Origin of the sequence: Actinospineispora acaciae DSM 45401 (assembly GCF_000620785.1) — a bacterium.
Lineage (GTDB): Bacteria > Actinomycetota > Actinomycetes > Mycobacteriales > Pseudonocardiaceae > Pseudonocardia > Pseudonocardia acaciae.
The window spans coordinates 1-113,419 of record NZ_JIAI01000013.1 but is presented as its reverse complement, the minus strand read 5'-3'; the positions used below and the strand labels follow the sequence as shown (position 1 = coordinate 113,419).

The 113,419-nt window shown below is 72.6% G+C and carries 98 protein-coding genes and 1 pseudogene (1 of these 99 cut by a window edge); 46 read left to right on the top strand and 53 right to left on the bottom strand.

The features are described from left to right. A pseudogene (locus N912_RS66095) lies at window positions 1-181 on the top strand (glycosyltransferase family 87 protein) (its annotated part extends 698 nt beyond the left edge of the window); the annotation flags it as partial. Between the two features lie 281 nt (window positions 182-462). Here N912_RS66095 and glgB read toward each other — a convergent pair. Both glgB and N912_RS64095 read right to left on the bottom strand, forming a co-directional pair. Next, window positions 463-2,682 carry a 1,4-alpha-glucan branching protein GlgB gene (gene glgB / locus N912_RS0138470; protein WP_028926606.1) on the bottom strand — a complete coding sequence of 740 codons (2,220 nt, stop codon included), beginning with the start codon at window positions 2,680-2,682 and terminating at the stop codon, window positions 463-465. A gap of 63 nt (window positions 2,683-2,745) precedes the next feature. Then, window positions 2,746-2,886, bottom strand: coding sequence for a hypothetical protein (locus N912_RS64095; RefSeq protein ID WP_156994295.1), 141 nt, complete (start codon window positions 2,884-2,886; stop codon window positions 2,746-2,748). Between the two features lie 375 nt (window positions 2,887-3,261). On the opposite strand from N912_RS64095, the gene N912_RS0138460 reads away from it, so the two are divergent. Both N912_RS0138460 and N912_RS0138455 read left to right on the top strand, forming a co-directional pair. Beyond that, on the top strand, window positions 3,262-6,387 hold the full coding sequence (locus N912_RS0138460; RefSeq protein ID WP_028926605.1) for a DEAD/DEAH box helicase: 3,126 nt from the start codon (window positions 3,262-3,264) through the stop codon (window positions 6,385-6,387). Further along, complete coding sequence (locus N912_RS0138455) at window positions 6,380-7,219, top strand: SWIM zinc finger family protein (RefSeq protein ID WP_028926604.1); 840 nt, start codon at window positions 6,380-6,382, stop codon at window positions 7,217-7,219. The genes N912_RS0138460 and N912_RS0138455 overlap by 8 nt, the downstream gene beginning before the upstream one ends. 1 nt (window position 7,220) lies before the next feature. Here the strand turns inward: N912_RS0138455 and N912_RS0138450 are convergent, their stop codons facing one another. Genes N912_RS0138450 through treS form a run of 3 tightly spaced genes read right to left on the bottom strand, consistent with a single transcriptional unit; the run spans window position 7,221 to window position 11,248 of the window. Continuing rightward, window positions 7,221-8,045 carry a nucleotidyltransferase domain-containing protein gene (locus N912_RS0138450; RefSeq protein ID WP_245645728.1) on the bottom strand — a complete coding sequence of 275 codons (825 nt, stop codon included), beginning with the start codon at window positions 8,043-8,045 and terminating at the stop codon, window positions 7,221-7,223. Between the two features lie 60 nt (window positions 8,046-8,105). Next, a complete protein-coding gene (locus N912_RS0138445) occupies window positions 8,106-9,482 on the bottom strand; it encodes a maltokinase N-terminal cap-like domain-containing protein (protein WP_028926602.1) in 1,377 nt (458 codons plus the stop codon). Beyond that, the gene (gene treS / locus N912_RS0138440; RefSeq protein WP_028926601.1) at window positions 9,479-11,248 is read right to left on the bottom strand and encodes a maltose alpha-D-glucosyltransferase; all 1,770 of its coding nucleotides are present in this window, start codon (window positions 11,246-11,248) and stop codon (window positions 9,479-9,481) included. The genes N912_RS0138445 and treS overlap by 4 nt, the downstream gene beginning before the upstream one ends. Window positions 11,249-11,399: 151 nt before the next feature. Between treS and N912_RS0138435 the strand changes: the two genes are divergently transcribed. Further along, the gene (locus N912_RS0138435; RefSeq protein ID WP_028926600.1) at window positions 11,400-13,436 is read left to right on the top strand and encodes a HelD family protein; all 2,037 of its coding nucleotides are present in this window, start codon (window positions 11,400-11,402) and stop codon (window positions 13,434-13,436) included. Here the strand turns inward: N912_RS0138435 and N912_RS0138430 are convergent. Next, window positions 13,433-13,945, bottom strand: coding sequence for an anthrone oxygenase family protein (locus N912_RS0138430; RefSeq protein WP_028926599.1), 513 nt, complete (start codon window positions 13,943-13,945; stop codon window positions 13,433-13,435). The two genes, N912_RS0138435 and N912_RS0138430, sit on opposite strands and share 4 nt — an antisense overlap. Window positions 13,946-14,160: 215 nt before the next feature. Continuing rightward, window positions 14,161-15,363: a cysteine desulfurase-like protein gene (locus N912_RS0138425; protein WP_028926598.1), complete on the bottom strand. Its 1,203-nt coding sequence runs from the start codon at window positions 15,361-15,363 to the stop codon at window positions 14,161-14,163. A gap of 174 nt (window positions 15,364-15,537) precedes the next feature. Here N912_RS0138425 and N912_RS0138420 point away from each other — a divergent pair, with 174 nt between their 5' ends. Beyond that, complete coding sequence (locus N912_RS0138420) at window positions 15,538-15,894, top strand: SPW repeat domain-containing protein (RefSeq protein ID WP_028926597.1); 357 nt, start codon at window positions 15,538-15,540, stop codon at window positions 15,892-15,894. A 105-nt stretch (window positions 15,895-15,999) separates the two neighbouring features. Further along, window positions 16,000-16,593 carry a TetR/AcrR family transcriptional regulator gene (locus N912_RS64090; RefSeq protein ID WP_028926596.1) on the top strand — a complete coding sequence of 198 codons (594 nt, stop codon included), beginning with the start codon at window positions 16,000-16,002 and terminating at the stop codon, window positions 16,591-16,593. Window positions 16,594-16,617: 24 nt separating this feature from the next. On the opposite strand, the gene N912_RS0138410 is transcribed toward N912_RS64090, so the two are convergent. After that, the gene (locus N912_RS0138410; RefSeq protein ID WP_028926595.1) at window positions 16,618-18,609 is read right to left on the bottom strand and encodes a maltotransferase domain-containing protein; all 1,992 of its coding nucleotides are present in this window, start codon (window positions 18,607-18,609) and stop codon (window positions 16,618-16,620) included. A 191-nt stretch (window positions 18,610-18,800) separates the two neighbouring features. Between N912_RS0138410 and glgP the strand changes: the two genes are divergently transcribed. After that, window positions 18,801-21,446, top strand: a complete 2,646-nt coding sequence (gene glgP / locus N912_RS0138405; protein ID WP_028926594.1) for an alpha-glucan family phosphorylase — start codon at window positions 18,801-18,803, stop codon at window positions 21,444-21,446. A 68-nt stretch (window positions 21,447-21,514) separates the two neighbouring features. Beyond that, window positions 21,515-22,135, top strand: a complete 621-nt coding sequence (locus N912_RS0138400) for a dihydrofolate reductase family protein (RefSeq protein WP_028926593.1) — start codon at window positions 21,515-21,517, stop codon at window positions 22,133-22,135. Window positions 22,136-22,165: 30 nt separating this feature from the next. Here N912_RS0138400 and N912_RS57335 read toward each other — a convergent pair whose 3' ends face one another. Further along, window positions 22,166-23,359 (bottom strand): cytochrome P450, encoded by a 1,194-nt coding sequence (locus N912_RS57335; protein ID WP_051581397.1) that lies wholly within the window; start codon window positions 23,357-23,359, stop codon window positions 22,166-22,168. Between the two features lie 109 nt (window positions 23,360-23,468). Here N912_RS57335 and N912_RS57330 point away from each other — a divergent pair, with 109 nt between their 5' ends. Further along, window positions 23,469-24,695: an FUSC family protein gene (locus N912_RS57330; protein ID WP_051581396.1), complete on the top strand. Its 1,227-nt coding sequence runs from the start codon at window positions 23,469-23,471 to the stop codon at window positions 24,693-24,695. A gap of 14 nt (window positions 24,696-24,709) precedes the next feature. On the opposite strand, the gene N912_RS0138385 is transcribed toward N912_RS57330, so the two are convergent. The 5 genes from N912_RS0138385 to N912_RS0138365 all read right to left on the bottom strand — a co-directional run bounded on the left by N912_RS0138385 (window position 24,710) and on the right by N912_RS0138365 (window position 30,343). Next, entirely contained in the window at window positions 24,710-25,552 is an 843-nt protein-coding gene (locus N912_RS0138385) for an ABC transporter permease (protein WP_028926592.1), read from the bottom strand. Continuing rightward, entirely contained in the window at window positions 25,549-26,412 is an 864-nt protein-coding gene (locus N912_RS0138380; protein WP_028926591.1) for an ABC transporter permease, read from the bottom strand. Before N912_RS0138380 ends, N912_RS0138385 begins: the two co-directional genes overlap by 4 nt. After that, window positions 26,412-27,662, bottom strand: a complete 1,251-nt coding sequence (locus N912_RS0138375; protein WP_028926590.1) for a polyamine ABC transporter substrate-binding protein — start codon at window positions 27,660-27,662, stop codon at window positions 26,412-26,414. Before N912_RS0138375 ends, N912_RS0138380 begins: the two co-directional genes overlap by 1 nt. Then, window positions 27,659-28,837, bottom strand: a complete 1,179-nt coding sequence (locus N912_RS0138370) for an ABC transporter ATP-binding protein (RefSeq protein ID WP_028926589.1) — start codon at window positions 28,835-28,837, stop codon at window positions 27,659-27,661. Before N912_RS0138370 ends, N912_RS0138375 begins: the two co-directional genes overlap by 4 nt. A gap of 63 nt (window positions 28,838-28,900) precedes the next feature. After that, a complete protein-coding gene (locus tag N912_RS0138365; RefSeq protein ID WP_028926588.1) occupies window positions 28,901-30,343 on the bottom strand; it encodes a gamma-aminobutyraldehyde dehydrogenase in 1,443 nt (480 codons plus the stop codon). 193 nt (window positions 30,344-30,536) lie between these two features. Between N912_RS0138365 and N912_RS0138360 the strand changes: the two genes are divergently transcribed. Both N912_RS0138360 and N912_RS0138355 read left to right on the top strand, forming a co-directional pair. After that, entirely contained in the window at window positions 30,537-31,025 is a 489-nt protein-coding gene (locus N912_RS0138360) for an AsnC family transcriptional regulator (RefSeq protein ID WP_028926587.1), read from the top strand. Continuing rightward, window positions 31,022-32,395, top strand: a complete 1,374-nt coding sequence (locus N912_RS0138355) for an aspartate aminotransferase family protein (RefSeq protein ID WP_028926586.1) — start codon at window positions 31,022-31,024, stop codon at window positions 32,393-32,395. Before N912_RS0138360 ends, N912_RS0138355 begins: the two co-directional genes overlap by 4 nt. Before the next feature lie 127 nt (window positions 32,396-32,522). Here N912_RS0138355 and N912_RS0138350 read toward each other — a convergent pair whose 3' ends face one another. Further along, on the bottom strand, window positions 32,523-32,855 hold the full coding sequence (locus N912_RS0138350; RefSeq protein WP_028926585.1) for a hypothetical protein: 333 nt from the start codon (window positions 32,853-32,855) through the stop codon (window positions 32,523-32,525). A 113-nt stretch (window positions 32,856-32,968) separates the two neighbouring features. Between N912_RS0138350 and N912_RS0138345 the strand changes: the two genes are divergently transcribed. Together N912_RS0138345 and N912_RS57325 are read left to right on the top strand one after the other, a co-directional pair. Continuing rightward, window positions 32,969-34,291, top strand: coding sequence for a spinster family MFS transporter (locus tag N912_RS0138345; protein WP_028926584.1), 1,323 nt, complete (start codon window positions 32,969-32,971; stop codon window positions 34,289-34,291). Continuing rightward, entirely contained in the window at window positions 34,288-36,618 is a 2,331-nt protein-coding gene (locus N912_RS57325; protein WP_084211579.1) for a tetratricopeptide repeat protein, read from the top strand. The genes N912_RS0138345 and N912_RS57325 overlap by 4 nt, the downstream gene beginning before the upstream one ends. A gap of 5 nt (window positions 36,619-36,623) precedes the next feature. Here N912_RS57325 and N912_RS57320 read toward each other — a convergent pair whose 3' ends face one another. Next, complete coding sequence (locus N912_RS57320; protein WP_169748035.1) at window positions 36,624-38,018, bottom strand: amidase; 1,395 nt, start codon at window positions 38,016-38,018, stop codon at window positions 36,624-36,626. Between the two features lie 71 nt (window positions 38,019-38,089). Here N912_RS57320 and N912_RS0138330 point away from each other — a divergent pair, with 71 nt between their 5' ends. Beyond that, the gene (locus tag N912_RS0138330) at window positions 38,090-39,052 is read left to right on the top strand and encodes a GlxA family transcriptional regulator (protein WP_028926583.1); all 963 of its coding nucleotides are present in this window, start codon (window positions 38,090-38,092) and stop codon (window positions 39,050-39,052) included. Here the strand turns inward: N912_RS0138330 and N912_RS57315 are convergent. Both N912_RS57315 and N912_RS0138320 read right to left on the bottom strand, forming a co-directional pair. Beyond that, complete coding sequence (locus N912_RS57315; RefSeq protein ID WP_211261550.1) at window positions 39,041-39,508, bottom strand: hypothetical protein; 468 nt, start codon at window positions 39,506-39,508, stop codon at window positions 39,041-39,043. The genes N912_RS0138330 and N912_RS57315 overlap by 12 nt on opposite strands. A 36-nt stretch (window positions 39,509-39,544) precedes the next feature. Continuing rightward, the gene (locus N912_RS0138320; RefSeq protein WP_028926582.1) at window positions 39,545-40,705 is read right to left on the bottom strand and encodes an FAD-dependent oxidoreductase; all 1,161 of its coding nucleotides are present in this window, start codon (window positions 40,703-40,705) and stop codon (window positions 39,545-39,547) included. 63 nt (window positions 40,706-40,768) lie between these two features. On the opposite strand from N912_RS0138320, the gene N912_RS0138315 reads away from it, so the two are divergent. Beyond that, a complete protein-coding gene (locus N912_RS0138315) occupies window positions 40,769-41,755 on the top strand; it encodes an LLM class flavin-dependent oxidoreductase (protein ID WP_028926581.1) in 987 nt (328 codons plus the stop codon). Here N912_RS0138315 and N912_RS0138310 read toward each other — a convergent pair. Then, window positions 41,737-44,829 (bottom strand): UvrD-helicase domain-containing protein, encoded by a 3,093-nt coding sequence (locus N912_RS0138310; RefSeq protein ID WP_028926580.1) that lies wholly within the window; start codon window positions 44,827-44,829, stop codon window positions 41,737-41,739. The two genes, N912_RS0138315 and N912_RS0138310, sit on opposite strands and share 19 nt — an antisense overlap. 457 nt (window positions 44,830-45,286) lie before the next feature. Between N912_RS0138310 and N912_RS57310 the strand changes: the two genes are divergently transcribed. Further along, window positions 45,287-47,431 carry a terpene synthase family protein gene (locus tag N912_RS57310; protein ID WP_064745512.1) on the top strand — a complete coding sequence of 715 codons (2,145 nt, stop codon included), beginning with the start codon at window positions 45,287-45,289 and terminating at the stop codon, window positions 47,429-47,431. Here the strand turns inward: N912_RS57310 and N912_RS0138300 are convergent. The 7 genes from N912_RS0138300 to N912_RS0138270 are packed head-to-tail and all read right to left on the bottom strand — an operon-like array spanning window position 47,415 to window position 55,927. After that, the gene (locus N912_RS0138300) at window positions 47,415-48,836 is read right to left on the bottom strand and encodes an MFS transporter (RefSeq protein WP_245645726.1); all 1,422 of its coding nucleotides are present in this window, start codon (window positions 48,834-48,836) and stop codon (window positions 47,415-47,417) included. The two genes, N912_RS57310 and N912_RS0138300, sit on opposite strands and share 17 nt — an antisense overlap. Continuing rightward, window positions 48,833-49,846 carry an LLM class flavin-dependent oxidoreductase gene (locus N912_RS57305; RefSeq protein WP_051581418.1) on the bottom strand — a complete coding sequence of 338 codons (1,014 nt, stop codon included), beginning with the start codon at window positions 49,844-49,846 and terminating at the stop codon, window positions 48,833-48,835. Before N912_RS57305 ends, N912_RS0138300 begins: the two co-directional genes overlap by 4 nt. 25 nt (window positions 49,847-49,871) lie before the next feature. Beyond that, window positions 49,872-51,023 (bottom strand): allantoicase, encoded by a 1,152-nt coding sequence (alc, locus tag N912_RS57300; protein ID WP_037068806.1) that lies wholly within the window; start codon window positions 51,021-51,023, stop codon window positions 49,872-49,874. Between the two features lie 36 nt (window positions 51,024-51,059). Further along, window positions 51,060-52,397, bottom strand: a complete 1,338-nt coding sequence (gene allB / locus N912_RS57295; protein ID WP_211261549.1) for an allantoinase AllB — start codon at window positions 52,395-52,397, stop codon at window positions 51,060-51,062. Next, window positions 52,397-54,172: a glyoxylate carboligase gene (gene gcl / locus N912_RS0138280; RefSeq protein WP_028926578.1), complete on the bottom strand. Its 1,776-nt coding sequence runs from the start codon at window positions 54,170-54,172 to the stop codon at window positions 52,397-52,399. Before gcl ends, allB begins: the two co-directional genes overlap by 1 nt. A 14-nt stretch (window positions 54,173-54,186) precedes the next feature. Beyond that, a complete protein-coding gene (locus N912_RS0138275; RefSeq protein ID WP_028926577.1) occupies window positions 54,187-55,068 on the bottom strand; it encodes a 2-hydroxy-3-oxopropionate reductase in 882 nt (293 codons plus the stop codon). A 58-nt stretch (window positions 55,069-55,126) separates the two neighbouring features. After that, window positions 55,127-55,927, bottom strand: coding sequence for a hydroxypyruvate isomerase family protein (locus N912_RS0138270; RefSeq protein WP_051581417.1), 801 nt, complete (start codon window positions 55,925-55,927; stop codon window positions 55,127-55,129). A 502-nt stretch (window positions 55,928-56,429) separates the two neighbouring features. Between N912_RS0138270 and uraD (N912_RS0138265) the strand changes: the two genes are divergently transcribed. From uraD (N912_RS0138265) to N912_RS0138215, 11 genes are all read left to right on the top strand, one after another. Then, on the top strand, window positions 56,430-58,364 hold the full coding sequence (uraD, locus tag N912_RS0138265; protein WP_028926575.1) for a 2-oxo-4-hydroxy-4-carboxy-5-ureidoimidazoline decarboxylase: 1,935 nt from the start codon (window positions 56,430-56,432) through the stop codon (window positions 58,362-58,364). Continuing rightward, complete coding sequence (uraD, locus tag N912_RS0138260; protein WP_028926574.1) at window positions 58,361-58,849, top strand: 2-oxo-4-hydroxy-4-carboxy-5-ureidoimidazoline decarboxylase; 489 nt, start codon at window positions 58,361-58,363, stop codon at window positions 58,847-58,849. The genes uraD (N912_RS0138265) and uraD (N912_RS0138260) overlap by 4 nt, the downstream gene beginning before the upstream one ends. A gap of 58 nt (window positions 58,850-58,907) precedes the next feature. Next, window positions 58,908-59,234 (top strand): hydroxyisourate hydrolase, encoded by a 327-nt coding sequence (gene uraH, locus N912_RS0138255; RefSeq protein ID WP_028926573.1) that lies wholly within the window; start codon window positions 58,908-58,910, stop codon window positions 59,232-59,234. A 2-nt stretch (window positions 59,235-59,236) separates the two neighbouring features. Then, entirely contained in the window at window positions 59,237-60,133 is an 897-nt protein-coding gene (gene pucL / locus N912_RS0138250; protein ID WP_028926572.1) for a factor-independent urate hydroxylase, read from the top strand. Beyond that, window positions 60,134-61,018, top strand: coding sequence for an FAD binding domain-containing protein (locus N912_RS0138245; RefSeq protein WP_028926571.1), 885 nt, complete (start codon window positions 60,134-60,136; stop codon window positions 61,016-61,018). It begins immediately after the preceding gene. Beyond that, entirely contained in the window at window positions 61,018-61,506 is a 489-nt protein-coding gene (locus N912_RS0138240) for a (2Fe-2S)-binding protein (protein ID WP_028926570.1), read from the top strand. Before N912_RS0138245 ends, N912_RS0138240 begins: the two co-directional genes overlap by 1 nt. Beyond that, on the top strand, window positions 61,503-62,885 hold the full coding sequence (locus N912_RS0138235) for an 8-oxoguanine deaminase (protein WP_028926569.1): 1,383 nt from the start codon (window positions 61,503-61,505) through the stop codon (window positions 62,883-62,885). The genes N912_RS0138240 and N912_RS0138235 overlap by 4 nt, the downstream gene beginning before the upstream one ends. Next, window positions 62,882-65,176, top strand: a complete 2,295-nt coding sequence (pucD, locus tag N912_RS0138230) for a xanthine dehydrogenase subunit D (protein WP_028926568.1) — start codon at window positions 62,882-62,884, stop codon at window positions 65,174-65,176. Before N912_RS0138235 ends, pucD begins: the two co-directional genes overlap by 4 nt. Before the next feature lie 7 nt (window positions 65,177-65,183). Beyond that, complete coding sequence (locus N912_RS0138225; RefSeq protein ID WP_028926567.1) at window positions 65,184-65,558, top strand: allophanate hydrolase-related protein; 375 nt, start codon at window positions 65,184-65,186, stop codon at window positions 65,556-65,558. A gap of 76 nt (window positions 65,559-65,634) precedes the next feature. Then, window positions 65,635-66,606 (top strand): YncE family protein, encoded by a 972-nt coding sequence (locus N912_RS0138220; protein ID WP_156994292.1) that lies wholly within the window; start codon window positions 65,635-65,637, stop codon window positions 66,604-66,606. A gap of 10 nt (window positions 66,607-66,616) precedes the next feature. Further along, window positions 66,617-67,270, top strand: a complete 654-nt coding sequence (locus tag N912_RS0138215; RefSeq protein WP_028926565.1) for an MBL fold metallo-hydrolase — start codon at window positions 66,617-66,619, stop codon at window positions 67,268-67,270. 4 nt (window positions 67,271-67,274) lie between these two features. Here the strand turns inward: N912_RS0138215 and N912_RS0138210 are convergent, their stop codons facing one another. From N912_RS0138210 to N912_RS0138185, 6 genes are all read right to left on the bottom strand, one after another. Beyond that, the gene (locus N912_RS0138210) at window positions 67,275-68,057 is read right to left on the bottom strand and encodes an SDR family oxidoreductase (protein ID WP_028926564.1); all 783 of its coding nucleotides are present in this window, start codon (window positions 68,055-68,057) and stop codon (window positions 67,275-67,277) included. Beyond that, the gene (locus tag N912_RS0138205) at window positions 68,054-69,199 is read right to left on the bottom strand and encodes a sulfotransferase family protein (protein ID WP_028926563.1); all 1,146 of its coding nucleotides are present in this window, start codon (window positions 69,197-69,199) and stop codon (window positions 68,054-68,056) included. The genes N912_RS0138210 and N912_RS0138205 overlap by 4 nt, the downstream gene beginning before the upstream one ends. Next, window positions 69,196-70,296 carry a DUF1214 domain-containing protein gene (locus tag N912_RS0138200; RefSeq protein ID WP_028926562.1) on the bottom strand — a complete coding sequence of 367 codons (1,101 nt, stop codon included), beginning with the start codon at window positions 70,294-70,296 and terminating at the stop codon, window positions 69,196-69,198. Before N912_RS0138200 ends, N912_RS0138205 begins: the two co-directional genes overlap by 4 nt. Window positions 70,297-70,475: 179 nt before the next feature. Then, window positions 70,476-72,326, bottom strand: a complete 1,851-nt coding sequence (gene cysC / locus N912_RS0138195; protein ID WP_037068802.1) for an adenylyl-sulfate kinase — start codon at window positions 72,324-72,326, stop codon at window positions 70,476-70,478. Then, the gene (gene cysD / locus N912_RS0138190) at window positions 72,326-73,225 is read right to left on the bottom strand and encodes a sulfate adenylyltransferase subunit CysD (RefSeq protein ID WP_028926560.1); all 900 of its coding nucleotides are present in this window, start codon (window positions 73,223-73,225) and stop codon (window positions 72,326-72,328) included. Before cysD ends, cysC begins: the two co-directional genes overlap by 1 nt. Then, window positions 73,222-74,031, bottom strand: a complete 810-nt coding sequence (locus tag N912_RS0138185) for a 3'(2'),5'-bisphosphate nucleotidase CysQ (RefSeq protein WP_028926559.1) — start codon at window positions 74,029-74,031, stop codon at window positions 73,222-73,224. The genes cysD and N912_RS0138185 overlap by 4 nt, the downstream gene beginning before the upstream one ends. 77 nt (window positions 74,032-74,108) lie before the next feature. Here N912_RS0138185 and N912_RS61130 point away from each other — a divergent pair, with 77 nt between their 5' ends. Next, the gene (locus N912_RS61130) at window positions 74,109-74,831 is read left to right on the top strand and encodes a TetR/AcrR family transcriptional regulator (RefSeq protein WP_028926558.1); all 723 of its coding nucleotides are present in this window, start codon (window positions 74,109-74,111) and stop codon (window positions 74,829-74,831) included. On the opposite strand, the gene N912_RS0138175 is transcribed toward N912_RS61130, so the two are convergent. Continuing rightward, on the bottom strand, window positions 74,815-75,405 hold the full coding sequence (locus N912_RS0138175) for an O-methyltransferase (RefSeq protein ID WP_028926557.1): 591 nt from the start codon (window positions 75,403-75,405) through the stop codon (window positions 74,815-74,817). The two genes, N912_RS61130 and N912_RS0138175, sit on opposite strands and share 17 nt — an antisense overlap. A 159-nt stretch (window positions 75,406-75,564) precedes the next feature. On the opposite strand from N912_RS0138175, the gene N912_RS0138170 reads away from it, so the two are divergent. The 4 genes from N912_RS0138170 to N912_RS0138155 are packed head-to-tail and all read left to right on the top strand — an operon-like array spanning window position 75,565 to window position 77,810. Continuing rightward, window positions 75,565-75,852, top strand: coding sequence for a hypothetical protein (locus N912_RS0138170; RefSeq protein ID WP_028926556.1), 288 nt, complete (start codon window positions 75,565-75,567; stop codon window positions 75,850-75,852). Between the two features lie 32 nt (window positions 75,853-75,884). After that, complete coding sequence (locus N912_RS0138165) at window positions 75,885-76,982, top strand: hypothetical protein (RefSeq protein ID WP_156994291.1); 1,098 nt, start codon at window positions 75,885-75,887, stop codon at window positions 76,980-76,982. A gap of 18 nt (window positions 76,983-77,000) precedes the next feature. After that, entirely contained in the window at window positions 77,001-77,168 is a 168-nt protein-coding gene (locus tag N912_RS64085) for a hypothetical protein (RefSeq protein ID WP_156994290.1), read from the top strand. A 60-nt stretch (window positions 77,169-77,228) separates the two neighbouring features. Next, window positions 77,229-77,810, top strand: a complete 582-nt coding sequence (locus N912_RS0138155; protein WP_028926554.1) for a TetR/AcrR family transcriptional regulator — start codon at window positions 77,229-77,231, stop codon at window positions 77,808-77,810. Between the two features lie 2 nt (window positions 77,811-77,812). Here the strand turns inward: N912_RS0138155 and N912_RS0138150 are convergent, their stop codons facing one another. Next, window positions 77,813-78,778, bottom strand: a complete 966-nt coding sequence (locus N912_RS0138150; RefSeq protein ID WP_028926553.1) for an Lrp/AsnC family transcriptional regulator — start codon at window positions 78,776-78,778, stop codon at window positions 77,813-77,815. 139 nt (window positions 78,779-78,917) lie between these two features. Between N912_RS0138150 and N912_RS0138145 the strand changes: the two genes are divergently transcribed. Beyond that, window positions 78,918-80,357 (top strand): MFS transporter, encoded by a 1,440-nt coding sequence (locus N912_RS0138145; RefSeq protein ID WP_051581394.1) that lies wholly within the window; start codon window positions 78,918-78,920, stop codon window positions 80,355-80,357. Here N912_RS0138145 and N912_RS0138140 read toward each other — a convergent pair. Beyond that, window positions 80,347-81,348, bottom strand: a complete 1,002-nt coding sequence (locus N912_RS0138140) for a molybdopterin-dependent oxidoreductase (protein ID WP_064745516.1) — start codon at window positions 81,346-81,348, stop codon at window positions 80,347-80,349. The genes N912_RS0138145 and N912_RS0138140 overlap by 11 nt on opposite strands. 13 nt (window positions 81,349-81,361) lie before the next feature. Beyond that, window positions 81,362-82,150: a TrmB family transcriptional regulator gene (locus N912_RS57285; RefSeq protein ID WP_037068855.1), complete on the bottom strand. Its 789-nt coding sequence runs from the start codon at window positions 82,148-82,150 to the stop codon at window positions 81,362-81,364. A gap of 146 nt (window positions 82,151-82,296) precedes the next feature. On the opposite strand from N912_RS57285, the gene N912_RS62755 reads away from it, so the two are divergent. Beyond that, entirely contained in the window at window positions 82,297-82,851 is a 555-nt protein-coding gene (locus N912_RS62755; protein ID WP_211261548.1) for an alpha/beta fold hydrolase, read from the top strand. After that, complete coding sequence (locus tag N912_RS0138125; protein WP_169748034.1) at window positions 82,797-83,195, top strand: alpha/beta hydrolase; 399 nt, start codon at window positions 82,797-82,799, stop codon at window positions 83,193-83,195. Before N912_RS62755 ends, N912_RS0138125 begins: the two co-directional genes overlap by 55 nt. A gap of 5 nt (window positions 83,196-83,200) precedes the next feature. On the opposite strand, the gene N912_RS0138120 is transcribed toward N912_RS0138125, so the two are convergent. Both N912_RS0138120 and N912_RS57280 read right to left on the bottom strand, forming a co-directional pair. Continuing rightward, the gene (locus N912_RS0138120) at window positions 83,201-84,121 is read right to left on the bottom strand and encodes a DMT family transporter (protein ID WP_028926548.1); all 921 of its coding nucleotides are present in this window, start codon (window positions 84,119-84,121) and stop codon (window positions 83,201-83,203) included. Window positions 84,122-84,245: 124 nt separating this feature from the next. Further along, complete coding sequence (locus N912_RS57280; RefSeq protein ID WP_245645724.1) at window positions 84,246-85,538, bottom strand: MFS transporter; 1,293 nt, start codon at window positions 85,536-85,538, stop codon at window positions 84,246-84,248. 71 nt (window positions 85,539-85,609) lie between these two features. Here N912_RS57280 and N912_RS57275 point away from each other — a divergent pair, with 71 nt between their 5' ends. The 4 genes from N912_RS57275 to N912_RS0138095 all read left to right on the top strand — a co-directional run bounded on the left by N912_RS57275 (window position 85,610) and on the right by N912_RS0138095 (window position 89,652). Then, entirely contained in the window at window positions 85,610-86,641 is a 1,032-nt protein-coding gene (locus tag N912_RS57275; RefSeq protein WP_051581416.1) for a GlxA family transcriptional regulator, read from the top strand. A gap of 101 nt (window positions 86,642-86,742) precedes the next feature. Further along, window positions 86,743-87,264: a universal stress protein gene (locus tag N912_RS0138105; protein ID WP_037068798.1), complete on the top strand. Its 522-nt coding sequence runs from the start codon at window positions 86,743-86,745 to the stop codon at window positions 87,262-87,264. Window positions 87,265-87,525: 261 nt separating this feature from the next. Further along, window positions 87,526-88,332, top strand: coding sequence for an SDR family NAD(P)-dependent oxidoreductase (locus N912_RS0138100; RefSeq protein WP_028926546.1), 807 nt, complete (start codon window positions 87,526-87,528; stop codon window positions 88,330-88,332). Between the two features lie 255 nt (window positions 88,333-88,587). After that, window positions 88,588-89,652 (top strand): isocitrate/isopropylmalate dehydrogenase family protein, encoded by a 1,065-nt coding sequence (locus tag N912_RS0138095; protein WP_037068797.1) that lies wholly within the window; start codon window positions 88,588-88,590, stop codon window positions 89,650-89,652. Between the two features lie 39 nt (window positions 89,653-89,691). Here the strand turns inward: N912_RS0138095 and tcuA are convergent, their stop codons facing one another. After that, a complete protein-coding gene (gene tcuA, locus N912_RS0138090) occupies window positions 89,692-91,167 on the bottom strand; it encodes an FAD-dependent tricarballylate dehydrogenase TcuA (protein WP_028926544.1) in 1,476 nt (491 codons plus the stop codon). 105 nt (window positions 91,168-91,272) lie between these two features. Here tcuA and N912_RS0138085 point away from each other — a divergent pair, with 105 nt between their 5' ends. Continuing rightward, complete coding sequence (locus N912_RS0138085; RefSeq protein WP_245645722.1) at window positions 91,273-92,004, top strand: GntR family transcriptional regulator; 732 nt, start codon at window positions 91,273-91,275, stop codon at window positions 92,002-92,004. Between the two features lie 63 nt (window positions 92,005-92,067). Here N912_RS0138085 and N912_RS0138080 read toward each other — a convergent pair whose 3' ends face one another. From N912_RS0138080 to lysX, 13 genes are all read right to left on the bottom strand, one after another. Continuing rightward, window positions 92,068-92,991 carry a 2-dehydropantoate 2-reductase gene (locus N912_RS0138080; RefSeq protein ID WP_051581393.1) on the bottom strand — a complete coding sequence of 308 codons (924 nt, stop codon included), beginning with the start codon at window positions 92,989-92,991 and terminating at the stop codon, window positions 92,068-92,070. Beyond that, complete coding sequence (locus N912_RS61125) at window positions 92,969-94,039, bottom strand: ABC transporter substrate-binding protein (protein ID WP_051581392.1); 1,071 nt, start codon at window positions 94,037-94,039, stop codon at window positions 92,969-92,971. The genes N912_RS0138080 and N912_RS61125 overlap by 23 nt, the downstream gene beginning before the upstream one ends. Continuing rightward, window positions 94,036-94,881, bottom strand: a complete 846-nt coding sequence (locus N912_RS57265; RefSeq protein WP_169748033.1) for an ABC transporter permease — start codon at window positions 94,879-94,881, stop codon at window positions 94,036-94,038. The genes N912_RS61125 and N912_RS57265 overlap by 4 nt, the downstream gene beginning before the upstream one ends. Window positions 94,882-94,892: 11 nt before the next feature. Next, window positions 94,893-95,693, bottom strand: a complete 801-nt coding sequence (locus N912_RS57260; protein ID WP_051581390.1) for an ABC transporter ATP-binding protein — start codon at window positions 95,691-95,693, stop codon at window positions 94,893-94,895. Next, window positions 95,693-96,601, bottom strand: a complete 909-nt coding sequence (locus N912_RS61120) for an FAS1-like dehydratase domain-containing protein (RefSeq protein ID WP_051581389.1) — start codon at window positions 96,599-96,601, stop codon at window positions 95,693-95,695. The genes N912_RS57260 and N912_RS61120 overlap by 1 nt, the downstream gene beginning before the upstream one ends. Beyond that, a complete protein-coding gene (locus tag N912_RS61115) occupies window positions 96,588-97,499 on the bottom strand; it encodes an LLM class F420-dependent oxidoreductase (RefSeq protein ID WP_051581388.1) in 912 nt (303 codons plus the stop codon). Before N912_RS61115 ends, N912_RS61120 begins: the two co-directional genes overlap by 14 nt. A 1-nt stretch (window position 97,500) precedes the next feature. Beyond that, on the bottom strand, window positions 97,501-98,304 hold the full coding sequence (locus tag N912_RS0138050) for a citryl-CoA lyase (protein WP_169748032.1): 804 nt from the start codon (window positions 98,302-98,304) through the stop codon (window positions 97,501-97,503). Beyond that, on the bottom strand, window positions 98,301-100,472 hold the full coding sequence (locus N912_RS0138045) for an acetate--CoA ligase family protein (RefSeq protein WP_084211574.1): 2,172 nt from the start codon (window positions 100,470-100,472) through the stop codon (window positions 98,301-98,303). Before N912_RS0138045 ends, N912_RS0138050 begins: the two co-directional genes overlap by 4 nt. Next, on the bottom strand, window positions 100,472-101,407 hold the full coding sequence (locus N912_RS57245; protein ID WP_169748031.1) for an SDR family NAD(P)-dependent oxidoreductase: 936 nt from the start codon (window positions 101,405-101,407) through the stop codon (window positions 100,472-100,474). Before N912_RS57245 ends, N912_RS0138045 begins: the two co-directional genes overlap by 1 nt. 29 nt (window positions 101,408-101,436) lie before the next feature. Further along, window positions 101,437-102,066, bottom strand: a complete 630-nt coding sequence (locus N912_RS0138035) for a GntR family transcriptional regulator (RefSeq protein WP_028926539.1) — start codon at window positions 102,064-102,066, stop codon at window positions 101,437-101,439. A gap of 226 nt (window positions 102,067-102,292) precedes the next feature. Beyond that, window positions 102,293-103,483 carry a heparan-alpha-glucosaminide N-acetyltransferase domain-containing protein gene (locus N912_RS57240; RefSeq protein WP_051581386.1) on the bottom strand — a complete coding sequence of 397 codons (1,191 nt, stop codon included), beginning with the start codon at window positions 103,481-103,483 and terminating at the stop codon, window positions 102,293-102,295. Window positions 103,484-103,508: 25 nt separating this feature from the next. Beyond that, window positions 103,509-104,813: an alpha/beta hydrolase gene (locus N912_RS0138025; RefSeq protein ID WP_051581385.1), complete on the bottom strand. Its 1,305-nt coding sequence runs from the start codon at window positions 104,811-104,813 to the stop codon at window positions 103,509-103,511. Then, the gene (gene lysX / locus N912_RS57235) at window positions 104,813-108,169 is read right to left on the bottom strand and encodes a bifunctional lysylphosphatidylglycerol synthetase/lysine--tRNA ligase LysX (RefSeq protein WP_084211596.1); all 3,357 of its coding nucleotides are present in this window, start codon (window positions 108,167-108,169) and stop codon (window positions 104,813-104,815) included. Before lysX ends, N912_RS0138025 begins: the two co-directional genes overlap by 1 nt. A 226-nt stretch (window positions 108,170-108,395) precedes the next feature. Here lysX and N912_RS0138015 point away from each other — a divergent pair, with 226 nt between their 5' ends. The 5 genes from N912_RS0138015 (at window position 108,396) to N912_RS0137990 (ending at window position 112,231) form a co-directional block, all read left to right on the top strand. After that, window positions 108,396-109,067 carry a response regulator gene (locus N912_RS0138015; protein ID WP_037068794.1) on the top strand — a complete coding sequence of 224 codons (672 nt, stop codon included), beginning with the start codon at window positions 108,396-108,398 and terminating at the stop codon, window positions 109,065-109,067. Between the two features lie 26 nt (window positions 109,068-109,093). Next, a complete protein-coding gene (locus N912_RS0138010; RefSeq protein WP_245645720.1) occupies window positions 109,094-110,176 on the top strand; it encodes a sensor histidine kinase in 1,083 nt (360 codons plus the stop codon). A 77-nt stretch (window positions 110,177-110,253) separates the two neighbouring features. Continuing rightward, entirely contained in the window at window positions 110,254-110,688 is a 435-nt protein-coding gene (locus N912_RS0138000; protein ID WP_028926535.1) for a RidA family protein, read from the top strand. Beyond that, window positions 110,685-111,209 carry a 3-hydroxyanthranilate 3,4-dioxygenase gene (locus tag N912_RS0137995; protein ID WP_028926534.1) on the top strand — a complete coding sequence of 175 codons (525 nt, stop codon included), beginning with the start codon at window positions 110,685-110,687 and terminating at the stop codon, window positions 111,207-111,209. The genes N912_RS0138000 and N912_RS0137995 overlap by 4 nt, the downstream gene beginning before the upstream one ends. Continuing rightward, the gene (locus N912_RS0137990; RefSeq protein WP_028926533.1) at window positions 111,206-112,231 is read left to right on the top strand and encodes an amidohydrolase family protein; all 1,026 of its coding nucleotides are present in this window, start codon (window positions 111,206-111,208) and stop codon (window positions 112,229-112,231) included. Before N912_RS0137995 ends, N912_RS0137990 begins: the two co-directional genes overlap by 4 nt. A gap of 6 nt (window positions 112,232-112,237) precedes the next feature. Here N912_RS0137990 and N912_RS0137985 read toward each other — a convergent pair whose 3' ends face one another. Further along, on the bottom strand, window positions 112,238-112,861 hold the full coding sequence (locus tag N912_RS0137985; protein WP_037068789.1) for a TetR/AcrR family transcriptional regulator: 624 nt from the start codon (window positions 112,859-112,861) through the stop codon (window positions 112,238-112,240). A gap of 41 nt (window positions 112,862-112,902) precedes the next feature. On the opposite strand from N912_RS0137985, the gene N912_RS0137980 reads away from it, so the two are divergent. Next, window positions 112,903-113,310 carry a RidA family protein gene (locus N912_RS0137980; protein WP_028926531.1) on the top strand — a complete coding sequence of 136 codons (408 nt, stop codon included), beginning with the start codon at window positions 112,903-112,905 and terminating at the stop codon, window positions 113,308-113,310. Window positions 113,311-113,419: the final 109 nt, after the last annotated feature.

The window sequence follows — 113,419 nt, the reverse complement described above, 5'->3', positions numbered from 1 at the left end:
CGCCGCCGGTCCGTCGAGCGCGCTGGACTGGCTCCGGCTGGCCAGCTCCACGCCGGCCCCCGAGTTCGACGCCAACGCCTCGCTGCCCGGCGTGGTCGCCCGCCTCGGCGGCCCCGGGGCGATCGGCTGGCTGGTCACCGTGCTGGTGGTGGCCGGGTCGCTGTGGTGGGTCCGGCGCGCCGCGCCGTCGGCACGCCCCGGGACGACGGTCGGGCCGGAAGACGCGGCGATCTTCGCGGTGGCCGCCGGCTGCCTGCTCGCCGCCCCGATCGCCTGGCTGAACTACATGGTGATGCTCTGGCCGGGCGCGCTGATCCTGCTGCGGGCAGGGCGCTGGCACCAGGCGGTGCCGCTGCTGGTGCTGCCGGTCATCCCGGTGGCCTGGGGCAACCTCTGGATGGCCGACCCGCATACGGCGGGCGCGATCATCGGGCGCTCGCTGTACTGCGCGGTGCTGCTCGCCTACTGGGTGGCGCTGCTCGCGTTCTCTTCGGACCGGTCCCCGACCAGCCAGAGCACCCCCGCCGGCGGCACCCGCAGCACCGCCGAGGCGGGCCGGCCGTGCCACGGCGACGAGCTGGCCACCACCGCGCCCAGGTTGCCCACCCCGGAGCCGCCGTAGATCTCGGCGTCGGTGTTCACCACCTCGCGCCACCGGCCGGCGAACGGCAGCCCCACCCGGTAGTCCTCGTGCGGCACCCCGGCGAAGTTGGCCACGCAGGCCAGCGTCGAGCCGTCCGAGCCGTGGCGCAGGAACGAGAACACGTTGCCGGCGGCGTCGTTGGCGTCGATCCAGGAGAACCCGTCCGGCGAGTTGTCCATGCTGTACAGCGCGGGCTGGCCCCGGTAAGCCCGGTTCAGGTCGCCGACCAGCCGCTGGACCCCGGCATGCAACGGATCGCCGAGCACCCCCCAGTCCAGCGAGCGGCCCTCCGACCACTCGCCGGGCTGGCCCAGCTCACCGCCCATGAACAGCAGCTGCTTGCCCGGGTGCGCCCACATGTACGCCAGCAGCGCGCGCAGGTTGGCCGCCTTGTTCCAGTCGTCGCCGGGCATCCGCCCCCACAGCGAGCCCTTGCCGTGCACCACCTCGTCGTGGGAGAGCGGCAGCACGAAGTTCTCGGTGTACGCGTACACCATGGAGAACGTCATCTCGTTGTGGTGGTAGCCGCGGTGGATCGGGTCCTTGCCGACGTAGTGCAGCGTGTCGTGCATCCAGCCCATGTTCCACTTGAACCCGAACCCGAGCCCGCCCAGGTGCGTCGGCCTGGTCACCCCCGGCCACGAGGTGGACTCCTCGGCGATGGTCACCACCCCGGGGTGCGCCCGGTAGACGGTCGCGTTCATCTCCTGCAGGAACGACACCGCCTCCAAGTTCTCCCGGCCGCCGTAGACGTTCGGCTCCCACTGGCCGTGCTCGCGGGAGTAGTCCAGGTAGAGCATGCTGGCCACGGCGTCCACCCGCAGCCCGTCGATGTGGAACTCCTCCAGCCAGTACAGCGCGTTGGCCACCAGGAAGTTGCGCACCTCGCGCCGGCCGAAGTCGAACACGAGCGTGCCCCAGTCCCGCTGCTCACCGCGCCTCGGGTCGGGGTGTTCGTACAGCGGCGTGCCGTCGAACCGGGCCAGCGCCCACTCGTCCTTCGGGAAGTGCGCCGGCACCCAGTCGATGATCACGCCGTAGCCGGCCTGGTGCAGCGTGTCCACCAGGTAGCGGAAGTCGTCGGGCGCGCCGAACCGGGCGGTCGGGGCGTAGTACGAGCTGACCTGGTAGCCCCAGGAGCCGCCGAACGGGTGCTCGGCGACCGGTAGCAGCTCGACGTGGGTGAACCCGGTCTCGTTCAGGTACTCGACGAGCTCGCGCGCGGCCTCCCGGTAGTTCAGCCCGGCCCGCCACGAGCCCAGGTGCACCTCGTAGACGCTCATCGGCTCGTTGACCGGCGCGGACGCGTCCCGGCGCGCGACCCACTCCGCGTCGCCCCAGGCGTAGTCCGACGTGGTGACCACGGACGCGGTGGCCGGCGGCACCTCGGCGGCGAACGCCATCGGGTCCGCCTTCTCCCGCCAGCGCCCGTCCGCGCCCAGGATCCGGAACTTGTACCGGGCGCCGGGGCCGACGCCGGGCAGGAACACCTCCCACACCCCGGAGCCGCCGAGCGACCGCATCGGCTGCCCGCGTCCGTTCCAGCCGTCGAAGTCCCCGGCCACCCGTACCCCGCGCGCGGTCGGCGCCCACACCGCGAAGCTCGTCCCGTCGACGGCGCCGCCGGGGGTGTCGTAGGAACGCGGGTGCGCGCCGAGCACGTCCCAGAGCCGCTCGTGCCGGCCCTCGCCGATCAGGTGCAGGTCCACCTCGCCGAGGGTGGGCAGCCAGCGGTACGGGTCGTCGGTGCGCTCGGTGTGCTCGCCGTAGCGCACGTCCAGCCGGTAGTCGGCCGGCTTGTGCGGCACCAGCGCGGAGAACAGCCCGGCCTGGTGCACCCGGCGCAGCTCGTACACCTGCTCGCCGAAGCGTACGGACACGGAGTCGGCGTTCGGGCGCAGCGCGCGGATCACCGTCCCGTCGCCGCTCGGGTGGCTGCCCAGCACGGAGTGCGGGTCGTGGTGCTCGCCGTTGATCAGCCGCTCGGTGTCGGCGGCGCTCGGCGGGCTCGCGGGCAGCGTGGTCAGGTCGGACGACACCCCCCAGAGCCTAGTGATCCACCGCCCCGCACCGGTGCTGGAGCCGTACTGCGCGATGGTGGATCACGCGCTGTGCGAAATACGGTGACGCACCGTAACAAAGAGCCATCCGCCGAGCAGGATGCGGCCACCGGCCACCGGCCACCAGGCACGCGAGAGCTCGAAGCCGGAGTGGCCGCGAAAGGTGACTATCGCCATCGCCATGTGGCCACCCTCGTGTGCCACGGTGACGAGGAGTCGGTGAACACCACGAGCAACAACATCATGAAGCCCAGGCCGTGGGCCACGGGATGGCCTATAACCGGAACCGCGTCGACGTCGTTCACGCGCGGAATCTGGCAGCCCGGATAACGTTATGGACGGCAGGTGCTGCCGCATTTCTCGTATTCTTTGAATTCATCTGAGCGGGATGATCAAGTTGCGCTTCATCATTTTCTGAACCATTTCTGACAAAATGTGACATATGTTATTATTGAGGATTCTGTGTGATGAGTGTTCTGCCGGCGGCCGGATGCCGCCCGCCGTCCCGTCGTCTCCGCTGGGTAGCCTGCTGGTGACCCGCGAACGAAGGGGCCGCCGTTGTTAGCCGTTCACGCGCTGTGGTCACGAGGGCGTGAGCTGTTGCTGTGGGCGGAGGACGGCGACCGCCCGGCGCGCAGCCCCAGCTCGGCGTTGCGCTCGGCGCGTCCGCATCCGTTCGCGCTGCCCGCCGACCAGCTGGCCGCCATCCACCCCGGCAAGCCCGGCCTGGCCACCCTGCTGCTGCCCTCGGCCCGGTCCGGACCGCTGGACTCGCCCGAGCTGATCCGGATGTCCGCGCGGCCGGCGCGGCGGGCCGAGCCCACGCTGCTGGCCTGGTCGGTCCCGGTGGTCGCGGTCGACCCCGCCGAGCTGGACGACCCGGTGGACGAGGTCCGCTACGGCACCTCCGTCGTGTACCTGCGCGCGCTCGCGGAGTTCGCCGCCGACCTGGCCGGGCGCGGCCGGGTCGTCCCGGGGGTGCGGACGACGGAGTCCGGGACGCGCGCGGTCTGGCGGCCGGTGCTGGCCGGGCCGGACGCGGTGGCGCTGCACGCCATGATCGCGGCGATGCCGCCGGTGGTGCGGTCCGAGCAGGCTGGCCCGCCGGGGATGGCCGCGCTCACCGGCCTGGACGGGCAGGACCCCACCGGGCTGGTGGAGGACGCGCTGGACGTGCTGGTGGACGCGGCGGTGCGGGACAGGTTCGGGCGGGCGGACGCCCCGGTGCGCTTGGTGCCCGGTCGCTCGGGTGCTGGCGTGGTCGACTCCTGGCTGGCTGCGCTGACCTCGGGTGACGGCGGATTCGATGCCGAGCCCGGCGAGGTCGCCGAGCTGCGTGACGCGCTCGCGCCCTGGGACGAGCTGGACGACGAACCGGCCGGCCCGGCCCGGGCCACCTTCCGGCTGACCGAGGAGCAGCCGCTGGACGACCCGGCGAACCCGGACCCGGACGCCCCGGACACCGTCTGGCGGCTGGAGTTCCTGTTGCGGTCGGTGGCCGACCCGAGCCTGCTGGTCCCGGCCGACCAGGTGTGGCGCGAGCCGGGCGGGCTGAGCCGCTGGATCGAACGGCCGCAGGAGGTGCTGCTCGCCGAGCTGGCCAGGGCCAGCGTGGTGTACCCCGAGCTGGCCGGCGCGCTGCGCGGCGCCCGCCCCAGCGAACTGGTGCTGGACACCGAGGGCGCCTATCGGTTCCTGTCCGGCGCGGCCGCCCGGCTGGACCAGGCCGGGTTCGGCGTGCTGCTGCCGTCCTGGTGGGGGTCGACGGGGCGGCTCGGGCTGGCGGTGTCGGCGACCAGCACCCCGGTGGACGGCGTGGTGACCGCCAGCGGGCTCAACCGCGAGGCGCTCGGCCGGTTCGACTGGCGGCTGGCGGTCGGCGACGAGGTGCTCACCGAGGACGAGATCGCCGAGCTGGTCGCGACCAAGGCGCCGTTGGTGCGGCTGCGCGGCAAGTGGGTGGCCGTCGACCCGGAGCGGCTGCGGCGCGGGCTGGAGTTCCTGCGCACGGCGCCGTCCGGGGCGGCCACCGCGGGCGAGCTGCTCGCCATCGCCACCAACCAGGCCGACCACGAGACGCCGCTGCCGATCACCTCGCTGGACGTGGACGGCTGGCTGGGCGAGCTGCTCTCCGGCACCGCCGAGCGGAGCGTCACGGCGGTGGACCCGCCCGAGGACTTCCGGGCCGCGTTGCGTCCGTACCAGCGGCGCGGGCTGTCCTGGCTGGCGTTCCTGTCCTCGCTCGGGCTGGGGGCGTGCCTGGCCGACGACATGGGGTTGGGCAAGACCGTGCAGTTGCTCGCGCTGGAGGCGCGGGAGCGAGGGCTGACAAAATCCGCGACTCACCCTGACGAAATCCCCGACTCGCGGGCGGTTACGAGCGCGGACGCGCGCCTTGGGGACACCCACGCGAGCTTGCTGGTGTGCCCGGTCTCGTTGGTGGGGAACTGGGTGCGGGAGGCGGCGAAGTTTGCGCCTTCGTTGCGGGTGTATGCGCATCACGGTGGTTCGCGGGCGCATGGGGACGAGCTGCGGGAGCGGGTTGCGGGGGCGGATCTGGTTGTCACCACGTATGGGACGGTGACCAGGGACGTTGACGAGCTCGGCGGGTACTCGTGGCGGCGGGTGGTGTTGGACGAGGCGCAGTTGGTGAAGAACAGCTTGTCGCAGGCGGCGAAGGCGGTGCGGCGGCTGCGGGCCGAGCACCGGATCGCGCTGACCGGCACGCCGATGGAGAACCGGCTGTCCGAGCTGTGGTCGGTGATGGACTTCTTGAACCCGGGCGTGCTGGGGACCAGCGAGAAGTTTCGGCATCGGTACGCGGTGCCGGTGGAGCGCCACGGCGACACCGAGGCGGCCCAGCGGCTGCGCCTGATCACCCGGCCGTACCTGCTGCGCCGGCTCAAGACCGACAAGGACATCATCCAGGACCTGCCGGAGAAGATCGAGATCATCCAGGACTACCGGCTGACCAGCGAGCAGGCCTCGCTGTACCGGACGGTCGTGGACGACATGATGGAGAAGATCGAGGGCGCGGACGGGATCGAGCGGCGCGGCAACGTGCTGGCCGCGATGGCCAAGCTCAAGCAGGTCTGCAACCACCCGGCGCAGCTGCTGCACGACGGCTCGCCGATCGGGCGGCGCTCCGGGAAGGTGATCCGGCTGGAGGAGGTGCTGGACGAGATCCTGGCCGAGGGCGACAAGGTGCTGTGCTTCACCCAGTTCACCGAGTTCGCCGAGATGCTGGTGCCGCACCTGTCCGCCCGGTTCGACACCGAGGTGCTCTACCTGCACGGCGGCACCTCCCGCGCGCGGCGCGACGAGATGGTCCAGCGCTTCCAGGCCGACGGCGGGCCGTCGATCTTCCTGCTGTCGCTCAAGGCCGGCGGCACCGGGCTCACCCTGACCGCCGCGAACCACGTGATCCACCTGGACAGGTGGTGGAACCCGGCGGTGGAGAACCAGGCCACCGACCGGGCGTTCCGGATCGGGCAGCGGCGCAACGTGCAGGTCCGCAAGTTCGTCTGCGCCGGCACCCTGGAGGAGCGGATCGACCAGATGATCGAGAGCAAGAAGGAGCTCGCCGAGCTGGTGATCAGCGACGGCGAGGGCTGGCTCACCGAGCTGTCCACCCGCGAGCTGCGCGAGCTGTTCGAGCTGGGAGCGGAAGCCGTAGATGACTGAGCCCTGGTGGCGCGACCGCCAGCCCGCCCGGCCGAGGCCGGTGGAGGGCGGGATCAAGGCGCGCAGCAAGCGCGGGGAGATCGCGCAGACCTGGTGGTCGGCCCGGTTCCTGCAGGGGTTGGAGTCGATCGGCGTTGGCGGGCGGCTCAGTAGGGGTCGGTCCTACGCGCGCGCCGGCCAGGTGATCTCGCTGACCGCCTCCCCGGGGTCCGTGCAGGCCCAGGTCCAGGGCAGCCGCCCCCGCCCGTACCAGGTCAGGGTCGGGATCACCACGTTCGGCAAGCTGGAGTGGGGGCGCGTCGAGCAGGCCATGGCGGACAGCGCGTGGTACGCGGCGAAGCTGCTGGCCGGGGAGATGCCGACGGACATCGAGGAGGTGTTCAGCTCGGTCGACCTCGCGCTGTTCCCGGCCAGCCCGCGCGAGCTGAGCATGGACTGCAGCTGCCCGGACCACGAGGTGCCGTGCAAGCACCTGGCCGCCGTGCTCTACCTGCTCGCCGAGTCCTTCGACGCCGACCCGTTCGCCGTGCTCGCCCTGCGCGGCCGCGACCGGGACACGCTGCTGGACAACATCCGCGCCCGCCGAGGCGACAGCGCACCGGGCGCCGAGCCGCAACCGTCCCCGGACGCCGGCGCGCCCCCGCTGTCCGACTGCCTGGACAGGTACTTCCGGCTGTCCGGAGACCTGCCGCCGCTGGTCGGAACGGCCGCCCCGGTGGACGCCCTGCTCGACCAGCTGCCCCCGGTCGGCGTCACCGTGCGCGGCCGCCCGCTGGCCGAGCTGCTCCGCCCGGCCTACCGTGCCCTCGACGACGCCCTCGACGACCGTTGAGCTACCAACCCCAGTACCTGCGGTGCACGCTCTCCAGCCAGCCGTCGATCGCCCGCTGGTCGGGACGGTCGGGCAGCGGCGAGGACTCCATCAGCGCCTCGATCTCCCGCTCCAGCTCCTCGGCGCGCGCCAGCGCCTCGTCCTTGGTGTGCTCGCCCCGGCGCAGCGCCCGCAGCCACGTGAGGTCCGGCTCGGGCGTGGGCAGCGTGATCGAGCCGGTCCGGAGCAGCTCGACGCCCTGCAGGCCCAGCCGGACCATGTGCATGGCGAACTTCGTGTCGAAACCGTAGCGGGCGCGGATGTCGGCCCGGCCCTGGTTGCGGGAGCCGCCGGAGCGCAGGCCGAGCAGCCCCTGGCGCTGGGAGTGCAGGTAGCCCCGGAACCGGGCGCCGGCGTACCTGGAGACGAACAGGCCGGCGCGCTCGCGCAGCTCGCGGCCGAAGTCGTTGGCGTAGCAGACGTGCTGCTCGCCGACGAACAGCGGCAGCAGCACCGTCGGGTTGCCGCGCGCGGCCAGGCGGGCGAACTTGCGCAGCCCGTACACCACCAGGTCCAGGTCACCCGGACCGGAGCAGACGCCCTCGGGCTGGGTCCGGAACGTGTAGTGCTCGAACCGGTGCGAGCCGATGACCGTGTGCGGCGGCTCGACGCAGATGCCCATCTCGTCGCGGTCGTCCTGCCCGTCGATGGCCGTCCCGTGCACGCCCGAGCCGACCAGGACGCGCAGCATCATGCCGTCGTCCGCGATCCGCTGGGCCGGGCTGTCGGGCATCAGCGTCACCATCGGGCCCAGCCGCTCGGAACGCACGTCCTCGGAAACCGTCATGACACCCCCACCTCGCCTCCGGCGAAAGGGTGTCAGGGTTCGCCGGCGGCCGCAGTCGCTTTACGTGCCCGGGGTGAGCAGGCGGCGCAGCGAGCGGAGCGGGACGGGCAGCCAGCTCGGGCGGTTGCGGGTCTCGTAGACGGTCTCGTAGACGGCCTTGTCCAGCTCCAGCGCGCGCAGCAGCAGGGCCGACTCGCGGGGGTCGGAGCCGGTCGTGTCGGCGTAGCCGTCGCAGAACGCGTTCCGGTTGCGGCCGGCCCACTCCTCGGCCCGCCAGGCCAGTTGGCCCTCCGGCTCGGCGTCCTCCGACGGGTACGCCCACTCGCCCCACTCGGAGAGCTGGTGGTAGGCGGCGTAGTCGAACGAGCGGAGCATTCCGGCCACGTCCCGCAGCGCCGGGTTGGGCTTGCGGCGCTCGGTCAGCGGCCGCTCCGGCTCGCCCTCGAAGTCGATCAGCAGCCACCCGGTGGGCGTGCGCAGCGTCTGGCCGAGGTGCAGGTCGCCGTGGATCCGCTGCGCGGGCACCGGCTCGGGCAGCCTGCCGACCTCGTCGAACGCCGCGCGCAGCGGACCGGTCAGCTCGGCAAGCTCGGCGACCTCGGCCAGCGCCACGTCCAGCTGGGCGTGCATGTCCGCGCGCAGCGACTCCGGCGTCACCGTGGTGACGCCGAGTACGCCGGCCAGCTCGGCGTGCAGTATCGCCACGGTCTGGCCCAGCCGGAACGCCTCGCCGGAGAAGTCGCCGCCCACCTCGTCGGCGCGCAGGTCGGCCTCGGCGAACAGGTCCCGGATGCTGATCAACGCCATCGACCAGCCGTCGGCGGAGTTCGCCGCGTAGTCCTGCAGCAGCCCGAACACCGTCGGCTCGCCGCGCAGCGTGCCCTCGATGGCCGCGCGCAGCCCGGCCACCTCTTTGCTGTCCCGCTCGCGCAGCGCGCGGTGCAGCTCCAGGTCCGGGTTGATGCCGGGGGCGAGCCGGCGGAACAGCTTGAGCAGCACCTCGTCGCCGTACGCCACCGAGGTGTTGCTCTGTTCCACCCCGAGCACCCGGCCGGACAGCCCGGTGGGGATCTCCGCGCCCGGCTCGGGCACGAACCGCAGCCAGTCCCTGCCGTCGCCGGCGGCCAGCGCGTCCAGCAGCCCGGAGGACAGCTCCGGGTCCCAGATGCCGTCGTAGGCCACCTGCCCGTCCACCGCGCCGATCGCCACGTGCTCCAGCTCGACCGGCAGCCGCCCCCGCCGCCCGACCAGCACCTGGTAGTACTCCGTGCCACCACCGTCCAGCTCGACCGCCAGCACCATCAGGTCCGCGCCCGGCTCCCCGGTGCGCAGGGTGACCGACTGCGCCACGGTCAGCCCGGCGATCGAGCGGCCCTTCCCGGCGAACCATCGTTGCCGGGGCAACCAGGTATTCAGATGGTCGAGCAGGTTGGTCATCTGGCCTCCTCCGGGGCGTGGATGGAAAACCAGTAGAAGCCGTGGCCGGGCAGGGTGAGCAGGTACGGCAGCTCGCCGATCGGCGGGAACGGCACGCCGCCGGTCAGCTCGTGCAGCGAGCAGCCCTTCCACAGCGACAGGTCCAGCTCCACCGGCTGCGGGAACCGGCTCATGTTGTTCACGCACAGCACGGTGTCGGTATGCCCGTGCTCGGCGCCGCCAATCTCGCGCACGTAGGACAGCACCGCCGGGTTGGAGCCGCCCAGCTCGTGGAACTCGCCCAGCCCGAACGCGGCGTGGCGCTTGCGCACGTCGATCATCCGCCGGGTCCAGTGCAGCAGCGAGGTGGAGGAGTTGATCTGCGCCTCCACGTTCACCGTCTGGTAGCCGTACAGCGGGTCCATGATCACCGGCAGGTACAGTCGCCCGGGGTCGCAGCTGGAGAAGCCGGCGTTGCGGTCCGGGGTCCACTGCATGGGGCTACGCACCGCGTCCCGATCCCCGAGCCAGATGTTGTCGCCCATGCCGATCTCGTCACCGTAGTACAAAACGGGTGACCCGGGCAGCGAAAGCAGCAACGCGGTGAACAGTTCGAGCTGGTTGCGGTCGTTGTCCAGCAGCGGGGCCAGCCGGCGGCGGATGCCGATGTTGGCCTTCATCCTCGGGTCCTTGGCGTACTCCGAGTACATGTAGTCGCGCTCTTCGTCGGTGACCATCTCCAGGGTCAGCTCGTCGTGGTTGCGCAGGAAGATGCCCCACTGGCAGCCCGACGGGATGGCCGGCGTCTGGGCCAGGATCTCCGAGATCGGGAACCGGTTCTCCCTGCGCACGGCCATGAAGATGCGCGGCATCAGCGGGAAGTGGAACGCCATGTGGCACTCGTCGCCGCCCACCTCGGCGTCGCCGAAGTACTCCACCACGTCGGTGGGCCACTGGTTGGCCTCGGCGAGCATGACCCGGCCCGGGTACTCGTCGTCCATCACCTTGCGGCAGCGCTGCAGGAAGGCGTGGCTCTCCGGCAGGTTCTCGCAGTTGGTGTCGTCGCGCTCGTACAGGTAGGGCACCGCGTCCAGCCGGAACCCGTCGATGCCCAGGTCCAGCCAGAACCGCAGCACGTCCAGCATGGCCTCCTGGACGGCCGGGTTGTCGTAGTTCAGGTCCGGCTGGTGGGTGAAGAACCGGTGCCAGTAGAACTGCCCGCGCACCGGGTCGTAGGTCCAGTTGGACGTCTCGGTGTCCACGAAGATGATCCGCACGTCCGGGTAGCGCGAGTCGTCGTCGGACCACACATAGAAGTCACCGTAGAAGCCGTCCGGATCCCGCCGCGACTCCTCGAACCAGGGGTGCTGGTCGGACGTGTGGTTCATCACCAGATCGGTGATCACCCGAATTCCCCGTTTGTGCGCCTCGTCCAGGAACACGACGAAGTCCTCGACCGTTCCGAACTCGGGCAGCACCGCCCGGAAGTCGCGGATGTCGTACCCGCCGTCGCGCAGCGGTGAGTCGTAGAACGGGGGCAACCACAGGCAGTCCACGCCCAGCCAGGACAGGTAGTCCAGCTTCTCGGTGAGCCCGCGCAGGTCGCCGGTGCCGTCCCGGCTGGAGTCGTAGAAGGCTCTGACCAGCACTTCGTAGAACACCGCGCGCTTGAACCAGTCAGGCTCCAGCGGCAGCGGTCGGGCATGCCGATAGTCCTCCGCGCTGGGCTCGGTCAGCTCGCCTAGGTCTGGGGCGGGGGGATCGGTCCGGTGCGTGTCGATCGACATGAGTGCGCGCGATTCCTAGTGGTAGCGGGGTCTCGTTATGGAACTGGTGCAAGTGGTACCGGCCCCGCCGAGGTTGCGTCAAAGCGGGGTGGCGGATCTCGCGCCGGCCGCCCTCTAGAGTGTCTCCTTCCGGCGCGGAATCAGAGGGTCGATGCGGGATTCGAGCAGACAGCGCGAGATGGCGGCGGAGCAGCGCCACGTGGACCGGGTCTACGCCCGGCTCGCCGAGCTGCGCAAGGAGGCGCTGGAGCTGCGCTCGGCCGGCTACCGGCGGGGCCAGGAACGGCACCCCGGCGCGCTGTTCGAGCGGGACGTGATGGTCTACCAGGCCAGCCGGATGCTGCGCGAGCTGGAGACCGAGCACGAGGGGCTGGTGTTCGGCCGGCTGGACAAGACCGACGGGGCCGCCCAGTACGTGGGCCGCCTCGGCGTGCGCGACCCCGACTTCGAGCCGCTGGTGATCGACTGGCGGGCGCCGGCGGCGGCCGCGTTCTACCGGGCCACCCCCGAGGCGCCCATGGACGTGGTCCGCAGGCGGACCATCCGAGGGTTCGGCCAGCGGGTCACCGACATCTCCGACGACCTGTTGATGCCCGACGCCGCGCCGGAGGACATGCCGGTGGTCGGCGAGGGCTCGCTGATGGCCGACCTGTCTCGGGCGCGCGGGCCGGTCATGCGCGACATCGTGGCCACCATCCAGCGCGAGCAGGACGAGGCTGTGCGTGCCCCGGCCGGCGGGATCACCGAGATCACCGGTGGTCCGGGTACCGGCAAGACGGCGGTGGCGCTGCACCGGGCGGCGTACCTGCTCTACTCCGACCGCCGCCGGCTCTCCGGCGGGGTCCTGGTGATCGGGCCGTCGCCGGTGTTCATGGAGTACATCTCGCGGGTGCTGCCGTCGCTGGGCGAGGACGCGGTGGAGCTGCGCGCGCTGGGCGAGGTGCTGGACGGGGCGAGCGCGACCCGGATGGACCCGCCCGCGCTGGCCGAGCTGAAGGGCTCCGGACGGATGCGCCGGCTGCTCAAGGCCGCGCTGGGGCTCGACCCGCCGGGCGCCCCGACCGAGCTGCGGCTGGTCTACCGGGGGCAGGTGCTGCGGCTGTCCTCCTCCGAGCTGTCCTCGGTACGGCGCGCGGTGCACAAGGGGCGGCTGGCGCCGAACCGGGCTCGGCGGGAGGCCGGCGCGGCGTTGTTGGACGCGCTGTGGCGCTCGGCGACTGACTTGGGGTTCGCGCGCGATGCGCTGGTCTCCGAGCTGCGCGACCGGTCGGAGTTCGACGCGTTCCTGGACGAGTGGTGGCCGGTGCTCGCGCCGACCGACGTGCTGTCCTGGCTGGGCGACCCGGAGAAGTTGGCGTCGGTGGCCGGGCGGTGGTTGTCATCGGGTCAGGTGGACGAGTTGGCGGGGTCGTGGCGCCGGGCTCCGGACGCCGAGGAGCCGGACTGGTCGGTGGCGGACGTGGCGCTGCTGGACGAGCTGCGGGTGCTGGCCGGCGAGCCGGGGCAGAAGAACCGCCGGGGCAAGGAGTTCTTCTACGGCCACCTCATCGTGGACGAGGCCCAGGACCTCTCGCCGATGCAGTGGCGCATGCTCGGGCGCCGGGGCCAGTACGCGAGCTGGACGATCGTCGGCGATCCGGTGCAGAGCTCGTGGCCGCACTCCGACGAGGCCGCCCAGGCGCGCGAGTCCGCGCTGGGCCGGGTCAAGGCGCGCCGTTCGTTCCAGCTCACCACGAACTACCGCAACTCGGCGGAGATCTTCGAGCTGGCCGCCTCGGTGGTCCGCGACGAGGTGTCCGCCGCCGAGCTGCCCAAGCCGGTCCGTTCCACGGGCTTCTCGCCGTCGGTGCGCTCGGTGACCCCGTCGTCGTTGCGCCCGGAGGCCGTGGCGGCGGTGTCCGAGCTGCTCGCCGAGGTGGAGGGCACCGTCGGGGTGATCACCACGATGTCCCGGTCGGACGAGGTGTCCGGCTGGCTGGCGGCCGAGGCGGAGGAGGCGGGGGAGCGGCTGCGGGTCGCCGGCAGCCTGGCCGCCAAGGGCCTGGAGTACGACGCCGTGCTGTTGGTCGAGCCGTCCGAGCTGATCGCGGAGTCGTCCACCGGCCGGCGGGCGCTGTACGTGGCGCTGACCAGGGCCACCCAGCGGTTGACGGTCCTGACCAGCACGGACGGCTGGCGTTCGCCCTAAAGGCCGGTCGGGGCGCCGGTGGCGCGGCCGTGCAGCACCAGCGCCCAGGCCAGTGACACGAACGCGGCGACGTCGAGCACGGTGCGCACCAGGTTCCAGGCGCGCCACTTGGCCTCGTCGAACGCGGCGCGAACGGCGGCCAGGTCGGGGATGTGGTTCGGGTCGCCGGCGGCCTTGAGCGCGTCGTTCATCGGCACGTTGATCGAAATGGTCAGCACGACCACCACCAGGTGCAGGACCAGCGCGAGGACGATCCACCACAGCGCCGGCGTCCGCGCGTTCAGGATCGCCGCGATGGTCCCGAACACCAGCGCCCCGATGAAGCTGAAGCCGATGAACCAGCCGTTCAGGATCGCCGTGTCGAGCTGTTGGAAGGCGGTGACGAAGGTGCGGTCGTCGGTGCGCCCGAGCCCTCTCATGATCGTGTGTGACCAGTCCGCGAACACGCCGGCGCCCAGCGCCATCGAGACCGTTGCGACCAGCAATGACAGCGTGCGCAGTGTGCTCATCGTGGAGCTCCTTGGGTGAGGTGATCAACACCGGCAGAGGGTTGTTCACGCTCCTGGCGCGAGGGCGGGCCGAAGGCTCGTCCGAGTGCCTGGATCAGGCGGTGTGATCGCCGGAGGCGATTCGTGAACAACCCTCTGAGCAACACCCACAGTCTCGGGCTCCGGCCGTCGCGAAGTGAATCTTCGGGCGGCTCAGGCACATACGCGATGCTCTTCTAGGTAGCGATCCGTTCGACGGCGGCGAGCAGGCGCTCGACGTCCGAGGAGTCGGTGTAGGGCGCCATGCCGACCCGCACCGCGCCGGCGTCGCCGAGCCCGATCCAGCGGGACGGTTCCAGCGCGTAGAAGCTGCCCGCCGGGGCGTTCACGCCTTCTTGCGCGAGCGCGCGCGCCACGCCGGCCGAGTCGTGGGCGGCGATGGAGAACAGCAGCGTCGGGGTCCGCTCGCGCGCGTGCCCGTACAGCGTGACGGCGTCCATGGCGGCGAGTGCCTTCTCGGTGACGTCGCGGAGCTCGTTCTCGTGCTCCTCCACGGCGGTCAGGCTGGTCACGAGCTTCTCGCGGCGGCCGCGCGCGTCGCCGGGGGCGAGCTCGGAGAGGAAGTCCACCGCGGCGGTGGTGCCGGCCATCAGCTCGTAGGGCAGCGTGCCCAGCTCGAACCGCTCCGGGACGACGTCGGTGGACGGCAGCAGCTTGTCCGGGCGCAGCTGGTCCAGCGTGGCCGGGGCGGCGGCCAGCACCCCGCAGTGCGGGCCGAGGAACTTGTACGGCGAGCAGGCGTAGAAGTCCGCCGTGATCGCGGTGACGTCGATGGGGGCGTGGGCGGTCAGGTGCACGCCGTCGACGTAGAGCAGCGCGCCGGCGTTGTGGACGGCGTCCGCGATCGCGCGCAGGTCGGGCCGGGTGCCGAGCAGGTTGGACGCGCCGGTCACCGCGACCAGCTTGGTCCGCTTCGACAGCGCGCGTTCGACGTCGGCCACGCTCAGCTCGCTGGTGTCCCTGTCGAACTCCGCCCACCTGACGGTCGCGCCCGCGGCGGCGGCCGCCTGGACCCACGGCCGCACGTTGGCGTCGTGGTCGAGCCGGCTGACCACCACCTCGTCGCCCGCCGACCAGCCCTTGGCCAGCGCGCGGGAGAAGTCGTAGGTCAGCTGCGTCATGCTCCGCCCGAACACGATCCCGCCCGCGTCGGCGCCGAGCAGGTCGGCCATGGCCGCGCGGGCGTCGCGCACGATGCCGTCGGCCCGGCGCTCGGACACCGTGTTCTGCCCCCGGTTGGAGATCCCGGACGTCAACGTCCGCGCCACCGCTTCACCCACCGCGTCCGGCACCTGCGAGCCCCCGGGCCCGTCGAAGTGCGCGGCCCCCTCGGCCAGTGCCGGGAACCGCGTGCGAACCGCCGCAACGTCATACCCCATGGCCTCTGCGTACCACGGGCTCGTGCCGTCCGCTGGGTTACGGCTGTGAGCTGGGGAAACGGCATCCTCGCCGTGACTTGTCTGTTAGCTCACGAGGTCTTGACCGGGCGGTCAGTCAGGCATAGCTTCGGTGGTGTCAGTTCTGGTTCTCGTGCTCACGGGGAGGCATCGGTTATGAAGACTTGGACGCGGTGGCAGGACTGGGTAGTCGGGGTGGCGGGCCTGTACGCCGTGCTGTCCCCGATCTGGACCATGACCGGTCGCACCGCCGCACTCACGTTGATCGTGTTCGGTGTGTTGCTGGTGCTCGCGTCGTTGTGGTCGCTGGCCCAGCCCGGCGCGGTGAGCTCGGAGTACGTACACGCCGGGCTCGGTGTGTTGCTGTTCATCTCGCCATGGGTGCTCGGCTTCTTCGGCACGCACCTGGCGGCGTCCTGGACCGCATGGGTGGTCGGCGCGATCGCCGTGGTCCTCGGGCTGCTGGCGGTGCCGGAGAGCACCAAGGCACACCAGGCGGCGGTTGGCCACTGACCAACCCGTCGGACGAGTTCAACCGGCGCCCGGAGGCGGTAGCGTCTCCGGGCGTCGCCGCGCGCGGTGAGCCGTCTCGCGCGCGGGCGGAATGAGGGAGGCGACATGGCGGACAGCGCGCTGGCCCCTGGCGAGGCCACCCGGGAACGCATCCTGGACGCCGCCGAGGAGCTGTTCGCCCATCACGGCTTCGACGCCACCCCGACCGCGCGCGTGGCCAAGGCCGCGAAGGTGCCCAAGGGCCTGCTCTTCTACCACTTCGCGCGCAAGATCGACCTGCTCACCGCCCTGTTCGCGGAGCGGATGCCGCCGGCCGTGCCGCACGACCCCGCCGAGGTCGTGGTGCCCGGCGACGTGGCCGGCTCACTGCTGCGGCTGGCAGAGCGGATCACCGCGTCCCAGCAGCGGTCCACCCTGGTCCGCACCATCCTCTGGCGCGAGGCCGACACCCACCCCGAGGTGGCCCGCTGCATGCACAACTTCCACTCCGAGCTCGTCGAGTTCGCCACCCAGGTGATCACCCTGGCCGCCCCCGACCTCGCCGACCAGGAAAGCCGCCACGCCGCCGCCCTGGCCTGGACAGGCACCGTCACCCTGGCCCTCAACACCGCCCGCCTCGGCGGCACCGAACACGACCTCCCCCTCGTCGCCACCCTCCTGGCCACCGGTTTGCGCAGGTCAGCACCCGTGAGTGGTTAGGGCCGCTCTAGCGGCCCTAACCACTCACGGGGTGTGAACAGCGAAAATGTGACAGACGGCGCGCCAGGGTTCGAGGCGGACGAAGTTGGACTGGCCCCAGGTGTAGCCCTCGCCGGTCACCTCGTCGTGCACGCCGAACGTGTCGCCCCAGTTCAGGCCGAGGGCGGGCAGGTCGAGCCAGACGGTGCCCTGGCGGGCGGCGCCGGGGTCCAGGGTGACCACGCAGATCACCGTGTCCCCGGTGACCGGGTCGATCTTGGAGTACGCCAGCAGCGCGTCGTCGTCCACGTAGTGGAAGTGCAGCTCGCGCAGCTGCTGCAGGGCCGGGTGCGCGGCGCGGATCTCGTTGAGCCGGGTGATCCAGGGGGCCAGCGAGTTGCCGGTGTGCAGCGCGGCGTCGAAGTCGCGCGGGCGCAGCTGGTACTTCTCCGAGTCCAGGTACTCCTCGCTGCCCGGGCGGACGGCCTGGTGCTCGAACAGCTCGTAGCCCGAGTACATCCCCCAGGACGGGGAGAGGGTGGCGGCCAGCGCGGCGCGCAGCGCGAACATGCCGCGGCCGCCGTGCTGCAGCGAGGCGTGCAGGATGTCGGGCGTGTTCACGAACAGGTTGGGCCGGCACTCGTCGGCCCGGCCGGCGTGCTCGGCGGCGAACTCGACCAGCTCGTCCTTGCCGGTGCGCCAGGTGAAGTACGTGTACGACTGGGTGAAGCCCAGCTTCGCCAGCCCGTAGAGCCGTGCCGGCCGGGTGAACGCCTCGGACAGGAAGATCACGTCCGGGTAGTCAGACTTGATCTTCCAGATCAGCCAGTGCCAGAAGTTCGGCGGCTTGGTGTGCGGGTTGTCCACCCGGAAGATCCGCACGCCGTGCTCGATCCAGTGCGTGCAGACCCGCAGCACCTCCGCGTACAGGCCGTCCGGGTCCTCGTCGAAGTTGACCGGGTAGATGTCCTGGTACTTCTTCGGCGGGTTCTCCGCGTAGGCGATCGAGCCGTCCGGGCGCTTGACGAACCACTCCGGGTGCGCGCTCACCCACGGGTGGTCGGGCGCGCACTGCAGGGCCAGGTCCAGCGCGACCTCCATGCCCAGCTCGTGGGCGCGGCGCACGAAGTCGTCGAACTCGTCGAGGTCGCCCAGCTCCGGGTGGATGGCGTCGTGGCCGCCCTCCTTGGAGCCGATCGCCCACGGCGAGCCCACCACGCCCGGTTCCGGCCGAGGGTTCCCGCCGGGGAACGCGGGCGTGTTCGGGCCCTTGCGGTTGACCTCGCCGATCGGGTGGATCGGCGGCAGGTACACCACGTCGAAGCCCATCGACGCGATCCGGTCGAGGTCCTTGGACGCGGTGACGAACGTGCCGTGCACCGCGCGGCCGGTCTCGTCACGCCCGCCGGTGGACCGGGGGAACATCTCGTACCAGGAGCCGTACAGCGCGCGCCGGCGGTCGACCCAGACCTGGTGCACCCGCCCCCGGGTGAGCAGGTCGCGCACCGGCCGCTCGGTCATGATCGTGTCCACCGGTTCGGACAGCGCGGGCGCGAGCCGTTCCGGGAGGCTGCGCACGGCGTCGCGCAGCGCGGTGGCGGCGCCGAACAGCAGGTCGCGGTTGAGCCGCTCGCCGGGGCGGCGGGCCACCCGCTCGACCAGCAGCGCGCCGGTCTCGAAGTCGTTGGCCAGCTCGTCGGGCCGCTGCCCGGCGTCCACCTTGGCGCGGATGTTGTGCTTCCAGGTGCTCCACGGGTCGCCCCAGGCGTCCACCCGGAACGTCCACAGCCCGGGGGAGTCCGCCACCACCCGCGCCGCCCACCTGTCGATGCCGATGCCGACCGGGTCCATCCGCACCTGCCGGCCGGGTCCGCTCGCGCCGAGCTTGCGCCACACCACGGTGGCCGCGACCGCGTCGTGCCCCTCCCGCCACACGGTGGCCCGGATCGGGATGCTCTCGCCGACGACGGCCTTGCTCGGAAGACGGCCGCCGCCGACCGCCGGGGTCACCTCGTCGATCCCGAGCCGTCCGCTCACGGCGCACCACATCCCCAGCTTGCTTCGATTCAGCACCCCCGGCCTGACAGGTTAGAAGTATCCACCAGGGAGGGCTTTGACTCATCACCTCCCGACCCGGTTCGTTCGGTGAGCGGTCTCCTAAGCTGATCTTTTTCGCCCAGTGCACGGCTGGACCGATCCCGCAATCGATTCACGTACGCTGTCGCGGCGTGAGAGCACTACGCCGGTTCACGGTCCGAGCCCAACTGCCCGAGCCGCTCGCGCCGCTGCAGGAGCTGGCCGCGAACCTTCGCTGGAGTTGGCACCCGCCGACCCAGGACCTGTTCGCCGCCATCGACCCGACGGCGTGGGACCGCGCGTCCGAGGATCCGGTGCGGCTGCTCGGCGAGGTGCCCACCCACCGGCTGGACGAGCTGGCCGCCGACGCCGAGCTGGTGGAGCGGGTGCGGACCCAGGCCGCCGACCTGCACGCCTACCTGACCGAGCCGCGCTGGTACCAGCGCCAGCAGGGCAACGAGGCGGAGCTGCCGGCGGCGATCGCGTACTTCTCCATGGAGTTCGGCGTCAGCGAGGTGCTGCCGAACTACTCCGGCGGGCTGGGTGTGCTCGCCGGCGACCACCTCAAGGCCGCGTCCGACCTCGGCGTGCCGCTGATCGGCGTCGGGCTGCTCTACCGGTCCGGGTACTTCCGGCAGTCGCTGTCGCTGGACGGCTGGCAGCAGGAGCACTACCCCGCGCTGGACCCGCAGGGGCTGCCGTTGCGGCTGCTCACCGGGGCGGACGGGGCTCCGGTGCTGGTCACCGTGGGTATGCCGGCCGGGCGCACGCTGTACGCCCGGGTCTGGCAGGCGGTGGTCGGGCGGGTGCCGCTGCTGTTGCTGGACTCGGACATCGAGGAGAACGAGCCCGACCTTCGGGGGATCACCGACCGGCTGTACGGCGGTGACCAGGATCATCGGATCCGCCAGGAGATCCTGGTCGGGGTTGGCGGGGTACGGGCGGTGCGGGCCTACTGCGAACTGACCGGGCATCCCTCGCCCGAGGTGTTCCACACCAACGAGGGGCACGCCGGCTTCCTGGGCCTGGAGCGGATCCGCGAGCTGGTCGCCGGGTCCGGGCTGGACTTCGACGAGGCGGTCGCGGCGGTGCGTGCCGGCACCGTGTTCACCACGCACACGCCGGTGCCGGCCGGCATCGACCGGTTCCCGGTGGACCTGGTGCGGTACTACTTCGGCCCCGGTGAGGACGGCGGCGAGTCGCTGCTGACGGACGTGCCGCTGGACCGGGTGCTCGCGTTGGGTGCGGAGGACAACCCGGGGATGTTCAACATGGCGCACATGGGGCTGCGGCTGGCCCAGCGCGCGAACGGGGTGTCCCGGCTGCACGGGCAGGTGTCCCGGGAGATGTTCGGCGGGCTGTGGGGTGGGTTCGACACCGACGAGGTGCCGATCGGTTCGGTCACGAACGGTGTTCATGGGCACACCTGGGCGTCGCGCGAGGTCACTGAGCTGCTCGGGGAGCCGGGGTTGGAGGGGACGGACGCGCGGCCTCAGCGCGACCCGCACCGGTACGGAAGCGAGCCCGTGGGGAGCGCTGATCAAGCCCCGCCGGCGAGTGAGGCGAGAACACTGGCCGAGGTGTCCGACCTGGAGCTGTGGCGGCTGCGCGGCGAGCTGCGCGGGCGGCTGGTGGACGAGGTGCGCCGGCGGGTGCGGGCGGCCTGGCTGGAGCGCGGTGCCTCGGCCCCGGAGCTGGGCTGGACGGACTCGGTGTTCGACCCGGACGTGCTCACCATCGGGTTCGCCCGGCGGGTGCCCACGTACAAGCGGCTGACCCTGATGCTGCGCGACCCGGGCCGGCTGCGGTCTTTACTGCTCGACCCCGAGCACCCGGTGCAGTTGGTGGTGGCCGGCAAGTCGCACCCGGCCGACGACGGCGGCAAGGCGCTGATCCAGCAGATCGTGCGGTTCGCCGACGACCCCGAGGTCCGGCACCGGATCGTGTTCCTTCCCGACTACGACATGTCGATGGCCCGCTACCTGTACTGGGGCTGCGACGTGTGGCTGAACAACCCACTGCGGCCGCTGGAGGCGTGCGGCACGTCCGGGATGAAGGCGGTATTGAACGGCGGGCTGAACCTGTCGGTGCGCGACGGCTGGTGGGACGAGCTGTACGACGGCCGCAACGGGTGGGCGATCCCGACCGCCGACGGCGTCAGCGACCCGAGCCGCCGCGACGACCTGGAGGCGGCCGCGCTGTACGAGCTGCTCGGCACCCAGGTGGCGCCGACGTTCTACCGCCGCGACGCCGACGGGGTGCCCACCGGCTGGGTGGAGCTGGTCCGGCACACCCTGGCCACGCTGCGCCCGCAGGTGCAGGCCACCCGGATGGTCAGCGAGTACGTGCTCGACTGGTACCGGCCGGCGGCCCGCGCGGCGGCCGAGGTCAGCGGGGGTGACTACGCGGGCGCCCGCCGGCTGGCCGAGTACCGGCGCCGGCTCAACGGCTCCTGGCCCCGGGTACGGATCACCGGGGTGGACGCCTCCGGGGTGCCGGACAGCCCGGTGGTCGGCGCGCCGCTGACGGTGCGCGCCTCGGTCGAGCTGGCTGGTTTGAAGCCCGACGACGTGACGGTGCAGGCGGTGGTCGGCCGGGTGGACGACACCGACGAGCTGGACGACCCGGTGACCGCCCCGATGGCGCACGTCGGCGGCGTCGAGGCCGACGGCGTCCGGTTCGAGGCGGTCGTCCCGCTGCCGCACGCCGGGCTGATCGGCTACACCGTCCGGGTGCTGCCCCGCCACGAGCTGCTCAGCTCGGCCGCCGAGCTGGGAAAGATCGTGGTGGCCGGCTGACGCCGCGACGTCAAACCGGCCGGGTCGGCTCCGACTCCTTCGTGAGTGAGACCGGGAGGAGAACGAGCATGGCGATCGTCACCGCGGACCTGATGGTGTCGCTGGACGGGTTCATGGCGGGTACGGACGTGAGCGTGTCCAAGCCCGGTGGTGAGGGCGCGGACGCGCTGCACGAGTGGATCGCGAGCCTGGCCAGTTGGCGGGAGCGGCAGGGGCTCTCCGGCGGCTCGCGGGACCGGGACTCCGAGGTCATCGGCGACTGGTTCGACGCCACCGGCGCGGTGGTGATGGGCCGGATGATGTACGACACCGGCGAGGCACACTGGGGCGAGGACCCGCCGTTCCGCACGCCGGTGTTCGTGCTCACCCACCGGCCCCGGCCGACGCTGGTCAAGCAGGGTGGCACCAGCTTCACGTTCGTCACAGAGGACATCCGGGACGCGGTGGAGCGGGCGCGGGCGGTGGCCGGCGACGGGAACGTCGACATCGCCGGCGGCGCGGACACCGTCCAGCAGGCGCTGCGGGCCGGTGTGGTGGACCAGTTGCGGCTGCACGTGCTGCCGGTGCTGATCGGCGCCGGGCTGCGGCTGTTCGACAACCTCGGCGCCGACCGGCCTCGGCTGGAGCAGGTCGGGGTGGCGGAGGGCGCCGGCGCTGCCCACCTGACGTATCGGGTGGTCAGGCCCTGACCGGCAGCTCGGCGAGCCCGCGCAGGGTCATCAGCGGGCGGCGGCGCGCCGGGCCGGCCGGCCGCAGGTCGGGCATCCGCTGCGCCAGCGCGCGGAACACGACCTCGCCCTCCAGACGGGACAGCGGGGCGCCGAGGCAGTAGTGCGCGCCGCCGCCGAACGCCAGGTGGCTCGCCTCCGGGGTGCGCCGGATGTCGAAGCGGTCGGGTCGGAGTACACGCTCGGGTCCCTGTTCGCGGCGCCGAGCAGGATGTACACGCTGTCGCCTCGGGCGATCCGGCGCCCGCCCAGCTCGACGTCCTCGCGGGCGAACCGCAGGGTGGCCTGGACCGGCGAGTCGTAGCGCAGGATCTCCTCGACCGCGGCGCCGGCCAGCTCGGGGTCGTCCCGCAACGCGCGCCACTGCTCGGGGTTGCGCAGCAGCGCGAGCACGCCGTTTCCGATCAGGTTCACCGTCGTCTCGAAGCCGGCGATCAGCAGGATCCGGCTGAGCGACAGCAGCTCGCGCGGGGTGAGCCGGCCGGCTCTCAGGTCGGCGGCGAGGCGGCCGACCAGGTGCCGGTCGTCTGGCGCGGACGCGCGCGCCATGCCGGCGAACAGCTCCTCGATGTCGCGGGTGGCCCTCGCCAGCCGGCGCGCGTGCCGGGGCGACCGGACGCCGTCCAGCGACGACCCGACGACCCGGCCGTAGCGCTGGAACCGCGCGGCGTCGGCGTCCGGGATGCCGAGCAGCCTGGTGATCACCGCGATCGGCAGCGGGCCGGCGATGGTCGTCATCAGGTCGAACCGGCCGGGGGTTGCGTCCAGGAGCTGGGCGGTCAGCCGCTCGATCTCCAGCCGGTACTCGGCCATCATCCGGGGGCTGAACGCGGGCGCGGCGAGCTTGCGCAGCCGGCCGTGGTCCGGCGGGTCGATCTCCAGGATCGAGAAGTGGTGCTCCGCGCCGGACGCGTAGCCCAGCTCGCTCGCGGCGCCCGGGTCGTACGGGGTGTTGCGGACGCCGAAGCGGCGGTCCCTGAGCACGCCGTTGGCCAGCTCGTGCCCGGTGACGACCCAGTCGCCGGAGCGGCTGCGCGTGACCGGTCCGTCCGCGCGGAGCCTGGCGTGGAGCGGGTACGGATCCATCCGGCCGGCCCGCAGCAGGAGCTGGTTGAACGGGTCGTCGTACAACCGCCCGTACACCCACGTGGTGCCGAGCTGGCGCGCCGCCTGGAGCATGTTCATGGTTCGTAACTATACCGACTAGTCGGTGCAGTTTGCTTCTAAACGTTATCCGTGACACGTCCCGCCGGGATGCGGGAACAACCTGGGGGGCCTGGCGCGATGTCCCTCGGTGCTCTCTCTCGACCGCCTCTCCGAGTCCGCGCGCCGCGCGTGGTCCGCGTGCTTCCGTCGCGGCCGCACCCCCGGCCTGCGCACCGCCAAGACGACCCTCGCGGCGGTGCTCTCGTTCGTCGTCGCGGACCTGCTGCACACCACCGACCAGCCGATCCTGGCGCCGCTGACCGCGCTGCTGGTCGTCCAGCTGACCCTGTACGGCACGTTCGCGCACGGCCTGGACCGCATCGCCAGCGTGGTGACCGGCGTGCTCGTCGCCGTCGGGGTGGCCAGCCTTACCGGGCTGACCTGGTGGAGCCTCGGCCTGGTGGTCGGCGTCTCGCTGGTGGTCGGGCGGGTGATGCGGCTCGGCCCGCACCTGCTGGAGGTGCCGATCAGCGCGATGCTGGTGCTCGCGGCGGCCGGGATCGGCAGCTCGTCGAGCATGCTCGGCGCGTTCGGCGCGGAGACCGCCGCCGTCGGCCGGGTGGTGGAGACGCTCATCGGCGCGGCGATCGGCATCATCGTCAACGTCGTGATCGCTCCGCCGCTCTACATCCAGCCCGCCGACGACGCGATCGGCGAGCTGGTCGGCAAGCTCGAGGCGTACGCCCGGGAGTTCGCGGTTGCGCTGCGCGGAGACTGGACGCGGGCGGAGGCGTCGCGGTTCCTGCAGCGGGCACGTGATCTGGGCGCCGAGGTGCGCCGTGCTGACCTGCAACTGGCCCGTACGGAGGAGAGCGCCCGGCTCAACCCGCGTGGCCGGGCGGCTCGGGAGGCTCAGCCTCGATTGCGGACCGCTCTTACGGGGCTGGAGCATTGCTACGTTTCGCTGCGCAACCTGAGTCGGGCGGTGTTGGATCGGACGTACTTCGTGCCTGAAAGTGATCTGGGCGGTGCGTACAGTCCGGAGGCCAGGCTCGCGTTGGCCGAGGTCGTGGATGCGTTTGCGGATACGATGTCTACTGTGGACACTTCGGCGGCGGAGTTGTCCAGGTCGCTGGTGGCCGAGCGGCTTATCGAGCTGCGGGCGCGTCGTGATCGGCTGGCCGGGCTGTTGTTCGTCGATCCGGCCGTGGATGCCGCGGCGTGGGAACAGCATGGTGCGCTGCTGGCGGCGGTGGATCGGCTCCGGGTGGAGGTGGAGGCCACCGTTCGCCCGGCCGATGGGGTGTGGCGGCCGGAGCCCGTGGGCGCTGGCGTGTGGCGGGTCTTCGACCGTATCGGGCAGCGGAGTTCGTGATCCCGGGTTCTTTGTCAGCGGGCGTTTCGGCGGGTGGCCAGGGTGCTGGCGGCGGCGATGATCACGCCTATTGCGAAGATCAGCGTTCCCATGACGTTCACCTGGGGCGGGATGCCGAGGCGGGTGGCGCCCCAGATCCAGAGTGGGAACGTCTGGGTGGAGCCGGCGGTGAAGTTCGTGATGATGAAGTCGTCGATGGACAGCGCGAACGCGAGCACCGCGCCGGCCAGGATGCCCGGCAGCAGCATCGGCACGGTGACCAGCCGGAACGTCGCCGCCGGGGTGGCGCCCAGGTCGCGCGCGGCCTCCTCCAGGGACGGGTCCAGCGTGACCGTCCGGGCACGTACGGTGATCGCCACGAAGGACACCGAGAACATCACGTGCGCGATCAGGATGGTCAGGTAGCCGCGGGGGATGCCCAGGTTGAGGTACATGGACAGCAGCGAGGCGCCCATCACCACCTCCGGCGCGGAGATGGCCGCGAACATCACCAGGTCGGTCAGGCCCGCGCCCCGGAACCGGTAGCGGCCCAGCGCATAGCCGATCAGCGAGCCCAGCGCGCCGGCGATCACGGCGGTCAGGGTGGCAATCGTCAGGGAGTTGACCAGCGCGACCGTCAGGTCCGGGATGGCGAACAGGTCTCGGTACCAGCGCAGCGTGAAGCCCTGCCAGGTGTTGTTGAACTTGCCCTGGGTGTCGTTGAAGCCGAACACGATCATGCCGGCGACCGGCAGGAACAGCCAGGCCAGCACCAGCAGCGTCCATGCACGAAGCGCCCGGCCGGACGTTCGCTTACCCCGTCGCGGGTTGGCGGGGAGGGCGTCGGGCTCGGCCGTCTCCGTCGTCACGGTCGTCATCTCGCCGCCGCCTCCATCACGTCCTGGGTCCCGAGCGCCCGCGCGTAGGAGAAGATGCCGGCCAGCAGCAGGGCCATCAGCGCGAACGACAGCGCCGCCGCGACCGGATAGTTGCTGGCCACGAAGTACTGGTTCTGGATCACGTTGCCGACCATGGTGTTCGAGGTGCCGCCGAGCAGCTGGGCGTTGACGTAGTCCGAGCTGGCGGGCACGAACGTCATAATCACCCCGGCGAACACACCGGGTAGTGACAGCGGCAGGACCACGTGCGTGAACGCGGCGGCCCGGTGCGCGTACAGGTCGTTGGCGGCCTCGACCAGCCGTACGTCCACCCGTTCCAGGGCCACGTAGATGGGCAGCACCATGAACGGCAACCAGTTGTACGTCAGCCCGAGCACCACCGCCGGCGCGGTGGCTAGCACGTGGAACTGGTCGGGCACCAGGCCGATGGCCTTCAGCGCGCCCAGGATCACGCCGTTGTCCGCCAGCAGGAAGCTCCACGAGGTGGTGCGCAGCACGAACGAGACGAAGAACGGCAGCAGCATCAGCAGCAGGTAGAGCGACTTGCGGGTACCGCCGTGGAAGGCGATCCAGTACGCCACCGGGTAGCCGATCACGATGGTCAGCGCGGTGGCCGCGAGCCCGTAGCCGAGGGACCGGAGGAACTGGCCGTAGTAGAACCCGAACCCGTCGACGTAGTTGGACAGCTCGAACGTCGGCCGGAAGCCGGTGACCACGTCACCGCTCTGCAGCGACATCGAGAGCATGAACACGGCGGGGACCACGAAGAACACGGCCATCCACAGCCCGCCGGGCAGGATCAGCAGGTACGGGGTCAGTGCCCCGCGCACGGTCTTCATCAGCCCTCCGAGATCGGCTCGAACAGGCCCTGGAACAGGCGGTCCTGCACCGGGGTGCGGTCGCCGAACGGGTGCAGCCGCGCGTACTCCGCCTCGGTGGGGAACAGCAGCGGGCTCTCGGCCAGCGTGGTCAGGGTGTCCTTCTCCTCGCCGGTGGCTCCTTCGGCGTGCGCGGCGATCAGGTCGTGCACGGCGGGCACCGGGCTGATGTAGTTGATGATCTCGGTGAGCTGGGCGGCCACCGGCGGGGCGTAGAAGTTGTCCATCAGCGTCATCGCGTCCAGCGGGTTCTCGGCGCCGCGCGGGATCGTCATGTTGTCCGTCCAGAGGGTGCCGCCCTCCTCCGGGATGACGAACTCCAGGCCGGTGTTCTCCGAGATGTTCTGTTGGAAGACGTCGCCGGACCAGGCCATGGTGAGCCAGATGTCGCCGCCGGCGAGCGGCTTGACGTAGTTCTGGTTGTAGTAGGCCCGCACCAGGCCGGCGTCGCGCTGCTCGCGCAGCACCTTGGCGGCGCGGCGCCAGTCGTCCGGGGTGGACTTCTCCGGCGCGACGCCGATGCGCATCAGGCCGAAGTTGGCCATCTCGTCGCTGTCGGCGAACATGCCGACCCGGCCGGCGAACGCGGGGTCCCAGAGGTCCGCGATGCTGGTGATCTTGCGTTTGACGTACTTCGGGTTGTAAGCGATCCCGGTGATCCCGGCCGTGTACGGGATGCTGTAGATGTTGCCGGGGTCGAACGTCGAATGCCGGTACTGCTCGCCGGCGTTGGCGGTGAAGTTCGGCAGCCGCGAGCGGTCCAGCGGCACGAAGTAGCCCAGCGCCCGCAGCTTGGTGAACGTCACGCCGCTGGAGATCATGATCAGGTCGTAGCCGATGGACTGGCCGGCGGCGAGCTGCGGCTGGATCTTGCCGAACCAGGACGGCATGTCGTTGATCGGCTCGGAGTAGTTCACGGTGATCCCGGTGCGGGCGGTGAACTCCTTGAGCGGGGTGCGGTCGGCGTCCATGTACAGCGGCCAGTTGGCGAAGTTCGCGGTGCCGTGCTGGCGCTGCGACGCCCAGAACTCGCGGGCCTGCGCCTCGGTCATCGGCTCCTGGCGCTGGCTCTGCACCCCGCACGCGGCCAGCGCCGCCGACGCCGCGACCCCGCCGGCCGCCGTGGCGCCGAGCCGCAGCGCCGCGCGCCTGTCGAACCGCCGCCGGGTCACCCCGCGCAGCAGCGCCCGGTTCGTGGCTGGGCGGTTCATGACCGGGTGCCGCTCAGCGGGTACGAGTGCTCCGAGCGCCAGGCCAGCCAGACCTGCTCGCCCCGGCATGCCACGTTCGTCGCGTCGTGCGCGTTCTGCACGTACACCGCGACGTCGCAGCCCAGCGAGGTCCGCACGGTGTAGTGGGTGGCGGACCCGAGGTAGGTCACGTCGGTGACCTCGCCGCGCAGCCGGCAGTCCAGCTCGTGTTCGGACGGCTCGGTCGGTTCGTCGATCGAGAGCCGGACCTTCTCCGGGCGGACGGTCAGGTCGAGCTGTTCGCCAGTGCGGGCCTGAGCGGCGTGGACCAGGATGCGTTGCCGCTCGCCGGGCCGCAGCACGGCCAGCGTGCCCTCGACCCGGTCGACGGGCGCGGACAGCAGGTTCGAGGTGCCGATGAACCCGGCGACGAACCGCGACGCCGGCCGCTCGTACACCTCGGCCGGGGCGCCGAGCTGCTCGATGACCCCGGCGTTCATCACGGCGATCCGGTCCGACATGGTCAGCGCCTCGCCCTGGTCGTGGGTCACGTAGACGAACGTGATCCCGACCTCGCGCTGGATGCGCTTGAGCTCGGTCTGCATGGACTGGCGCAGCTTGAGGTCCAGCGCGCCCAGCGGTTCGTCCAGCAGCAGCGCGCGCGGGCGGTTGACCAGCGCGCGGGCCAGCGCCACCCGCTGCTGCTGGCCGCCGGAGAGCTGGCCCGGGCGGCGCTTGCGCTCCCCGGTGAGCTGCACCAGCTCCAGCATCGCCTCCACCCGGCCCGTGACCTCCGAGGCGGGCACCCGGCGGCGGCGCAGCCCGAACGCGATGTTGTCGTACACCGACATGTGCGGGAACAGCGCGTAGCTCTGGAACACCATGTTCACGTCCCGGCGGTGCGGCGGGACCGCGGTGACGTCCTCGCCGTGCAGCCGCACCGTGCCCCGGCTGGGCCGCTCGAAACCGGCGACCATCCGCATCGTGGTGGTCTTGCCGCAGCCGGACGGGCCGAGCAGGGAGAAGAACTCGCCCTCGGCGATCTCCAGGTCGAGATCGTGCACGGCGGTCACGTCGCCGTGCCTCGATTCGTACGTCTTGGCCACCCCGTCCAGGCAGATCGCCGGTGGCGGGTTCGGCTGCGCGGCCGAGGGCGCCTCCGCCGCGTGAGAGGCCGGTGAGGTCTCGGTACTCATGACGGACCGCCTTTCGGGTCGGCGACGTTGCCGGTGTGGCGGGAGTGGCGCGGCGGGGGCGGGCTAGCCGAGGTAGCTCATGACGTGCTTGATGCGGGTGTACTCCTCCAGCGAGTACATCGAGAGGTCCTTGCCGTAGCCGGAGTGCTTGAAGCCGCCGTGCGGCATCTCGGCCACGATCGGGATGTGCGTGTTGATCCACACGCAGCCGAAGTCCAGCCGCCGCGCCATCCGCATCGCGCGCCCGTGGTCGCGGGTCCAGACGCTGGACGCCAGCCCGTACTGCACCCCGTTCGCCCAGGCCAGCGCCTGGTCCTCGTCGCTGAACCGCTGCACGGTGACCACCGGGCCGAAGATCTCCTCCTGGATCATCCGGTCGTCCTGGCGCAGCCCGGAGGCGACGGTGGGCGCGTAGAAGTAGCCGCGCTCGCCGACCCGGTGACCGCCGGTCTGGACCTGCACGTGGTCCGGCGCGTCATCGAGGAAGCCGGACACGCGCGCGAGCTGGTTCGGGTTGTTCAGCGGGCCGAAGTACGCGTCGGCGACGTCCGGGCCGCCGACGGCGGTGCCCTTGGCCGCCTCGGTGATCGCCGCGACGAAGTCGTCATGCACGCGCGGCCCGGCCAGGACCCTGGTCGCGGCGGTGCAGTCCTGCCCGGCGTTGAAGTACGCGGCCTCCGCGATCCCGGTGGCCGCCCGCTCCACGTCGGCGTCGTCGAACACGATCACCGGGGCCTTGCCGCCCAGCTCCAGGTGCAGCCGCTTGAGGTCGGCGGACGCGGACTGCGCGACCTCGGTGCCGGCGCGCACGCTGCCGGTCACCGAGACCATGGCCGGGATCGGGTGCTCGACCAGCGCGCGGCCGGTGTCGCGGTCGCCGGTGACCACGTTGAACACCCCGGGCGGCAGGAACTCCGAGGCGATCTCGGCCATCAGCAGGGTGCTGGCCGGGGTGGTGTCGGACGGCTTGAGCACGATGGTGTTGCCGGCCGCGATCGCGGGGGAGAACTTCCACGCGGCCATCAGCATCGGATAGTTCCAGGGCGTGACCTGGCCGATCACCCCGATCGGCTCGCGGCGGACCCAGGAGCTGTGGTCGGCCAGGTACTCGGCGCCGGCCCGGCCCTCCAGCACCCGGGCGGCGCCGGCGAAGAACCGCACGCAGTCCAGCAGCTGGCCGATCTCCTCGGTGCGGGTCAGCTCGCGCGGCTTGCCGGTGTTGCGGACCTCGGCGTCCACCAGGTCGTCGGCGCGGGACTCCAGCGCGTCGGCGAACCGGTGCAGGGCCAGCGAGCGCTCGGCCGGCGTGGCGTCGCGCCAGGTCTCGAACGCGGTGGCGGCGACCTTGCAGGCGCTGTCGATGTCTTCGGCCCGAGAGTTCGGCGCCTGCGCGTACGCCTCGCCGGTGGTGGGGTCGACCACGTCCAGCCGCCGCCCGTCCACCGGGGCGACGTACTCGCCGTTGACGAAGTTGGACAGCTGGGCGAGCCCGCCAGTACCAGCCACCGATCTACCTCCCGCGGATCCGGCCGTCGGCCACGACACCGCCCGGGCACGGGTCGTGTCCGTTGTGTGGTGGAGACTGTCGCAGATGGTGAGCCAAGGCACAAGGGATTCCGTCGAATTGAGTGGCTCGTACAACGGAATCCTTTGATTTTTGGGAAGATCTTGGCAGCATGGCTGGAGAACGGGAGGACCGATGAGTGAGGGCACGGACGGTGCCGGCCAGCGCGGCAGGAACCGGCCGACGCTGGACGCGGTGTCCAAGCGGCTGATCGAGGAGCTGCAGAAGGACGGCCGCCGTTCGTACACCATGCTCGCCAAGGACGTCGGGCTGTCCGAGGCGGCGACCAGGCAGCGCGTCCAACGGCTGCTGGACTCCGGGATCATCCAGATCTGCGGCGTCACCGATCCGCTCACCCTCGGGTTCGCCCGGCAGGCCATGATCGGCGTCAAGTGCGAGGGTGACCCGCAGCGGGTCGCGGACACCCTGGCCGGCATGGAGGAGATCGACTACGTCGTGATCACGGCGGGGTCGTTCGACCTCCTGATCGAGGTCGTCTGCGAGGACGACGACCACCTGCTGGACATCCTCAGCCGGGTCCGGGCGCTGGACACGGTGCACAGCACGGAGAGCTTCGTCTATCTCAAGCTGCGCAAGCAGACCTACTCATGGGGAACGCGATGACGGAACCAGGTATCGACCGCCAGCAGCAGGCCGCCAAGGACCACCTGTGGATGCACTTCACCCGCCTGTCCTCGTACGCCGACGCCGAGGTGCCGGTGATCGGCCGCGGTGAGGGTCCGTACGTCTACGACCAGCACGGACGCCAGTACCTGGACGGCCTGTCCGGGCTGTTCGTGACCCAGGTCGGGCACGGCCGCACGCAGATCGCCGAGGCGATGGCCGAGCAGGCCTCCAAGCTGGCCTACTTCCCGCTGTGGACCTACGCGCACCCGGCCGCCATCGAGCTGGCCGAGCGCCTGGCCGCCCTCACCCCCGGTGACCTGAACCGGGTCTTCTTCACCACCGGCGGCAGCGAGGCCGTCGAGTCGGTGTGGAAGCTGGCCCGGCAGTACTTCAAGGTCACCGGCCAGCCCAGCCGCACCAAGGTGATCAGCCGCAACGTGGCCTACCACGGCACCACCATGGGCGCGCTGTCCATCACCGGCGTGGCCGACCTGCGGGTGCCGTTCGAGCCGCTGGTGCCCGGCGCGATCAAGGTGACGAACACGAACTTCTACCGCGCGCCGGAGCACGGCGACGACCTGGAGGCGTTCGGCCGCTGGGCCGCCGACGAGATCGAGCGGGCCATCGAGTACGAGGGCCCCAGCTCGGTGGCCGCCGTCTACCTGGAGCCGGTGCAGAACGCGGGCGGCTGCTTCCCGCCGCCGCCCGGCTACTTCGAGCGGGTCCGCGAGATCTGCGACCGGCACGGCGTGCTGCTGGTCTCCGACGAGGTGATCTGCGCGTTCGGCCGGATCGGCGACTACTTCGGCGCGCAGCGATACTCCTACCGGCCCGACGTGATCACCTTCGCCAAGGGCGTCACGTCCGGCTACGCACCGCTCGGCGGGATGATCGTCAGTGACCGGCTGATGGAGCCGTTCGCCACCGGGGAGACCACGTTCCTGCACGGCATCACGTTCGCTGGCCACCCGGTGTCCACGGCGGCCGCGCTGGCGAACCTGGACATCTTCGAGGCCGAGGACCTGACCGGCCGGGTCAGCAAGTACACCGACGAGTTCCGGGACACCCTGGAGAAGCTGCGCGACCTGCCGATCGTCGGCGACGTCCGGGGCGACGGGTACTTCTTCGGCATCGAGCTGGTCCGCGATGTCGACACCAAGCGCTCGTTCGACGCCGAGGAGGGCGAGCGCCTGCTGCGCGGCTTCGTCTCGCCGGCGCTCCTGGAGTCCGGCCTGATCTGCCGCGCCGACGACCGGGGCGACCCGGTCATCCAGCTCGCCCCGCCGCTGATCTGCGGCCCGGAGCACTTCGACGAGATCGAGCAGAAGCTCCGCGCGGTCCTGACCAAGGCGCTCGACAAGCTCTGAGCGCCGTCCTGGAGCTCGTACCCCCCGCGACCGCCAAAGCCGCTGGTCACCACCCGTGAGTGGTTAGCGTTGCTATGACAACGCTAACCACTCACGGGGTCTGAGCTGGGGATACGGGCGGGTTGGCCTAGTGCGCCGCGTCCTTGGGCGGGTGCCAGAGGGCGTGCCTGATGAGGGCTTGGGCGAGCGCGTCCTGGTTCGGGTAGTGGCGTTCGAACATGTCGGGGGTCTGGCTGGCGCGGCAGCGGGCGCAGCGGGGGCCGGGCGGGGCCAGGACGACGGGCAGTTGCACGACCACCTGGGCGCCGCACAGCGAGCGGACGCCGTCGATGAAGCCGGTGGCCCGCAGCGCGGCGTCGGAGACCGCGTGTTGTTCGCCCTGGGTTGCACACGTGATCCATCTGATCCGGTGGTGCTTGGGCGTGAGCCGTGCCCGGACGCGGGCAGACCAGGCGTGCATGGCGACACTATCGCGGCGGCGGGCCGCCACGAGAAGGGTTGCCCTGTTTCCAAATTTTGGGAAACCCCCGTGACGGGATAATCTTCAGGAAATCCGATCGGGGGTGCGGGTAGGTGGCGGTCGACAGAACCTCGGGCGCGGGGTGGGTTCTCTCGGTTCTGTTTCTGGCGAACCTGTTGAACTTCTACGACCGGGTAATCCCGACGATCGTCATCGAACCCATCCGTGTCGAGTTCGGCCTGAATGACAGTCAGATCGGACTGTTGGTGTCGGCGTTCACGGTCGTGTACGCGCTTGCCGGGCTGCCGCTGGGCTGGGTGGCCGACCGGGTGTCCCGCCGGGCGGTGATGGGCGCCGGGCTGGCGGTGTGGAGCGCGCTCACCGCCCTGACCGGGGGCGTTCAGGGTTTCGGGGCGCTCATGGCGGTGCGGCTGGGCATCGGGGTCGGGGAGGCGAGCTGCGCGCCGGCCGCGCAGTCGGTGATCGCCGACCTCTATCCGGCGAACCGGCGGGCCCGCGCGATGGGATTCTTCATGCTGGGGCTGCCGGTCGGGCTGACCCTGTCCTATTTCACGGTGGGCTGGATCGCCGATGTGTTCGGCAGCTGGCGGGCGCCGTTCTTCGTGGCGGCCGTTCCCGGTGCGGTGCTCGCGGTGTTGATATTCCGAATCACAGAACCGGCGCGCGGCGCGGCCGAGGAGGTGGCGCCGGATCGGGTGACGAAAACCCGTCGCGCCCGAGAGGTCCTGCGGATTCCCACCGTGTGGTGGCTGGTCGTCGGATTGCTCGGCTACCAGTTTGCCGCCTATGTGACGAGCGCCTTCAACGTGCCGCTTTTCCAGCGCTATTTCGGGTTCGGACTGGCGTCGGCGGCGACGGTGAACGGCGTCGTGCTGGGGCTGACCGGGGTGGTCGGGCTGCTGCTCGGCGGGTGGCTCGGCGACCGGGCGGCGCGGCGGGCGATCAGGTACCGGGTGCTGCTCGGCGCGGTGTGCATGGGGGCTTCGGTGCCGCTGACGTTCGTCGCGCTGCGGCTCGGCCCGGGAGCGGCCGGCTGGTACGTGGCGATCTTCTCGGTGGGCTGGATCCTGAGCTTCGTGTTCTACACCTGCGGGTATCCCGCGCTGGCCGACGTCGTCGAGCCTCGGCTGCGGGCGAGGACGGTGGCGATGATGTTCGCGTTGGCCTACCTGCTCGGCGGCGGGTGCGGGCCGATCGCCGTCGGGGCGCTGTCGGACGCGCTGGCCGAGCGGGCCAGGGCCGGGGCCGGCGCCGCGGTGGTGTCGGCGGCGGACCGGGCGGTCGGCCTGCACGACGCGATGATGGTCCTGGTGCCGCTGAGCCTGCTGGTGTCGACGGTCGGGATGCTGCTGGCCACGCGGACGGTCACCCGGGACCGGGCCAGGATGCAGGCGGCCATGGCCGCGGCCGGGTGAATCCGCTGCTCGGTCGCGCTCGCGACGTTCACCGAGAATCCTCTCGCGGTGCACGGTTCGATAAGGTGTCGGACGTGTCGCGGCCAGGGGGGCCATGCGAGTCGGACGGCCAACTTCTTCGCCGGCTCCGTCGCGAAGCGGGCTTCAGCCTTCAGCAACTGGCCACCGTTATGCACTACAGCAAGGGCTATCTGAGCCGGATCGAGAATGACCGGAAAGTCATTTCGGTCAGCCTGGCCAGGGCGTGCGACGCGGCGTTGGGCACGCAGGGCGAGCTGGCCGGGCGGGCGAGCCTGGCGCTGGCCGGCGGCCGGCGGGGTGACGTCCCGGTGGCCCAGCTCCCCTCGGCGCCGGCGCACCTGGTCGGGCGCGACGCCCAGCGCGCCCGGTTGACCGAGCTGCTGGCCGCGCCCGGGCAGCGTTCCGGGGCGGTGCCGGTGGTGTGCGTCGACGGGCCGCCCGGGGTGGGCAAGACCGCGCTGGCCCTGCGGTGCGCGCACGACCTCGCCGGCCGCTACCCGGGCGGGGTCCTGTTCGCCGGCCTGCGCGGATACGCCGCGACCACCGGGCCGGCGGACCCGGCGGAGGTGCTGGACCAGTTCCTGCGCTCGCTGGGCGTCGCGCCGAACAACATCCCGGCCACCGTCGAGGAGCGGGCGGCCATGTTCCGCTCCCTGGTCCACGGCCGGGCGGTGCTGGTCGTGCTGGACAACGCGGCGGACTCGAGGCAGGTGCTCCCGCTGCTGCCGGGCTCGGCCGACTGCGCGGTGCTGGTCACCAGCCGGCGGCGCCTCAAGGGCCTGCTGGTCGCGGCGGCGCCGGCCACCTGCGTGACGCTGCGGCCGCTGCTCCCGGACGACGCCCATGAGCTGCTGCGACGGGTCATCGGCGACGAGCCGGTGCACACCGAGCCGGGGGCCGCGGAGAGCCTGGAGAGCCTCGCGCGCCGGTGCGGGTACCTGCCGCTGGCGCTGTGCATCGCCGCGGTGCGGATCGCCACGAACCCGCACCACACGATCGCCGACCTCGCCTCGGACCTGTCCGGTGAGAACGAGCCGCTGGACGTGCTGAGCGCCGGCGACAGCCTCACCGTGCGCGGCGTGTTCTCCCACTCGTACCTGGCGCTGCGGCCCGAGGTGGCGCGCCAGTTCCGGCTGCTGGGCCTCTACCCCGGGGCGGCGTTCGGCGTCGGGGCCGCGGCGGCGCTGGCCGGGGTCGGGTGGTCCACCGCCCGGCGGCTGCTGGACGGCCTGACCGACGCGCACCTGGTCGAACAGGTCGGCAGGGACCGCTACCAGCTGCACGACCTGCTGCGGGCGTACGCCGCCGAGCAGGCGCGCCTCGGCTCCCCCGAGGAGCGCGCGGCCGCGATCCACCGCCTGGTCGACTGGTACCTGGCGAGCGCCGGCGCGGCGGTGCGGGCGCTGACCCCGCGCCGGCCGCACTGGGACCCGCCGGCGCTGGACCCGGGCGTCGAGCCGGCGCGGTTCGGGCCGGACGAGTACGAGCGCGCGCTGCGCTGGTGCGACCTGGAGCTGCCGGCCATGGTGCCGCTCACCCGGCTGGCGGCCGACCAGGGGCTGCACGCGCGGGCCTGGCAGCTCCCGGTGGTCTGGTTCGACTACTTCCTGCTGCGCCGGCCCTGGGACGAGTGGATCGCGATGCACGAGATCGGCGTCGCGGCGGCCCGGCGGATCGGGGACGACTTCGGCCACGGCTGGGCGCTGACCAACCTGGGCGCGGCCCACTTCCGTCGCGGCGACCTCGACCTCGCCGAGGAGCAGTTCCGTCAGGCCCTGGAGATCTGTCCGGGGCGTACCGGCCGGGGATGGGCCACGGCGGGGCTGGCGTTCACCCTGATCTCCCGGGGCGACTACCGGGGCGCGGTCGGCCACCTGGAGCGCACGATCGGCCTGTTCTACGAGGTCGGCATGGCCTACGGCGTCGCCACCGCGCTGGCGAACCTGGGCGACGCCTACCGCGAGCTGGGCGACCTCGACCAGGCCTGGACGTACGGCAACGAGGCACACCAGCTGTACGCCTCGATCGAGGACCGGCAGGCGCAGGGCTACGCGCTGGTCCGCCTGGCCCGCACCGCCCACCGGCGCGGCGACAACGCCACCGCGCTGCACCTGTGCGAGCGGGCGCTGCTCGCGAACCGCACCGCCGAGGACCGGTGGACCGAGGCGGACGCGCTCGAGCTGCGGGGCGAGATCCTCTACGAGGTCGGCGACGACAGCGCCGGCGAGCGGTCGCTGAACGAAGCGCTGTCGCTGTTCCAGGAGCTGGACGCGCACCGCGCCCCGGCGCCGCGGGCCCGGGCCTGAGGTGGTCACGTCCCCGGCGGGGAGGTCGCCGTCTGGATCGTCTCGATGGCCTCGGCGGCGCGCAGGCACGCCTGTTCGCCGAACCGAGGGCCGATGAGCTGGACCGCGCCCGGCAGGCCGTCGACCACGCCGACCGGGACGGCCACCGAGGGCAGGCCGAGGACGTTGGCGACCAGGGTGGCCCGCAGGTTGGTCACGATCGCGGCGGCCGACGAGACGCCGTCCAGGTCGGCGCCGGCGGCGAACGGGCGGCCGGCGTAGATCGGGGCGAGCACGAGCGGCACCCGGCGCTGGTGCTCCGACCAGGCGCGGGCCAGCCGGTGGCGGGTGGTGAACAGGTCGGCGTACTCGTCCATCGTGACCGGCGGGACCAGCTCGAACATCAGCTCCATGAAGCGGCGGCCGGACGCGGATGCGGTCGGGGAGAGCGACGGCCAGGCGCGGCGGGCGTCGGTGGCCATCAGCGGGCCCCAGGCGGCGGCCGCCTCGTCGATGCCGGGCGGGGCGTCGTCGGTCAGGTCGTAGCCGTGCGCGCGCAGGGCTTCGGCCGCGCGGTCGATCGCGGTGCGCACGGACGGGTCGAGGGTGACGCCGTCCAGCTCGGTGAGCACGTGCACGCGCGGCGGGGCGTCCGGGGCGTGGGAGGCGGGGACGGGGCAGTGCCACGGGTCGCGCGGGTCGTGCTCGGCCATCACGCGCAGCGCGAGACGCAGGTCCTCGACGCGGCGGGCCATCGGGCCCTGCACGTCGATCAGCTGCAGGCCCAGCGGCGTCGCGGTCGGTTCCAGCGAGCGGGCGTGCGGGACGCGGCCGAGGGTGGGCCGCAGCGCCGCCGTGCCCGCGCACTGGGACGGCCAGCGCAGCGAGCCGCCCAGGTCGTTGCCGACGCCGAGCAGGCTCATGCCGGTGGCTAGCGCGACCGCCTCGCCGCCGCTGGAGCCGCCGGGCGTGAGGGCGGGGTCCCAGGGGTTGAGCGTCGGGCCGGCGATGCCGCTGTCGGTGTGCCAGCGCAGCGCGAAGTCGGGCATGTTGGTGCGGGCGATCGGGATGGCGCCGGCGCGGCGGAGGTTGGCCACGGCGGGGGCGTCGGTGTCGGTCAGGGCGCCGGCGAGCGCGGCGACGCCCTGGGTGGTGGCGGTGCCGGCGACGTCGACGTTGTCCTTGACGGTGATGGGGACGCCGTCCAGCGGGCCGCGCGGGGTGCCGGCGGCCAGGCGCTCGTCGGCGCTTGCGGCGTCGCGGAGGGCCTGGTCGGTGAGGACCTGGCGGATGGCGTTCAGCTTCGGGTTGAGCGCCTCGATCCGCTCCAGGTGGGCGGTGACGAGCTCGGTGCTGGTCAGCTCCCGGGCACGCAGGCGGCGGGCGGCCTCGGCGGCTCCTGTCGTGTGGTTTGTGGTCACGGCGGCCATGCTGCGGCGTCCTTGGCCGTTGCACGAGCGGCCGGAACGCCATCATGCGTACAGTTTCGGACATGACTACCGTCGCGGTCGCCGTCACCGAGGGCATTCCGCTGTTCGAGCTGGCGGCGCCGTGCACGATCTTCGGCGCGGACCGGCCGGACGGCGCCGGGTCCTGGTACGAGCTGGTCGTGTGCGCGCCGGCCGGCGTCGGGGTCGGGGTCGGGGGCTGGCTGCGCGCCGAGACGCCGCACGGGCTGGACGAGCTGGCCCGCGCCGACACCGTGATCGTGCCGGCCTGCCACGACGTGGTCGACGACCCGCCGGCCGAGCTGGTCGACGCGGTGCGGACGGCTCATCGGGCCGGCGCGCGGGTGGCGTCCATCTGCACCGGGGCGTTCGTGCTCGCCGCGGCCGGGCTGCTGGACGGCCGGCGCGCCACCACGCACTGGATGCACACCGCGCGGCTGGCCGCCCGCTACCCGGCGGTCGAGGTGGATCCCGGGGTGCTCTACGTCGACGAGGGCGGCGTGCTCACCTCCGCGGGCAAGGCCGCCGGGATCGACCTGTGCCTGCACATGGTCCGCACCGACCACGGCGCCGTCGTGGCGAACGCCGTGGCCCGCCTGCTCGTGGTCGCCCCGCACCGCCCCGGTGGCCAGGCCCAGTTCATCGCCGCCCCCGTCCCGCCGCGCGAGGGCCACCCGCTGGCCGGCGTGCTGGCCTGGGCGCTCGCGCACCTGGACCGCCCGCTCACCGTGGCCGACCTGGCCCGCCGCGCCCACATGAGCCCGCGCAACCTCGGCCGCCAGTTCGCGTCCGCGACCGGCACCTCGCCGCTGCACTGGCTGCACACCCAGCGCATCCACCGCGCCCAGGAGCTCCTGGAGAACACCGACGACCCCGTCGACCTCATCGCCGACCGAGTCGGCCTGGGCACCGCCACCACCCTCCGCCGTCACTTCCACCGCACCCTGGGCGTCCCACCGGACACATACCGGCGCAGTTTCCGCGAGTCGGGGCTCTCAGCACACTGAGTCGCGCGTTCCAGCACATCGGGTCGTGTGCCGAAACGCGCGACTCGGTGTGCCCAGAGCCCCGACTCGCGGGGAGGTTGGGCGGGCCAGCCGCAGCGCGCCGATGGCCATGTAGGTGCCGGTGAGGGCGCCGGCGGCGAGGACGGCGGGGCGCGGGATGTCTCGGCGGCGCAGGTGGGCGAGCGCGGACAGGGTGTCCGAGGTGTCGACGAACAGGCCCAGGCGGTGCCAGCGGGCGCGGTGCGCGGCGGGCTCGGTGAGGTAGCCGAGCCCCAGCGCGATCGCCCGGCCGCCGAAGATGCGGGTCATGTAGGTCAGGTCCGGTTTCGGCGAGATCCGGAACAGGCGGGCGGTGGCGCGAGGGGCGGCCAGGGCGAGCGCACCGAGCACGATCCGGCCGACGGCCATGCCCACCAGCGCCTTGTCGACCGCCGGCCGGTCGGTGTCTGTGATCATGCGTTCGAGCATCGGGCCGGGGGCTGGTGAAGACAATTACCTCGTGGGTAACCGGCCGGCGGCGGTCAGGGCGCCTCGGGCGGCCGCGAGCGCGCTGTTGATCGCAATCTCGCCGCGCATGCCGGGGGCGGCCACCATGTCCCCGGCCAGGAACACGCCGTCGCCCCGCTCGATCTCCGGGCGGTCCTGCCAGGTCTGGCCGGGCAGGTCCAGCGCGCCGGTGCGCCCGCGCGCGGTCGCGGTGCGCCGCCAGGTCACCCGGTCCCGCCAGCCGGGCAGCGCCACGTCGGCGAAACGTTCCAGGCGGCGGTGCGCGTCGGCCGGTGACTCGCCGGCCTTCACCGGCATGTCCAGCTGGAACAGCGACTCGCCGGCCGGGGCGACGGTCGGGTCCTGAGCGGAGTAGGACTCGTGGAACCCGCCCTCGTCCAGGTCGAACACGATGAAGTTGTCCCGGCGGTCGCGGCGCAGGGCAACGTCGAGCATCACGCAGTGCCCGCTCTGCCAGCGCAGCGAGTCGTCGCCGAGCAGCGCCCTGGCCGACGCCAGCTCGGTGGCCACCACCGTCGGGGTGTCCGGGAGCGTGGTCACCCGTGAGCCCGTCTCGATGCGCACGCCCAGGCTTTCGGCGTGCGAGGCCATCCGGTCGATCACCGCCTGCCAGCCGCCGATGACCCAGCGCACCGAGGGCGGCCTGGGCGCGAACACCCGGTGCAGCAGGTTCCACACGAACGCGGCGGACAGCCGGCCGGTGTCCGCGTCGTAGGTGGCCACGCTGATCGCGTTGGCGGCGGCGGTCGCGGCGGCCTCGCCGTAGCGGCGGCCGGCCCAGGTCGCGAAGTCCTGGTCGACCGGGGCGCGACGGCGGCCGTCGAGGAGCATGCGGAGGAACCCGGCGGGGGCGCTTCGGCGGAACACTCCGTCGCGGCGGAAACCGGCGCGGAGCAATGCGCTTGGTCCCGGCCTGCCGAGCTTGCCGGTCAGCCCGCGCTCGGCCAGCCAACCCCAGTGTGGGCCGTCGGCGTAGAACACGTGCGCGCCCTCGTGCGCGACGTAGGGCGCCTCGGTGGCCCGGCCCCGGCCGCCGAGGGTGCGGTGCGCCTCGTGCAGGGTGACGGTGGCGCCGGCCTCGGCGCAGGTGATGGCCGCGGTCAGGCCGGCGATGCCGCCGCCGACGACGGTGACGTGTCCGCTCATGTTCTGTGGACGATGTGGGTCGGTCGAACGTGAGCGCTTGCGGTGTGCGTCACAATCGTGGGCATGCCGCCGAGGATGTCGTGCGCGTTCAACACCTCCCTGGACAGCCACGAGCATGCCGCGGTCGCGGAGCGCCTCGGTTACCACCGTGCCTGGTTCTACGACTCGCCCGCGCTGTACGCCGACGTCTGGGTGCAGCTGTGCCGGGCCGCCGAGCGCACCGAGCGGATCGGGCTCGGGCCTGCCGTCCTGGTGCCCACCCTGCGTCATCCGATGACCAACGCGGCAGCGATTGCCACGCTGGCCGCGATCGCCGGGCCGGAGCGGGTGGCGGTCGCGGTGGGCACCGGGTTCACCGGTCGGCTCACGCTCGGGCAGCGGCCGATCCGGTGGAGCGCGGTTACCGAGTACGTGCGGGTGGTGAAGGCGCTGCTGGATGGCGAGGACGCCGAGTGGGAGGGCGCAACAGTCCGGATGCTGCACCGGGCGGGCTTCGGTCCGGAGCGGCCGCTGCGGGTGCCGTTCCTGTTCGGTGTGCAGGGGCCGAAGGGGGTGGCGGCGGCCAGGGAGCTGGCGGACGGCGTGTTCACGGCGGGGTCGCCGGTGCCCGGGTTCGGGTGGAGCGCGGTGCTCGCCCTGGGCACCGTGCTCGATGACGGCGAGGACCCCGGCTCGGCGCGGGTGCTGGCCGCTGCCGGGCACGCCGCGTGCCTGATGTTGCACGGCGCCGTGGAGCTGGGCCGGGCGGATCTGATGCCCGGCGGGGAGCGGTGGGCGGCCGCGTACGACGATGTGCCGCCCGCCGAGCGGCATCTGGTGCTGCACGACGGCCACATGGCCGAGGTGAGCGAGCGGGACCGGCCGTTCGTCACCGGTGAGGTGCTGGTGCGCGGCGGGTTCGCGCTGGACGGTGCCGGCTGGCGGGAGAAGCTGGCCGGGCTGGCGGCGGCCGGCGCTACGGAGATCGTCTACCAGCCGGCAGGCCCGGACGTGCCCCGTGAGCTGGAGGCGTTCGCCTCGGCGGCGCAGGCCTACAGCAGGCGCAGCTGAGGGTCCCGTGGCTTGCGGCGGGGGGCGGCGTCGCCGATCCGCTCGGACACGGCCGGGGTGAGGGCGGACAGGAACGGCGAGCGCTCGCCGGAGTGGCTCAGGTAGAGGTGCCGCTGCGCCCTGGTCATGCCGACGAACAGCAGCCGGCGTTCCTCGCGGACGTGCTCGTCGTCGGGTTCGGCACGACCCGCGCCAGGCCAGCGCAGCGGCAGCAGCCCGTCCTCGCAGCCGACGACGAACACCACCGGGAACTCCAGCCCCTTCGAGGCGTGCAGGGTCAGCAGCGACACCCGGTCGGCGCGCGGGTCCCAGGTGTCCACCTCGACGCCCAGCGCCAGCTCCGCGCGGAAGCCCGCGAGGTCGTTGCCGTGGCGCACCGCCAGCGGCGTGAGCAGGTCGACGGCGCTGTGCACGATCTCCGGGGTATCGAACCGCTCCAACACGGCCCCCGCGGCCACCCGCAACCGGGCCAGCACCGACGTCGTCTCCGGCGTACCGGCGGGCCGGAAGCCCAGCTCGGTGAGGATCGGTTCCACCCCCGGCCGGTCGGCCAGCCGGTCGTGCGAGCGCCGCTGGAACGGCAGCCCGGCGGTGGTCAGCGCCTCCATCACCGCGCGCGCCTGCCGTCCCGTGCGGTAGAGCACGGCGAAGTCGGAGAAGTCCAGCCCCTGCGTGCCGTCGGAGTCGACCCGCCCGCTGTCCAGCGAGTGGAACGACGCCCCGCCGAGCAGCCGCTCGATGGTGCGCGCCACGAACGACGCCTCGGCCTGCTCGTCCGCCGCGGTGTGCACCCCGACCAGCGCGTCCCCGAGCCCGGTCCCGACCGGGCGCAGCTCGCGGTCCGGCACCAGCGTGCCTGGCGCGACCACCCGCAGCGCGCCGGTCAGGATCGGGGCGTTGCACCGGTAGTTGCGGGTCAGCGAGACGGTCCGGGCGGCCGGGAAGTCCTGTCGGAAGCGTAGGAAGAAGCCCACGTCCGCGCCCCGGAACCGGTAGATGGCCTGGTCGGGGTCGCCGATCGCGGTGAGGTTCCCGTCCGCCGGGGCGAGCCGGCGCAGCAGCCGGTACTGCCACTCGTCGACGTCCTGGTACTCGTCCACCGAGATCCAGCGGTACCGGTTCCGGTACGCCTCGGTCAGCTCCGGGTCGGACTCCAGCAGCGTCACCGGCAGCCGCACCAGGTCGTCGAAGTCGACCAGGTCGCGCCCGCGCAGCTCCTTGCGGTAGCGCTCGGCCAGCTCGGGCTCGCGCGCCGGGTCGTCCAGCAGGCGGCGCGCCTCCGCCTCGGTGCCCGCCACCTCCGTCGCGATGGCCAGCTGCTGGGCGCGGTCGGCGATGCCGAAGTGCGCGCCCAGGCCGGCGCGGTCGTGCTGTTCGCGCAGGATGCGAACGCCCAGGGCGTGGAAGGTGGCGATGGTGAGGGCGGGGGCGTGCTCGGGTGCGAGCGCGGCCAGGCGCTCGGACAGCTCGTCCGCGGCGCGGCGGGTGAAGGTGATCGCCAGGCACTGTTCGGGCGGCACGCCGTGCGCGGTGAGCAGGTGCGCGATCCTGTGGGTGAGCGTGCGGGTCTTGCCGGTGCCGGGTCCGGCGATGATCAGTAGCGGGCCGTCGGCCAGCTCGGCCGCCGCCCGCTGGTCGGGGTCGAGCCCGCCGAGCAGCGAGCCGTCGTCGGCGGTGTGGCCGCGCGTTTCCCCGGGCGGATCGGTGTCGGCGGGCTCGATGTCGGGCGCGGGGGTGGCGCGGCGTCGGGGTGTGCGCGCGGTGGCGGGCGGGGTGGGCGCGAGGTCGTCGAACAGGGCGGGGGCGGTGACCGTGCGCAGCCGCGTCAGCTCGCCGGGTTCGAACAGCCTGATCACGCCGTACTCGCCGTCGTAGCCGGCCTCGCGGATGACCTGGCCGCCGCGCAGCCGGGTCAGCGCCTCGGCCAGCAGCGTGGAGTGCTTTCCGACGTCGTCGACCGGGACGTCCTGCAGGATGGACAGCTCAGGGCCGAGCGCGGCGGTCAGCTTGTCGATCTCGGTCAGCACCTTCTTGCTCTTCGGGCCGGTGCCGAGGATCTCGCTCATGATCTCCGGGAGCTGGACGAGGCAGCGGAAGCCGGCGGCCCCCTCCGGCTTCTCCGGCGACGCGCGGTCGGCCAGCTCCTCGACCCGGTTCAGCACGCCGACGGTCAGCGGCTTGCCGCATTCCGGGCAGCGGCCGCCGTGCTCGCGGGTCTCGTGCGGGTCGAACCGCACGCCGCACTTGCGGTGCCCGTCGACGTGGTACTTGCCCTCCTCCGGGAAGAACTCGATCGACCCCTGGTGCCCGTGCCCGGTCTCCAGGGCGCGGCGGACCGCGTAGTAGTCCAGGTCGGTGTCGAACACGGTGGCCTCGCGGCCGAGCATCGGCGGGGAGTGCGCGTCGGAGTTGCTCACCAGCCGGTAGCGGTCCAGCGCGCTGATCTTCCAGTTCATCTCCGGGTCGCTGGACAGGCCGGTCTCCAGCGCGAAGATGTGCCCGGCCAGGTCGGCGTAGCAGTCGTCGATCGCGTCGAAGCCGGACTTCGAGCCCAGCACCGCGAACCACGGCGTCCAGACGTGCGCCGGCACCAGGTACGAGCCGGCGCCGGATTCCAGGGTGATCTCCAGCAGGTCGCGCGAGTCCAGCCCGAGGATCGGCCGCCCGTCCGAGCCCAGGTTCCCGATCCGCCCCAGCCGGCGGTTGAACTCCGCGGCAGCGTCGAAGTCCGGCATGTAGATGAGGTGGTGCACCTTGCGGGTGCGGTCGGCGCGCTTGTAGATCGTGGAGATCTCCACCGAGAGCATGAACCTGACCTCGGCGGCGGCCACGCTGGGCGGCAGCGTCCGGCTGATGTCCGCGTCCAGGTCGCCGCGCAGCCGGAACAGCCCCTCCTCGGCCGGCACCAGGCACTCCCGCAGGTGCTCGTACCAGGCCGGATGGGTGAAGTCACCGGTGCCGACGAGGGTGACGCCCTTGCGCCGCGCCCACCACGTCAGGTGCTCGAGATCGCAGTCCTTGCTGCAGGCCCTGGAGTACTTGGAGTGGATGTGCAGATCGGCATGGAAACGCACGGCGGGATCATGTCACGCGTCCCGCCCACGCCTCGGTCGGGGGTGAGTTCGCCCGGTGAATTGTCGCCCAGATTCGCCGCTATTGAGTGTCAGAATCGTTCGGAATAGCTTCCTGGATCGGTGAAGTACAGCGTGTGCTCGCGGTTTCACTCAATGTGGTTGATACCGCCGTTGAGGGCTGGTTCATCGGCGATGAGCCCGCCTAGTGTCGTGTAAACGAGGTTCCTTGCCCGGATTCGGTGATCCAGGTGGATGCACCGCAAGGCGGAGGAGTCCCCGATACCGGGGTTGTATCGGGGGCGACGACAACGCGGCGGGGCGCCGCCTGGGCGCCGAAGGCGGGTAAGACGACCTCGTTTACACGGCACTAGCTTCGGTTCGTGCCCATCGAATTCTGTCGCGCGGACGTGACCCGCGCATTACGTGGAATGTGAACGGGAACTAGGGAAAGCGATTGATGCGGGCATTCATCCTGCCGGAGTTCCAGCTGGCCCACCCGGCCCGGCGCAACCCGCACCTGGAGCGGGCACGGGCGCACGGCGCGGCCTGGGCGAGGCGGATGGGCATGCTGGACGCGGCCGTCTGGGACGACGAGGCCCTGGAACGGATGGACTTCGCGCTGCTGGGCGCGCACGCCCACCCGGACTGTGACGGGCCGACGCTGGAGCTGGTCACGGAGTGGTACCTCTGGGCGTTCTTCGTCGACGACCACGTTGCCGCGCACTTCACGCGCCCGCGCGACCCGGCCGGCGCACGCGACGTCCTGGACCGGCTCGACACGTTCCTGACCGGCGACTCCCCGGAGCCCGGCAACCCGGCGGAGGCGGGGCTCGCGGACCTCTGGGAGCGCACGGCTTCGCTGGGGACGGCGGGCTGGCGGCGGTTCACGAAGGCGACGCGGAACCTGATCGTCGAGGCGCGGTGGAAGCTGGCCAACATCGACGTGGAGCGGATCCCCAACCCGGTCGAGTACGCGCAGGTGCGCGGGCGGTTCGGGGTCGGGCGATGGGCGGCGGCGCTGGTCGAACTGGTCGAACTGGCGGCCGGCGTCGAGGTGCCCGACGAGCTGGCCGGGTCCGAGCCGATGCGTTCACTGGTGCGTGCCTTCGCCGACGCCGCGCAACTGCGCAACGACCTGTTCTCCTACCAGCGCGAGGTGTGGGAGGAGGGGGAGAACGCCAACGCGGTACGGGTCTTCGAGAGGTTCTTCGACTGCTCGACACAGCGGGCGGCGGAGCTGGTCAACGGCCTGCTCACGGCGCGGATGGCCCGGTTCGAGGAGGCCGCGCTGGCCGGGCCGCCGGCCGGCTGCGTGAACGCGCTGCGGGACTGGCAGGCCGGCTGGCACGAGTGGCACGCCCGGTCCAGCCGCTACATGAACGACGGCTACCGCGTCGGCGAGCCCCGGCGCGACCGGCTCGGCGGACCGACCGGGCCGGGCACCCCGGGGCTGCGGTTGACGCCGCTGCCAGGGACACAACGGCCCTCCCGGGGGTACCCGCGGATCCCGTTCCAGCCGGTCGGCCCGCTGCCGCTGCCGAAGCTGCACATGCCCTACCCGTTCCGCACCGGCCGGCACCTGGACGCCACCCGCCGCCACACCGTCGACTGGGCACGGCGGATGGGCATGTTCGACGCCGTACCCGGGTGCCCGGGCGGTGGGCTGTGGGACGAGCGGCGCTTCCTCGGCCTGGACGTCGCGCACCACGCCGCGATGATCCACGCCGACGCGGACGCCGAGCGGCTCGCGCTGCACGCGGACTGGCTGGCCTGGGGCGCCTACGCCGACGACTACCTGCCGGCGGCGTTCGGGGCGTCCGGCGACCTGGCCGGCGCCGGGGCCTGCCACGAACGGCTGGCGGCGTTCCTGCCGCTGGACGGCGAGCGCGCGCCGGAGCCGGCGAACCCGCTGGAGCGCGGGCTGGCCGACCTGTGGCGCCGAACGCCGGGGGACACCGCGCTGCGGGACGCCGTGCTGGAGATGACCGCGAGCTGGGTCTGGGAGCTGGACAACCAGGAACGCAACCGGATCCCGGATCCGCTGGACTACGTCGAGACGCGCCGCCGCACGTCAGGGGCGGAGCTGGCGATGCTCCTGGCCGGGATCCCCGGCGACCTCCCGCCGGAGCTGCGCGACACCCGGGTGGTGCGCGAGCTGCGGACCGCCGCCCAGGACTACGCGTGCTTCACCAACGACCTGTTCTCGTACCAGAAGGAGGTCGAGCTGGAGGGCGACGTGCACAACCTCGTCCTGGTGCTGGAGAACTTCCTCGAGGTCGACAGGTGGACCGCCCGCGACCTGACCTCGGACCTGATGACGGCCAGGGTCGGGCAGTTCGAGCACCTGGCCGGCCACGAGCTGCCCGCGCTAGCCGCCCAACTGAACCTTGGGCCGCCGGCACGGGCGGCGCTCGACCGGCACGTCCAGTGGCTGCGCGACTGGATGGCCGGGACGCTCGAATGGCACCGCCACTGCGAGCGCTACAGCGAGCACGAGCTGCGCCGGCGGGTGACCCGGTCGACGGGCGGCTGGCTCCCGGAGCTGTCCGAACCGCCCGAGCCGCCCGGGCCGGTGCGGGACGGCCTCAACCTGCGCGCCTGACGCCCACGATGGCCAGGAACGCGACCAGCCCGGCCAGTGCGACCGCCGCGAGCGTGACCACCCCGGCGCGGAAGCCGGCCAGCCCGCCGCCGGCCAGCGTCCAGCACAGCGCGGCCACCGAGGAGCCCATGGTCATCGCCACCGAGCGTGACGTCATGCTCGCGCCGCCCGCCGAACCGGCCATGCCGGCCGGGGCGGCGGCCAGCGTGGCGGTGTTGATCGGCGTGTTGAACAGCCCGGCGCCCACCCCGAGCAGCGCCATCCGCCACGCCACGTCCACCAGCCCGTCGCCGGCGCCCACCGTCAGCATGGTCAGCATCGCGACCACGATCAGCACCGACCCCGCGACGATCACCGGCCGGGTGCCGCGCCGGTCGGCGAGCAGCCCGGCCAGCGGCGAGACCGGCGCGATGGCCCCGATGTAGAACAGCAGCGCCACGCCGGTCGCCTGGGGGCCGCCGCGCAGCACGTCCGCGACCAGGTACGGCACCAGGAAGAAGATCAGCCCGGCGGACATGCTCATCGCGAACAACGCCACCAGGTTCCCGCCGAACGCGCGAGCCCGGATCAGCGTGACCATAGGCCGCGCGCTGTCCAGACGCCCCCACCACGCGGCCAGCACCAGCGCCGCGACCATCAGCGCACCGCCGATCGCGGGCCGCCCGGCCAGGTTGTCGAACGCGAGGAGCACGCCGGTCACCGCGCCGCCGAGCAACAGCGCCTCGCCCAGCAGCGACCGGTCCGGGGCGGGCAGGCCGGTGCCGCCGCCGCTGACCGTCCGTACCCCCATCCACACCACGGCGGCCAGCAGCGGCAGCTTGATCAGGAACACCGCGCGCCAGCCGAACGCGTCGGCCACCACACCACCGAGCGGGGCGCCTGCCACGCCGCCCAGGGTCATGATCGTGATGATGGCGCCGATCGCGCTGCCCCGCCGCTCCGGCCGGACCGCGCTGGTGATCAGCGGCATGTACACCGCGACCACCAGCCCGCCCGCGACGCCCTGCACCACCCGGGCGGCCAGCAGCAGCCAGAACGTGGGCGCGATCGCGGACAGCACGCTGGCCGCCCCGACCCCGATCATGGACAGCAACAGCGCGGCGCGCACGCTGGCCCGGTCCGCCCAGCGGCCGGCCGGGATAGCGATCGCCGCCATCGGCAGCGAGTACGCCAGCAGCACCCAGGCGGCGGCCGCCGGGCTCACGCCCAGGTCGGCGGCGATGCTGGGCAGGGTGACCGCCGACATGGTCAGCTCGGCGGTGACCACCAGCATCGCCAGCCCGAGCGCGACCACCGGCGCCCAGCGGGTCCGGGTCGGCTCGTCACCGCTGCCGTGCGCCGGCGCGGGCTCGGGCTCGGGAACGGACAGGGGTCTGGCCGGGCACTTCGGCGCGTGGTCGCTCACGAAGGCGACGCTAAATCCTCAACTATTGTAGAGGTCAAGGGGTGCGGACGAGCCTCGGCGATGAGCTGGTACGAGCGTCGGCGGTCGGAGTGGTCGTGGACCCGGGTGGTGAGCATGAGCTCGTCGACGCCGGTGTCCTCGGCCAGCGCGCGCAGCCGGTCGCGGACCGTGTCGGGCGAGCCGACGAGGACGGTTGCGAACTGTGCGTCGATCGCGGCGCGTTCCTGGTCGGTGTACGGGTAGGCGGCGGCCTGCTCCGGCGGTGGCAGCAGGATGGACCTCCCGCTCCGGCGGGCCAGGAACTTGAGCTTGCTCGGGCCGGCCAGCCATTCGGCGTGCTCCTCGGTGTCCGCCGCGATCACCGAGACGCTGAGCAGCGCCGTCGGTTCGCACGCGACCCGGGACGGCCGGAACGTCTCGCGGTAGGACCGCAGCGCGGCGGCCGTGGCGTCCGGGTTGAGGTGGTGGGCGAACGCGTACGGCAGGCCGAGCGGGCCGGCCAGCCGCGCGCTGGCCTCGGACGAGCCGAGCAGCCAGACCGGTGGGGCGTTGCCTTCGGCGGGTATCGCGCGGCTCGTGTGCTGTGTGAAGTGGCCGAGCAGCTCGTCGAGCCGTTCCGGGAAGCTCGCCGAGGCCGGCTCGCTCCGGCCGCGCACCAGGTCGGCGGTCTGCGCGCGGCCGCCGATCGACCGGCCGATGCCGAGATCGATCCGGCCGGGGTGGAGGGCCTCCAGGGTGCCGAACTGCTCGGCGACCACGATCGGCGTGTGGTTGCGCAACAGCACGCCGCCGGCGCCCACCCGGATCCGCGAGGTGGCCGCCGCGAGCCGGCCGACCAGCACGGCGGGCGCCGCGCTCGCCACGCCGGGCATGCCGTGGTGCTCCGCCACCCAGTACCGGTGGTAGCCCAGCCGCTCGGCCCAGCGCGCAAGGTCGACGCTGTTGCCCAGCGCCTCGCGCGCCGTGGAGCCGCTCACGATCGGCGAGGTGTCCAGCACCGACAACCGCACGGCGCCCACGCTACGACAGCGCGGGTCAACCCAGGGCGAGGCCGCGCACCTCCGGGGGCAGCTCGCCGGGCGCGAACGGGCGCGCGGCCACCAGCTCGGCCGCCCGTTCGACCGGGACACCCGCCTCGGCGACCAGGATCCGGCCGGCCAGCTCGGCGGGCAGCAGGTCGAACCAGCGCGCGGTCAGCTCGTCGCGGCCGGGCTCGGACAGCTCGCCCCACAGCCGCAGCCTGGCCATCCCGCCGTCCGGGTAGACGTCCAGCCGAACGTGCGTGACCTCCGGGTGGGACGGCAGCCGGAAGCGGTGCCGGGTGTCGGGCTGCAGCCGCTGGCGGGGGAGCAGCTCGACCCAGGCGTCCGGCGCGGCGGCGCGCGCGTCCCGGCCGCGCAGGGTGGCCCAGCCCGGGGCGTTGCCGACGAAGTGGCTGGTGTCCAGCTCGGCCTGGCGCACCACGCCCGGGCCGGCCAGCCGCAGCTCGACGTGGTCGTTGCCGTCGTCGCGGCGGCGCGCGGTCTCCCAGCCCTCGCCCATCGTCCTGGTCAGCCCGGGCGAGATCAGGTTGCGCGGCGAGGAGTAGAACATGTTGCTGCAGTCCACCACGTCGGCGCCGTTCTCCAGCGCGGCCAGGTCGAGCGCGCCGGCGGACAGGAACCGGGGGTCGGCAACCGGCTCGCCGTGCACCCGCAGCCGTGCCACCCCGCCGTCCGGGTACAGGCACAGCCGCACGTGCGTGACGTACCTCTCCTGCTCGACGGCGAACGGGTTGCGGGCGTCGCCCTTGACGCCGACCCGCCCGAGCAGCGGGAACCAGTCGGCGTCGGCCAGCTCGGCCGCTGAGGGGTAGCCGTCCACCGCGAGGCCCTCGACGGAGACCTCCGGCGGGTAGTTGCCGGTGAAGAACGCGGTGTCCACCACCACGCCGCGCACCACCCCGGGCACGCCGAGGCGCACGATCGCCCAGTCGAACCCCGGCTCGCGGCGCCTGCGGGTCTCCCAGCCGTCGTACACCTGGCCCTTGTGGCCGAACGTGGCGGCGCTGTGCGTCGGCGCCTCCGGCTTGATCAGGTTCTCCCGCTCGGCGAACAGCTCGTCGTTAGCCGCGACCACGCCACCGCCGAGCCGGCGCGACGCCAGGTCCACGAGGCGGGCGAACTCCGGGAGGGACGGGTCGGTCATGGTGGCTCCTTCGCGGCGTCTGACGAAATCCCCGACTCACCCTGATGAAATCCCCGACTCGCGGGTGAGCAGGCGGGCGGGCGCGGGGGTGGGGGTGCCTCGGAGGTAGGTGGTGCGGACGGTGCCTGTGAGGCGGTGGTTGGCGTACGGGGTGAGGGGGTGGCGGTGGTGGAGGGCGGTGGGGTCGACGACGAACTGCTGGTCGGGGGCGAAGACGCAGAAGTCGGCGTCGTTGCCGACCTTGATGGCGCCCTTGCGGGGGACGCCGGCGATCTCGGCCGGCCGCCGAGCCATCCAGCGGGCGAGGTCGGGCAGGGTGTGGCCACGGCGGCGCGCCTGGGTCCAGATGGCGGGCAGGCCGAGCTGCAGGGACGCGATGCCGCCCCAGGCGGTGCCGAAGTCGCCGGCGTCGAGGTGCTTGAGGTCCGGGGTGCACGGCGAGTGGTCGGAGACGATCGCGTCGATGTCGCCGTCGCGCAGGCCGTCCCAGAGCCGCTGGCGGTTGGCTGCCTCCCGGATCGGTGGGCAGCACTTGTACTGGGTCTGGCCGTCGGGGACGTCCTCGGCGGCGAAGTACAGGTAGTGCGGGCAGGTCTCGGCGGTGATCGACACGCCGTCGCGGCGGGCCGCCCGGATCGCCGGCAGCGCGTCCGAGGACGACAGGTGCAGCACGTGCACCCGCGCGCCGCTCGTGCGAGCCGCGTCGATGACCTGGGCGATCGCCCGGTTCTCCGCGTCGCGCGGCCGGGAGGCCAGGAAGTCGGCGTACCGGGTACCGTGCGCGGGCGGGGCGTTGTCGATCACCGTGCAGTCCTCGGCGTGCACGATCAGCAGCGAGCCGAGCCGGGCGATCTCGGCCATCACGGCGGGCAGCTCGTCGGGTGGCAGCGGCGGGAACTCGTCCACCCCGGACGGCAGCAGGAAGCACTTGAAGCCGAACACCCCGGCCTCGTGCAGCCCGCGCAGCTCGGCCAGGTTTCCGGGCACCGCGCCGCCCCAGAACCCGACGTCCACGGCCAGCCCGGCGTCGGCCGCCGCCTTGCGTTTCGTATCGAGCGCGGCGACGTCCACCGTCGGCGGGATGCTGTTCAGCGGCATGTCCACCAGCGTGGTCACCCCGCCGGCGGCGGCCGCCCTGGTGGCGGTGGCGAACCCCTCCCACTCGGTGCGCCCGGGCTCGTTGACGTGCACGTGCGCGTCCACCAGCCCGGGCAGCAGCACCTCGTCCTCGGCCAGGGTGAGCGTCTCGGCGGCGTCCAGTGGCGGCCCGTCCAGCGGCTCGACGGCCACGATCCGCCCGTCCGCCACCCCGACCTGACGCGCCACTATGGCATCGTCCGCGACCACCCTGGCCGCCCGTACCACGAGTTCCACTACGTCATCATGCCCACGGCCGTGGGGGCGTCCTCCGGTGTGGTGGCGAGCGGCTCGAACTCGGTGACGTTGTCCAACTCCGTGCCCATCGCGATGTTCGTGATCCGCTCCAGGACGATCTCCACCACGACCGGGACCCGGTGCTCGGCCATCAGGCGGCGGGCCTCGGCGAACGCGTCGGCGATCCCGTCGGGCTCGGTCACCCGGATGGCCTTGCAGCCCAGGCCCTCGGCGACCCGGACGTGGTCCACCCCGTAGCCGCCGGTCTCGGGGGCGTTGATGTTCTCGAAGGACAGCTGCACCGCGTAGTCCATGTCGAACTGGCGCTGCGCCTGGCGGATCAGCCCGAGGTAGGCGTTGTTCACCAGCACGTGCAGGTACGGCAGGTGGAACTGGGCGCCGACGGCCAGCTCCTCGATCAGGAACTGGAAGTCGTAGTCGCCGGACAGCGCCACCACCGGGGTGTCCGGGTCGGCCGCGACCACGCCCAGCGCGGCGGGCGCGGTCCAGCCCAGCGGCCCGGCCTGCCCGCAGTTGATCCACCGGCGCGGGCCGTACACGTGCAGGAACTGGGCGGCGGCGATCTGGGACAGCCCGATCGAGCTGACGTAGCGGACGTCCCGCCCGAACGCCTTGTTCATCTCTTCGTACACCCGCTGCGGCTTGACCGGGGTGTCGTCGAAGTGGGTGCGGCGGTGCATGGTCCGCTTGCGCTCCAGGCAGGCCGCCGACCATCCCGACCAGTCCGGCAGCCGGCCCTCGCCCTTGCGCGCGTGCGCCACCTCGACCAGCAGCGACAGCGCGGCGTGCGCGTCGGACACGATGCCGTAGTCCGGCGCGAACACCCGGCCGATCTGGGTCGGCTCGATGTCGACGTGCACGAACCTGCGGCCTTTTGTATACGTCTCCAGTCCGCCGGTGTGCCGGTTCGCCCACCGGTTGCCGATGCCGAGCACCAGGTCGGACTCCAGCAGGGTGGCGTTGCCGTGGCGGTGCGCGGTCTGCAGCCCGGCCATGCCGGCCATCAGCGGATGGTCGTCCGGGATGGTGCCCCAGCCCATCAGGGTCGGGATCACCGGGACGCCGGTGACCTCGGCGAACGACACCAGCAGGTCGGCCGCGTCGGCGTTGACGATGCCGCCGCCGGCCACGATCACCGGGTGCTGCGCGCTGGCCAGCAGGTCCATCGCCTTCTCCGCCTGGGCGCGGGTCGCGGCCGGTTTGTAGACCGGCAGTGGCTGGTAGGTGTCCGGGTCGAACTCGATCTCGGACAGTTGGACGTCCAGCGGCAGGTCGATGAGCACCGGGCCGGGGCGGCCGGAGCGCATCAGGTGGAAGGCCTGCTGGAACGCGCCGGGCACCTGGGCGGGCTCCAGGACGGTCATCGCCATCTTCGTCACCGGCTTGGCGATGGCGGTGATGTCGACGGCCTGGAAGTCCTCCTTGTGCAGCCGCGAGCGCGGCGCCTGGCCGGTGATGCACAGGATCGGGATCGAGTCGGCCGTCGCCGAGTACAGCCCGGTGACCATGTCGGTGCCGGCCGGCCCTGACGTCCCGATGCACACCCCGATGTTGCCGGCGCGCGCCCGCGTGTAGCCCTCCGCCATGTGCGAGGCGCCCTCGACGTGGCGGGCCAGCACGTGGCGGATGCCGCCGTGCGCCTTCATCGCCGAGTAGAACGGGTTGATCGCCGCGCCCGGGACGCCGAACGCCTGGGTGGCGCCCTCGCGCTCCAGAATCGCGACCGCCGCGTCCACAGCTCGCATTCGTGCCATGACGGAGTCCTTTCCTACGTGTTCGTGCCGGAGAGGCGTTCGACGCCGCGCAGCAGCGCCGAGTGGTCCAGCCCGCCGTCGCCGACGGCGAGCGCCGATGCCATCAACTGGGCGACCAGCGCGCCGGCCGGCAGCACCACGCCGGCCTCACGGGCGGCACTGGTCACGATGCCCAGGTCCTTGTGGTGCAGCTCGATGCGGAAGCCCGGCTGGAAGGTGTTCTCCAGCATGTTGCCCTTCTTCTGGGTGAGCACCGCCGAGCCGGCCAGCCCACCGCCGAGCACCTCCAGGGCGGCCTCCAGATCGACGCCGTAGGCGCGCAGGAACACCACCGCCTCGGCCAGCGCCTGGATGTTGCTGGCCACGATCAGCTGGTTCGCCGCCTTGACCGTCTGCCCGGAACCGCTCGGCCCGACGTGCACCACCGTCTTGCCGACCGCGTCGAACACCGGCCGCGCCGCCTCGAAGTCCTCCGCCGCGCCCCCGACCATGATCGACAACGCGGCGTTGCGCGCGCCCGCCTCACCCCCGGAGACCGGCGCATCCAACATCCGCAACCCGTTGACGTGGGCCTGCTCCGCCAGCTCCTTCGTGACGTCCGGCCGGATGCTGGAAAAATCGATGATCAGCGCGCCCGGCTTGGCGTTCTCGAACACCCCGCCCTCGCCGGCCAGCACCGCGCGCACGTCCGGCGAGTCCGGCACCATCACCGCCACCACGTCCGCGTCCGCCACCGCGTCCGCGATCGACCCCGCCGCGCGCCCGCCGGCTTCGACCAGCGGAGCCGCCTTGGCCGCCGTCCGATTGAACCCGTTAACCGTGAACCCGGCCTTGACCAGGTGCACCGACATCGGCGCACCCATGATCCCCAGCCCGATGAACCCAATGGTCGTCATGCATCCTCCCTGGTCAGAACCCGTGAGTGGTAAACGGTGCCATAGCACCGCTTACCACTCACGGGTTGTCCACAGGTGCGGCGGCGCGGCGGTCGCGGGGGAGCCAGGCCAGGCCGGGCTCGGTGCCGTTGGCGGGCTTGTACTCCAGGCCTACCCAGCCGCGGTAGCCGCGCGCTTCGAGGTCACCCAGGTAGCGGGACAGGGCCAGCTCGCCGGTGCCTGGCTCGCCCCGGCCGGGGGCGTCGGCGATCTGGACGTGCGCGACCCGGTCGCCGTAGCGGGCGATCACCTTGTCCAGGTCGTCGCCGTTGACCGCGAGGTGGTAGAGGTCGCAGAGGAAGCCGACGTTGCGCACGTCGGCCTGCTCGGCGACCCGGTCGATGACGCCGATGGCGTCGGCCGCCGTGCGCAGCGGGTAGCGCGGCGCGCCGCTCACCGGCTCGACCAGCACGGTCCCGCCGATGCGGGAGGCCGCGCGGCCGGCCAGGGCGAGGTTGATCGCCGCGAGCTCGTCCTGCTCGTGCGGGTCGGCGCCCTCGATCCGGTTGCCGTAGAGCGCGTTGAACGCCCGGCAGCCCAGCCGCTCCCCGATGCCGATGGTGACGTCGACGTTGTCCCGGAACTCCGCGCTGCGCTTGGGCCAGGAGACCACGCCCCGGTCGCCGCCGGGCATGTCACCGGCGAAGAAGTTCAGCCCGGCGAGCTGGACGCCCGCGTCCGTGACCGCCGCGACGAACGCGTCCACCTCCCGGTCGGCCGGCACCGCGACCGGGAACGGCCACCAGAACTCCACGGCGGAGAACCCGGCGGCCGCGGCGGCGGCCGGCCGCTCCAACAGCGGCAGCTCGGTGAACAGCATCGACAGGTTGGCCTCGTACCGGGGACTCACGGCGGAACCATCTACTTTCCGTATCGTGGATGTAAGTTTCTGTAGAACGAAAGTAATGAGTCCGAGTGGGCTGCGTCAAGCCCGTCGGGCTCCCGGGTGTGTGACGGGGCGCGGGGCGGCGGGTGAGCCAGTTCACCGATCCCTCTTGACGGAGCGATGGGTGCCGCCTAATGTCCCGTGATAAGGAAAGAAACTTCCACGACGCGGAAACATCTTTCCATTATCACCGCACGACAGCAGGTCACGAAAGACAAGCACAGCCACGTAGCATCACCGCCGCGCAGCACCGATGCCGCCCGGTACGGCCGCCGGCCAGCGCCCACCAGCGCCGGTCCCCGCGAAGCCGACCGGCGCGCGACACGGTTGCCGCTCGGAATTGGCGGCCACTTGGCACGGACACCACTCGGCACTGCGGCCGGACCGGACCATGGCCACGCGGGTCGGCCGCCGAAACCTCTGGGGTGAGACTGCTATGGCGCGATCTCCTGACACGCCCGGAACCCGGCGCACGGGCAGGCACCCCGTCGACGACATGCTGCCCCCGGGCAAGCTCGCCATCTACGGGTTCCAGCACGTGCTGGCGTTCTACGCGGGCGCCGTCATCGTGCCGATCCTGCTGGCCAGCGCGATCGGGCTGAACGAGCAACAGCTCATCCACCTGATCAACGCCGACCTGTTCACCTGCGGCATCGCGTCGATCCTGCAGTCCGTGGGGTTCTGGAAGGTGGGCGTGCGGCTGCCGCTGCTGCAGGGCGTCACGTTCACCGCCGTGTCCCCGATGATCGCGATCGGGCTGGCCGCCGGCGGCGGCACCGAGGGGCTGTTGGTGATCTACGGCTCGGTCATCGTGGCCGGGCTGGTGATGCTGCTGATCGCGCCGTACTTCGGGCGGCTGGTCAAGTACTTCCCGCCGGTGGTGACCGGCTCGGTGATCACCATCATCGGCATCGCGCTGCTGCCGGTCGGCGCACAGGACGTGGTCGGCGGCGGCTCCTCGCCGGACCCGACGAACGGCAAGTACCTGGCGTACGCGCTGGGCACGCTCGCCCTGATCGTGATCATCCAGCGGATCTTCCGGGGCTTCATGGCGACCATCGCGGTGCTGGTCGGGCTGGTGGTGGGCACGCTGGTGGCCTGGGCGCTGGGGGACGCGAACTTCGCCTCGGTGGGCGGCTCGGCCTGGGTCGGGGTGACCACGCCGTTCTACTTCGGGCTGCCCAAGTTCAGCGTCGCGGCGATCATCTCCATGACCGTGGTCATGCTGATCACCGCCGTGGAGACCACCGGCGACGTGTTCGCCACCGGCGAGATCGTGGACAAGAAGATCGGCAAGGACGACATCGCGCGGGCGCTGCGCGCGGACGGGCTGGCCACCACGCTCGGCGGGGTGCTCAACTCGTTCCCGTACACCTGCTTCGCGGAGAACGTCGGCCTGGTCCGGCTGACCAGGATCAAGAGCCGGTACGTGGTCGCGGCGGCCGGCGTGTTCATGATCGTGCTCGGGCTGTTGCCGAAGGCCGGCGCGATCGTGGCCGCCATCCCGCACCCGGTGCTCGGCGGCGCCGCGCTGGCCATGTTCGCCACGGTGGCGGTGGTCGGGGTGCAGACGCTGTCCCGGGTGGACTTCAACGACCACCGCAACATCGTCATCGTGGCCACCAGCCTCGGGCTGGCCATGCTGGTCACCGCGCAGCCGAACATCGCCAAGGCGGTGCCGCAGTGGGCGCAGATCATCCTGGGCAGCGGGATCACGCTGGGCAGCCTGGCCGCGATCGGGCTGAACATCGTGTTCCACCACATCGGGCGGAGTCGGGGGGCCGCCGTGGCGGGTACCCCTGGGCACGGCGAGATCCGGCTCAGCGAGGTCAACCAGATGAGCAAGGACGAGTTCGTGGCCGCGTTCGGCCAACTGTTCCAGGGCCCGACCTGGGCGGTGGAGAACGCCTACGCGCGCCGGCCGTTCTCGGACACCCAGGCGCTGCGCCGGGCGTTCCAGGACGCGCTGTTCGGCGCCACCGCCGACCAGCAGCGCGACCTGATGCGGCACTACCCGGCGCTCGGCTCGGAGGCGGTCGCGGACGGCCGGACCGGGGAGATGTCCGCCCGTGACCAGTCGACCGTCGGCCTGACCCGCCTCGCGGACGAGGACCACGACGCGTTCGAGGCCTTGACGGCGGAGTACGAGCGGAAGTTCGGCTACCCGCTGATCGTCTGCGTGCGCGACATGCACAGCCGCGACGAGGTCCTGCACCAGGGCGAGACCCGGGTGCACAACTCGCCGGCCCAGGAACACGCGGCGGCGCTGATCGAGATCGCGAAGATCGCCAGCCACCGGTTCGACGACCTGGTGGCCGGCGCGAACCCGATCCACGCCGCCCGCCTGCAACGCTACGAGAACCTGACATGACGCTGTCCGAGCTCAACGCACTGCCGGACGCCGCCGCGTACCGCGAACTGCTCGCCTGCTGCGGCTCGCCGTCCTGGGCGCGCCAGCTCACCGCCGCCCGGCCGTTTGCGACCGCCGACGAGTTGTATGCCGAGGCGGACCGTGCGCTGGCCGCGCTCACCGACGCCGACCTGAAGGACGCCCTGGACGGCCACCCCCGGATCGGGGAACGCCGCGCCGGAGACGCCACGTCCGCGCGCGAGCAGTCCGCCGTGTCCGCCGCCGAAGCCGACCTGAAGGCGGCGCTCGCCGAGGGCAACCGCGAGTACGAACGCCGCTTCGGCCACGTCTACCTCGTGGCCGCCAGCGGCCGGGGCGCCGAGGATCTGCTCGCCGACCTGCGCGCCCGCCTGGCCAACGACGCGACCACCGAATGGTCCGTACTCCGCACCGAACTAGCCAAGATCAACCGCCTGCGGCTGGAGAAGCTGCTGGACAACCCGTGAGTGGTTAGCGGTGCCATAGCAACGCTTACCACTCACGGGTTCTGACCAGGGAGGATTCATGATCACGACGCACGTGCTGGACAGCGCGCGCGGGCGGCCGGCGGCGGGGGTGCCGGTGCGGTTGGAGCGGGCCGGCTCCGGTCAAGGCGAGCCGTTGGGGGAGGCGCGGACGGACGGGGACGGTCGGGTGCGCGAGCTGGGGCCGGCCACGTTGGATGCGGGCGGTTACCGGCTGGTGTTCGACACCGGCGCGTACTTCGAGGCCACCGGCCAGCGCGGCTTCTACCCGGAGGTCGCGATCACCTTCACCGTGGACGCCGGCGAGCACTACCACGTCCCGCTGCTGCTCAGCCCGTTCGCCTACTCGACCTACCGAGGGAGCTGACCATGTCCATCGTGTTGGGACCCAACCAGTACGGCAAGGCGGAGAACCGGGTGGTCCGGATCTACCGCGACACCGGCCGGCACGAGATCCGGGACGTGAACGTCTCCACCGCGCTGCGCGGCCGCTTCGCCGCCGCGCACACCGACGGCGACCAGCGCGACGTGCTGCCCACCGACACCCAGAAGAACACCTGCTACGCCTACGCCAAGGAGAAGGGCATCGGCCAGATCGAGGACTACGCCCTGGACCTGGCGAAACACTTCGTCGACGACATCGAGCCGGTCGACGGGGCGCGGGTGCTGGTCGAGGAGTACCTCTGGGAGCGCATCGACGGGCACCCGCACTCGTTCGTCCGCTCCGGGCAGGAGGTCCGCACCGCCCAGGTCACCGTGGAGGGCAGCGGCGAGGACCGGCGGGTCTGGGTGGTCTCCGGGCTCAAGGACCTGACGCTGCTCAAGTCCACCGGCTCGGAGTTCCACGGCTTCCTGCGCGACGGCTACACCACGCTGGCCGAGACCGACGACCGGATCATGGCCACTTCCTTGGTCGCTCGGTGGCGTTATAACGAACCGGTGGCGGACTGGGGGAAGGCGTACGCGGACATCCGGCAGATCCTGCTGGCCCGGTTCGCCGAGGTGCACAGCCTGGCGCTGCAGCAGACGCTCTGGGAGATGGGCCGCGCGGTGCTGCAGGCGCATCCCGAGGTCGCCGAGGTGATGTTCTCGGCGCCGAACAAGCACCACTTCGTCGTCGACCTCTCCCCGTTCGGGTTGGACAACCCGAACGAGGTGTTCCACGCCGACGACAGGCCCTACGGGCTGATCGAATGCAACGTGACCAGGGACGACGCGCCGGCCGACGCCGGGCGGGCCTGGCAGATGATTGCGGGGTTGTCGTAGATGGAGTTCCTGCAGCCGTCCACACTGGACGAAGCGCTCGCGGCCAAGGCGGCGCACCCGGACGCGGTCCCCATCGCCGGCGGCACCGACGTCATGGTCGAGATCAACTTCGACAAGCACCGCCCGGCCGCGCTGCTCGACCTGAACCGGGTCTCCGAGCTGGCCGAGTGGACGCCGGAGAACGGGGACATACGGCTGGGCTCGTGCGTCAGCTACACCCGGGTGATCGACGAGCTGGGCGGCCGGCTGCCCGGGCTGGCGATGGCCGCCCGCACGGTCGGCTCGCCGCAGATCCGCAACCGGGGCACCGTCGGCGGCAACCTGGGCGCCGCCTCGCCGGCCGGTGACTCGCACCCGGCGCTGCTGGCAGCCGACGCGGTGGTGGAGGCGGCGTCGGTGCGAGGCCGGCGGAAGATCCCGGTCGACGAGTTCTTCACCGGCGTGAAGCGCCACGCGCTGGCCGCCGACGAGCTGATCACCGCGATCCTGGTCGCGCCGCCGAGCGGGCCGCAGCAGTTCTGCAAGATCGGCACGCGCAACGCCATGGTGATCGCGGTGTCCGCGTTCGGGCTCGCGTTAAAGGTAGACCGACGGTCGGTCGGTACCGGGATCGGCTCCGCCGCCCCGACCCCGCGCCGGGCGCGCGAGGCGGAGGAGTTCCTGGCCGCCGAGCTGGAGGAGCGCGGACTGTGGGACTCCCGCGCCGCGCTGCCCGACGGCCTGGCCGCCGAGTTCGGCCAACGCGTCCGGGCCGCCGCGGCCCCGATCGACGACGTGCGGGGCAGCGCCGCGTACCGGCTGCACTCGCTGGCCGTGATGGCCCGCCGGGCGCTCACCTGGGCCTGGGCCGACTACCAGAACGACGACCGGACCGGGAGCAACTGATGCGTATCCAACTGACCGTCAACGGCACCGAGCGGACCGCCGACGACGTCTGGGAGGGCGAGTCGCTGCTCTACGTGCTGCGCGAGCGGCTCGGCCTGCCCGGCTCGAAGAACGCCTGTGAACAGGGCGAATGCGGCTCCTGCACGGTGTACATGGACGACGTGCCGGTGTGCTCGTGCCTGGTTGCGGCCGGTCAGGCGCGCGGACGCGAGGTGCGCACGGTCGAAGGGCTGGCCGCGAACACGGCGGACGGCGCCGAGCTCGACCCGGTGCAGCAGGCGTTCGTGGAGGCCGGCGCGGTGCAGTGCGGCTTCTGCACGCCCGGGCTGATCGTCCAGACCCACGCCCTGCTCGCCGGCCGCCAGGACGTCCCGTCCGACCCGGAGATCCGGGAGGCGTTGGCCGGCAACCTGTGCCGCTGCACCGGCTACGAGAAGATCCTGGACGCGGTCCGGCTGGCGGCCTCGCGGCAGGAGGCACGCACATGACCGCGATCATCATCGAGAACGCCACCGTGGCCACGGTGGACGCCGAGCGCACCCTGCACCGGTCCGGCCACGTCGTGGTGGACGGCGCGCGGATCACGGCGGTCGGCGCAGGCCCGGCCCCGGACCCGGACTCGGACCAGGTGCCGGCCGGGGCGCGGCGGGTGGACGCCGAGGGCTGCCTGGTCACCCCCGGGTTCGTCAACACCCACCAGCACCTCTACCAGTGGGCCACCCGCGGCCTGGCCGTGGACGACACGCTGTTCGACTGGCTGACCGCGCTCTACCCGGTGTGGGCCGGCATCGACGCCGAGGTCACCCACGCGGCGGCCACCGGAGCGCTGTCCTGGCTGGCCCGCACCGGCTGCACCACCGCGTCGGACCACCACTACGTGTTCCCGCGCGAGGGCGGCGACGTGCTGGCGGCCGGGGTGGGCGCGGCCGCCGAGGTGGGCCTGCGGTTCCACGCCACCCGAGGCTCGATGGACCTGGGCAAGAGCCAGGGCGGGCTGCCGCCGGACGACGTGGTCGAGGACGTGGACGCGATCCTGGCCGCCACCGAACAGGCCGTCGACCGCTTCCACGACCCGTCGCCCGAGTCCATGCTGCGCATCGCCGTGGCCCCCTGCTCGCCGTTCACCGTCACCGCCGAGCTGCTCAAACGCTCCGCCGAGCTGGCGAGGGCGCGCAACCTCAGGATGCACACCCACCTGGCCGAGACCGCCGACGAGGACGACTACTGCCGCGAGCACTTCGGCCGCACGCCGACCGAGTACGCCCACGACCTGGGCTGGCTGGGGCCGGACGTCTGGCTGGCGCACGCCGTGCACCTGGACGGCGCGGCGATCGCCTCGCTGGCCGCCACCGGCACCGGCGTCGCGCACTGCCCGTCCTCGAACGCCCGCCTGGGCGCCGGCATCTGCCGGACGCGGGAGCTGCGCGAGGCCGGCGTCCCGGTCGGGCTCGGAGTGGACGGCGCCGCGTCCAACGAGGCCGGCTCGCTGCTGGAGGAGGCCAGGCACGCGCTGCTGTTCGCCCGCGCGGTCGGCGGCCCGAAGGCCATGGGCGTGATGGACGCGCTGGAGCTGGCCACCATGGGCGGCGCGCGGCTGCTCGGGCGCGACGGCGAGATCGGCTCGCTGGAGCCGGGCAAGCTCGCCGACCTGGCCGTCTGGCGGCTGGACACGCTGGCGCACGCGGACATCGCCGACCCGCTGGCCGCCCTGGTCCTCGGCGCGCCGCCGCCGATGGACCTGCTGCTGGTGCACGGCCGTCCGGTGGTCGAGTACGACCGGGTGGTCACCGTCGACGAGGCCGAGGTGGCCGCCGCCGTGCGCCGCGCCCACGACACTGTGCTGGAACGAGCGGGAGTGACGTCATGACCAGAGCGTTGCCGATAGGTACGCAGAGCACAGGCGGCGGCATCGGCGCAAACGCGCAGCGCCCGGACGCGACCCTGAAGGTGACCGGCGAGTTCGCCTACGGCAGCGACCTGTGGCACGACGACATGCTGTGGGGCGTCACGCTGCGCAGCCCGCACCCGCACGCCCGGATCCGGTCGCTGGACATCGGCGAGGCGCTGGCCACCCCGGGCGTGTACGCGGTGCTCACCGCCGAGGACGTGCCCCGCAATGCCGTCGGCCTCGAGCACGACGACCAGCCGGTGCTCGCCGACGGCGTGGTCCGCTACCAGGGCGAACCCGTCGCGCTGGTGGCCGCCGACCACCCCGAGATCGCCCAGCGCGCGGCGAAGCGGATCAAGGTCGACTACGAGGTCCTGGAGCCGGTCACGGACGCGGAGACCGCGCTGCGCCCGGACAGCCCGCGCGTGCACGAGAACGGCAACCTGGTGCGCCACCTCAAGCTCCGCAAGGGCCTTCCCGCGCCGCAAGCGGACGTCGTGGTCACCGGCGAGTACACCGTCGGCATGCAGGACCAGGCGTTCCTCGGCCCGGAGTCCGGCCTGGCGATCCCCGCCGAGGACGGCGGCGTGGACCTGTACGTGGCCACCCAGTGGCTGCACGTCGACCAGAAGCAGGTCTGCGCGGCGCTCGACCTGCCACCCGAGAAGGTGCGGCTGACCCTGGCCGGCGTCGGCGGCGCGTTCGGCGGCCGCGAGGACCTGTCCATGCACGTGCACGCCTGCCTGCTCGCGCTGCGCACCGGCAAGCCGATCAAGATGGTGTACGACCGGGAGGAGTCGTTCTTCGGCCACGTGCACCGGCACCCGGCGACCATGCGCTACGAGCACGGCGCGCGCCGCGACGGCACCCTGGTCTACGTCAACGCGGAGATCTGGTTCGACGGCGGCGCGTACGCGTCGAGCACCTCGGCGGTGGTCGGCAACGGCGGCACCATGGGTATCGGCCCGTACGTGGTGCCGAACGTGCGGATGGACTGCTACGGCGTGTTCACCAACAACCCGCCGTGCGGCGCGATGCGCGGGTTCGGCTCGGTGCAGGCCGCGTTCGCGCACGAGGCGCAGATGGACAAGCTGGCCGCCGCGCTGGACATGGACCCGGTCGAGCTGCGCTGCCGCAACGCCATGGAGCTGGGCTCCGAGGCGCCGACCGGCCAGGTCGTGGACAGCCCGGCCCCGGTGGCCGAGCTGCTGCGCCGGCTGGAGGCCATGCCGCTTCCGGAGTCGCTCGGCGCGGCCCCCGACCTGCGGGACGTGCCCGGCGGGGTGGCCAACACCACGCACGGCGAGGGCGTGCGGCGCGGTGTCGGCTACGCGGTGGCGTACAAGAACGTGGGCTTCTCCGAGGGCTACGACGACTACTCCACGGCGCGGGTGCGGCTGGAGGTGGTCGGTGGGGAGGCGGCGGTCACCGTGCACACGGCGGCCGCCGAGGTCGGCCAGGGCCTGGTCACCGTGGAGCAGCAGATCTGCCGCACCGAGCTGGGCGTGGACACCGTGACCGTCCAGCCCAAGGACACCGCCGTCGGCTCGGCCGGGTCCACCTCGGCGTCCCGTCAGACGTACATGACCGGCGGCGCGGTGAAGCTGGCCTGCGAGCGGGTGCGGGACCGCGTGTTCGCGCTGGCCGCCACCCGGTTCGGTGTCGCGGAGAGCGGCCTGCGCCTGGACGGCGGCAAGCTGGTCAGCGACGGGCACGGGGTGCTGTCCACGCTGGTCGACGTCCTGGGCACCGAGGTGATCGACGAGACCGCCGTGTACCGGCACCGCCCCACCGAGGAGATCGACCCGGAGACCGGCCAGGGCTTCGCGCACGTCCAGTACGCGTTCTCCGCGCACCGCGCCGTGGTCGACGTGGACGTCGAGCTCGGCCTGATCAAGGTCGTCGAGCTGGCCTGCACCCAGGACGTGGGCAAGGCGATCAACCCGGAGGCCGTCCTCGGCCAGATCCAGGGCGGCACCGCGCAGGGCCTCGGGCTGGCCGTGATGGAGGAGATCCAGGTGATCGACGGGCAGATCAGGAACCCGTCGTTCACCGACTACCTGATCCCGACCATCCTGGACATGCCGCCGATGCGCATCGAGGTGCTCGAGTACGCCGACCCACATGCCCCGTACGGGCTGCGCGGCGTCGGCGAGCCGCCGACCATCTCCTCCGGCCCCGCCGTGGTGGCCGCCATCCGACAGGCAACCGGCCTGGCGCTGTCCCGGGTACCGGTCCGGCCCGAACACATCACCGTCACCGGAGGTTGATCACCCCATGCCCCTGATGTTCCTCAACGGCACCGCCATGTCCGGCGAGGCCGACCACCACCTGGTCGGCGACGCCCCGCTGGTGGCCAAGACGCGCACCGCGCCCCGGTACCGGTTCTACGCGGTGGGCGGCGCCTACCCCGCGCTGGAGGACGTCGGTCCCGGCGCCGGCGCGTCCGTGATCGGGGAGGTGTACGAGCTGTCCTACGCCCAACTGCGTGACGTGCTGCTGCCCGGCGAGCCGCCCGGGCTGGAGCTGGGCGTGATCGAGCTGGAGGACGGCTCGGGCTCGCTGGCCATGGTGCTCCGCCGCACCCACGAACCGCTCGAGCTCACCGACATCACCGAGCTCGCGTCCTGGCGCGCCTATCTGGGTTCCTGACGCTTGCCTTCGGTGGAATCGTTGTTTGCGGAATAGTCAATTTTCGTGACTCCGGTTCGTGGGTAGCGTCGTGCTCATGCCCGCGAAAAACGAATTCCTGGTAACCTGCAACCAGCTCGGCCATACGATGATTGCGCTGGACGCGCACGATTTGACGGAAGTCGCCAGGGTGCGGACGCCGCCCGAGCCGCACATGGTCGTATTCGACGCCAAGCGCGCATTGTTGTACATCGCGATCACGTATCGCGACGGGTTCTACGACGTGCACGGCGACCACGGCACCGAGATCACCGTGGTCAACGCGCGGACCTGGACGATCGACAAGGTGGTGGACATCGGCCCGTACGCCGGCCCGCACGACATGTACCTCGACCCCCGGGCCGACCTGCTCTACGTCGCGTGCGAGTCGCACGGCGGATGCGTTGCCGTCCTCGATCTGGACACGCTCACCGTGGCCGGCCACATCCCCACCGAGGCGCCCGGCCCGCACTGGATAGCGGCACTGCCGGACGGCACGAAGGCGTACACCGGAAACAAGGAGGCGGAGTTCGTCTCCGTGCTCGACCTGAAAGGCCGGCGCCTGACCGGAAAGATCCCCATGCCCGACGGCTCCGAGGACCTGGAACTGTCCGCCGACGGCCGGCACCTGTACGCCAATGACCGGTCCAAGCCGTTCGTGCACATAGTCGACACCGCGACCGACCAGAAGATCTGCTCGATAGAACTGCCCGACAATCCGCACCGAATGCACGTGACGAGCACCGGCCTGGTCGTCATCTCGCATTTCCACCTACCGTGGTCGTTCGCGAAGGCGAACCCCGGCTCGGTCAGCATCGTCGACCCGCGGCGCCGCGAGGTGCTCGCCCAGGTCCAGGTCGGCGCCGGCCCGCTCGGCATCAGCTCCAGCCCGGACGCCCGCCGGATCTTCGTGGACAACGCGAACGACGGCACCATGACCGTGATCGACGCGACGGCGTACCGGGTCGAGCGGGTGGTGCCCCTGGACCGGGGCGCGCACGAGGTCATCCACATCTCGCTCGCGGGGTAACGTCGCCGGCGTGCGACTGACAAAATTCGGACACGCGTGCGTGCGCCTCGAAGACGCCGGAACCACCGTCGTCCTGGACCCCGGAGCCCTCACCGACCCGGCCGCCGTCCAGGGCGCCGACGCCATCCTGATCACCCACGAGCACTTCGACCACTTCGAGCCGTCGAACCTGCGCGCGGCCGCCGAGGCCAACCCCGACGTCCTGGTCTGGGCACCGGCCTCGGTGGCCGCCCAGCTCGGCTCCGTCGACGAGCTGGCCGGCCGCGTCCGCACCGCCGCCCACGGCGACGTGCTGCGCGCGGGCAACCTCGACGTGCACGTCTACGGCGAGTGGCACGCGCCCACCCACCTCGACCCGATCCCGAACGTGGGCTACCTCGTGGGCGGCCGGGTCTTCCATCCCGGGGATGCGTTCACCGTGCCCGAGGATCCGGTGGGCACGCTGTTGTTGCCGACGAACGCCCCGTGGCTGAAGTCCGTCGAGGTGCTCGACTTCGCGGAGGCCGTCGGCGCCCTCGGGGGCTTCTCGATCCATGACGGGCTGGTCAACGACATCGGCCTGCGGGTGGTGGACAACATCCTCGCGGCGACGTCCAAGCGGACCGGGGTGGAGTACGCGCGACTGGAGGTCGGCGCCGGGGTGGAGCTGGGCTCGGAGAGCTAGCGGGTCAGAGGGGCATGTACTCGCCGCCGTTGACGTCCAGGGCGACGCCGGTGATCTCCGAGGCGTAGCGGGAGAGCAGGAACAGGACGGCGCCGGCGCAGGCCTCGTCAGGGGGGATGCGGCCGAGCGGGTTGGCGGAGGCCACCTCGCGGTAGATGTCGTCCTCGGTGACGCCTCGGCGGGCGGCCTCGAACTGGCGGTAGAGGCGCACGTTGGGGCCTTCCATCCAGCCCATCACGGCGTGGTTGACGCGGATGCCGTGCTCGCCCAGCTCCAGGGCGAGGTAGCGGGTCGCCGTCGCCATCGCGGCCTTGGTCACCGCGTACCCGCCCTCGCCGCGTTTGGGTTTGCGGGTGGCCATGGTGCCGATGTTGACGATCGAGCCGTGGCCGGCGGCGGTCATCGGGGCGACGACCTCCCTGGTCACGCCGAGGGCGCCGTGCAGGGTGATGTCCAGGGCGCGGCGGAGCTGCTTGTCCGGGGTGTCCAGCAGGTCGTGGAAACCGGGGTGGCTGAACGCCGAGTTGACCAGGCCGGTGACGGTGCCGAACTCGTCGAGCGCGCGCGTCACCAGCTCGCTGACCTGGTCGGGTTTGCGCACGTCGCAGGGGACGCCGATGGCCTGGCCGCCGGCGGCCGCGATCTCGGCGGCGACCTTGTCCATGGTGTCGGTGGAGCGGGCGCACATCACCACCTTGGCGCCCTCGGCCGCCGCCCTGGTGGCCAGGTCGGCGCCGAACCCGGGGCCGACCCCGGTGATCACTACTACCTCGCCGGACAGGATCACAGGTACACCTCCGTGTAGAAAGCGAAGTCGCGCTCCAGCCGCTGCTCCGACAGGCCGAAGTCGGCAGTTGTGTAGTGGTGCGCGGAGCGGCTCTGCGCACCATTGCGCACCAGGTAGTCCGCGAACGCCGCCTCGTCGTCCGCATTCGGCGGCAGGCCGAGTGCGTCGAGCACCCGGCCGGCCTGGGCGGCGGGGTCGGCGACCAGCGCGTCGTAGCGGACGTCCACGAACCGCTCCGGGCGGGCCGCGCGCACGGACGCGAAGTCCCGCAGCGCGTGCGCGAACCGCTCGCTCCAGTACCGACCGATCGCGGCCGCGTCCACGGACTCGCTGTACTGGGCGCAGATCGTCCGCACCATCGAGGCGTACGACGGCACCGCCTTCACCGGGTCGCGGTGGGTCATCACGATCTTGCAGTCGGGGAACGTGTCCAGCACGGTGGCCACCGCCGTGAGATGGTGCGGCGACTTGAGCACCCAGCGCCGGCCGGCCCGCGCCGGGTCCTGCCAGCGCAGCACCTGCAGCCACTCGCGCAGCTCGCGGTAGGCCCGGGCCTGGTCGGCGGTGCGCATCCAGTCGCCGTAGCCGGGCACCCAGTAGAACGACTCGAAGCTCATCGACGCGAACGACCTGTCGACCAGGATCACGTCCTCCTCCGGCCCGTCCCATTCGATGGTGTGGATGTCGCCGAAGTCGGGGGACAGCTCCAGGAACATCCGGGTGCGCTCCTGGGCGCGGCGCTTGCGCTCGGGCGCGTCCGGGGCCTCGCCGGGGAACGGGATCGGGTACGCGGTCTCCCAGGACAGCGTGGAGGTCAGCCTCGGCGACGCGGCCAGCAGCCGGTGCATCAGGGTCGACCCGGTGCGCGGCAGCCCGCAGATCTCGGCGGCCAGGTCCACCTCGACGTCCAGGATCTCCGGGTGGCGGCGTTGCAGCGCGCGCAGCCGCAGCCTGTCCACCAGCAGCGCGGTCAGCCGGCGGCGGGTCATGGCCAGGCCCAGCTCGGACAGCCTGGCCTCGTCGTTGAGGCTGGTCACCAGCGCGCACAGCGGTTCGAGGAACCACTCGTCGCCGAACTCGTCCGAGCCGGCCTTGGCGCGCGCGGCGGCCAGCAGTTCGTCCACCCTGAGCGGTTGCGTCATGACGTCTCCAGGGAGTCGAGGGGCACCACCCGGCAGGTCGGGATCGGGTGTTCGGCCGCGCCGAGCCAGCGCAGCAGCGCGGTGCCGCGGCGGTGGCCGTGGGTGTCGATCCAGTTGCGCGCGCCGGGGTCGCGGTCGGCCACGACGATGGTCAGCCGGCCGTCCGGGTCCAGCGTGGCGGTGTGCTTGTTGACGGTGATCGAGTGGGCGTGGTCCAGCGACTCCATCCACCAGTTGTCGAGCTGGAAGTTCCAGTACGGGCAGTCCGGGACGTCGGTGGTGATCACCCAGGCCTGGTCGGGGCGCAGCGTCCAGTAGCCGTGCAGGTAGAAGATCTCCGGGTCGCCGCCGGCGCGCTGGAACATCTCCTGGCCGAAGTCGGGCAGCTCGTTGGGCCTGGCCATGAACGTCTCGGTCCAGTGGGCGAAGGTGGCGGCCGTGCCGTGCACCGCCAGCGCGGCCCGGCGCAGCGCGGCGCCCAGGGACTCCGGGCGCAGCGGAGGCGGCGGGCCGGGGTCGTCCAGGCGGGCGATGTGCCAGCTGCCCGGGGTCTCGGTGGTGCGGTCCAGGTAGGTCTGGCGGACCACCAGGCCGGTGGAGTCCGGGGCCAGCGGCAGCCAGTTGCGGCCTTGCCCGGCGGCGGGCTCGGACGCGCTGGCGATGATCTCGACGGTGCCGTCGGGCTCGACGACCAGGTCGGAGTCGGTGAGCTCGCCGGTGGAGGCCATGGTGCCGTCCTTGGCGTACCGGTTGGCCTTCGAGCCGATGCTGAAGTAGGCGATGGTGCCGCGCCGGCCGGTGATCAGGTAGTCGCGGTCGCCCCGGATGTTCGCGGACAGGTACACGTTGTCCGGGTTGTCCGCGCCGATCTTGACCAGGTCCAGCTCGTGGAACCGCGGCCGGTCGGGGTCGGTGTTCTCGACGCAGGAGTAGAGCATCTCCCTGGTCAGCCGCGTGAGGTAGCGGAAGCCCTCGGCCCTGTCCAGCGGGGTGTCCGGCGCGGCGTCCGCCAGCACGACCTGCCCGGCCCGTTCCAGCGCCCGGCAGAACTCCGACCAGGCCCGCCCCGTCCGTACCGCCTCACCGAGCTCGTCCACGCGGACCTCCTAGAACAGGTTCTAGCTCGCAGGCTCGCAGGCTATCGCATTCTGGACAACGTTCAAATCGCCGCCCGTGCCGACGCCGCCGCCCGCGTCCCTCCCAGCGGCACACGCGCTCTTGTCACCGCACACAGGTTGGGACATGTGCGCGGCGACGAGACGCGGTGTGCGGGCGGTCAGGGGGTGATGCCGCGGGTGGTGAGCGTGTGTAGGACGAGGTGGGCGGACTCCGCGGGGGTGAGGGTGGTGGTGTCGAGGCGGAGGTCGGGGTGTTCGGGCGGCTCGTACGGCGAGTCGATGCCGGTGAAGTTGGCCAGCTCGCCGCGGCGGGCCTTGGCGTAGAGGCCCTTCGGGTCGCGGCGTTCGGCGACGTCGAGGGGGGTGTCGACGTGGATCTCGCAGAACTCGCCGGGCTCGACCAGCTCGCGGGCCAGCGCGCGTTCGGCGCGGAACGGCGAGATGAAGGAGACGAGCACGATCAGGCCGGCGTCCACCATCAGCGCGGCCACCTCGGCGATCCGCCTGATGTTCTCCACCCGGTCGGCGTCGGTGAACCCGAGGTCCTTGTTCAGGCCGTGCCGGACGTTGTCGCCGTCGAGCAGGAAGGTGTGCCGGCCGTCGGCGTGTAGTGCGCGCTCGACGAGGTCGGCGATGGTTGACTTGCCGGCGCCGGACAGGCCGGTGAACCAGACCACGCACGGGCGGTGGCCGTTCCGCTCGGTCCGTGCGGTTTTGTCGACTGTCAACTGTTGCCAGCGTACGTTCGCCGAGCGTCGCAGCGCGAAGTCGATCATCCCGGCGCCGGCCGTGGCGTTGGTCAGCCGGTCCAGCACGATGAACGAGCCGAGGTCGCGGCTGTCGCGGTAGGGCTCGTACGGGATCGCGGCGCCGGCGTGCACGTTCGCCACCCCGAACTCCCCGGCGCGCAGTGTGCGGGCGGGCAGCTCGGCGAGGGTGTCGACGTCGATGCGGTGCTTGGGGCGGTCCACGGTCAGCCCGACGGTGTGCGCGCCGAACTTGGCCAGGTACGGGCGGCCGGGCAGCATCTCGTGATCGTCCAGCCACACCAGCTGCGCCTGGAACGCGTCGGCCACCCCGGTCGGCGCGCCGGGGCCGACCAGCACGGCGCCCCGGCCGGCGTCCACCTCGTCGGTCAGCACCACCGTCACCGAGGCACCCGCCGGGGCTTCGTCCAGGTCACCGGACATGGTGACGATGCGTGCGATGGTGGTCTCGGTGCCGTCGGGCAGGACCCGGACGCGGTCGCCGGGGCGCAGTACGCCGTGCAGCACCCGGCCGGAATGGCCCCGGAAGTGCTCGTCCGGGCGGTTCGCCCACTGCACCAGGAAGCGGGCGGGAGCATCGGCGTCCTCGTGGGTGACGGGTACGGACTCCAGCCATTCCAGCAGCGTGGGGCCGTCGTACCAGTCCATCCGGTCACCTCGGGCGACGACGTTGCAGCCGTGCGCGGCGGCCACCGGGATGCGGGCCACCTCGTCGACGCCGACCTCGGCGGCGAACCGGGCGAACTCCGCGCCGAGCGACTCGAACACCTCGCGGGAGTAGTCGACGAGGTCCAGCTTGTTCACCGCCAGCGCCAGGTGCCGGATGCCCAGCAGCGCGACCAGGTGGGCGTGCCGGCGGGTCTGGGTGAGCAGGCCCTTGCTCGCGTCGGCCAGGATCACCGCCGCGTCGGCCGTGGACGCGCCGGTCACCATGTTGCGGGTGTAGCGCTCGTGGCCGGGGGTGTCCGCGACGATGAACCGGCGCCGCCGCGTGGTGAAGTACCGGTACGCCACGTCGATCGTGATGCCCTGCTCGCGCTCGGCGGCCAGGCCGTCCACCAGCAGCGCGAAGTCCAGCTCGCCGCCCCTGCTGCCGACCCGCCTGGACTCGGCGGCCAGGGTCGCGAGCTGGTCGGAGTGGAGCAGGTTCGACTCGTAGAGCAGCCGGCCGATCAGCGTGCTCTTGCCGTCGTCCACGCTGCCGCAGGTCAGGAACCGCAGCAGGTCGGGCTCGGGTGGCATCAGAAGTAGCCCTCTCGCTTCTTGCGTTCCATCGAGCCGGACTGGTCGCGGTCGATCACCCGGCCCTGGCGCTCCGACGTGGTGGCCGCGCGCATCTCCTCGACGACCTCCGGCACGGTGCGCGCGGTGCTCTCGATCGCGCCGGTCAGCGGGTAGCAGCCCAGCGTGCGGAACCGGACGGTCCGCGCCACCGGCCGCTCGCCCTCGGCCAGCCGCATCCGCTCGTCGTCCACCATGATCAGCGTGCCGTCCCTGTCCACCACCGGGCGCTCGGCGGCGAAGTACAGCGGCACGACCGGGATGTCCTCGCGGTGGATGTAGCGCCACACGTCCAGCTCGGTCCAGTTGGACAGCGGGAACACCCGGATGCTCTCGCCGGGCCCGATCCGGGTGTTGTAGAGCCGCCACAGCTCCGGGCGCTGGTTGCGCGGGTCCCAGTGGTGGCGCGCGGTGCGGAAGGAGAACACCCGCTCCTTCGCCCGGGAGGCCTCCTCGTCGCGGCGCGCGCCGCCGAACGCCACGTCGAAGCCGTGCTTGTCCATCGCCTGGCGCAGCCCCTGGGTCTTCCACATGTCGGTGTGCCGCGCCGAGCCGTGGTCGAACGGGTTGACGCCCAGCGCGAGGCAGTCCGGGTTGCGGTGCACGATCAGCTCCAGCCCGAGCTCGCGCGCGGTCCGGTCCCGGAAGTCGATCATCTCGCGAAACTTCCAGGTGGTGTCCACGTGCAGCAGCGGGAACGGCAGCCGGGACGGATAGAACGCCTTGCGCGCCAGGTGCAGCAGCACCGAGCTGTCCTTGCCGATCGAGTACAGCAGCACCGGCCGCTCGCTCTCCGCGACCGCCTCGCGCAGGATGTCGATGCTCTCCGCCTCCAGCCGGTCCAGGTGCGAGAGCGTCATGACCGGGCCTCGGAGCCGGCGATGGCGGCCAGCAGGGTCGCGGCGTGCTCCGGGCGGCAGACCAGGAGATCGGGCAGTCGAGGGTCGGGGCGGTTGTACAGCAGCTCGGCTCCGTTCAGTCGGGAGGCGTGCAGCCCGGCGGCGCGGGCCACCGCGACCGGCGCGGCGGAGTCCCACTCGTACTGGCCGCCGGCGTGCAGGTAGGCGTCGACCTCGCCCCGGACCACCGCCATGACCTTCGCGCCGGCGCTGCCCATCGGCACCAGTTCGGCGTCCAGCTCGGCCGCGACCCGCTGGGCGACCGAGGGCGGCCTGGTCCGGCTCACGGTGATCAGCTTCGGCACGGGCTGTGGCTCGGTCAGGGTAGGCGGTGGCGGGTCGGTGGCGTAGGTGCGGCCGAGCGCGGGCAGCGCGACGGCGCCGGCGACCAGGCGTCCGGTGGCGGCGTCGGTGTCGGTGTTGGTGTCGGCGTCGGTGCCGGCGTCGGCGGACCAGAGCGCGACGTGCACTGCCCAGTCGGTGCGGCCGGGCTCGGCGAACTCCCTGGTGCCGTCCAGCGGGTCGACGATCCACACCCGGTCGGCGCCCAGCCTGCGGTGATCATCGAGGCCCTCCTCGGAGAACACGACATCGCGGGGGCGATGATCGCGCAGCTCGCGGGCGAGGAACTCATGGGCCGCCCGATCGCCGCGCGCGCCCAGCTCGCCGGTACTCTCGGCCGCCCTGACCGTGAGCAGCAGGGCGCCGGCCGCCTCGGCGAGACGACCGGCCAACGCGGCATCGGACTCCTGTCCGGTTGCGGTCATGGCAGGGACCGTAGCGAAGAAATGAACAATGTTCAATATGACATGAACGTTGTTCGGAATGCGATAGGGTGCGCCCCATGAGCCCTCGGACCGGACCCGCGGCGACCGACCAGGAAGCCGGCGGCCAGGAACCGACCGAGCCGGAGCCCGACGCTCAGGAGGCGACCGAGGACGAGGCCACCGGTGACGGTGAGACCGCATGGGGCGACGCGGACGGGCGGCGCCGGGACATCCTCAGCTCGGCCGAGCAGGCGCTGGAGCGGTCCGGATACGGCGGGCTCACCGTGCGCGCCATCGCCGCCGGGGCCGGGGTCAGCGCCGGCACCGTCTACCAGTACTTCGAGGGCAAGGAGGACGTGTTCGTCGCGCTGATGGAGCGGCGGCTGGACGAGCTGCGGGCCACCCTGGACGGGATGGACCGAAGCGTCGGCATCCCCGAGCTGCTGCGCACGATCCTGCCCCAGCTGTCCGAGCTGTGGCGCAAGCTCGGCAGGGCCACCCCGCAATGGGAGGCCAAGGTGCTCGTCGGCGGCCGGCGCAGCAAGAGCGTGATGCTCTCGGCGAGCGTGTACCGGCGGACGATCCACGCGCTGGACAACGCGCTGCGCGAGACGGCGGCGGCCCGGGGGCAGGCCCTGGTCGACAACCCCGCGCTCGCGCACTGGGTGTGGGACTCGCTCATCGGCGTCGCCGACGACCTGCTGCACACCGGGTCCCGGCAGAACCACGTCCAGCCCCAGCAGTTGGTCAACTTCGCCGCCGAGGCCATCGAGCGCGGCATCCTCAAGAACGGGACCTGACGGCCAGCAGCTCGCCCTTGCCGACCGGGACCACCGTGGACGTCAGCGTCGGCTCGTCGTCGATCAGGCGCAGCAGCGGGGCGACCTCGTCGGGGTGGGAGAGCACGTTGTCCACCGCGAGCAGGCCGCCCGGGCGCAGCACCCGCACCGGGTGTGGCCACCAGCCCGGGTACTCGGGCCGTTCGGAGTCCAGGAAGAGCAGGTCGCAGGCGCCGTCCGGGAGGCCGGCGAGCACCTCGCCGCCGTCGCCGAGGCGCAGCTCGACCAGCTCGGAGAGCCCGGCGGCGGCCAGGTTCGCGGCGGCCCGGTCCTGGGCGTCGGCGTCCAGGTCGATGCTGAGCACCCGACCGCCGTGCCCGGCCACCGCGTCGGCCAGCCACAGCGTGGAGTAGCCGTTCGAGGTGCCGACCTCCACGACGGTCCGCGCGCCCATCGCCTGGATGATCACCGAGAGCAGTGCGGCGGCGTCCGGCTCCAGGTTGCGCCGGCGCAGCAGCCGGTCGGCGAGTGCCCCGTCGTGGCGCACCCCGTCGGCGTGGATGTCCTCGAGCAGGGCGCGCAGGGCGTCGTTCATCTCATTCCTCCGGGGTGGATCAGCGGCTCGCCGTCGACGGAACGGACAGTAGCCCGGGCGGGATCCACCCGACCGGGGAACGTGGACTGATTGACCGGTCAACGATCACGGTCTACGGTTCGCCTCGGCGCCGGCTTCCGCCGTGTAGGAGGTGGGGGGATGGGTCGGACGCGCGAACGGTTCGTTCTGGGTGCGACCCTGGTGGCGGTGGTCGTCACCGTGGTCGCCTGCCCGCTGGTGGTCGGCGCGGTCGGGCTGGCCGCCGCGATCGCGTCGGCATGGCCGTACCCGCTGGTCGCGGCGTTGGTGTTGATCGCGGTCGGGTTCGTGCTGGCGTACCGGCAGGGGCAGCCGAGCACGAGGGTGAGCCTGGTGCTGTGGGCCGGCGCGGGGATCCCGCTGATCACCGCCGCCGCCTGGCTCTACCACTACACGGCGCACCGCTGAGAACCGTCGGTGTGGGTCAATAGGGTGCGCCGGTGACCTCTGATCCGGCGGTTCCGGCTGCGTCCGGGGCGGTGTCCGGGGCGGTGTCCGGGGCTGCGTCCGGGGCTGCGTCCGACCGGCGTGACGCGCGGCTCCCGCGCGCCGTGGCCGCCGCGCTGTTGGTGCTCGGTGCCGTGATGTTCGCCGGGTACGGGCTGTTCGGCGCCGGCGGCGAGGTCCGGTGCACCACCGAGTACGCGGCCGGCGCCCCGGGGTCGGCGCCGGTGGGCCAGCAGGGGCCGGTCGGCCTGCCCGCCGCGAAGCAGACCTGCGCGCCGGTCGGGCTGACCGACCCGCCGCTGGTCGTGCTCGGGATCGTGTTCCTGGTGCTCGCGGTGCCCGCGCTCGGGGTCAGCCAGCTCGGGTTCGCCGGCGTCACGCTGACCCGCGCGGTCACCGGCGCCGCCGATGCCGCGAAGTCCGCGTCCCAGGCCGCCGACCGCGCCGCCACCGCCGTGAGCACCGTCGCGAACCTTACCTCCGCCCGGGCCGGCGCGGCCGCCGCCGGCAACACGCTCGCGATCTACCAGACCGGCTACACCGGCGACCCGCGCCACACCGACTTCCTCAGCGTGGAGAACGCGGTCGCGTTCACGCTGGCGGCCAACGGGGTGACCGAGGCGGTCCAGCGGGTGGCGGCCGCCGAGGTGACGGCGGCCGTGCTGCTCTGGCGCGACCCGGCCACCGACTCGCTGCGCTCCGCGTTGCGGGCCCCGAACCGGCGCGGGGTGGAGACGCTGGCCGGCGTGGACATCCACTCCGAGCTCGGCGCGGTGGTGCGCAAGGGCCTGGCCGGGCCGGTCACCATCACCGACCCGGCCGACGCGGAACGGCTCGGGCTGGACTCGGTGCTCGAAGTGCCGGCCACCGCCGCCGCGATCCCGGTCGCACTGCCCGGGCGGGCCGCCGTCGGGCTGATCCTGGCGTTCCTGGACGCCACCGACGACGCCGCCGACGACGCCGCCGAGGACGCCGCCGAGGACCCGGACGAGCGGATCCGCCGGGTCATCGCGGCCGCGGCACCGTTCGCGCTACCCGCCGCCGTGCTCATCGAGCGGCTGACCATCGCCGGTGAGCGGGCTATCCTGTAACCGCCGAGGGGAGGGCCGATGAAGGCCAACGACAGCGCGACTGTCAGGCAGGGCGTGAGCTACGACGACATGCTCGACGCCTTGGAGCGGGCGCAGGACATCGCGCTCGACCACGCGACGCCGAAGCATGCCCGCCGGGGCCCGGCGGCATCGGAGAAGCCGAAACCGCCCACCGCGGCGCACTGAGGGCTGAACAAGGAGCACTGATCGTTCGTAGGTCAACGACGTTGGCCTACGCTTGTGTGCATGGCGTTCACCCAGCGGTCGGAGCGTTCCAGGGCGGCGATCCTGGCGTCGGCCCGGCAGCTGCTCACCGCGAAGGGCTACGAGGGCACCACGATCCGCGCGGTGGCGGCCGAGGCCGGCATCGACCCGTCGATGGTCATGCGCTACTACGGCAGCAAGGAGGGGCTGTTCGCGGCCGCCGTGGACATCGACCTGATGCTGCCGGCGGACGCGGCGAACTGGCCGCGCGAGCGGCTCGGAGAGGGACTGGCCAGGCACTTCGTCTCCCGCTGGGAGGGCGACCTGTCCGACGAGCTGATCACGATGCTGCTGCGCTCGGCGAGCACGAACCCGGCGGCGGCCGAGCGGCTGCGGACCGTGTTCGCGTCCCAGGTCCTCGAGTTCGTCGGCATGGTCGCCCCGGACGCCGTGCCCCGGCGCGCCGGCATGATCGGTTCCCAGGTGCTCGGGCTGGCGCTGTGCCGGTACGTGCTGGAGCTGCCGCCGGTGGTGGCGATGGACGGCGACACGCTGGCCCGAACCCTGGCCCCCGTCCTCCAGCACTACCTGACGGGTGACCTCGGCGCGCCGGTGGCCGGCTGACCTCAGCGGACCGGGCCGGCCGCCTTCAGGGTGCGCAGGACGGGGGCCGTCTCGATGGCGGTGATCGCGTCGAAGGCCAGCCGCCGGGTGAGGTAGTGGTGCAGTGCGGCCGGCGTCGGGCACAGGGCGCTGGCCATCAGGTTGGTCCGGCCGGTGGTGGCGGCCACGACCGCGAGCTCGTCGTGGCCGGCCAGCTCGGTGGCCACCTCGTCGAGGCGCGCGGGCGGCACCGACAGCCACAGCAGCGCCTGCGTGGTGACGCCCAGCTTGGTGTCGTCCAGCTCCAGGTCGAAGAACAGCGCGCCGGTGCCGCGTAGCTCGGCCAGCCGGCGCGCGACGGTGGCCGCCGACCTGCCGGTCGCCGCCGCGAGCTCGGCGTATCCGGCCCGACCGTCGCGGAGCAGGACGGCGAGCAGGCGCCTGTCGACGTCGGTGAGCGGGACGGGCTCGGGCGGTGGTGCGGTGGGTGCGGGCGGGCGGAGCTCGCGCTCCTGGTCGTCGGTGAGCGCGGCGGTCAGGCCTCGCCACGTGGTCGGGCCGCCCAGGTAGGTGTGCAGGATGTAGTGGGCGGACACGGCGGTGATGCTCGCGGTGCGGGGGATGTCCCGCAGCAGCAGCGAGTGCGCCGAGGCGCCGTCGAGGCCGGGCGCGGTGTCCACGATGGCGGCGATCTCGGTGCCCCCGGAGGTGAGCCGGACCCACGACGTGTCGGGGCGGCGGGCCAGCGCGGCGGCCAGCTCGGGCGCGGTGCCGGTGGCCGCGGTGAGCCGGACGATCCACCGGTGTCGGTCCGCCCGGTGCGGGTCGAGCAGGCCGACCACGCGCAGGCCCGCGTCGGCGCGCAGCCGTTGGTAGCGGCGGGTCACCGTCTGCGTCGAGGTGCCCAGCACGGCGGCGATCCGGGCGAACGGCGCGCGGCCGTCGACGTGCAGCGCGTGCACCAGGCCGCGATCGAGTTCGTCCAGCACAAATCCTCATTCTGACGTCCAAGATGGAAGTTTTCCACGGTTCTTGCCGACGGCGAGGGAACAGACGGCCAGTTCGACGCATGCTGCTCGTCGGCGCGCGCCGGCACCCGGCCGGCGTTCCCCGACGAACGGAGGCCCGATGTCCGCGATCCCCTCGACACCGCTGCCGCCGGCGCCGGTGAGGTGGCGGTGGCTGGGGCTGGCGGCGCTGTTGGCCGCCGAGGCGATGAACCTGCTGGACTCCACGATCGTGCAGGTCGCCGCCCCGGTGATCCACGCCGAGCTGGGCGGGCGGGTGTCCGACATCCAGTGGTTCAGCGCCGCGTACACGCTGGTCTTCGCGCTGTTGTTGATCACTGGGGGACGTTTGGGTGACATCTGGGGGAGGCGGCGGGTGTTCCGGGTGGGGGTCACGGGGTTCGGCCTCGCCTCGCTGGCCTGCGCGCTCGCGCCGTCGGCCGGGGTGCTCATCGCCGCGCGGGTGGTGCAGGGCGCCGCCTCGGCGGTGGTCATCCCGCAGACGTTCGGGCTGATCCTGGCGATGTTCGAGGGCAGGGAGCGGGCCAGGGCGCTGGGCAGCATCGGCCCGGTGATGGGGCTGGCCGCCGTGTCCGGGCCGGTGCTTGGCGGCGTGCTGACCCACGCCGACCTGTTCGGTGCGTCCTGGCGGGCGGTGTTCGCGGTGAACCTCCCGCTGGCGGCCGCGGTGCTCGTCCTCGCGCCGCTGCTGGTCGAGGACCGGGCGCCGAGGCGGGCCGGGCTGGATCCGGTCGGGACCGCGCTGGCCGCGCTGGGCACCGGGCTGGTGGTCTACCCCTTGATCGACACCGGCACTGTCGCGTCGCGGCCGGAGTGGACCTGGGGTTCGGTGGCGGCGGGTGTCGCGGTGCTCGTCGGGTTCGGGCTGCACCAGCGTGGCCGGGCGCGGCGGGGTCGTGGGCCGCTGATCGAGGTCGGGCTGTTCGCCCATGCCGGCTTCGCCTGGGCGCTGGCCACCTCGACGCTGTTCTTCGCGGTCACGACCGGGTTGATGCTGGTCGTGGTGCTGCACCTGCAGTTGGGGCTGGGCGCCGGCCCGTTGGTCGCCGGGTTGGGGCTGCTGCCGTGGTCGGCGGGGATGGCGGTGGCGTCCTGGGTGGCCGGCGCGCGGCTGATGCCCCGGTACGGCACCAGGCTGATGTTCCCGGGGCTCGCGGTGTTGCTGGCCGGTGTGGTGGCCGCGGTCCCGGCCTACCAGGCAGCGGCGGGGCCGGGGGCGTTCCCGTGGCTGGGGCTGGCCGCGCTCGGGGTGGCCGGGGTGGGGATCGGGCTGTTCAGCGTGCCGTTCTTCAGCGCGGCGTTGGCCCGGGCCGGGGCGCAGGAGGCCGGCTCGGCGGCCGGGCTGCTCAACGCCGTTCAGCAGGTCGGCGGCACCCTCGGCGTCGCGGTGCTCGGCGGGGTGTTCCTGCACTCCGGGGGCGGGCCGGGGGCCGCGGTGCAGGCCGCGTTCTGGGTGGCGGCCGGGTTGTTGGTGGCGACGGCCGCGGCGGCGGTGTCGATCGAGCGGCCGGTCGGGCGGTTCAGGTGGTTCAGGCGGTGACGGTGACGGGTACGGAGTGGACCTGGTTGCGGGCGGTGACGGACGGCTGGCCGACGCCGGTGTTGTCCACCGCGCGGCAGGCCACCGTCACCTCGCCGGGCGCGGCCGGGCGCCAGCGCATCCGGAACCGCTGCCAGGCCAGCTGCTCGCGCGTTTCCACGGTGGCCGGGCTCCAGCCGTTGCCCACGCTGACCTCCACGGTCCGGACCCCGGCCGGCGCCCAGGCCCAGCCCCAGACGTCCACCTCGTCCCCGGCCCGCACCCGCGCTCCCGGCGCCGGGGACACCACCACCGACTCCGGCGCGATCTCCCAGACCGGGCGGGGCGCCGGCGACGGGTCCTCGGGCGTAGGCGGGGGCGGCTCGTTGTAGAACGTCGTGGTGAACGGGCCGTCCGCGCGCCGGTCCGCCAGCACCATCCGGTGCAGCCACTTGACGCTGTTCGTGCCGTACCAACCGGGCACCACCAGCCGCGCCGGAAAGCCGTGCTGGGCGGTCAGCGGCTCGCCGTTGAGCTCGTAGGCCACCAGCACGTCGCCCGAGTCGACCCGGCTCAGCCGCACGTCCTTGACGAACGCCTCGCAGTCGACGTCCGCGAACCTCCCGCCGTCCAGCCCGTACGACCACAGGAAGCTCGCGCCCGGCTCGACGCCCGCCTCGTCGAGCAGGGTCCGCAGGTCGACCCCGCCCCAGACGACGTTGGAGATCCGCCGCGCCGGCGCCCCGGGCGTGAGCGGGTTGCCCACGCACTGGTGGAAGGCCATCAGCTCGCGCCGCGGGTAGCCGCGCAGCTCGTCCAGCGAGTACGTCCGGGGCCGCCGCACCAGGCCGGTGAGCTCGAACGACCAGCCCGCCTCGGCGACCCTGGGCACGCCGAAGTGCGCGAGCACCGGCACGTCGGCGGTCGGGGTGACCGGCTCGGTCAGCTGGTGCGGCTGCAGCGGGACGCGGCGGAACAGGCCCACCGGGTCGAGCACGACGCGAGGCGACATCGGGGCTCCCATCTCATGCGTCCGGGCGGTCCTTGCTGGCCGCCCAGAGCACGTCGAACAGGTTGCCCTGCATCTCGGCGTACTCCGCGCTCTCGATCACCAGCGCGAAGTTCTCGCTGGTCGAGGAGAGCATCGCGACGGCGTCGGTACCGATGATCATGGTCATGGTGAACAGGTAGCCCGGCGGCGCGTACCGGGTGCGGCGCAGGTCGGCGTCGCTGGTCGGCCAGCCCTTCGGGTAGTCCTTGGCCGGCGAGCGCACCACGTGCAGCCACAGCCCGCGCTCGCGGCGCGCGGCGATGTACTCGCGCATGGCCGCAGCGCCGGGCACCGTGATCAGGTCGCGCATGGACAGCACGCCGCGCAGCGGGGACGGCCAGTCCAGCGTCTCGAACAGCGCGGCGCGGATGCCGGCCGCGCCCTCCAGGTACCGTGACCTGGGCGCGGACCCGCCCTTGGCGTGCATCGCGCGCAGCCGGGGCACCAGCCGCTCCAGCCCGGTGCGGCGCTGGTCCCACTCGTCGAGCAGGTACTGCGGGTCGGCGGCGCGCAGCACCGTGCGCCCCCGGCCGCCGCCGTGACCGATGCCCTGACCGTCGCGCTGACCGCCGTCCTGGCCGCGTTCGACCATCGAGATCAGCCCACGATGGGCCAGGCGTTTGGCGATGTCGTAGGCGTTGGTGCGGCTGACCCCGGCCGCCTCGGCGGCGCGCGCCACGGTCGGGGCGTCCATACCCAGGATCGCCAGGTAGAGCTTGGCCTCCTTGGGCTCGAGGCCGGCCTCCGCGAGCTCGGCCCACATGCTTGCCCTCCTCGCCGGCGCTGTCGGTCGCGGCCGACAGTAGTCTCCGGCCCGGATCCGTGACCTTCTGGCCACACCATACGCGCGTGCTGTCAAGCCGTCTCGACAGAACCGCGGTCGTTCGAAGTGATGACCGGGGCTGGCGAGTGCGCGACCGTGGCCGTCCCGCTGGACTACCGGGAGCCCGCCGGCGAGCGGATCGGGCTCGCCCTGTCCCGGCTGCCGGCCGCGAACCCCGCCGCCCGGATCGGGTCGCTGCTGGTCAACCCAGACGGGCCCGCCGGGACCGCTCGGGCCGGCTGGCCGACCTGGTCGGGCTGGCCAACTCCGCGCGCGACCTGGACGTGCTCCGCGCCGCGCTGGGCGAGCGGCGGCTCACCTTCCTGGGCACGTCGTACGGCGGCCAGCTCGCCGCCGCGTACGCCACGCTGTTCCCGGCCACGGTCGGCCGGCTGGTGCTCAACTCGCCCGGCAACCCGACGAAGACGCAGAAGCAGGTGCTGCTGGACCAGGCAGGGGCATTCGAGCGGTCGCTGTCACGGTTCGCCGGGCACTGCGTGGGGGCGTCCGGTGTCCACTCGGCAACGACCGGGCCGCAGTCCTGGCTTCGGTGGACCGGCTGCTGGCCCGGCTGGAGTCCGCGCCGATGCCGGTCCGGCCCGGGGCACGCCTCACCAGGGCGGCCGCCGAGGTGGCCATGATCAGCGCGCTGGCCGAGCCGGAGCGGTGGCCGGCGCTCGCGTCCGCGATCGGGAAGGCCGTCGGCGGCCCGCTGCTGGGCCTGTCCGGGTTCCTGCTCGGCCGCGACGAGGCCGGCGCGTTCACCAACTTCCTGGTGGTTGGCAACGCGTTCGACCCGGAGGCGCCGCTGGACTCGGTGCGCCAGGTCGCCGGCCTGCTGGGCTCCGGCCGGCTCATCGTGGCCGACCGCGACGGCCACGGCTCCTACGGCACCGGGTCGAGCTGTGTCGACGCCCACGTCGACGCCTACCTCCTGGACGGCACCCTCCCGCCGGGACCGGCCCGCGAGGTCCGCTGCCGGTGAGGTGGTCAGGCCACGCCGTCCGCGCTGGCCACCCGCACCACCGGCGACCTGGACGCCTCGTGCAGCCCCAGCGCGGTCACCGAGACCGCCACCGTGACCAGCCCCAGCCACTGGGTGGCGCTCAGCGTGGCGCCGAGCACGCCCACCCCGATCAGCGCGGCGGTGGCCGGGAAGGCCAGCTCGGCCAGCGTGGCCCGGGATGCCGCCGTGGTGCGCAGGCCCAGGTAGTACAGCCCGAGCCCGAGCAGCCCCGGCACCAGCGCCAGCGCCACCAGCGGCCCGATCTGTGCGGGCGTGACGGCCACCGGCGCGCCCTGCACGGTCATCACGATCGCGGCCGCCGGCAGCCCGATCGCGAACCGCAGCACCGTCACGTCCCGGCCGGACATGTCGATGCTGACCAGTCGCCCCAGCGCGGTGCCGATCGCCCAGATCACCGCCGCCCCCAGCGCCAGCAGCGCCGCCGTCACAGCGTGCGCCCGCACATCGAACGGATCGGGGAACGTCATCAGCCACGCCCCGCCCAGCGCCGGGAGCGCGAACAGCCAGTACCCCGCGCGAAGCCGCTCGCCGAGCAGCGCGGCCGCGGCGACCAGCGCGATCACCGGCTGCAGCTTCTGCAACACCAGCGGCGTGACCGGGTCGCCGAGCCGCAGCGCCTGGGTGAACAGCGCGGTGGCCACCGCCGATGCGCCCGCGCCGATCCCGACCAGCGCCCACCGCTGCCGCCCCGTCGCTCCCCGGAACGCCCGCACCGCGGCGGGCAGCCACGGCAGCAGCACCAGCACGGTGATCAAATGCTCCCAGAACACCACCGTGGCCGAGGGCAACTGCCCGCTCAACGGCTTGCGCAACAACCCGTCCGTACCCCACAGCGCCGCCGCGCTGGCCACCAGCCAGGTTCGATCACGTGCCGGACCAGTCACAGCATCCCCTCCGGTGCGCGGGCACTCGTCACTCGTGCCCAACACCCCGCCCGCCCGGAAATATTCGCCGCACCCGTCCTCGGCCGAGCGTGATCTGCGCTACCCGCCGCGCCGCGGGGACCCGTTACGGCGTGCTCGGCGCGGCCTGCCGGTGGCGGCGGACCAGTAGTGACAACCCACCGGCCAGGACGGACAGCGCGCCGCCGCCGTACCAGGCGAGGTCGTAGCTGCCGAGCTCGTCGCGGACCACGCCGGCGACGAAGGCGGCCAGCGCGCCGCCGACCTGGTGGGAGGCGAAGACCCAGCCGAACACCACCGGCGCGGACGTGCCGAAGTGGCGGCGGCACAGGGCCAGGGTGGGAGGCACGGTGGCCACCCAGTCCAGGCCGTAGAAGATGATGAACGCGAGCATGTCCGGGCGGACCTCGGGGCCGAACAGGGGCGGCAACAGCAGCAGCGAGACGCCGCGCAGCACGTAGTAGACGAGCAGCAGGTAGCGCGGGTCGAACCGGTCGGTCAGCCAGCCGGACGCCACGGTGCCGACCAGGTCGAAGATGCCGACCACGGCGAGCAGGCTGGCGGCCACCGTCGGCGGCATGCCGTGGTCGTGCGCGGCGGGCACGAAGTGGGGCTGGATCAGGCCGGACGTGGTCGCGCCGCAGATCATGAACCCGAGCGCGAGCAGCCAGAACGGGCGGGTGCGGGCGGCGTCGAGCAGGGTACGGACGGCCAGGCGGGCGGCACCCGAGCGCGGCCCCACGACGTCGTCCGCCTCGGTACCGCCGTACGGGGTCACGCCGAGGTCGCGCGGGCGGTCACGCAGCAGCCAGGCCACCAGCGGGGCCACCGCCAGCGCGGCGCCGGCCACCCCGAGCGAGGCCGGCCGCCACCCGAACCGCTCCGTCACCACCGCCACCAGCGGCAGGAACACCAACTGGCCGGCCGCGCCGCCCGCGGTGAGCACACCGGACACCAGCCCGCGCCGGGCCACGAACCAGCGCCCGGTGACGGTGGCCACCAGCGCCATCGCCATCGAGCCGGTGCCGAGCCCGACCAGCACGCCCCAGCACAGCACCAACTGCCAGGACGCGGTCATGAACACGGTGAGCCCGCTGCCGGCGGCGACCACGACCAGCGCGGACGTGACCACCCGCCGGATGCCGAAGCGCTCCATCAGCGCGGCGGCGAACGGCGAGGTCAGCCCGTAGAGAGCCATGTTCACCGCGACCGCCGACGAGATCGTGCCCACCGACCAGCCGAACTCGGCGTGCAGCGGGTCGATCAGCAGGCCGGGCACCGCGCGGAACCCGGCCGCCCCGACCAGGGCCAGGAAGGTCACGGCGGCGACCCACCACGCGGGGTGGATGCGGCGCCGGGGCGTGGGCAGCGGGGAGCGCTCCAGGCGCAGGTCCGTCACACGCTCCAGACTGAGCCACGTCGAGCCCGCGCGGAAGTGGCTTGAAAGACAACATGTGCAAGAATCCGGCCATGTCCACCGCGCCGTCCGCTGGGCCGCCCGTCCACGAGGTCGCTGTGTTGGCGCAGCCCGGCGTCATCGCGTTCGAGCTGGGCCTGCCGCACAAGTTCATCGGAACGGCGACCGACCCCGACGGCCGGCCGCTCTACCGGGTGCGGACGTGCACTTTGGACGGCGGCCCGGTGCGAACCTCGGCGGGCTACCGGGTCCTGCCCGAGCACGACGCGTCGATCCTGGCCGCCGCGCACACCGTCGTGCTGCCCGGCATCAACGTCGGCACCGCGCTGACCGAGGGCCGGCTGGAGCCCGAGCTCGCCGCCGCCCTCGCCTCGGTGGCCGGCCGGGGGGCGCGGCTGGTGTCCATCTGTACCAGCGCGTTCGTGCTGGCCGCCGCCGGGCTGCTGGACGGGCGGCCGGCGACGACGCACTGGCTGCACGCGCAGCGGTTCCGCGCGCTGTACCCGAGGGTCGCGCTGGACCCGGATGTGCTGTTCGTGGACGACGGCGACGTGCTGACCTCGGCGGGCAACGCGGCCGGCATCGACCTGTGCCTGCACCTGGTGCGCCGCGACCACGGCGCCGAGGTGGCGGCCAGGGTGGCGCGGCGCAGCGTGGTGTCCCCGTTCCGGGACGGCGGCCAGTCGCAGTTCATCGAGCACCCGCTGCCCGAGCCCGCCGACTCCGGCACCGGCCCGACCAGGGCGTGGGCGATGCGCCGGCTCGACGAGCCGCTCACCCTGGTCGAGCTGGCCGGCCACGCCAGGATGAGCGTGCGGACCTTCACCAGGCGGTTTCGCGCGGAGACCGGGCTGAGCCCGGCGCGGTGGCTGGCCCAGCAGCGCGTGCAGCTGGCCAGGACCATGCTGGAGTCCACCGAGCTGCCGGTGGAACGGGTGGCCACCGAGGCCGGCTTCGGCACCACCGCGTCACTGCGCCAGCACCTGCACGCCGCGATCGGGGTGGCCCCGCTGGCCTACCGCCGCACCTTCCGGGGCGCCTCCAACGGCGCGCTTGGCGACCATGACGCCGTCAACGGGCGCTAAGACCGCATCAGGGATCGCCCGACGAGCCGAACCCGGCCCGGCGAAGCTGGTTTGCTCGGACGTGCCGGCTTCCGCGTACGGGAGAAGGGATCACGACGGCGGTGGACAGCTGCGTCCGACGGGTCATCGTCGGGGTGGGCGGCTCGGCGGGCAGCCTGCGGGCGCTGCGCCGGGCGGTGACCGAGGCCCGGCTGCGCGATGCGGAGCTGTGGTCCGTGCTGGCCTGGATCCCGCAGGGCGGTGAGATCTTCAACCGCCGCCACCCCTGCCCGCCCCTGCTGGGGCTCTGGGAACGGGACGCGCTGCGCAGGCTGCACGTGGCCTGGGAGGAGGCGCTCGGCGGTGTCCCGGCCGGCCTGGCGGTGTGCATCCGGGTCGGGCGCGGCGCCCCCGGGCAGGTGCTGGTCCGCTGCGCCGACCGGGACGACGACCTGCTCGTGGTCGGCGGCCCCGGGCCGGTGCGCCGCCTGCTCGGCGGTTCGGTGGCCGGCCACTGCCTGCGGCGCGCCCGGTGCGGTGTGCTCGTGGTGCCACCGCCTCGGCCCGGGTCCGGCGCGCTCGGCCGCACCCTCGCCGTGCGGCGGATCGTGCGCGACCTCGAACGACACCCCGGCCGGCGGTAAGAACACGTTAGGGGAGCTTGTCCGGCCACATTGGGTTCGCTGAGAGTTACCGCCATGGGCGGTGGAACGCGGCCGGGCGCGCTGTGCGACCAGCCGCCTGATCTCGTGCCGTGCGGCGCGCCGGCCTGAGCCCGCGCCGCACGGCACCCACACTTCCCGACAGCCCCGACCGGTCGATTCCGCCGTCGGGTTCACCTCTGCTCACTCACCCGGTCCGGGGCCGACGCGTCAGCGCGCCCCCGCTTCCTCGTTGGATGGATCATGTTGGACAGTTCGTCTTCGTCCCGCGTCGCGGTGGTCACCGGCGCCGCCGGCGATCTCGGCCGGCTGCTCGCGGCGCGGCTGGCCGAGTCGGGGTGGTCGGTCGTGCTGCACGCGGACACCGCCGAGGACGCCGAGGCGGCGGCCGAGAAGCTGGTCAAGGACGGCGCCGAGCCGCTGCGCCTGCACACCGCCGCCGCCGACCTGACCCGCCTCGCCGAGGTCCGGCGGCTGGCCGGCGAGCTGGCCGGGCGGCACCCGGCCCTCGGGCTGCTGGTGCACGCCGCGCACGCCGGACCCGCCGAGCGCAGGCTGCTCACCCCGGACGGGCACGAGCGCACGTTCGCGGTCGACTACCTGGCGCCGTTCGTGCTCACCGACGGGTTGCGCGGCTGCCTGACCGCCGGAAACGGCCGTGTCGTCAGCCTCTCCTCGGTGCTGCACCGCGGCGCCGGCATCGCGTGGGCCGATCCCACCCGCGCCAAGGGCTACACGCCGCTGGCCGCCTACGGGCAGGCGACCCTAGCGGTCACCATGTTCACCAGGTCGCTGGCCGCGTCGGGCATCTCCGCGATCTGCGTCGACGCCGGCAGCGACGACCCTCAGATCGCCCGCATGCGCAGGTGGGACCGCACACCGGCCGAGCATGCCTCGGACATTGTCACCCAGCTCTGCCCGCCGGCCCTGGTCCGCGACGGCGCCTTCTACCTCGGGCTGCTGCCGGACAACGCGGCCGCGTCGGTCGACGACCCCGGCGCGCTGCGGCGGTTGCGGCGGTTGACCGAGAAGCTGGTCGAGCCGCGCTGAGCGGTCGACCGCCCGGTACCGGACGATGCGCAGGGCCAGCACGAGGCCGGCGAACACGGCGATCAGCATGATCGTGTGGTTCAGGTCGTTCACGTGTGGCTCCCACCTCCCGGTCGTGCCACCAGCGTGATCCCGGCCCGGGCGCGCCGCCTCGCCCGCTCGCGCGCCCCTAACGCGATCCCGCCGACTCTTGACGCGCGCCCAACCCGGACGGGTCGCCGCGCCGATTCCGGGGACACATTGCATACTCTTTGTATGCGATCTGAGTTGTCCCTGGCGGTGGTGCGTGGTGACGGCATCGGCCCCGAGCTGGTGGCCAGTGCGCTCGAGGTGCTCGATGCGGTGGCGGGCGCGGAGGGATTCACGGTGCGGGTGCACGACGAACCGGGCGGCGCCGGGCACTACGACAAGACCGGGGCGCCGCTCGACGCCGGCGCGCTGGACAGGTTCCGGGCGGTCGACGGCGTGCTCAAGGGCCCGGTCGGGCTGCCGGGGGTGCGAAGGCCGGACGGCACCGAGGGCGGCCTGCTCGGCGGCGTGCTGCGGGTCGGGCTGGACACCTACGCGAACGTGCGCCCGGTGCGGCTGCTGCCCGGGGTGCGCGGCGCGACCAGGCACGAGCCCGGGCAGATCGACTACGTGATCGTCCGGGAGAACACCGAGGGCCTGTACCTGTCCAGGGGCGCCGGGGTGGCCACCGAGGCGGCCGCCTGCGACCAGCTCCTGGTGACCCGCCCCGGCGTCGAGCGGGTGGCCAGGTTCGCCTTCGAGCTGGCCCGCTCGCGCTCCGGCGCGCCCTCGGACGGCAAGCGCAAGGTCACCTGCGTGGACAAGAGCAACGTGCTGCGCAGCTTCGCGCTGTTCCGCGAGGTGTTCGACGAGGTGGCCGCCGAGTTCCCGGACGTCGCGGCGGACCACCTCTACGCGGACGCCGCCGCGCACGCCCTGGTGGCCGAGCCCGAGCGGTTCGACGTGCTGGTCATGGAGAACTTCCTCGGCGACATCCTCAGCGACCTGGGCGCGGCCACCGCCGGCGGGCTGGGCATGTGCCCGTCCGGAAACATCGGCGCCACCGCCGCCTACTTCGAGCCGATCCACGGCAGCGCCCCCGCGATCGCCGGCCGCGACCTGGCCAACCCGGTCTCCCAGGTGCTGTCCGCCGGCATGCTGCTCGAGCACGCCGGCCGGGCGTCGGCCGCCGCCCGGCTGCGGTCCGCGGTGGAGCGGGCGTTCGCGGACGGCGCGGTGCGGCTGCGCCCGGACGGCGGCGCCGAGGACGGCACGCGGGCCGTGACCAAGGCGATCGTGGCCCGCGTCTGACCCGTGAGTGGTTAGCGTTGCCATAGCAACGCTAACCACTCACGGGGTCTGAGCTGCGCCGATGCCGGCGATGCGGCCGAAGACGGCGCCGTTGGTGAGGCCGGTGCCGCCGGGGTAGTTGAAGTAGAACAGGCCGCCGACCAGCTCGCCGGCGGCGAACAGGCCGGGGATCGGGCGCATGTCGGTGTCCAGGACGCGGGCGTCGGGGTCGATCCGCAGGCCGCCGAAGGTGAACGTGATCCCGCAGGTCACGGCGTAGGCCTCGAACGGGCCCTGGTCGAGCCGGTTCGCCCAGTTGGTCTTGTTGACGGCCAGGCCGGTGGTGGAGCGGCCGTCCTTGACGTTCGGGTTGAACGCGGTGGCGGTGTCCACGGCGGCGTTGTACTCGGTGACCTCACGCAGGAAGCCGGCCGGGTCGACGCCGTCCAGCTTCTTCGCCAGCTCCTCCAGGGTGGGGGCGGTGACCTTGGTGACCTCGCGGATCCGGTACTCGTCGCGCAGCAGGTGGATGACCTGCTGGTCGAACACCTGCCAGGCGAACTGGCTGGGCTGCTCCAGGATGCGCCGGCCGTACTTGGCGTAGGTGTAGTTGCGGAAGTCGGCGCCCTCGTCGACGAACCGCCGGCCCTCGGCGTTGACCATGATGCCCCAGGGGTAGCTGTGCTTCTGGAACGCGTCGCCGACCCGCAGGTCGCCGAACTCCGGGGCGTTGCGCTCCCAGCCGACCGCGTGGCAGCCCGACCAGTTGCCCGCCGAGGCGGCGCCGGCGTCGATCGCCATCCGGATGCCGTCGCCGGTGTTGTACCGGGTGCCGCGCACCTTGGCCAGGTCCCAGCCGGGGCCCAGGTACCGGGTGCGCATCTCCGGGTTGGCCTGGAAGCCGCCGGCGGCCAGCACCACGGCGTCGGCGTGCTCGGTGCGGGTGCGGCCGTGCTGGCGAACCCGCACGCCGTGCACGCCGTCGTCGTCGGCGACCAGGTCCACGGCGCGGGCGCCGTACTCGATGGTGATGCCGGCGTGCTCGGCGGCCTTGGACAGGTAGTCGATCAGGCCGGGGCCGCCGCCGGAGACCTCGACGGTCAGGCCGCCCCAGAAGGTGAACCTGCCGTCCACCTTGAACGCCTGCCGGCCGTAGATGGGCATGAACCGTACGCCCTTGTCGCGCATCCACAGCATGGTCGGGTAGCTGCGCTCGACCAGCAGGGCGGCCAGCTCCGGGTCGCAGCGGTACTCGGTGACCCTGGCCACGTCGTCCAGGAACGCGGACTCCGGGTAGCTGCCGAAGTCGGTGACGGCCACCTCGTCGTCGGTCAGCTCGGGCATCAGGGCGCGCAGGTCGTCCACGCCGTTGTAGGCCACCCGCATGGCGCCCGCCGTGAACGCCGTGTTGCCGCCGCGCAGCTCGCGCTCGGCGACCTCCAGCACGACGACCTCGGCGCCGCCTTCACGGGCGGCCAGTGCCGCGCATAACGCCGCGTTCCCGGCACCCACCACGACCACTTTCCGCGCTGGCATCCCCGCTCCGCTCTGTCGTTCCGGATGTTCGTATCCAACTTGCATGCAATGGCCGTCACTCTACCCCGAGTATCGCGGTCATGCCGCTCCGCGTAGCGTTATCGCGTGTCATCAGCGCCCGAGCCGACCTCGCCGGAGGACCAGGGCCGTCCGGCGTCGCTGGCGACCTTGAAGCGGTACCTGGGCGATGGCGCGGTGCGCGGGCGGACCACCGAGGTGGTCACCGACGCGATGCGCGAGGCCATCCTGGACGGCGTGCTCGCCCCGTCCACCTGGCTGCGCGAGGACGAGCTGGCCAGCGCGTTCGAGGTGAGCCGCACGCCCGTCAGGGAGGCGCTGCGGCGGCTGGCCGACGAGGGGCTGGCGGTCAAGACGGCGCATCACGGCACGGTGGTGGCGCCGCTGTCGCTGGAGGACGTGCTCGCGCTGTACGTGGTCCGGGAGAACCTGGAGGGCCTGGCCGCCCGGCTGGCCGCCACCCGCTGCCCGGCCGGTCTGGTCGAGTCGCTGGACGAGATCGGCGAGCAGATGCGCGCCAGCGCGGACGCCGGGAACGTCGACGACCTCGCCCGGCAGAACCTGTCGTTCCACCGCGCGCTGCGCGAGGCCGCCGCGAACACCTACCTGGACCGGTTCCTCGGCCAGGTCGAGCACGCGGTGCGCCGGCTGCCGGTGTCGACCATGGCCCAGCCCGGCCGCGCCTGCCAGGCCATCGAGGAGCACGACGCCATCGTGCGCGCGATCGAGGCCCGTGACCCCGACCGGGCCGAGAGCGCCGCCGCCGAGCACATGCGCCGCGCCCGTGAGATACGGCTGTCGATCCTGCTGGGTACCTGACCCGTGAGTGGCTAGGGTCAAATGTCACCGCCTCGTGGGTGAGACGAAGACAAGGTCGCGACCCTAGCCACTCACGGACGTTGGGGAGCGAACCGCTCGGAGCAGGGAGAGCACGGCTCGGTTGAGGGGTGCGTCGATGCCGTGCCGGTCGGCGGCGCGGACCAGGGCGCCGGTGAGGTGCTCCTGCTCCAGCGGGCGGCCGGCCAGGCGGTCGTAGAGCATCGAGCTGCCGCCGGACGGGGGAAACGTGCGGTAGCGGTCGATGATGCCGGGGATCTCGTTGTACGACAGGTCGGCGCCCTCGGCGATGCCCACCCGGACCGCCTCGGTGAGCAGGGCGGTGGCCAGTTCGACGATGTCCGGTTCGGTCAGGACGGCGGCGCGGCGCAGGGTCAGGGCGGTGATCGGGTTGACCACGACGTTGCTCAGCAGCTTGCGCCAGGCGGCGGTGTGGAAGTCCGCGACCGGGCGGACCGAGACCAGGTCGCCGGTGAGCAGCGAGGCGAGGCGCGCGCCGGCGGGGTCGTCGGGGACGACCAGGGTGCCGGTGCGGTGGACGACGACCTCGCCGGGGGCCACCCGTTCGGCCGAGACGGCGGCCAGCGCGGGCAGCACCGGGCCGCCGGCCAGGTACGACCCGACCAGGCTGCGCTGCTCGATGCCGTTCTGCGCGACCACCGTGACCGTGTCCGGACCGGCGAGCGCGCGCAGCCAGGGCGCCGAGGCGGCGGTGTCCTGCGCCTTGGTGGCCACCACCAGCCAGTCCACCGGTTCTACCTGGTCAGGGTCGGTGGCCACGGTCACGGGCACGATCCGGCGGGTGCCGTCCTGGTCGAGCACGAACTTGTCGAACGGGGTACGGACGCAGGCCGTCACGCGGTGCCCGGCGTCGGCCGCGTCGGCGGCCAGCATGCCACCGATGGCGCCTAGCCCGACCACCGCCACGGAGGCCGCGTGCTCCGGGTCAGAGTCGGAAGTTCTGGGCATCCCGCACCACCTGGTCGACGTCGAAGTCGTTGTACGCGGAGACGAACTCGTTGGTGTAGACGTCCTGCAGCGGTATCTCCTTCTTCACCAGGCCCTGCTCCTTCGTGAAGCCCTGCCAGTGCCGCAGCGCCGACGGCTCGTACTCGCCCCAGCGCTGGCCGGGGGTGGCGTTGGCCAGGTCGGTGGAGCGGCTGCGCGCGGTGTACATGCCCAACTGGGTCTGCATCTCCTTGTCCCGGAACGGGGTGACCTTGCTCAGCGGGAACCCGCGCCACATCAGCTCGACGGCGGCCTTCGGGTTGGCCCGCGCCCAGACCTGCGCCTTGGTGAACGCCCGGCCGAACCCGGCGACCTGCTCGCGGTGGGTGGCCAGCCAGGCCGGGTCGACCGCGAACGTGGTGGCGAACAGGTCGTCCACGCTCTTGGCCTCCAGGTAGCGCAGCTTGGCGCCGGCCTGCTCCATCGGCGAGTACAGCGAGTCGTAGAGCATCAGCGCGCCCACCCGGCCGGTCTCCAGCGCGTTCTGCGCGGACGCGCCGGTGCCGACGGCGACGAACTTGACGTCCTTCGCCGGGTCCAGCCCGGCCTGGGCCAGCGAGGCCTTGGCCAGCTGCACCGGCCCGGCCGCCAGCGACTGCGCCCCGATGGTGGCCCCGCGCAGGTCGGCGATGGTGCGGACCTTCGAGTCCCGCTGGACGGCCAGCATGGCCACCGGCTTGCGGCACCAGTTGTAGATCATGGTCAGCCGCTGCGAGTGGTCCAGCGCCGGGAACACCGCCTCGGGGACGGACGCGCCGATCTGGGTGCGGCCCACCGCCATCGCCTTGAGCACGCCGTCGCTGGTCTGCTGGTACTCGATGTTGACCCGCAGCCCCTCGGCGGCGAAGAAGCCGCGCTCCTGGGCCACCGCCAGCGGCACCCAGTTCGCGCTCATGTTCGGCGCCGCCATGCCGACGGTGATCGTGCCGTCGTCCGAGGACCCGCAGCCGGACAGGCCCACACAGCCCAGCGCGACGGCGACCGCCGCGGTGACCAACCGCCGGATCATGATGCCCGGCCGTCCGAGTTGGAGTGCCAGAACAGCAGGCGCTTGCGCAGCATCTGCACGAGCTGGTTGAGCGCCACTCCGAGCGCGGCCAGCACGATCAGCACCGCGAACACGCCGGCGGTGTAGTAGTTCGCCTGCTGTTGCAGCAGCAGCACGCCCAGCCCGGCCTTGGAGCTGACGAACTCGCCGGTGATCGCCCCGAGCAGGGAGAACACCGCCGCGACCTCCAGGCCGGCGAAGATGGACGGCAGCGCCGAGGGCAGCAGCAGCTTGCGCCACACCTGGCCCCGGCTGGCGCACATGGAGCGGAACAGGTCGATCCGGTCGCGGTCAACGCCGGTGATCCCGGCCATCGTGTTCACCACCAGCGGGAAGAACGTCAACATCGCCACGACCAGTACCTTCGGCGTCAGGTCGAAGCCGAACCAGATGACGAACAGCGGCGCGACGGCGATCTTCGGCAGGGACTGGAACGCGACCATGTAGGGGTAGAGCGCCTGGCGCAGCGCGGCCCACTCGGCCAGCGCGAACCCGGCCAGGATGCCGGTGCCGGCGCCGATGACCAGCCCGATCATCGCCTCCTGCAGGGTGACGAGCAGGCTGGTGCCCATCAGCTTGAGGATGTCCGGCGCGACGAAGTTGGCGATCACCGAGGAGAACCGGGGGAAGATGAACGACTGCACCCCGAGCGCCGGCGGGACGTACTCCCAGAGGACCAGCAGGACGGCGAGCAGGACTATCGGGATCACCACTCGGCTCCACCGGGCCGAGCGCGGTCCCGCCGCCACGGTGGGACGGGAGACCGCGGCTTGTTCAGTGGTCAGCAGGGTCGTGTCGGGCATCGTTGCCGTCCTTAGCCATCCTCGGTGCCGTTCTCGGGGTCGTTCTCGGAGCCGTCCTTGGTGAAGTACTGGCGCACGTAGGCGCATGCCTCGGCGAACCGAGGGCTGTTGAGCACGTCCAGGTCGCGGCTGGCCGGCAGCGGCACCCGGTAGACGTCCACCACCCGGCCGGGGCGCGGGGACATCACCACGATCCGCTGCGCGAGCAGCACCGCCTCGGTGATGCTGTGCGTGATGAGCACGGTGGTCAGCTCGTTGGCGTGCCACATCCGGTGCAGGTCCAGGTTCATCTGGTCGCGGGTCATCGCGTCCAGCGCGCCGAACGGCTCGTCGAGCAGCAGCACCGAGGGCTGGGCGATCAACGCCCGGCACAGCGCCACCCGCTGCTGCATGCCGCCGGACAACTCGTTCGGGTACCTGTCCTCGAAGCCGCCGAGCCCGGCGCGTTCCAGCAGGTCACGGGCGCGGTCGGCGTCCTCGGGGGTGACCTTGCGGCGGATCTCGATGGGCAGCAGGCAGTTGTCGATCACCTTGCGCCACGGCAGCAGGGTCGGTGACTGGAACATCATCACCAGGTCGGGGCGCGGTTCGGTGATCTGTTCGCCGTCCAGGGTGACCGCGCCCTTGCTGGGCAGGGTCAGGCCGGCGAGCACTCGGAGCAGGGTGGTCTTGCCGCAGCCGCTGGGGCCGACCACGGCGACGAACTCGTTGCTCTCGATCTCCAGGTTCAGCTCGCTGAGCGCGGTGGTCGGCGGGCGCCCGCGCGGGGCGAACACCTTCTCCACCCCGGCCAGCTTCAGCCCGGCGGTCATCACGCACGCTCCGAGACGTCGACCACGGCGTGGCCGCTGGTGGTCACCGCGCCGTCGGCGGAGCGGCCGACCAGGGTGAGCGCGGTGGTGCCGCCCGGGCCGTCCTCGGCGCGCGGGTCGGACGGGCCGCCGTGCACGGTGAACTCCCGGCCGACCAGGTCGACGCCCCGGTACGAGCCGGACAGCTCGCGCAGCACCGCGCCCGGGCCGGCCCACTCCAGCGCCGCCCTGGCGAACCAGGCGAGCTTGAGCAGGCCGTGGCTGATCACCCCGGGCAGCCCGGTGCGGCGGGCGAACGGCTCGTCGTAGTGCACCTCGTAGTAGTCGTCGCTGCCGGCCGCGTAGCGGACCAGGTCACGGGTCGTCGGGGTGACCTTGAGCAGCACGGGCAGCTTCTCGTCCTCGCCGGCCTGCTTCGGGGAGCGAGAGCCTGTGCCGACTCCGCTGTCCGGGTTCGGGTAGCGGCGGATGGTGATGTTGCGGGTGGTGGCCACGATGCGCTCGGTGTCCGGCCGGCGGAAGGTGGACTCCAGCGTGTAGAACACCAGCCGCCCGCTGCGGCCGTCCTTGGTGTCGACGCTCGTGATCGTGGTCCGGCGCTGGAGGCGCTCGCCCAGCCGGGCCGGTTCCAGCCAGCGGATGGTGTTGCCGCCGTTGAGCCGGCTCGGCGCGTCCGGGATGCCGAGGGCCTCGGTGTCCAGGCGCACCGCGACCGGGTAGGTGGGCGGCACCAGCGGCGGGTGCGTTGCGCCCGGCCTGGGGTGGTACGCCGGGTCGGTCAGGCCGGAGGCGGCCAGCAGCCGCTCGGCCCGCCAGGCCTCGCAGTCGAACGGCTGCCAGCCGGTGTCCCTCCCGACCAGGGCTTCGACACCACCGGGGGGTTCAGTCGGGGGCTTAGTCGTCGTCACTGAGCAGGCCCTCCTTCCGGCTCGCGCGGGCGAACGCGTGGATGTGCTTGGGGCGCTCGTGGCTGGGCAGCCGGGACAGGTCCAGCCGGATGTCGGTGATCCCGGCCGCGGCCAGCCGCTTCAGCACCGCCAGGTCGGGGCTGCCGCCGACCACCGAGATGGCCAGCTCGTCGCCGTCCGGGTCGACGTCGTCGAGCAGCCAGACCTTCGCCGAGACCGGCAGCTCGTCGCCGTCCGCGCGGGCCTGCTCGACCTGCTCCAGGAACGTCGAGACGGGCATGTCCGGTCCCAGCCAGCCGGCGCCGAACCGTTTCATCCGGCGGATCGCCCTCGGGCCGCTGCCGCCGATCCACAGCGGCGGGCCGGGGCGCTGCACCGGCTGGGGCAGGCACTGCACGGTGTCGAAGGAGACGTGCTTGCCGGCGTAGGACACCGGCTCGCCGGTCCACAGCGCGAGCATCGACTCGATCGTCTCGTCGGTGACGGCGCCGCGGTGCTTGAACTGGGCGCCCAGCGCGTCGAACTCCTCGCGCAGCCAGCCAACGCCCAGCGCGATCTCCAGCCGGCCGCCGGAGAGGTGGTCCAGGGTGGCGGCCACCTTGGCGTGCAGCAGCGGGTGGCGGTACGGGGTCACGGCGGCGGTCACCGCGATCCGGACCCGCTGGGTGGCGCCCGCGACGTAGGCCAGCGTGGTGTACGCCTCCAGGAACGGGCGGTCCGCCGGGACGGGGTGGGTCGCGGCGTACGGGTACTGCGACTCGTAGCCGGGCGGGATGACGATGTGGTCGCCCACCCAGAGCCCGTGCAGGCCCAGCTCCTCGGTCAGCATGGCGTAGACCCGGACGTTCTCCCGGCTGGCCACCCAGCCACCCTGGGGCAGTTGGTTCCAGAACCTCATGTCACGCACCGTCCTCGTCGATCCAGCTCACCTTGCGCAGCATCTTCCTGATCTCCGGGGTGAGCGGGTTGTCGATCTCCTCGCCGACGTGCGCTACCAGGCCCGCGGTGCGGCTCATCAGGGCGAAGCCCCGGTGCAGCTGCCAGGGGACGCCGACTTCCATGAGGAGTGCGCCGATGGCGCCGGTGGCGTTGAGCGGCAGGGACTTGCCGGTCAGCTCGGTGAGGACCTCGGGGAGCAGCTCGACCAGCGGGACGTAGCGCTCGGCGTAGCCCTCGCGGCGGGCCACCGCGAGCAGCTTGGCGGCGCGGGGGTCGCCGCCTTCGCCCTTGTGCAGGTTGTGGCCGATGCCGGGGACGCGTTCGTCGGCGTCGAGCAGCTCGCGGACCCGGTCGCGGACGGCCTCGCGCCGCGGGGTGCCCTCCTCGATGTCCGCGCGGATCTCGGTGAGCAGGCGGCCGCAGCCCTCCATGGAGCCGAGCAGTCGGCTGCCGGCGCCGAGCAGGCCGGTGGCCACGGCGGCCTGGATGGCTTCGGGGGCCACCCAGTAGTTGAGGCGGGCGGCCAGTGCGTTCGCGGTCAGGCCGTGGTCCATGAGGCTGACCAGGATCGCGTCCACGATCCGCACGGCGCCCTGGTCCGGGCGCTTGCCGGTGATCGCGAGGAGGGTCAGCTCGGCGTAGCTGACCTGGCCGATCAGGTCGTCCACCAGGTCGAGGTCGCGGACCGTGACCCGGTTGGTGTTGGCGTGACCGATGCGGGTGCCGATCTCGACCTCGGCCCGCACCCGTCCGTTGTCCGTCACTTCTCTGTACTCCTTTGGTTTTGGTCCATGACCGCGAGCGCGTCCAGCACCGTCACGCCGTCCTCGGTGACCGACAGCGGGTTGCACTCGATGGAGATGACTCGCCCGCCCGAGCCCTCCACCGCCGCGGCCAGCGCGGTCAGCACGATGCGCAGGTCGGCGGCCAGGGCGGGCAGCGGCTTGTGGGCGGTGAGTGCGGGCGCGAGCCTCAGCGCGGACAGCTCGGCGGCCAGGTAGCCGGCGTCGTAGGGCGGGACCAGGGTGCGGACGTCGGCTATCTCGTTGGCCAGCACGCCGCCCGAGCCGATCACCGCCCTGGTGCCGAACACGGCGTCGGACAGGACTCCGGCGATCAGCTCGGCGCCGACCGTGACCTGCGCGGCGATCAGCACCTCGCGGGCGTCGTGTTTCTCCGCGAACTCCTGGAACGCGGCCCGCACGGCGTCGGCGTCCGCGAGCCCGGTGGCCACCGCGCCGACCTTGGCGCGGTGCGGCAGGAACGGGGCGAGCACCTTGGCCACCACCGGGTAGCCGATCTTCTCGGCGGCCGCGACGGCGTCGTCCGCGGTGGTCACCTTGGCGCGGGCCGGAGCCAGGTCACCGAGCCGGGCTTCGAGCAGCCGCATGCTCTGCCACTCGTCCAGCCCGTGCCGCCCGTCCGGCAGCGCGTGCGCCACCAGGTCGTCGGGCAGCTCGGCCGGCGCGGTGTCTTCGGCGGTGTCTTCTTCGGAGGCGGCGTCCAGCCCGGGCGCCTCGGCCATCCGCGCCAGCGAACCTCGGGCGATGCCCAGCCCGCGCAGCACCCGGCCGGGGTCGCCGGCCACGGTCAGGCCGGCCTCGGCGGCCCGCTGGCGGATGCTCTCCGGGACGCCCGCCCAGCTCAGCGCGAGCGGGGTGTCCATCTTCGGGGCCAGCTCGCGCAGCTGGCCGATGAACTGGTCGGCCAGGTCGGGCATGGCGCCCAGGAAAACGAGCAGCAGCCCGATGTCCGGGTCCTCGTCCAGGGTGGCGAGCGCGCGCGGCAGCAGCGTCCGGTCGTTGACCACCTGCGCGGTGATGTCGATCGGGTTCTGCACGTGCGCGAACGCGGGCAGCACCTCGGCCAGCCGCTCCCGGGTGCGCCCGGCCAGCGGGGCCAGCGGGACGCCGTAGCGCTCGGCGGTGTCGGCCATGTACACGGCGGTGCCGCCGGAGTTGGTGCTGATCGCGACGCCCTTGGACGCGAACTCGGCGGACGCCGCGCCCAGCGACAGCGCCCTGGCCACGTCGACCACCTCGTCGATGCTGTGCAGCCGGGTCACCCCGTGCCGCTCGAACAGCGCCGTCCAGGCCTCGTCGTCGCCGGAGAGCTGCGCGGTGTGGGTGGCCGCCGCCTCCCGGCCCCGCTCGGACGCCCCGCTCTTGAGCAGGAACACCGGCTTGCCCACGGCGCGCAGCCGTTCCAGCGCGCGCCCGAGCCGTGCCCCGTCCGAGGTGCCCTCCAGGTAGCCGATCACCGAGGCGACGCCCGGGTCCTCGGCCATGTAGTCCAGGTAGTCCGGGAAGGTCAGCCCGGCCTCGTTGCCCGAACCCACCACGTGCGCGAACCGCGCCCCGGCCGAGTACGACTCGGCGAACAGGTTGAACGCGAACCCGCCGCTCTGGCTGACCAGCCCGATGTCGCCGGCCTCCACCTCCGGGATGGCGGCCAGCGTGGTGGTGAACGTGGGGTAGCTGTGGTGGGCGAACGAGGCGAGCCCGACCGTGTTCGGCCCGACCACCGCCGTGCCGTGCGCCTCCGCCGCCTCCCGCAGCGCGTGCTGCAGCGCCCGCCCCTCCTCGCCGGCCTCGGCGAACCCGCCGCCGAACACCACTGCCGCCGGGCCGGAGCCGTTGCCGTCCGAGCTGTGCGCCCCGGCCGTCGCGACCGCCTCCACCGCGAGCTTGGCGGGCAGGCAGATGACGTACAGGTCGACGTCGCCGGGGAGCGAGGCGATGTCCGGGTAGCAGCGCAGCCCCTGCACCGTCTGGTACTTCGGGTTGACCGGGTAGATCGCGCCGCCGTACCCGTGCCGGCGCATCAGCGCCACCGGGCGCCCGCCGATCCGCCCCGGGTCGTCGGACGCGCCCACCACGGCCACCGCGCGCGGCTGAAAAAGCCGCCGGATCCCCTCTTGTGCTCCGGACATCAGTTGGTCCCGTTCGCAACGGCGGCCGGCAGGTCCAGCCCGAGCGCCGCGAACCGCCGCAGCGGCGCCACGCCCAGGCGATTGCGCACGGCGTCCACCACGTCGTCCAGCCCCGGTTCGGCGTCGAACGTGATGTTCTCCTGCTCGTGCGTCGGCACCCACCGGGCCAGCCGCTGCTCGGTGACGGTGAGCACCTGGCCGGTCACCTCGCGCGCCCTGGGGTCGGACAGCGCCAGCGCCACGTCGGCGATCAGCCCGGGGTTGCCGCGCTCGGCGGCCGGGCGGGTGTTGGTGGTGCGCGCGCTGATCCGGGCCGTCATCCGGGTGTTGGCGGCCGGGGAGATGCAGTTGACGTTCACCCCGTAGCGGCCCATGGCCAGCGCGGTGCTCGCCGTCAACCCGACGATGCCCGCCTTGGCCGCCGCGTAGTTGGCCTGCGCGGGGCTGCCCTCCAGCCCGGAGGCCGAGGTCATGGTGACGATGCTGCCGGCGCGCTGGGTGCGCATCCGCGCGGTGGCGAAGCGCACGCAGTTGAACGTCCCCTTGAGGTGGACGTCGATGACCGAGTCCCACTCCTCCTCGGACATGTTGAAGATCATGCGTTCGCGCAGGATCCCGTGGCAGGTCACCAACCCGTCGAGCCGGCCGAACTCCGAGGTGGCCAGCTCCACCAGCTCCTCGCCGACGGCGAACTCGGAGACCGAGCCGTGGTGCGCCACCGCGCGCCCGCCCGCGTCCCGGATCTGCTCGGTGACCAGGTTCGCCGCGTCCGGCGCCGGGTCGTCGCCCGCCACCGTCACGCCCCGGTCGCTGACCACGACGCCGTACCCGGCCGAGGCGAACCGGCGCGCCACCTCGGCGCCGATCCCGCCGCCACCGCCGGTCACGATGACGCCACCGCGAGGCGCGGCCAACCCGCCACTAGTCTCCGCCAACTCAGGGTTCCTTTCGTTTCGCGGACGGGTCAGAAGTTGCCCGTGAGATACATTTCGAGCCGGATCTCCCTGGCTCGCGTCATGTGCAGCTCGCCGATGGTCCTGGCCCGCGCCGGGTCCCGGGCGGCGATCGCCTCGACCAGCTCGGCGTGCTCGTCCAGCGAGCTCTCCCAGCGGCCGGGGACGCTCAGCGTGGTGTGTTGATAACGCAGCAGGTGTAGGTGTACCCGCTCCAGGACCTCGACCAGCGTGGTGTTGTGCCCGGCGGCCCAGACCACCCGGTGGAAGTCCCGGTTGGCGGCCACCATCACGCGCGGGTCGGTGCCGCCGGCGTCGCGCACCCGCCGCTCGGCGGCCCGGATCGCCGTCAGGTCCGCCTCGGTGCGCCGCCGGGCGGCCGCGTCGGCGGCCAGGCCCTCCAGCGCGACCCGGACCTCGTAGACCTCCAGGATCTCCTCGGCGCCGGGCGCCCGTACCCGCAGGCCACGGTGGGCGCGCTCGACCAGGCCGTCCTGCTCCAGCCGCCGCAGCGCCTCGCGCACCGGGGTGCGGCTGGTGCCGTAGCGGGCCGCGAGCGTGGACTCCACCAGCACGGTGCCCGGCGCGAGGTCGCCAAAGACGACATCGTCCCGAAGCCGGGGATAGACACCGCCGTCCATGCCACCTCCACCGCGACCCCGGCACTGGCACACACCCACACGAGCCGCCGGGCCGGACCGTCCACAGTTTGGATACAACGGGCATACAGTCGCACGCCGCACCGGCAGTGTCAACGAAACCCGAGCGTGAGGGGTGTTGTCAACGCAACACCTGGACGCGAGCACCCGTGAGTGGCTAGGGCCGCTATGACGGCCCTAGCCACTCACGGGTCCTGACCAGGGCGGTCTACGGGTTCGGCGGCTTGGTCGCGGGGCGGGTCCGGTCCCGGTCGGATTCGAGCGGGACGAGGGCGGTGGCCTGGTGCATCAGGTACTCCAGCGGGCCGCGCCGGAACCACAACCGCCACAGCATCGCGGCCGCGCTCATCGCGACCACGAAGGCGAGCAGCGCGGCGGCCGCCCCCCGGCCGGTCGAGATGTCGGCCAGGTCGATGACGAGCAGGTGCGCCACGTACGCGGTCAGCGACATGGCGCCGACCGCGACGACCGGGGACACCAGCCGGGGCGTCGCGCGGGCCGCGGTGACCGCCGCGACCAGCACCAGGAGCACGAACCCGAGGTTGCCGACGACCTCGAACGAGGTGTCGCTGTGCGGCGCGGCGACCAGCAGCCGGGCCGGCGAGTCCGGCGGGAACGGGCCGCTGTCGGCCGGGGAGTCGATCCAGGCCCGGGTGGTGAGCGGGTCGGCGCCGGCCAGGTGCTGCGCGAGCGCCGACCCGCCGTAGCCGAGCACCACCGCCCCGGCGCCGAGCGCGGCCAGCCGCAACCGGGTGGCCAGGCCGGTGAGGTCCATCCGCCCGAGCGCCATGCCCGCGGTGACGTAGGCCATCCAGGTCAGCGCCGGGTAGTTGCCGGAGATCAGCAGCTGCGCGAGGCCCTCGTCGGTCAGGCGGGCGAGCGGGTCGGAGTCCGCCCAGGCCTCGTCCAGGCCGGTGAGCCCGAGGTAGGCCTCCAGCAGGTAGCTCAGCCCCGGGCCGACGGCCGCGATGGTGACGGACACGGCGGCCAGCGCCCTGGCGGACAGCCGCAGCAGCGGCAGCGCGAGCAGGAAGTAGACGCCGTAGTAGGCCAGGATGACCTTGACCCCGGTGTCCATCAGGGTCAGCGCGGCGCCCAGCGCGAGCAGGATCGCCGCCCGGATCGCGATGCGCAGCCCGGCCTGGGTGCTGGCGCGGCCGGTCAGCGGGCGTTGCCGGCCGGTCATCAGGGCCAGCGACAGCCCGGCCAGGGTGGCGAACAGCGCGGAGGAACGCCCCTGCGCGAGCACGAACAGCACCCCGGCGCCGCCGTCATCGGGGTCCGGCCCGACGTGGGCGGCGAACATGCCGAACACCGCCAGCCCCCTGGCCAGGTCGACGCCGGCGAGCCGCGCCACTGTCCCCACGGTGCCCACTGTGCCGGTCGGTGTCGCCGTCATGCTCGCCAACTCACTTCTCGCCGACTCACTTCTCGCCGAGGCCCAGCGCGGGCGTGATCAGGGGCAGCGCGGCCCCCAGCGCGGCGACCGCGACCGTCCAGGAGTGCCCGCCGGGCGGTTCGAGATACCTCACCTGCATACCCGCCGCGCGCGCCGAGGCGGCGACCCGGCGCGCGCCGGCCAGGTAGTCGCCGTCCTGGGCGCCGATGGCGATCACCGCGAGGCTGTTCGGGAACCGCCCGGTGGCCAGCAGGTTCGCCGGGTTGACGGCCTGGAACCGCGCCTCGTCACCGCCGAAGGCGGCGGCCACCGTCTGCGCGTGGTCGCCGAGCGAGGGCTCGTCCTGGCCGGAGATGGCCACGAACGTCGGGTAGGTCGCGGGCGCGCGCACGCCCAGCTGCAGCGCGCAGGTACCGCCGTAGGAGAACCCGCCGATCGCCCAGTGCCGGCGGTCGGTGTCCACGCGCAGGTTGCGGACTATCCAGTCGGGGACGTCGCGGGCCAGGTAGGTCTCCGAGTTGCCCAGGTTCGAGTCCAGGCACAGCGGGTTGCCGAACAGGCTGCCGGTGGCGTCCGGGACCACCACGACGGGGGCCAGGCCCCGGTGCTCGGCGGCGTAGCGGTCCATCACGGTGGCCAGCCGCCCGGCGGTGAACCAGTCGTAGGGCAGGCCGGGCTGGCCGGGGATCAGCACCAGCACCGGCAGCGCGGGCCGGCGCTCGCCGACCAGGTAGCCGGGCGGCAGGTAGATCGACGCCGGCCGGGCGACGAAGCCGGACACCGCGCCGGGGATGCTGGCGTGGGTCACCCGCCCGGTGTCGGGCATGGTCGCCGGCCCGGTGGCCAGCGCGGAGAAGCTGATCTCGTTCGCGGCCGGCAGGCCGATCACATCGCGCAGCCGCGGGTAGTAGCCGTAGAAGGCGTTCACCTTGATCCCGGCGGTGGCCAGCACGAGCAGCGCGGCCAGCACCGCCAGCCCCCGGCGCCACCACCGCTGGCCCGGCCAGCCGGCCACCGCGAACGCCACCCCCAGCAGCGCCACCCCGACCCAGGCGAACACCCGCGCCGGCAGCTCGTCGGGCAGCGGCCGCCACCACGAGTTGATCACCAGCGCGGTCAGGCCGGTCAACGCCGTCGCGCCCGCCAGCAGCGCCGGCGCCAGCCGTAACCACCAGGACCGGTCGCGGCGGGCCATCAGGTACACCGCGCCGACCAGCCCAGCCAGCGAGATCGCGAGCGGCAGCGACCCGGTGAGCAGCGACAGGTCCCACGGCCCCGACGGTGGCGGATCCGGCCCGCCGTCGACCGGCGGCACCTCGAACGACACCATCACACCGGGCTCGGTGCCGCACGCCTGCCGACCGGTCGCGGCGGTCGCCCCCCGCTCACGGCGACCCCGCCGCGACCACCCGACGGCACCGCGCGCACGAACGGGAACAGCAGCGTCTGCCGTACCGATACCCCGGTGAGCATGGCCACCAGCCGGTCGATGCCGATGCCCAGCCCGGCCGTGGGCGGCATGCCGTGCTCCAGCGCGGCCAGGAAGTCCTCGTCCAGCTCCATCGCCTCCGGGTCGCCACCGGAGGCGTGCAGCGACTGGATCTCCAGCCGGCGCCGCTGCTCCACCGGGTCGGTCAGCTCGGTGTGCGCGGTGGCGATCTCCACCCCGAACGCGACGAGGTCCCACCGCTCGGCCAGCCGGGGGTCACGCCGGTGCCCTCGGGCCAGCGGCGCCACCGACTCCGGGAAGTCGACGTAGAACGTCGGCGCCACCGTCCGGGGCTCCACCAGCTGGTCGTACGCGGCGAGCACCAACCTGCCGTGCCCGCTGTCGACCCCGGCCGCCACCCCCGCCCGCTGGCAGGCCTGGCGCAGCGTGGCCAGCGGGATGCCGGGGTCGACCCGGACGCCGAGCGCCTCGGACACCGCGTCGTACACCCCGACCACCGGCCACGGCCCGGACAGGTCGTGCTCGCCGCCGCCGAACCGCTCCGGACGCCGCGCCACCGCCCGCCCGTGCGCGGCCACCGCGGCCGCGCGCACCAGCTCCTCGGTGAGCAGCCGCATCGCCGCGTAGTCGGCGTAGGCCCGGTAGGCCTCCAGCATGGTGAACTCGGGGTTGTGGGTCGCGTCCGCGCCCTCGTTGCGGAAGTTGCGGCCCAGCTCGAACACCTTGTCCAGGCCGGCCACGCACAGCCGCTTCAGGTACAGCTCCGGCGCGATCCGCAGGTACAGCGGCCGCCGGTCGCTGCCCCGGTGGGTCTGGAACGGGCGCGCGTTGGCACCGCCGTGCACCGCGTGCAGCATGGGCGTCTCGACCTCGAGGTAGCCGAGGTCGGTGAGCGTGCGCCGGACCGCGCCGAGCACCGCACCGCGGGCCCGCACCAGCCCGGCGGCCTCGGGGCTGACGGCGGCCGGGGAGCCCGGCCGCAGGCACTTCGCGGTGTGCGTCCACTCGTCGACCAGCACCGACAGCTCCCCGGTGCGAGAGGTGACCACTTCGCCGGTCGCCCAGACGTGGTCGCCGAGGTCCACCAGCCGCTTCCAGTCCGCGAGCCGGTCCGCGCCGAGGGTGGCGCGCTCGACCATGAGCTGCAGCCCGGTGTCCGGGTCGGCGAGCACGGCGAAGCACAGCGAGCCGAACACCCGGTGCGCGCGCACCCGCCCGGTGACCGACACCCGCTGCCCGGTACGGACGTCCGGGCTCAGGCCGGCGAACCGGCGCCGGACATCCGCCAGCCGCGCGGGCGGGCTGGACCAGGCGGGATACGGGTCGAGCCCGGCCTCACGCATGCCCGCGAGCTTGGCCATCCGCACCCGGACCTGGTCCGCGCGCGGCGGGGCGGCCGGCTGCGGCGTGACGTCCTCGACCTGCCGAGCCCGGTCGGCGAACAGCCGGCCGAACGACGCGGACGCGTGCGGCCGTCCGCCCGGCCCCGGCAGGAAGCCCTCCACGGCGGCCGCCACCAGCCCGGTCCACGGCAGCCGCCGCGCCCGCCGGTAGCAGATGAACCTCGGCTCCCAGCGCGGCGCGTACCTGGCGTTGGACCTGTACAGCGACTCCAGCTGGAAGAACCGGGACGCCACCCCGAGCGCGGCCCGCCAGGCGCGCAGCAGCGGGCCGGCGCCGATGCGCGAGCCGTTCTCGAACACCGCGCGGAACATCGCGAAGTTCAGCGAGACCCGGCGCACGCCCAGGCCGGGGCAGGCCGCGACCAGTTCGGTGACCAGGAACTCGGTCAGCCCGTTCGGCGCGTCCGGGTCGCGGCGCATCAGGTCCAGCGACAGCCCGTGCCGCCCCCACGGCACCAGCGACAGCAGCCCGCGCACCCGGCCGTCGCCGTCGCGGCACTGCACCAGCACGCACCGCGCGTCGGCCGGGTCGCCCAGGCGCCCGAGCGCCATGGAGAACCCGCGCTCCACCTTCGCTCCCCGCCACCGCCGTGCGGCCTGGGCGACCTCGCGCATCTCCGGATCGCCGACGTCGCCGTGCCGGCGGATCACGCACCGGTACCCGGCCCGCCGGACCCGCCGCACCGCCTGCCGGGTGCCCCGCCGCGCCCGCCCGTCCAGCGAGAACCCGCGCACGTCGATGATCGCCTCGTCGCCGATCTCCCAGGCCCCGAGCCCGGCGTCCCGGTACGCCCGCGCGCCGCGCTCGCTGGCCCCCAGCACCGCCGGCTGCCAGCCGTAGCGCGCCGCCTCGTCCAGCCACGCCGCGATCGCCGCCGGCCACCGCTGCGGATCCCCGACCGGGTCCGCGCTGGCCATGCTGGTGCCGCCGAGCACCCGGTAGGTGATCGCGGCGCCACCGCCGGGAGCGAAGATCACGCTCTTGTCCCGCCGGGTGGCGAAGTAGCCCAGCGAGTCGTCCTCGCCGTGGCGGGCCAGCAGCGCCCGCAGCGCCAGCTCGTCGTCGGCGCACAGCGGGCGCCGGTGCGGCAGGCCCCGGAAGAACACGAACAGGGCCAGTGCGACGACGGCGGTGCCGGCCAGGTCTAGCCCGATCCCCAGCCAGTCCGGCCCGCGCGTGGTGATCCCCGGGTCGGGCACCGCCACCAGCTCGCCGAGCAACTGGTTGACCACCCAGACCAGGGTGTCCGCCCCGCCGCCCAGCGTCCCGGGGAACACCGAGGCGAGCCCGTACCCGGCCACGACCACGGCGACCATCCCCGCCCCCGCCGTGACCAGCGCCCGCGCCCACGCCCCCGGGGCGAGCCGGGCCGGGAAGCGCCCCCGGACGGTCAGCAGCAGCGCGGACGCCACCACCGTGACCGCCAGCCCGGCCAGCTGGGCGCGCGGCCCCTCACCGGGGTATGCCTCCGGGTCGGACACCATGTCGTCCACCGCCAGCAGCGCGGACACGATCGCCAGCAGCTGGAACGTGAACACCACCCACAGCGCCGCCTGCTTGCCCGCGCGCAGCGCCGCCGCCAGCACGCCGAGCAGCAGCACCAGGAACAGGCTCGGGCCGGCCGGGAGCCCGAGGTAGCCGAGCCCGTCCTCCACCGCCGTGAGCACAGCTCCGCCCGTACCCCCGACCACCAGGTGCGCCAGCGAGACCACGGCGCCCAGCTCGACCGCCGCCGCGACCAGCCCACCGCCCCGTGACGCGCGCGCCCGGGCCGGGCCGGCGGCGGCGCCGGACGGCGTGGCCGGCCACCTCGCCCGTGGCCAGGTGATCATGACTCCCCCTCGGGACGGGTCCGGCGACCGGACCAGCTTGCGTTCGCCGTCGCCGCTCCCGCAGCGGTTCATCGACCGGTCTTGCCCGCCACTCGGCGGGGGCGGCACCCGCCGGTCGGAGGTACGCGCAACACACCTGCGCCATGCTTGGGCGAATGGCGTTCCCCGAGGTGAGCCGGCCTGTAACACTCGTACCAGAGACGGAACGAAACCTGGAGTAGTGCCGATGATCCGCGTGGTGGTGGTCGACGACGAGGCGCTGATCCGGTCGGGGCTCGCGCTCATCCTCCGGGCGGCCGGGGACATCGACGTGGTCGCGGCGGTCAGCGGCGCCGACGCGGTCCGCGAGATCGGGCTGACCCGCCCCGACGTGGTGCTGCTGGACATCCGGATGCCGGACGTGGACGGGCTCACCGTGCTCGCCCAGCTGCGCGCCATGGCCGACCCGCCGATCATCGCGATGCTGACCACCTTCGACTCCGACGAGTACGTCGGGACCGCGCTGCGCTCCGGCGCCGCCGGGTTCCTGCTCAAGGACACCGACCCGGAGCAGTTGGCGCACTCGGTGCGCGCGCTGGCCGCCGGGGCGGTGGTGCTCTCCGCCAAGGCCGCGCGCCCGATCCTGAGCAGCCACGCCGGCCGGGCCGGGCGGGCCAGCGCCGCGAACGAGCTGAACGTGCTCACCGACCGGGAGCGCGACGTGCTGCTGCTGGTGGCGCAGGGGCTGTCCAACGCGGACATCGGCGGGCGGCTGTTCCTGTCCGCGAGCACCGTCAAGGACCACGTCAGCGCCATCCTGAGCAAGCTCGGAATGGAGAGCCGGGTGCAGGCCGCGCTGCTGGCCCAGCGCGCCGGCCTGGTCACCGGGCAGCTCTCCGGCCAGCGGGGTGAACCCTGAGCACGCTCGCGCGCCTGCCACCGGCCGTGCGCCGCGCCGGCATCGAGGCCGGCCTGCTCGGCGTCGCCGCCCTGGACATGGTGCTGGAGAACGAGCTCACCGGCTGGCTGCCCTGGCCGTTCGGGGCGGTCGCGCTGTGTGGGGTGCTGCTGCGCAGGCGCTACCCGTACCTCGCGCTGGCGCTGTGCTTCCCGGCGCTGATCACCTCGTTCGCCGACGTCCCGGCGCTGATCACCCTGTACAGCGTGGCCCGCCACGTCAGGGACCGGCGGCTGCTGATCGGCATCGCCGCGCTGGTGGCCGTCGCGCACGTGCTCAAGCTGCCGTTCGACACGATGAGCGAGACCACCCAGGAGCTGTTGGTCGACGTGATCTACGGGCTGCTGATGGGCGCCGCGCCGGCCGCGCTCGGCCAGCTCGTGCTGGCCCGCGCCGAGCTGTCCCGGCGGCTGGAGGAGATCAGCGAGGCGCGCGAGCACGAGCAGCGCCTGGTCGCCCAGCAGGTGCTGGCCAAGGAACGCGCGCAGCTGGCCCGCGAGATGCACGACGTGGTGTCCCACCAGGTCAGCCTCATCGCCGTGCAGGCCGGCGCGCTCCAGGTCGGCGCCGGTGACCAGCACGTCAGGGAGTCCGCGTCGACCATCCGCCGGCTCAGCGTGAACACCCTCGACGAGCTGCGCCACATGGTCGCGCTGCTGCGCGCGGCCAACGTCGCCGACGTGGGCACCGCGCCGCAGCCCACCCTGGCCGAGATCGACCAGCTGATCGCCACCAGCGGCATCGACGTCCGCCTGGAGGGCTCACCGCCGACGGGCCTGGACACCCCCACCCAGCGCGCGATCTACCGCACCGTCCAGGAGGCCCTGACCAACGTCCGCAAGCACGCCCCCGGCGCCGGCGCCCTGGTCGAGATCGCCACCGACGCCACCGGCCTGCACGTCACGATCACCAACACCCCGCCGACCCGCCCCGCGCTCGCCCTCCCCAGCGCCCGCCACGGCCTCACCGGCCTGCGCGAACGCGCCGAGCTGCTCGGCGGCACCCTGCACGCCGAACCCACCCCGACCGGCGGCTTCCGCCTGCGCCTGTCCCTGCCGAAAGGGTCGTGACCCATAGCCAGGCGGTTTGGTGTCGCGACGGATTCGGCATTGGACGGGTGTGGCGCGCGGGCGCAACGATGAGCGGCGTGACAGGTGCGCACGTGGTCGCCGGCAAGGCGACGCCCAGGGGTCGGTTTCCGCACGTCAAACGGGTGGGTGACGTGCTGTACGTGTCCGGCACGTCGAGCCGGGCGCCGGACAACACGATCGTCGGCGCCGAGGTCGACGAGATGGGCACCACCCGGCTGGACATCCGCGCCCAGACCAGGGCGGTGCTGGACAACATCCGGGACATCCTGGTCGCTGCCGGCTCCGGGCTGGAGGACCTGGCGCAGGTCACCGCGTACCTGGTGAACATGAACGACTTCGCCGGCTACAACGAGGTCTACGGCGAGTACTTCGACGAGACCGGCCCGGCGCGCACCACGGTGGCCGTCCACCAGCTGCCGCACCCACACCTGCTGATCGAGATCCAGGCCGTCGCGCACGTGTCCCGTCCTGAAGGGAGCCCAGCGTCATGACTGACGTCCCACCGGTGATCAACTTCCCGAAGTGGCTCGCCGAGCACGAGAGCCTGCTCAAGCCCCCGGTGAACAACAAGCAGGTCTGGGTGCGGACCGGTGACTTCATCGTGCAGGTGGTGGGCGGCCCGAACCAGCGCACCGACTTCCACGTCGACCCGTACGAAGAGTGGTTCTATCAGGTCAAGGGCAACATGCACGTGAACCTGATGACCTCCGACGGGCCGCGCACCATGCACATCAACGAGGGCGACATGTGGCTGCTGCCGCGCAACGTGCCGCACTCGCCGCAGCGCCCCGAGCCGGGCTCGATCGGCGTGGTCATCGAGCGCATCCGGGAGGAGGGCACGCTGGAGAAGTTCCAGTGGTACTGCCCGAGCTGCCAGGCGCTGGTGCACGAGACCGAGCTGCAGGTCCGCGACATCGTGGCCGACCTGCCGCCGGCTTTCGAGGCGTTCTACGAAAGCCAGGAGGCGCGCACCTGTTCGAGCTGCGGCGAGCTGCACCCGGGCCGCGGATGACCGCCGCTACGACGGTCGACGTCCACACGCACTACGTCCCGCGCGGCTGGCCGGACCTGGAGCGCGAGGTCGGCCCGGCCGGCGACTGGCCATGGCTGCGGGTCGAGTCCGAGCGCGAGGCCACCGTGATGATCCGCTCCCGGGAGTTCCGGCGGGTGCAGAGCGACTGCTGGGACACCGAGGTCCGGCTGGCGGACATGGCCGCCGACGGGGTGGACGTGCAGGTGGTCTCCCCGACGCCGGTGTTCTTCAACTACGCCCGCCCGCCCGACCAGGCGGTGAAGGTGGCGCGGATCTTCAACGACCTCGCGCTGGAGATCTGCGCGCCCGCGCCGGAGAAGTTCCTGCCGTTCTGCCAGGTGCCGCTGCAGGACACCGAGGCCGCCTGCGCCGAGCTGGACAGGTGCATGGCCGCCGGCCACCTGGGCGTGGAGATCGGCAACCACGTCGGCGACCGCGACCTGGACGACGCCGGGATCGTCGAGTTCTTGCAGCACTGCGCGCGGGTCGGGGCGCCGGTGTTCGTCCACCCCTGGGACATGCCCGACTCGCCCCGGCTCGGGCGCTGGATGGCCAAGTGGCTGACCGGCATGCCCGCCGAGACGCACCTGTCGGTGTTGTCGCTGGTACTGGGCGGGGCGTTCGACAGGCTGCCGAGCTCGCTGCGGATCTGTTTCGCGCACGGCGGCGGGTCGTTCCCGTTCTGGGTGGGGCGGATGGACAACGCCTGGCACCAGCGCTCCGATGTGGTGGGTACGTCCGAGCGCCCGCCCTCGGCGTACCTGGACAGGTTCAGCGTGGACACCGTGGTGTTCAGCGAGCCGGCGCTGCGGCTGCTGGTCGAGACCATGGGCGTGGAGCGGGTCATGCTGGGCAGCGACTACCCGTACCCGTTCGGCGAGCGCCCGGTGGGGCAGGTGGTGCGCGCGGCCGGTTTCCTGGACGAGGCGGACCGCCGGCGGATCCTGGGCGGCAACGCCGCGCGGTTCCTGGCGGTCTCGGAGACGGCCGGTGCGGCGTAGTCGGCCCTACTCGTCGGGCGTGACCAGGTCCCGCCAGCCGCGCTCGACCGAGGCGCGGCACCTGTCCGGCCGGTCACCCGCGCCGACGAACAGCGCCGTCAACATGGGGGCGCCGTAGTCGAGCGTCCGCCGTGGCAGGGGACCGGTGGCGACCAGCGACACCAGCCCGTGCCCGATGGCCCAGCTCTGGGTCGCCAACTCCAACGGCACGACGTCCGCGCGGAAGCGCCCGTCCGTTCTGCCCCGGTCGACGGCCTGGACCAGGTACTCCAGCGTGTCGTCGGCTGCCTGGGCGTCCTCGAGGTCGAAGTTCGCGTCGAACATGACCCGGTACAGGTCCGGGTGTTCCAGCGCGTTCCGGAAGTAGGCGGCGACCAGGACCGTCAGGTCCAGCACCGGGTCCTCGGACGCCGACACCGCCGCGAACCTGCCCCCCAGGCGCGCGAACCCCTCCTGCCGCAGAGCCTTCCACATGCCGTCCATGCCGCCGAAATGGGTGTACACCGCCATCGTCGACACACCGGTCCCGGCTACGAGTGAGCGCAGGGTGATCGGCTCGCGGGTGCGAAGCATCTGCGCGGCCCGTTCGATGAGCAGGGTGCGGACCGCTGGGTCCGTGGTCCTGGCCATGACGGCAGGATACATAGCATTGCTATGCTATGTTATTGGGTATGGCTGTAACTTTGGTGAACCCCGAGGGGCTGCCGAGGGTCGATGTCTACCGTCAGGTGTCGGTTGCCACCGGCTCGAAGCTGGTCTTCATCGCTGGGCAGGTCGCCCGTGACGCCGACGGGAACAAGGTCGGCGAAAATGACCTCGCCGCTCAGGTGGAGCAGAGCTATCTCAACGTGGCGACCGCACTTGCTGGGGTTGGTGGGTCGTTGGACGATCTGGCGAAGCTCACCGTGTACGTCGTTGACTGGACGGTTGACAAGATGCCGGTGCTTTTGGAGGGGGTGGCCAGGGCGTCGGCGAAACTGGGCGTTACTCCGGTGCCGCCTGCGACGTTGATAGGTGTTGCCGCGCTTGCGGAGCCTGACATCCTTGTCGAGGTGGAGGCCACCGCGGTTATTGACTGAGTTCGTGGGCGTGCGTGCCGTCTTTTGTTTCGTTCGAAAATCGCTGGCGCGATTTCCGACGACCTGAGTTTGTAGGTTGCTTGGTGCCGTCCCCGGCTGGTGGCTGGGC

What these genes read in the sequence shown, in the direction of transcription:
- N912_RS64095 (WP_156994295.1), bottom strand. Translation starts at nt 2,886, where the DNA reads ATGGCGATGGCGATAGTCACCTTTCGCGGCCACTCCGGCTTCGAGCTC.
- N912_RS0138455 (WP_028926604.1), top strand. Translation starts at nt 6,380, where the DNA reads ATGACTGAGCCCTGGTGGCGCGACCGCCAGCCCGCCCGGCCGAGGCCG.
- N912_RS0138450 (WP_245645728.1), bottom strand. Translation starts at nt 8,045, where the DNA reads ATGACGGTTTCCGAGGACGTGCGTTCCGAGCGGCTGGGCCCGATGGTG.
- N912_RS0138445 (WP_028926602.1), bottom strand. Translation starts at nt 9,482, where the DNA reads ATGACCAACCTGCTCGACCATCTGAATACCTGGTTGCCCCGGCAACGA.
- treS (WP_028926601.1), bottom strand. Translation starts at nt 11,248, where the DNA reads ATGTCGATCGACACGCACCGGACCGATCCCCCCGCCCCAGACCTAGGC.
- N912_RS0138435 (WP_028926600.1), top strand. Translation starts at nt 11,400, where the DNA reads ATGCGGGATTCGAGCAGACAGCGCGAGATGGCGGCGGAGCAGCGCCAC.
- N912_RS0138430 (WP_028926599.1), bottom strand. Translation starts at nt 13,945, where the DNA reads ATGAGCACACTGCGCACGCTGTCATTGCTGGTCGCAACGGTCTCGATG.
- N912_RS0138425 (WP_028926598.1), bottom strand. Translation starts at nt 15,363, where the DNA reads ATGGGGTATGACGTTGCGGCGGTTCGCACGCGGTTCCCGGCACTGGCC.
- N912_RS0138420 (WP_028926597.1), top strand. Translation starts at nt 15,538, where the DNA reads ATGAAGACTTGGACGCGGTGGCAGGACTGGGTAGTCGGGGTGGCGGGC.
- N912_RS64090 (WP_028926596.1), top strand. Translation starts at nt 16,000, where the DNA reads ATGGCGGACAGCGCGCTGGCCCCTGGCGAGGCCACCCGGGAACGCATC.
- N912_RS0138400 (WP_028926593.1), top strand. Translation starts at nt 21,515, where the DNA reads ATGGCGATCGTCACCGCGGACCTGATGGTGTCGCTGGACGGGTTCATG.
- N912_RS57335 (WP_051581397.1), bottom strand. Translation starts at nt 23,359, where the DNA reads ATGAACATGCTCCAGGCGGCGCGCCAGCTCGGCACCACGTGGGTGTAC.
- N912_RS0138385 (WP_028926592.1), bottom strand. Translation starts at nt 25,552, where the DNA reads ATGACGACCGTGACGACGGAGACGGCCGAGCCCGACGCCCTCCCCGCC.
- N912_RS0138380 (WP_028926591.1), bottom strand. Translation starts at nt 26,412, where the DNA reads ATGAAGACCGTGCGCGGGGCACTGACCCCGTACCTGCTGATCCTGCCC.
- N912_RS0138375 (WP_028926590.1), bottom strand. Translation starts at nt 27,662, where the DNA reads ATGAACCGCCCAGCCACGAACCGGGCGCTGCTGCGCGGGGTGACCCGG.
- N912_RS0138370 (WP_028926589.1), bottom strand. Translation starts at nt 28,837, where the DNA reads ATGAGTACCGAGACCTCACCGGCCTCTCACGCGGCGGAGGCGCCCTCG.
- N912_RS0138360 (WP_028926587.1), top strand. Translation starts at nt 30,537, where the DNA reads ATGAGTGAGGGCACGGACGGTGCCGGCCAGCGCGGCAGGAACCGGCCG.
- N912_RS0138355 (WP_028926586.1), top strand. Translation starts at nt 31,022, where the DNA reads ATGACGGAACCAGGTATCGACCGCCAGCAGCAGGCCGCCAAGGACCAC.
- N912_RS0138350 (WP_028926585.1), bottom strand. Translation starts at nt 32,855, where the DNA reads ATGCACGCCTGGTCTGCCCGCGTCCGGGCACGGCTCACGCCCAAGCAC.
- N912_RS0138330 (WP_028926583.1), top strand. Translation starts at nt 38,090, where the DNA reads ATGACTACCGTCGCGGTCGCCGTCACCGAGGGCATTCCGCTGTTCGAG.
- N912_RS57315 (WP_211261550.1), bottom strand. Translation starts at nt 39,508, where the DNA reads ATGATCACAGACACCGACCGGCCGGCGGTCGACAAGGCGCTGGTGGGC.
- N912_RS0138320 (WP_028926582.1), bottom strand. Translation starts at nt 40,705, where the DNA reads ATGAGCGGACACGTCACCGTCGTCGGCGGCGGCATCGCCGGCCTGACC.
- N912_RS0138315 (WP_028926581.1), top strand. Translation starts at nt 40,769, where the DNA reads ATGCCGCCGAGGATGTCGTGCGCGTTCAACACCTCCCTGGACAGCCAC.
- N912_RS57310 (WP_064745512.1), top strand. Translation starts at nt 45,287, where the DNA reads ATGCGGGCATTCATCCTGCCGGAGTTCCAGCTGGCCCACCCGGCCCGG.
- alc (WP_037068806.1), bottom strand. Translation starts at nt 51,023, where the DNA reads ATGACCGACCCGTCCCTCCCGGAGTTCGCCCGCCTCGTGGACCTGGCG.
- gcl (WP_028926578.1), bottom strand. Translation starts at nt 54,172, where the DNA reads ATGGCACGAATGCGAGCTGTGGACGCGGCGGTCGCGATTCTGGAGCGC.
- N912_RS0138275 (WP_028926577.1), bottom strand. Translation starts at nt 55,068, where the DNA reads ATGACGACCATTGGGTTCATCGGGCTGGGGATCATGGGTGCGCCGATG.
- N912_RS0138270 (WP_051581417.1), bottom strand. Translation starts at nt 55,927, where the DNA reads ATGCTGTTCACCGAGCTGCCGCTGTTGGAGCGGCCGGCCGCCGCCGCG.
- uraD (WP_028926575.1), top strand. Translation starts at nt 56,430, where the DNA reads ATGGCGCGATCTCCTGACACGCCCGGAACCCGGCGCACGGGCAGGCAC.
- uraD (WP_028926574.1), top strand. Translation starts at nt 58,361, where the DNA reads ATGACGCTGTCCGAGCTCAACGCACTGCCGGACGCCGCCGCGTACCGC.
- uraH (WP_028926573.1), top strand. Translation starts at nt 58,908, where the DNA reads ATGATCACGACGCACGTGCTGGACAGCGCGCGCGGGCGGCCGGCGGCG.
- pucL (WP_028926572.1), top strand. Translation starts at nt 59,237, where the DNA reads ATGTCCATCGTGTTGGGACCCAACCAGTACGGCAAGGCGGAGAACCGG.
- N912_RS0138245 (WP_028926571.1), top strand. Translation starts at nt 60,134, where the DNA reads ATGGAGTTCCTGCAGCCGTCCACACTGGACGAAGCGCTCGCGGCCAAG.
- N912_RS0138240 (WP_028926570.1), top strand. Translation starts at nt 61,018, where the DNA reads ATGCGTATCCAACTGACCGTCAACGGCACCGAGCGGACCGCCGACGAC.
- N912_RS0138235 (WP_028926569.1), top strand. Translation starts at nt 61,503, where the DNA reads ATGACCGCGATCATCATCGAGAACGCCACCGTGGCCACGGTGGACGCC.
- pucD (WP_028926568.1), top strand. Translation starts at nt 62,882, where the DNA reads ATGACCAGAGCGTTGCCGATAGGTACGCAGAGCACAGGCGGCGGCATC.
- N912_RS0138225 (WP_028926567.1), top strand. Translation starts at nt 65,184, where the DNA reads ATGCCCCTGATGTTCCTCAACGGCACCGCCATGTCCGGCGAGGCCGAC.
- N912_RS0138220 (WP_156994292.1), top strand. Translation starts at nt 65,635, where the DNA reads ATGCCCGCGAAAAACGAATTCCTGGTAACCTGCAACCAGCTCGGCCAT.
- N912_RS0138205 (WP_028926563.1), bottom strand. Translation starts at nt 69,199, where the DNA reads ATGACGCAACCGCTCAGGGTGGACGAACTGCTGGCCGCCGCGCGCGCC.
- cysC (WP_037068802.1), bottom strand. Translation starts at nt 72,326, where the DNA reads ATGCCACCCGAGCCCGACCTGCTGCGGTTCCTGACCTGCGGCAGCGTG.
- cysD (WP_028926560.1), bottom strand. Translation starts at nt 73,225, where the DNA reads ATGACGCTCTCGCACCTGGACCGGCTGGAGGCGGAGAGCATCGACATC.
- N912_RS0138185 (WP_028926559.1), bottom strand. Translation starts at nt 74,031, where the DNA reads ATGACCGCAACCGGACAGGAGTCCGATGCCGCGTTGGCCGGTCGTCTC.
- N912_RS61130 (WP_028926558.1), top strand. Translation starts at nt 74,109, where the DNA reads ATGAGCCCTCGGACCGGACCCGCGGCGACCGACCAGGAAGCCGGCGGC.
- N912_RS0138175 (WP_028926557.1), bottom strand. Translation starts at nt 75,405, where the DNA reads ATGAACGACGCCCTGCGCGCCCTGCTCGAGGACATCCACGCCGACGGG.
- N912_RS0138170 (WP_028926556.1), top strand. Translation starts at nt 75,565, where the DNA reads ATGGGTCGGACGCGCGAACGGTTCGTTCTGGGTGCGACCCTGGTGGCG.
- N912_RS64085 (WP_156994290.1), top strand. Translation starts at nt 77,001, where the DNA reads ATGAAGGCCAACGACAGCGCGACTGTCAGGCAGGGCGTGAGCTACGAC.
- N912_RS0138155 (WP_028926554.1), top strand. Translation starts at nt 77,229, where the DNA reads ATGGCGTTCACCCAGCGGTCGGAGCGTTCCAGGGCGGCGATCCTGGCG.
- N912_RS0138145 (WP_051581394.1), top strand. Translation starts at nt 78,918, where the DNA reads ATGTCCGCGATCCCCTCGACACCGCTGCCGCCGGCGCCGGTGAGGTGG.
- N912_RS0138140 (WP_064745516.1), bottom strand. Translation starts at nt 81,348, where the DNA reads ATGTCGCCTCGCGTCGTGCTCGACCCGGTGGGCCTGTTCCGCCGCGTC.
- N912_RS57285 (WP_037068855.1), bottom strand. Translation starts at nt 82,150, where the DNA reads ATGTGGGCCGAGCTCGCGGAGGCCGGCCTCGAGCCCAAGGAGGCCAAG.
- N912_RS0138125 (WP_169748034.1), top strand. Translation starts at nt 82,797, where the DNA reads ATGCCGGTCCGGCCCGGGGCACGCCTCACCAGGGCGGCCGCCGAGGTG.
- N912_RS57275 (WP_051581416.1), top strand. Translation starts at nt 85,610, where the DNA reads ATGTCCACCGCGCCGTCCGCTGGGCCGCCCGTCCACGAGGTCGCTGTG.
- N912_RS0138100 (WP_028926546.1), top strand. Translation starts at nt 87,526, where the DNA reads ATGTTGGACAGTTCGTCTTCGTCCCGCGTCGCGGTGGTCACCGGCGCC.
- N912_RS0138095 (WP_037068797.1), top strand. Translation starts at nt 88,588, where the DNA reads ATGCGATCTGAGTTGTCCCTGGCGGTGGTGCGTGGTGACGGCATCGGC.
- tcuA (WP_028926544.1), bottom strand. Translation starts at nt 91,167, where the DNA reads ATGCCAGCGCGGAAAGTGGTCGTGGTGGGTGCCGGGAACGCGGCGTTA.
- N912_RS0138080 (WP_051581393.1), bottom strand. Translation starts at nt 92,991, where the DNA reads ATGCCCAGAACTTCCGACTCTGACCCGGAGCACGCGGCCTCCGTGGCG.
- N912_RS61125 (WP_051581392.1), bottom strand. Translation starts at nt 94,039, where the DNA reads ATGATCCGGCGGTTGGTCACCGCGGCGGTCGCCGTCGCGCTGGGCTGT.
- N912_RS57265 (WP_169748033.1), bottom strand. Translation starts at nt 94,881, where the DNA reads ATGCCCGACACGACCCTGCTGACCACTGAACAAGCCGCGGTCTCCCGT.
- N912_RS57260 (WP_051581390.1), bottom strand. Translation starts at nt 95,693, where the DNA reads ATGACCGCCGGGCTGAAGCTGGCCGGGGTGGAGAAGGTGTTCGCCCCG.
- N912_RS61115 (WP_051581388.1), bottom strand. Translation starts at nt 97,499, where the DNA reads ATGAGGTTCTGGAACCAACTGCCCCAGGGTGGCTGGGTGGCCAGCCGG.
- N912_RS0138045 (WP_084211574.1), bottom strand. Translation starts at nt 100,472, where the DNA reads ATGTCCGGAGCACAAGAGGGGATCCGGCGGCTTTTTCAGCCGCGCGCG.
- N912_RS0138035 (WP_028926539.1), bottom strand. Translation starts at nt 102,066, where the DNA reads ATGGACGGCGGTGTCTATCCCCGGCTTCGGGACGATGTCGTCTTTGGC.
- N912_RS57240 (WP_051581386.1), bottom strand. Translation starts at nt 103,483, where the DNA reads ATGACGGCGACACCGACCGGCACAGTGGGCACCGTGGGGACAGTGGCG.
- N912_RS0138025 (WP_051581385.1), bottom strand. Translation starts at nt 104,813, where the DNA reads ATGGTGTCGTTCGAGGTGCCGCCGGTCGACGGCGGGCCGGATCCGCCA.
- lysX (WP_084211596.1), bottom strand. Translation starts at nt 108,169, where the DNA reads ATGATCACCTGGCCACGGGCGAGGTGGCCGGCCACGCCGTCCGGCGCC.
- N912_RS0138015 (WP_037068794.1), top strand. Translation starts at nt 108,396, where the DNA reads ATGATCCGCGTGGTGGTGGTCGACGACGAGGCGCTGATCCGGTCGGGG.
- N912_RS0137995 (WP_028926534.1), top strand. Translation starts at nt 110,685, where the DNA reads ATGACTGACGTCCCACCGGTGATCAACTTCCCGAAGTGGCTCGCCGAG.
- N912_RS0137990 (WP_028926533.1), top strand. Translation starts at nt 111,206, where the DNA reads ATGACCGCCGCTACGACGGTCGACGTCCACACGCACTACGTCCCGCGC.
- N912_RS0137985 (WP_037068789.1), bottom strand. Translation starts at nt 112,861, where the DNA reads ATGGCCAGGACCACGGACCCAGCGGTCCGCACCCTGCTCATCGAACGG.
- N912_RS0137980 (WP_028926531.1), top strand. Translation starts at nt 112,903, where the DNA reads ATGGCTGTAACTTTGGTGAACCCCGAGGGGCTGCCGAGGGTCGATGTC.